Here is a 113,430-nt window from a genome sequence, read left to right on the forward strand (position 1 = left end):
GGTCGGCGGCGCGCACCAGCTCGTCTTCGAGCGGGGCCGTGGCCCAGGGCGAGGTCGAGACGCAATGATGGAGCTGCTGGGTGTCAGCGGGTGCCACCCGCGCCGCCATCGGCGCGACGCTCGTGCGCTCGCCGGGCAGGATCAGGCCCTCGCGGTAGAACGGCGCCCAGTGCCGCGGCACCTTGCGCCGCAACCGCGCGAGGAACGGCTCCCGCCAGCGTTCCAGCTCCCGCTCCCAACGCTCCGCCAGTGCCCCAGCCATCGCGCTCCCCCATCGTGAGCACCGCCAGGGCGATGACACTCGGCCAGCCGGAACGTGGCAGGGTAGTGCTAGAGCACCTGCTCTTCCATCGTCGGGAGCATGATCCGTTCCCCCTTGCATCCCGCTTTCATCGGCCGGGACTATGCGCATGCCGAGGCCGCCTCCGGCCGCCGCGGCCCATTGCGCTGCCATGTGGCAGGATTAAGCTCCGCCCGAGGTGCCTGCCCGCGAAAGCCCGACCATGACCACGCTTCTTCCGCCGCGCGAAGGCTACGATTCCTGGGCCGCGACCTACGACACGCAGGAGAACGCCACGCGCGATCTCGACGCCGCCGTACTGCGGCTGACCGACCTGCCGCTCGACGGTGCCTCCGTGATCGAGCTCGGCGCCGGCACGGGCAAGAACACGGCCTGGCTAGCGACCCGGACGGCGAGCGTGCTCGCGCTCGATCTCTCGCCCGGCATGCTGACGCGCGCCCGCGAGCGGGTGCCGGCAGCGCATGTCCGCTTCTTGCTCCACGACATCACCCGGCCTTGGCCCGTGGGCGACTGCTCGGCCGACCTCGTCGTCGGCAACCTCGTCCTCGAGCACGTGGCCGACCTGCGCCCGGTCATGACCGAGGCGGCGCGCGCGCTGCGGCCGGGCGGGCTCCTCTTCCTCGGCGAGCTCCATCCGTACCGTCAGCTCCTGGGCGCTCGGGCCCGCTTCCAGGCCGGGGACGCGCTCGCCCTGATCGAGGCCCACCGGCATGGCGTCTCCGACTACGTCAACACCGCGCTCGCCGCCGGCTTCGATCTCGTCCGCCTCGGCGAATGGCAGGAGAGCCCGACCGGCCCCGTGCCCGCCACCGACCGGCCGCGACTGCTCACGGCCCTGTTCCGACGCCGCTGAGCGGACCCGCCGGCGGGACGCGGCACGCCCGCCGGCATGCCGCACCGCTCGAGGTGCCTCGACAGCGTACCCGATGCATCTTCCCGCCGCGGGCATACGTGCCATCGTGCCGCATCGTCGAGCGTATCCGGGGCAGGAGGGGCCTGCAGCCCGTGCCGCGCTGGCACGTCGTGCGTCGCGAGAGAGCCCGGAATGGAAGTTCCGGGTTTTGTTTGCCGGCTCGCCTTGCCCTGCCGTCAGGGGCATCTCGGCACCGGAGCGGCGCGGACAGGCTCGCTCCTCCATCCATCAGCGGCCGGGTGGCACGTCCACGCGCCGTCAGGACTCTTACGAGCAGCGCGCCCGCGAGCTGGCGATCGCAGCGGGTCTGGATCCGGACGCGCGCCGAGAAGCCCGGCAGCCCGCACGGCCAGCCGGTCTGGTGCACGTTCCGCGACGCCGCCCGGCGGTCGCTCCTGGTCGAGCGGGCGCGTGCCGCCGAAGCGGCCGTACAGCCGCAGCCCGATGGCCTGCCGCCGCCGGCCCGAGGTGCTGGACCACCGCGCCGGCACGATCCGCGTGCTCCACACGCTCCGCCCTTTCGCCGTCGCCATGGCGGGTCCGGGCGAGTTCGACCCGTTCGAGGACCGAGCCGCGCCGCCGGGCGCGCTCTCATCCGGCGGGCGGAACCTGGAACACGTCGAGCGTCGTGCGGCCGCTTGCGAGCTCCCGCTCCCACGCCTCCTCCGCCGCCACCCGCGCCAGCGCCGCGCCGAGCCGCGCCTCGGCCGCCGCGCGCGGGATCACGACGAGGCCGTCGTCGTCGCCGATGACGAGGTCGTGCGGTGCGACGCGCGTGCCCGCGAACGCGATCACGTCGTTGACCGTGCCCCGGTCCATCGAGGAGGGCCCGCGCGGTGTGATGTGCCGGGTGAAGACGACGAAATCCTGCCACCGTGCCAGCCGTCCCGTGTCGCGGACAGCCCCGTTGACCACGACACCGGCGATGCCCTTGCGCCGCGCCGCACCGCTCAAAAGCTCGCCGATCACGGCCGGATTGGGGCGCCCGCCCGCCTCGATCAGGATCACGTCCCCCGGCCCGGCGACGGCGATCGCGTGATGGACCGCTCCGTAGTCCGTGCCCTCGCAGAGGGCCGTCACGATGCTGCCGACGAGCCTGCCGCCGGGCGGCAACGGCCGCAGCGGCCGGATGGCCGGATCGACGAGGGTGAGCCCCTCGAGCACGTCGGCCGCGATGCTCGCCGGCACCTGCGCCCACTGCTCGACGAGCTCGCGCGGCAGAGGGAACGTGGTCGGTCGATGAACCTTGGTCGGCATGGGCACTCCCGCTGCGATGGGAAAGGCAGCCGAGGTCGGCTGTCCTCGGTGGTCGAAGGGTGGGCTCGACGGTATCGGATCCAGCCGACCCGCGACAACCCGCGCCGAGGTCGGTAGCATGCCCATCGGCAGGGATGCGCCGCGCTCGGCTTTCGGTACGGGCGAACGTGGTCACCGTGTGCGTCGCCGGCTGTCGTAGCGGCAGCGCGGCCGGCCACCGCAGGGCGGGCAGTGCCGGTGGAGGATCTCGAGCACCTGCTCGTGATCCGGCGACGGCCGCGGCGCCATCCTGGCCATCACCGATCTCCCCCGAGCTGCCGCCTGGAAATGGCTCGCCAGCCGGCCCTGCCGAGCTGAAAAAAACGGGCCCGGAAAGGTCGTCCCCTTCCGGGCCTCAATTGGCCGCGCCGACCGGACGGTCGGACTGCGGCGCTCGGGCCAAACTACGACACGGCACGACGGCCGATGACCCATGGCTGTCCGTGCCGACGTGCCGTGCCTGCGAAAGCGGCAGGACTGCGTTCGGGGTCGCCACGGGGTGGGGTGATGGCCGGCCGCGCGCTCGCCCGGACATCAGCAAGTCACGTGCCAGCCCAGACGGGATGGTAGGCTGGGCCATCGGCGGCTCATGCGCGCAGCTCTGCCTATGCTGTGAGCAATTGCCTTCGTTTTGGGCTGTGCTATCGCCGTCGCCCGGCGTCGTGATAGGAGCGGGAGTCCCAGATGAGCCGAGCGAGCGAGCAGCAGCACGATCTGATCGTCGTCGGGGGCGGGCTGACCGGCTTGGCGCTGGCCGACGCCGTGGCGGGGGCGGGCTATCGGGTCCTCGTCGTCGAGCGCTCACCGCTGGCCGATCTGGTCGCAGCCCCTTACGACGGCCGCTCGACGGCGATCGCGCTGGGTGCGCGCCGCTTCCTCGCTGCCATCGGGGTCTGGCCCTTCATGGCGGACGAGGCCGAGCCGATCCACGACATCGTGGTCCGCGAGGGCTTCTCCCCGATCGAGGTCCATTACGATCACCGGGAGGTCGGGGACGAGCCCTTGGGCTTCATCGTCGAGAACCGGGCGATCCGCAAGGCGCTGCTCGGGCGGGCGCGCGCGCTGCCGAGCCTCGTGATCGCGGCCCCGGTGCAGGTGGCGGAGCTCGAGCTCGGCGACACCAAGGTGCGCATCCTTCTGGAGGATGGGACCAGCGCCACCGCCCCGCTCGTCGCCTTGTGCGAGGGGCGACTCTCGACCACCCGCGAGAAGGTCGGCATCGCCGCGAGGCGGTGGGCTTACGGCCAGACCGGCATCGTCTGCACGATCCGGCACGAGAAGCCGCATCACGGGCTCGCGGTCGAGCGCTTCTTTCCCGACGGGCCGTTCGCGCGTCTGCCGATGACCGGGAACCGGTCCTCGATCGTCTGGGCGCTCGAGGAGGAGGCTGCCAAGATCGTGATGGCGCTGGACGACGTGGCGTTTCTGGGCGAGATCGCCGAGCGGTTCGGCGACGATCTCGGCGCTCTCGCGCTCGAGGGACCGCGCTGGGCCTATCCGCTCGTGCTGGTGCTGGCCGAGCGCTACACGGGCAAGCGCCTCGTGCTGGTCGGCGATGCCGCGCGCGGCATCCATCCGATCGCGGGCCAGGGCTGGAACCTGGCGCTGCGCGACGTGGCGGCGGTGGCCGAGATCTTGGTCGACCGGCTGAGGCTCGGGCTCGACCCCGGCGACGAGCTTTCGCTCGAGCGCTACGCCGCCTGGCGGCGGTTCGACGGCTTGGCCCTGGTCGCGGTCACGGACGGGATCAACCGTCTGTTCGCGAACGACATCTTTCCGATCCGGCTCGCGCGCGAGGCGGGCCTCGCGATCGTCGAGCGCATCCCGCCCATGAAGCGGTTCTTCATGCGCCACGCCATGGGGCTGATCGGCGATCTGCCGCGCACCATGCGCGGCGAGGCGCTCTGAAGATGCAGGACACGCGAAGGGCGCGCCCGCTCTGGCAGACACGCCCCCATGACCGCGGGAAGGACGGTGCCGGACTCAGGCCACGGTCTCGCCGTGGAGCGCCAGATCGAGGCCCTCGCGCTCGCTGTCCTTGTCGACACGCAGGCCCATCAGGAGGTCGAGAGCCTTGAGGAGCACGAACGAGGCCACGGCGCACCAGCCGATGGTCCAGGCGATGCCCTTGAGCTGGATCCAGACCTGGAGGGGGTTGCCGTCGATCAGGCCCTTCACGGCGCTGCCGCCGACCTCGGAGGTGGCGAAGACGCCGGTGAGGAGCGCCCCGAGGATGCCGCCGACACCGTGGACACCGAACACGTCGAGCGAGTCGTCGTAGCCCATCATGTGCTTGAGGCCGGTCGCACCCCAGTAGCAGACGATGCCGGCGAGGAGGCCGATGACGAGAGCGCCGTTCGGCAGCACGAAGCCCGAGGCCGGGGTGATGGCGACGAGGCCGGCGACCGCACCCGAGGCGATGCCCAGCACCGAAGGCTTGCCCTTCATGACCCACTCGGCCAGCATCCACGACACGGCGGCAGCGGCGGCGGCGATGTGGGTCACGGCCATGGCCATGCCGGCGCGGCCGTCCGAGGCCACGGCCGAACCGGCGTTGAAGCCGAACCAGCCGACCCACAGGAGCGAGGCGCCCATGACGGTGAGGGTCAGGTTGTGGGGCGCCATCGGCTCGCTGCCGAAGCCGATCCGCTTGCCCAGGATGAGGCAGGCCACGAGCCCGGCAATGCCGGCGTTGATGTGGACCACCGTGCCACCCGCGTAGTCGAGCACGCCCTCGCCGAACAGGAAGCCGTTGGGCGACCAGACCCAGTGCGCGATCGGGGCGTAGACCACGACCGACCACAAGGTCATGAACAGGACCATCGGCCCGAACTTCATCCGGTCGACGAAGGCGCCCACGATGAGCGCCGGCGTGATCGCGGCGAAGGTCATTTGGAACATCATAAAGACCGATTCCGGGATCACCCCGGAGAACACCGGCGTGCCGGCGGTCACGGTCTGGAGGCTCACCGGTCGGCTGTCGAGGGAGAGACCGCGCAGGAGCAGGCGGCCCAGATCGCCGATCCAGGGGCTGCCGTCGGTGAAGGCAAGGCTGTAGCCGGCCACAACCCAGACCAGCGAGACCACGGCGGTGGTGGCAAACACCTGCATCAGCACGGAGAGCACGTTCTTCTTGCGGACCATGCCGCCATAGAAGAGCGCCAGCCCCGGGATGGACATCATCAGCACGAGAGCGGTCGCCGTGATCATCCAGGCGGTATGACCGGGATCGATCGCCGGCGGCGCTGCCGGAGCGTCGGCCGCCTGCTGGGCCAGAGCGGCGCCCGCCGTCGAGAGGAGCAGGAGCGAGGGCAGCACGAAGGCCTGATGGAACGTTCTCGTCATTCGCATGCGTCAGTCCCGCAGCTAGGAACCAGCGTGGCCCCGGTGGACCGGGGTGCCGCGGGTCGGAGAAGGCATGAGCCCGTGGCACCCCGGTCCCAGGCGGAGGACGACCATGCAGGCTGCCTGCGCCGGACCGGGTTGCCCAGAAATGAAGCAAGTTCGGTGCCAGTCCGGAGTGCTGCCTAATGAATGGGCAGACGGCCAGGCGTCAGTGGGAGCCTTCTTCGCTCCCACTGACGGAAGGCGGCGCTACGCCGCTTGGGTCGTCATCGTCTCCTCGGCCGCCATGCGCTGCTCGAAGGCATGGATGTAGTCGCGGGTCAGCGGAACGGCGTCGCGGGAGCGGGCGAGCTGGATCTGGAACACCATGCCGTCCTGCTCGCGGAAGAACACTTCGCAGGCTGCGAGATAGAATTCCCACATCCGGCAGAAGCGCTCGTCATAGAGCGCCTTGGCCTTGTCGCGCGAGGCCAGGAAGCGCTGGCGCCAGGCGCGCAGCGTCTCGGCGTAGTGCAGGCGCAGGATCTCGACGTCGGTGACCCACAAGCCTGCACGCTCGATCGCCGGCAGCACCTCGCTGAGCGCCGGCAGATGGCCGCCGGGGAAGATGTACTTGCGGATGAAGGGATGGGTGTACCAGGGTCCGTGCGCCCGCCCGATCGCGTGCAGCACCGCCACTCCGTCGGGCTTCAGCAGATCCCGCACCTTGCGGAAGAAAGTGCCGTAGTGGTTGACGCCGACGTGCTCGAACATGCCAACGGACACGATGCGGTCGAAGCTGCCCGTGGTGGCGCGATAGTCCTCGAGCCTGAAGCGCACCCGTTCGGCGAGGCCGGCGGCTGCCGCGCGCGCGTTGCTCTCCTTGAGCTGCTCCTCGGAGAGCGTGAGGCCGGTCACGTCGCAGCCGGCGATCCTGGCGAGATAGAGTCCGAGCCCGCCCCAGCCCGAGCCGATGTCGAGCACGCGCTGTCCCGGCCGCAGCAGCAGCTTCGCCGCCAGATGCCGCTTCTTGGCGTGCTGCGCCTCCTCGAGCGTCATCCCGGGGCTCGCGAAGTAGGCACAGGAATACTGGCGGTCGCTGTCCAGGAACAGGCGATAGAGCTCGCCCGAAAGGTCGTAGTGGTGCGCCACGTTGCGGCGTGCGCGGCCGGCGGGGTTCCACTGATGCAGCCGGCGGCCGATCCAGCCGGCCACCCGTCGCGGCAGCGGGACACCGTTGCCCGCTGCCGCGAACATCTGGCGGGCGCCGAGCTCGAGCAGGTCGTAGATCGAGCCCTGCTCGATCACGACCCGTCCGTCCATGTAGGCCTCGCCCAGAACGAGGCCGGGGTCCTCGAGGACCTTCCAGCCCAGGCTGGCATCCTTCAGGCGCACGACGAGAGGGGCGCGCTCGTGACCCGGCGCATGATGCGCGCGACCCTCGCTGTCGATCACCACCACCCCGCCATCGCGCACCAAGCGCTCGAGAATCCAGTGCTGCAGCATCGTCCGGGACACTTCTCGTTATCTGGTCCAGCCGACCGCACTCCTCGGCGATCGGACCCTACATACAGCCGCCTGCGACGGTTTGTCCGTGCGCATCATGCCAAGCAGCCATGCGCGAGCCCAGAGGCGCACGATGCATCGAGATGCTGGCGTTACCGGAAAGGCACGGACAGGGGCGTGCTCACGTCACCCAGGCGACCCGGAGCAGGTTCGTGGCGCCCGGCGTGCCGAAGGGCAGGCCGGCGGTGATCACGATGCTCTCGCCCGGATCGGCGAACCCCTCCTCGCGGGCGAAATGGCGCGCCTTCGCCACCATGTCGTCGAGATCCAGCGCGTCCGTGGTGTGGACGGGGTGCACGCCCCAGGCCAGCGCCAGCTTGCGCGCCGTCACCATGCGGGTGATCAGGCCCAGGATCGGCCGGTCCGGCCGCTCGCGCGACGCGCGCAGCGCCGTGGCGCCCGAGGTGGTGTAGGTGACGATCACCGCCGCCTGCAGCGTGTGCGCGACCTGCTCGGCGGCGAGGGTGATGGCATCGGCGCTCGTGCGCTCGGCGCGGGCCTGGAAGGCATCGACGTAGGAGCGGTAGAGCTCGTCGCGCTCCACGCTCGCGATGATCCGGTCCATGATCGCCACTGCCTCGACCGGGTACTCGCCGGCAGCGCTCTCGGCCGAGAGCATCACGGCGTCCGCCCCGTCATAGACCGCGGTCGCCACGTCCGAGGCCTCGGCCCGGGTCGGGGCGGGCGAGTGGATCATGCTCTCGAGCATCTGGGTCGCGACCACCACGGGCTTGCCGAGCTCCCGGCACTTCCGGATGATCCGTTTCTGTAGGCCCGGCACCAGCTCCGGCGGCAGCTCGACGCCGAGATCGCCGCGCGCCACCATGACCGCGTCCGATAGCTCGATGATCTCGTCGAGCCGCTCGATCGCCGAGGGCTTCTCGATCTTGGCGAGGATCGAGGCGCGGCCGGCGACGAGCTTCCTCGCCTCGGCGATGTCCTCGGGCCGCTGCACGAACGAGAGCGCCACCCAGTCGAAGCCGAGCTCGATGCCGAAGCTGAGATCGGCGCGGTCCTTCTCGGTCATGGCCGAGATCGGCAGGACCGCGTTCGGCACGTTGACCCCCTTGCGGTCGGACAGGCCGCCACCCGTGACCACGACGGTCTCGGCGAAATCCGCTCCGCAGCGCTCGACGCGAAGCCGGATCCGGCCGTCGTCGAGAAGGAGCTCCTGCCCTGCCTCGAGCACGGCGAAGATCTCGGGATGGGGCAGGCTCACGCGGTTCCGGTCGCCCGGCGCCGGATCGAGGTCGAGCCGGAAGCGCTCGCCTCGCCCGAGCGCGATCCGGCCTTCGGCGAAGCGGCCAACCCGGAGCTTCGGGCCCTGCAGGTCCATGATGGTGCCGATCGGCCGGCCACGCTCGGCCTCGACCTCCCGCACCATGGCGAAGCGCACCGCATGGTCCTCGTGGCTGCCGTGGCTGAAGTTGAAGCGGAACACGTCCGCCCCGGCGTCGGCGAGCTCGCGGAGCCGCTCCTTGGTCGAGCTGGCCGGCCCCAGCGTCGCGACGATCTTGGCGCAGCGATTGCGTCGCATGCGTCCTCCCCTCTTTCCCACGCCCGGTCGATACCGCTCCTAGCCGGTTGCGGTTCGCTCCGATACCCCAGATGGCTCGCCCGGTTCCAGCACGAAGGTGCCGTGAGAGCCTTGCGCTTCGGTTGTTCCGCGGCAACCTCCCCGCTAACCTCGCCGGATCGGGCACGAGGGAAGTGAGCGGATGCAGAGCCTCTTCAAGATCGCCGCGGTCCTGATGGCTGTCTGCCTCGCCGGCGGGGCCTGGGCGCGCGATCTCGTCATCGGTATCAGCCAGTTCCCTTCGAACTTCCACCCCAGCATCGATTCCATGCTGGCGAAGAGCTACGTGCTCGGCCTCACGCAGCGGCCCTTCACCGTGTTCGACCGGCGCTGGGAGCTGGTCTGCATGCTGTGCACGGAACTCCCGACCTTCGAGAACGGCAAGGCGGTGGCGGAGGAGGCGCCAGGCGGCAAGCGCGGGGTGGCGCTGACCTACACGATTCGCCCGGACGCGCGCTGGGGCGACGGCACCCCGGTCACGACCAGGGACGTGCTGTTCACCTGGGAGGTCGGGCGGCACCCGAAGAGCGGCGTCGGCAACGCCGAGATGTACCGGCGCATGTGGAAGCTCGACATCGTCGACGAGCGGACCTTCGTGATTCACGACGAGAAGCTGGGCTTCAACTACAACGCCATCAACGACTTTCGCGTGCTGCCCGAGCACCTCGAGCGGAAAGTCTTCGCGGCCGATCCCGAGACCTACCGCAACCGTACGCTCTTCGACACCGATCCGACCAATCCGGGGCTCGCCTTCGGCCCCTACCGGATCGCGCGCGTGGTGCCGGGCAGTCAGATCGTGCTCGAGCGCAATCCCACCTGGTGGGGTGCCGTACCCGTGTTCGAGCGGATCGTGATCAAGGCGATCGAGAACACGACGGCACTCGAGGCCAACCTGCTCTCGGGCGAGATCGACATGATCGAGGGCTCGGCCGGTCTCTCGCTCGACCAGGCGCTGGCTTTCGAGCGTCGCCACGGCGACCGCTTCCGGGTCTTCTACAAGCCCGGTCTCGTCTACGAGCATCTCGACGTCATGCTCGACAACCCGGCGCTCGCCGACAGGCGGGTGCGCCAGGCGCTTCTCTACGGCCTCGACCGGGAGGCCATGAGCCGGAAGCTGTTCGCCGGCCGCCAGCCCGTGGCCGATACGTTCGTCCATCCCCTGGACTGGATCCACACCGACGAGGTGCGCCGCTACGTTCACGATCCGGCGCAGGCCGCGGCCCTTCTCGATGCGGCCGGATGGAAGCCGGGCCAGGGCGGCCTGCGCCGCAACGCGGCGGGCGAGCCCCTGCGGCTCGAGCTCATGACCACGGCCGGCAACCGCTCGCGCGAGCTGGTGGAGCAGGTGCTGCAGAGCCAGTGGCGTCAGCTCGGCATCGAAGTCGCGATCAAGAACGAGCCGCCGCGGGTCTTCTTCGGCGAGACCGTGAGCAAGCGGAAGTTCGGGAGCCTCGCCCTCTTCGCCTGGATCAGCTCGCCCGAGAACCCGCCGCGCTCGACCCTTCATTCGCAGGAGATCCCGAGCGAGGCGAACGGCTGGTCGGGCCAGAACTATGCGGGCTTCAGGAACGCACGGATGGACGAGCTGATCGACGCGATCGAAGGCGAGCTCGACCGGGACAAGCGCAAGGCGCTCTGGCACGAGCTGCAGCGGCTCTATGCCGAGGAGCTGCCGGCCCTGCCGCTGTTCTTCCAGGCGGAAGCCCATATCTGGCCCAGGTGGCTCTCGGGCATCGAGCCCACCGGCCACATGGCGCCCGTGACCTCATGGGTCGAGAACTGGCGCGATGCGCGCCCCTGAAGCAGCATCCCGCTGTGCCGCCACCGCATTCCCGGAGAGCCGCCCGTGCCAGCATCCCGCCGCAATGGCAGCCACGCCGTCTGCCAGATCTGCGGGCAGCACCCCAAGAACGTCCCGCTGTTTCCCGCCGGCTTGATCCGCCCGAAGCTGGCCGAGCAGATCGCGAAGGAGGTGCCGGGCTGGACGGGCGAGGGCTTCATCTGCCTCGACGACCTCAACCGGTTCCGCGCCCGCTACGTCGAGAGCATGCTCGAGCAGAGCATGGGCGAGATCGCCGCTCTCGAGGATTCGGTGGTCCACCGCATCGCTCGCCACGAGACGCTCGCGACCGATGTCGACGCCAGCTTCGACCGCGCGCTGACCCTGGGCGAGCGGGTGGCCGACCGGGTGGCGGACTTCGGTGGCAGTTGGACCTTCATCCTGATCTTCGCCCTCGTGATCGTCTGCTGGATGGGGCTCAACAGCTCCCTCCTCGCCGGCCACGCTTTCGACCCTTATCCCTATATCCTGCTCAACCTCGTGCTCTCCTGCCTCGCCGCCGTGCAGGCGCCCGTGATCATGATGAGCCAGAACCGGCAGGAGGCGCGCGACCGGGCGCGGGCCAAGAACGACTATCTCGTCAATCTCAAGGCCGAGCTCGAGATCCGGCTTCTCCACGAGAAGCTGGACTATCTCCTGCGCCACCAATGGGAGCGCCTCATGGAGATCCAGGAAATCCAGGTCGAGCTGATGAACGAGATGGCGCAGCGCCGGCCGGGGGCACGATGAGGCGCAAGGCTGCCGTGCATCGGAACGGCTGATGCTCCGCTTCGTCGCCCGCCGTCTCGTCGAGAGCGCCATCGTGCTCCTCGCGGTCTCGTTCGTGGCCTATGCCCTGATCGGGCTCATGCCGGGCGACCCCATCGACCTCATGGCGCAGGCCGACCCGACGCTGACGGCGGCCGACGTGGCGCGGCTCAAGGCCTTGGCCGGGATCGACCGGCCGCTCCTCGAGCGCTGGGCGGGCTGGCTCGCGCGGGCGGTGCGGGGCGATTTCGGCTATTCCAGGCTCTATGCCGTGCCGGCCATCGAGGTACTGGGCCAGCGGCTCGTCAACACGCTTCTCCTGATGGGGACGAGCTTCGTCCTGGCGCTCGCGATCAGCCTGCCCGCCGGAGTCTGCGCCGCGGTCCGGCCGGGAAGCGTGCTCGATCGCCTCGTCAACCTCGTCGCGTTCGCCGGCTTCTCGATCCCGGCCTTCTGGCTCGGCCTGCTCCTCATCATCCTGTTCGCGGTCGAGCTAGGCCTGCTGCCGGCGGGCGGAACCCAGAGTGTCGACGGCGGCGGTCCCTTGGACCGCGCCCGCTACCTCGTCCTGCCGGTCATGACCCTGACCCTGCTCACCGCCGGCGTCCATGTCCGCTTCGTGCGCGCCGCCATGATCGAGACCCTGCGCGAGCCCTTCGTGCGCACCGCCCGCGCCATGGGGATCGGCCGGCAGCGGCTGCTCTGGCGCCATGCGCTGCGGCACGCCATGCTGCCCGTGGTCACCATGATGGCGCTCTCGTTCGGCGGCCTGTTCTCCGGCGCTCTCGTGGTCGAGACCACCTTCGCCTATCTCGGCGTCGGCAAGCTGATCTACGATGCCATCCTCGGCAACGACTTCAACCTCGCCCTCCTCGCCCTCCTGCTCGCGACCGTGGTGACGCTTCTGAGTAACCTCGCGGCCGACCTCGCCTATGTCTGGCTCGACCCCAGGATCACCTATGATCGCTGACGTCGGTGTCCTCGGCCGGCGCCGCCGGCGCGAACCCTCGCTGCTCCTGGCGGCCCTGTTCCTGCTCCTGCTGCTCCTGGCAGCTCTCCTCGCGCCCTGGCTCCAGGCCCGGCTCGGGCTCGACCCCAACGCGGTCGATCTCCTGGCGCGGCTCGAGCCGCCGAGTGCGGTTCACCTCCTGGGCACGGACGAGCTCGGCCGCGACGTGCTCCTGCGCCTTCTCCACGGCGGGCGCGTGTCGCTCGCGGTAGGCTTAGGTGGAGCGCTGCTAGCGGCCGTTCTCGGCACCATCGTCGGCCTCGTCGCCGGCTATGCCGGCGGTGCCGTCGACGCCTTTCTGATGCGGCTGACCGATGCCGTAATAGCACTCCCGCTCCTGCCGCTCCTGATCGTGCTGGCGGCAGTCGATCCCGGCAAGCTCGGCCTTGCCGGGATCGACGGCTCGGGCGAGCTCGCGGGCGTGCTCAGGATCGTCGTCATCGTCGCCCTGTTCGGCTGGACCACGACGGCACGGCTCGTCCGGGCGAGCGTCCTGACTTTACGCACCCGCGAGTTCGTCCTGGCGGCGCGGGCGCTGGGTGGCGGGCCCCGGCATATCCTCCGCCGCCACATCCTGCCCAATGCCGCCGCACCGCTCCTCGTCGCCACCACGCTCTCGATCGGCAACGTGATCCTGGCCGAATCGGTCCTGAGCTTCCTCGGGCTCGGCATCCAGCCGCCCCTGCCGAGCTGGGGCAACATGCTCACCGGGGCGCAGGCGCTCGTGTTCGAAGCCCCCCGGCTTGCCTTGTGGCCCGGATTGCTGATCTTCACGACGGTGCTCGCGTTCAATCTCCTGGGCGACGGCCTGCAGACCATGCTCGCCCGAGGACGCGGCTGAGGGAGGGTCCGCCGATGAAGGCTGCATTCTGCTATGTCACCTGCCCGAGCAAGGAGGAGGCGCTCGACATTGCGCGCACCCTGATGGAGGAGCGTCTCATCGCCTGCGCCAACGTCCTGCCGGACATGATGGCGATCTATCGCTGGCAGGGAGCGGTGCACGAGGCGAGCGAGGTCGTCTTGATCCTGAAGACCAGCCCTTCCCTCGCCGAGCGCGTGAGCGAGCGCGTGCAAGCGCTGCACAGCTACGAGTGCCCGTGCGTCGCCGTCCTGCCGGTGACGGCCGGCAATCTCGCCTATCTCGACTGGATAGCCGCCGAAACCGCTGGGGAGTCCTCAACGTTAGATAGTTGATCGGCGGTCGGCCTAGTGTTTTAGTTGAGATCGCTGCCCGCCCGAGATACTGTGGGAGCCTTGCCATGAAAGCCATGCGCGGAACGCGCCGCTGGACGGTGGCCGACTATCACAGGATGGCCGAGGCCGGCATTCTCGACGAGGACGATCGCGTGGAGCTGCTCGACGGGGAGATCTTCGACATGAGCCCGATCGGCAGCGTCCATGCTGCCAGGGTCGGCAGGATCGCCGATCGGCCCGCTCAGCGCTGCGGCGATCGTGCGCTCGTGCGACGGCAGAACCCGATCCTGCTCGACGATCACAGCGAGCCCGAGCCGGACATCGCCGTGGTCCTGCCGCGCAGCGACTATTACCTGCTCGAGCATCCGAAGCCTGCGGACGTCCTGCTGCTGATCGAGATCGCGGACAGCTCGGCCCGAAGCGATCGCGCGAAGAAGCTGCCGCTCTATGCCGCGGCCGGTATCCCCGAGGTCTGGCTCGTCGACCTCTCGGGGGATCGGGTCGAGATCTGCCGCGACCCCGCAGAGGGGCGATACGCGACGGTGCGCGACCTGGGGCGCGGGACGGAGGTGGCGCCCTTGGCCCTGCCGGACGTGCGGCTGGAGATCGTCGACCTGCTGCCGCCACCGGGCATGCGGCCTTAGGAGGGGCGGATGCCTGCGATGGCCCGCTTCGGTAACCGATGACAGCCGCTGCCCGCGCGCTGCAGCGAGCCGGTCGGATCGGGCGCGGCCTGCTCGATCTCCTGCTGCCGCCCCGCTGCCTCGCCTGCGGGATCGAGACTACAGGTGCTGCCAGCCTGTGCCCGCCCTGCTGGAGCGGCCTGCACCTCCTGGCCCCGCCCTGGTGCCGGGTCTGCGGCTGTCCGCTGCCGCACGCCTTCGCCGAGGCGCCGCTCTGCGGTGCTTGCGCCGAGACGCCGCCGCCTTTCGATCGGGCGCGCGCGGCCCTGCGCTATGACGAGCACAGCAGCCGGATCGTGCTCGGCTTCAAGCGGGGCGGGCGGCTCGAGGGGCTGCCGCTGTTCGCGCGCTGGATGGCGCAGGCGGGCGAGGAGCTGCTGGCCGAGGCCGACCTGATCCTGCCCGTGCCGCTGCATCGCTGGCGCCTGCTCGCGCGTGGCTTCAACCAATCGGCTCTCCTGGCGCGGCACGTGGCACGTCTCACCGGCCGGACTTGGTCGCCCTTCCTTCTGGAGCGGCACCGCGCCACGGCTTCGCAGCAGGGCCTCGGGGCCGAAGCGCGGCGGGAGAACATCACGGCCGCCTCGTTCCGGTTGCGCCGGCCGGAGCGGGTCGAGGGGGCGAGGATCGTGCTGGTCGATGACGTGCTGACGACGGGAGCCACGCTCGGTGCGTGCGCCACCGTCCTGCGCCGAGGCGGTGCGGCACGTGTCGACGCACTGGTGCTGGCACGGGTGGCAAAGGGCGGGACGGTCCCTATATGATGGTCGTGCAACCGCGGCGTGACAGCGGTGCCCCTCGGACCTCAAGTGCGGCTGCGCGATGGCGACCGTCGAGATCTACACCACTCCGTTGTGTCCTTACTGCGTGCGGGCGAAGCGCCTGCTCGAGAAGAAGGGCGTCGATTTCATCGAGATCGATCTCTGGCAGGAGCCGGGACGGCGCGAGGAGATGGTCCGGCGCGCGGCCGGCCGGCGCACCGTGCCGCAGATCTTCATCAATGGTCAGGCCATGGGCGGCTCGGACGACCTGCACGCGCTCGATGCAGCAGGAAAGCTCGATCCGCTGCTGGCGCAGGATGGCGAGGGCGCTCGCCGGGGTTCGGCATGATCAGGTTCGCGCTCAACTGCGCTCGCGACCATGCCTTCGAAGGCTGGTTCAAGGACAGTGCCGCCTTCGACCGGCAGGCCGAGGAGGGGGCGATCACCTGCCCGGTCTGCGGCGATACCTCGGTGCGCAAGGCCGTGATGGCGCCCGCCGTCATTCGCTCGGGCGGCAGGCGCGAGCCGGCGCCGACACCGCCGTCGGCACCCGTGCCGGCACCGACCCCGGAGCAGGCCAGGGCCATGATGATGATGGCCATGCTCCGGCAGATCCGCGCCCATGTCGAGAAGAACTTCGACGATGTGGGCGAGCGCTTCCCGGAAGAAGCGCGCAAGATCCACTACGGCGAGGCCGAGGCGCGCGACATCTACGGCAAGGCCACGCTCGAGGAGGCCAAGGAGCTGATCGAGGAGGGCATCGCCGTCCTGCCGCTGCCCGACCTGCCCAAGCTCGATAGCTGAGCTCACACCGGCCGCTGGGCGGTCATCAGGTAGTTGACGCTGGGATCGCGCGACAGCCGGAAGCTGTCGGTGGCGCCATCGTAGGCGATCCCGGCGACGTGGACCGGGCGCAGACCCTGCGCCCGTAGATATTGCGCGAGCTCGGAGGGGCGGACGAAGCGCCGCCAGTCGTGGGTCCCGGGCGGCAGCCAGCGCAGGAGATATTCCGCGCCGACGATGGCCGTAAGGAAGCTCCAGGTGGTGCGGCTCACGGTCGAGAGGATCGCAAGCCCGCCGGGGCGGATCGCCTCGGCCAGGACGGCAACGAAGCCTTCCGGGTCGGGCACGTGCTCGATCACCTCGGACGCGACGACGAGATCGAAGCGGCGCCCATCCCGGACGACCTCCTCGAGCGTGGTGGCCTCGTAGGCGAGCTCGACACCGGTCTCGGCGGCGTGCCAGCGTGCGGTCGCGATGCTCTCGGGCAGAGGATCGATGCCGGTCACGGCCGCCCCCAGCCGGGCGAGCGGCTCGGCGAGGAGGCCGCCGCCGCAGCCGACGTCGAGTACGGAGAGGCCGTGAAGCGGGCGCGCCGTCCTCGGGCTGCGGCCGAGCTGTGCGCAGACGCGATCGCGGATATAGGCGATCCGGACCGGATTGAGCTTGTGGAGCGGCGCCATCGGACCTTTCGGGTCCCACCAGCTTCGCCCGAGCGCCTCGAACTTGGCGAGCTCGTCGCGGTCGAGGGAGTTGTCGACGCTCGCGGAAGCAGCGCTCGCCATTCTACGGTCTCCGGTCGGTTGAGGTGCCTTGCCGAGGCTGGGCCTTGTGATTAGAAGAGCGCGTCCTGTCCATCGAGCCGGCGGGCGTGGCCCGAACGACACGCTCCGCCGCAGCACGGAATGCGAGCTTCCTCCGTGACGCTGGTCGTGCAGAAGTATGGCGGCACCTCCGTCGCCGATCTAGACCGTATTCGCAACGTCGCGGCACGCATCAAGCGTCACGTGACCGCGGGCGAGAAGGTGGCCGTGGTGGTCTCGGCGATGGCCGGGACCACGAACCAGCTCGTGGGCTGGGTCCACGGGCTCGATGCCGCCGGCTATGATACCGCCGAATACGACCAGGTGGTGGCGAGCGGCGAGCAGGTGACCATCGGCCTCCTCGCGATCGCGCTCCAGACCATCGGCGTGCCGGCGCGATCGTTCCTGGGCTGGCAGGCCGGCATCAGGACGGATGCCGCCTACAGCAAGGCCCGCATCGTCGAGATCGACCCGAGGCCGGTGCTGGAGTGCCTCGATTCCGGCAAGGTGGCGGTGGTGGCGGGCTTTCAGGGCATCGGTCCCGAAGGCCGGGTGACCACGCTGGGCCGCGGCGGCTCCGACACCTCGGCCGTGGCGCTGGCCGCCGCGATCAAGGCGGAGCGCTGCGACATCTTCACCGATGTGGACGGGGTCTACACCACGGACCCGCGCATCGTCGCCAGGGCGAGGAAGCTCGAGCGCATCACCTACGAGGAGATGCTCGAGATGGCTTCGGTCGGGGCCAAGGTTCTGGAGACCCGCTCGGTGGCGCTCGCCATGCGCCATCACGTGCGGGTGCAGGTGCTCTCGAGCTTCGAGGACAAGCCGGGCACGCTGGTCGTCGATGAGGATGAGGTCGTGGAAAGCCAGATCGTCAGCGGGATCGCCTACAGCCGCAACGAGGCGCGGATCACCGTGCTCCGGGTCAAGGACCGGCCGGGCGTGGCGGCCGCCATCTTCGGGCCCTTGGCCGAGGCCAACATCAACGTCGACATGATCGTGCAGTCGGTCAGCCGCGACGGAGTCTACGCCAACCAGACCTTCACGGTGAGCAAGGCCGATCTGCCGCGGGCGCTCGCCGTCCTCGAGAAGGCGAAGGACGAGATCGGCTACGAGAGCATCCTCGCCGATTCGGACGTGGTGAAGATCTCGGTGATCGGGGTCGGCATGCGCAGCCATGCCGGCATCGCCCACAAGATGTTCGCCACGCTCGCCGCCAAGGGCATCAACATCCAGGCGATCTCGACCTCCGAGATCAAGGTGAGCGTGCTCATCGCCGAGGAGTATACCGAGCTGGCGCTACGCGCCCTACATACTGCCTACGGTCTCGACAAGGATTGAGCGCCATGGCGCCGGCACTGCCACGGCACGACCGCGTCGACCGGCTGTGGCAGCGCGGCCGGCGCTTTCTGGGCACCGAGCTCGCCATCATGGGCGGGGCGATGACCTGGGTCTCCGAGCGTCACCTCGTCTCCGCGATCAGCAACGAGGGCGGCTTCGGCGTCCTCGCCTGCGGCTCGATGGAACCCGCTCGGCTCGACGAGGAGATCGCCGCCACGGCGGTGCTCACCGACAGGCCGTTCGGCGTCAACCTCATCGTCATGCATCCGCAGCTCCTGGAGCTGGTCGAGGTCTGCCTCGACCGCAAGGTGGGGCACGTCGTGCTCGCGGGCGGGCTGCCGCCGCGCGATGCCATGCAGCGCCTGAAGGCGGGCGGTGCCAAGGTGATCTGCTTCGCGCCCGCTCTCCCCATCGCGAGAAAGCTGATCCGCGGCGGTGCCGATGCGCTCGTGATCGAGGGCATGGAGGCGGGCGGCCATATCGGTCCGGTCGCGACCTCCGTGCTGGCGCAAGAGATCCTCCCCCACGTCGACGAGGTGCCGGTGTTCGTGGCGGGCGGCATCGGCCACGGCGAGATGATCGCCGCCTATCTCCAGATGGGGGCCGCGGGCGTGCAGATGGGCACGGTGTTCGTCTGCGCGGAGGAATCCCGGGCGCACCCGGCCTTCAAGCAGGCCTTCATCCGGGCGTCCGCGCGCGACGCCGTCCCTTCGGTGCAGGTCGATCCCGAGTTCAAGGTGATCCCAGTGCGAGCCCTTGCCAATGCCGGCACGCGCCGCTTCACCGAGACCCAGATCGAGGTCATCGGCCGCTATCGCCGTGGCGAGCTCACCTACGAGGAGGCTTCGCTCGCCATCGAGCATTTCTGGGCAGGCGCGCTGCGCCGGGCCGTGGTCGATGGCGACGTCGAGAACGGCTCCCTGATGGCGGGCCAGAGTGTCGGCATGGTCAAGAAGATCCAGCCCGTGGCGGCGATCATGGCCGAGCTCGTCGGACAGGCCGAAGAGGCGCTGGCGCGGTGCTGTGGCGACCCGCCGCCAGCGGGCGCAGGCAGTTGATGTCGACCACGGGCGGGCGGGGCCTTCCCGACCACGCCGCGGAGGCCCGGCGCAGCATCGAGTTCTCGGCCTCGCGCCGGCTGCTCAAGCGGCTGGTCGAGGTGGTGGCCGAGCCGGTGACACCGCAGCAGCGGCTGGACCGGATCGTGCAACTCATCGCGGCCAACCTCGTGGCCGAGGTGTGCTCGGTCTATTTCAACCGGGCCGGCGACATCCTGGAGCTGTTCGCGACGGTGGGCCTGGCACCCGAGGCCGTGCACCGCACCCGGCTCGCCGTCGGCGAGGGCCTGGTCGGCACGATCGCGGCCCAGGGCAAGGTGATCAACACCGCCGACGCTCAGTCGCACCCCAACTTCGCCTACCGCCCCGAGACGCGGGAAGAGGTCTATCACTCGTTCCTGGGCGTGCCGATCCTGCGCGCCGGACGGGTGGTCGGCGTGCTCACGGTCCAGAACCGGGCCCGACGCGCCTATGCCGAGGACGAGATCGAGGCGATGCAGGTCATCGCCTCGCTGCTCGCCGAGATGTTCGGCTCGGGCGAGCTGATCGACCAGAGCAAGTATGCCGATCTGACCGTCGGGACCGCCGAGATGCGCCGGCTCGACGGGTTGCGGCTGGTCGAGGGCCTGGCGGTCGGGCGGGCCTGGCTGCACGAGCCCAGGGTCGAGGTGACCCGCCTGCTCGCCGACAGCCCGCAGGCCGAGATCGCCCGGCTCGAGGCCGCCATCACCGAGCTGCGCCAGTCGCTCGACGAGATGCTGGCCACGACCGATCTCGCCGGCGGCGAGCACCGCGAGGTGCTCGAGGCCTATATCATGTTCGCACACGATCTGGGCTGGCTCCGGCGGATCAAGGAGGCGATCGACACCGGTCTCTCGGCCGAGGCCGCCGTCCGCCGCGTGCAGGAGGAGACCCGTGTCCGCATCGGGCATGCGAGCGATCCCTATTTGCGTGAACGACTGATCGATCTCGACGATCTCGCCAACCGTCTTCTGCGCCATCTCGTCGGCAAGTCGCTCCGTCCCGACTCGACGCTGATGCCCGAGGACACGATCCTCGTTGCCCGCAATCTCGGTGCCGCCGATCTCCTCGAGTACGACCGCGCCAAGCTGCGCGGGGTGGTGCTCGAGGAGGGATCGAAGACCGCCCACGTCACCATCGTGGCGCGTGCGATCGGCATCCCGATGCTGGGCCGCGTCGACGGGGCGATGAGCATCATCGACCAGGGCAACATGCTGGCGCTGGACGGCGACAACGGCCAGCTTTTCGTCCGGCCGAACGACGAGATCCTGCAGTCGTTCCAGAGTGCCATGAGGACGCGCACCGAGCAGCGCGACCTCTACGAGCAGATCCGGGCGCTCCCTTCGGTGACGCAGGACGGCATTCCGATCTCGCTCTCGATCAACGCCGCGTTCCTCGTCGACTTCGCCGAGATGGAGAGGGTGGGGGCGGAGGGCTGCGGACTGTTCCGGACCGAGCTCGCCTTCATGACCCGGAGCCGGTTCCCCGACACGGACAGCCAGGCCGCGCACTACCGCGAGGTGCTCGATCAGGCGCACGGCCGGCCCGTCGTGTTCCGCACGCTCGACGTCGGCAGCGACAAGCACCTGCCCTACTGGCGGATGCCGCCCGAGGACAACCCCGCCATGGGCTGGCGCGCCATCCGCATGACGCTCGACCGGCCGACCGTGCTGCGCTCGCAGCTCAGAGCGCTCCTCAAGGCCGCGGCGGGACGCGTGCTTCACGTCATGTTCCCGATGATCGCGGAGGTTGCCGAGCTCGAGGCGGCGCGGCGGCTGCTCGACATGGAGATCGAGCGCGCCACCGCTCGGGGAGCCGAGCTGCCCGAGCGGATCGAGGTCGGCGCCATGCTCGAGGTGCCCTCGCTCTACTGGCAGCTCCCGGCGCTTCTGAAGCGCGTGGACTTCGTCTCGGTCGGCAGCAACGACCTGTTCCAGTTCCTGTTCGCCTGCGACCGCGGCAACCCGGCGCTCGTCGACCGCTACGACGTTCTGTCGCCTCCGGCTCTGAGCTTCTTTCGCGACCTGATCGAGCGCTGCCGCGCGGCGGGGGTGCGACTATCGGTCTGTGGCGAGATGGCGAGCCGCCCGCTCGAGGCTATGGCCTTGATCGGCCTGGGTTTACGCCACCTTTCGCTCGCGCCGAGCGAGGTCGGCCCGGTGAAAGCGATGTTGCGTAGCATCGACGTCGGCCGCCTCGAGCAGTATCTGCGGCGCCTCTTGGATCTGCCCGACCACAGCTTACGTGGAAGGTTGCAGGCCTACGCCCAGGATCACGGTGTGGTGTTGCCGATGAGTGTCTATCAGCCCTTCTGAAGGGGGCAACCCCAGGTCGAGATCGCGATCGGGTTTGGCGGGCAGGTGACATTTTGCTAAGGAAAGCACAGCCGGCCGGACCCGTTTTCCTGCTACGGTTTCAACAAGGTCCCACCTGATGTTCACTCTACGTGGCAGAACGCCTGTAGCGCAGCAGGGCCAGAACGACGAGGCGTTGAGGTCGATCGGTCAGGAGCTCTACCAGGCTCGCACCGCGCGTGGTGAGGACCTGTTCGACGTCGCCGCCTATCTCCGTATCCGGCCGGCCTACCTGACGGCCCTCGAGCAGGGAGACATCCGCGGCATTCCCGGCCGTCCCTACGCGATTGGCTTTCTGCGCAGCTACGGCGATTATCTCGGGCTCGACGGCAAGGCGCTGGTGGAGCGGCTCAAGGCCGCCGTCAGCGACGTGACCGCACCACCCGAGCTTAGCTACCGCGAGCCCCTGAGCGAGAGCCGGCGTCCCACCGCGGCGCTGGTCACGGCCTCGCTCATGCTGGCGACGGCCCTCTATGCCGGCTATCACGTGCTCTCCGTCGAGCGGTCGACGGCGCCGGAGCAGGTTGCGGAAGCGCCGGGCGAGCTCGGCGAGCTCGCCCGGAGCGTGCTCGCGAGCCGCGATCCGGGGCCGAGCGGGCCGGTCGAGCCTGCGACACCCGCCCCGACGGCGGGTGCCGCTGCGCCCGCACCTCCCACTTCGCAGGTGCCTGCGACGGCGGCTGCTTCTACCGTGCCGGCAGCGGTTGCCCAGGCCGAGCCGCCGGCGAGCCCGGTGAAGCCGAACGTCACGCCCGACGTGACGAGCGCCGTAGCAGCCGAGAGCAACACGGCAGGAGCGGGCGGCGCGCCGGTGCTGCTGGCAGCGCTCGATGCCGACCAGGCGCCGCCCGCAGCATCTGCCGTCGCCGGCCAGAGCCAGGACGGCCGGGTGGTGATCCTCGCCCACGAAAGCAGTTGGCTGCAGGTGCGAAGCGCCAGCCGCGACTATGTGCGGACGCGCACCCTGCAGGCGGGCGAGCGCTTCGCCCTGCCCGACCGCACCGATCTTGCCTTGTGGACCGGCAATGCCGGCGGGATCGAGATCCTGGTCGACGGGCAGAGCGTGGGCCGCCTCGGCGAGAGCGGCGCGGTGATCAAGAATCTGCCGCTCGCTCCCGACAGCCTGAAACAGCGAATGGCCGCGGCTGCGCGCTGAGCCGGCGAGAGCGCTTGCAGCAAAGGACCGGTCGGGCCATATCGCTGCCGACGGAACGCGGGCGGCCTCAGGATACGATTCGGGCATGGTGGCACTGACAGAGCGGCAACGGCACCGCACCCATGCGGTGCGCGTCGGCAAGGTGGTGGTCGGCGGCGGCGCGCCGGTGGTCGTCCAGTCCATGACCAACACCGACACGGCCGACATCGACGCCACCACCCGGCAGGTGCTGGAGCTGGCGCGGGCCGGCTCCGAGATCGTCCGGGTGACGGTCAACAACGACGCGGCGGCGCGCGCCGTCCCGTTCATCCGCGAGCGGCTCGACATTCTCGGCTGCGACGTGCCGCTCGTGGGCGACTTCCACTACAACGGCCACCGCCTTTTGAGCGAGCATCCCGATCTCGGCAAGGCGCTCGCCAAGTTCCGCATCAATCCCGGCAACGTGGGCTTCGGCGAGAAGCGCGACCGCCAGTTCGAGATGATGATCGAGGCGGCGCTGCGCTTCGATCGACCCGTGCGGATCGGCGTCAATTGGGGCAGCCTCGACCAGGATCTGGCGGCGCGCCTCATGGACCAGAACGCGGCCGCGCCCGATCCCAAGCCCGCCGACTTCGTCCTGCGCGAGGCGCTGGTGCGCTCGGCGCTGGACAGCGCCGCTTACGCCGAGCGGCTGGGGCTCGGGGCCGACCGCATCGTGATCTCGGTCAAGGTCAGCCGGGTGCAGGATCTGGTCGCGGTCTATCGCGAGCTCGCCCGCCGCTCCGCTTACGCGCTCCATGTCGGCCTGACCGAGGCCGGGATGGGCATCAAGGGCATCGCCGCCACCGCGGCCGGCCTCTCGCTCCTCCTGCAGGAGGGGATCGGCGACACGATCCGCGCCTCCTTGACCCCGCGCCCGAACGAGCCGCGTACCAACGAGGTCGTGCTCTGCCAGGAGGTACTGCAGGCGCTGGGCTTGCGCTCCTTCACGCCGCAGGTCGCCGCCTGCCCGGGCTGCGGCCGCACCACGAGCACCTTCTTCCAGGACTTGGCTGACCGCATCCAGACCTGGCTTCGGGAGCAGATGCCGGTCTGGCAGATCCGCTATCCCGGTGTCGAGACCATGAACGTCGCCGTCATGGGCTGCATCGTCAACGGCCCAGGCGAGAGCAAGCACGCCGATATCGGCATCAGCCTGCCCGGCACCGGCGAGAGCCCGGTGGCACCCGTCTTCATCGACGGCAGGAAGGCGCACACGCTGCGCGGCGAGCGGATCGCCGAGGAGTTTCAGGCCATCGTCGAGGCCTATGTCGAGCGTCGCTACGGCCGTGCGCCGGCCGACGCCTGACCCATGAGCCAGCATCAGGCGAGATCCATGAGCCAGCTTCGCCCGGCCCGCGGCACCCACGATCTTCTCGGCGAGGAGCTCCTGCGCCATCGCCACGTCGCCGCAACCGGCCGCGAGATCGCGCGCCGCTACGGGTACGGCGAGATCGCCACGCCGATCTTCGAGTTCACCGAGGTGTTCCAGCGCACGCTCGGCGAGACCTCGGACATCGTCACGAAGGAGATGTACACCTTCGAGGACCGCGGCGGCGACCGGCTCACGCTCAGACCCGAGAACACGGCGAGCGTCGTGCGCGCGGTGATCTCGGGCGGCCTCGCCCAGGAGCTGCCGCAGAAGTTCTTCTACTACGGCCCGATGTTCCGCTACGAGCGGCCGCAGAAGGGGCGCCTGCGTCAGTTCCACCAGATCGGCGTCGAGCTGATCGGCTCGTCCGAGCCCATGGCCGACGTCGAGGTGATAGCGCTCGGCGCCCACATCCTGGAGGCGCTCGGCGTTCTGCCGCAGACCGTGCTCGAGCTCAACACGCTGGGCGACCGCGAGAGCCGGCAGGCCTATCGCGAGGTGCTGGTGCGCTATCTCGAAGACCATAAAGACAGGCTCTCCAGGGACAGCCTCGCCCGGCTCGAGCGCAATCCCATGCGCATCCTCGACAGCAAAGACGAGGGCGATAGGGCCGTGGTGGCCGAAGCACCGCTCCTGCACGACTATCTGAACCAGGCGAGCCGGGACTTCTTCGCGCGCGTGCAGGAAGGCCTCGCGCAGCTCGGCGTCGCCTTCCAGCTCAGCCCCAGGCTCGTGCGCGGCCTCGACTACTACACCCACACCGCGTTCGAGTTCACGACGACGGCCCTGGGCGCTCAGGGTGCGGTCATGGCGGGCGGGCGCTACGACGGCCTCATGCGCGAGATGGGCGGCCCGGACGTGCCGGGTGTCGGCTGGGCCGCAGGCGTGGAGCGGCTCGCCATGCTGCTGCCCGAAGCGCCGGCACAGCCGCGCCCCGTCGCCATCGTGCCGATCGGTCCTGAGGCCGAGGCCGAGGCGTGGAGGCTCGCCGACAAGCTGCGCCGGGCCGGCATCGCGGTCGATCTCGCCTTCAAGGGCAAGCCAGGCCAGCGCATGAAGCGCGCGGACCGGATCGGTGCCCGCTTCGCCGTCTCGATCGGCAGCGACGAGCTCGCGCGCGGTGTGGTGAAGCTGCGCGATCTCGACAGCGGCGCGGAAGAGGAGCTGAGCCAGGAAGCGCTTCCCGCCCGGCTCGCCGGGTGAGGGCAGGGCGATGGCCGTCCCCGCGTTCGATGCGAAGCTCGATCAGATCCTCGCCCGCCACGACGAGCTGCAGGCCCTGCTCGCCGAGGCCTCGCCTGGCGTTTACGCCAAGCTCGCGAAGGAGTTCTCCGATCTCGGGCCGGTGGTGGAGGGGATCGAGGCCTACCGCAACGCCCGCAAGGAGATCGCCGATCTCGACGCCATCTTACGCGATCCCGCGACCGACGCGGAGATGAAGGAGCTGGCGCTCGAGGAACGACGCGCGCTCGAGGCCAGGCTGCCGGAGCTCGAGCGGCAGGTGCGCATTCTGCTCCTGCCCAAGGACGCGGCCGACGAGAAGAGCGCCATCCTCGAGATCCGCGCCGGCACGGGCGGCGAGGAGGCGGCGCTGTTCGCGGGCGATCTCCTGCGCATGTACCAGCGCTATGCCGACCTCAAGCGCTGGCGGTTCGAGATCCTCTCGCTCAGCGAGAGCGATCTCGGCGGCATCAAGGAGGTGGTGGCCGAGATCTCGGGGCAGGGCGTGTTCGCGCGGCTCAAGTACGAGGCCGGCGTGCATCGCGTGCAGCGCGTGCCGGCCACCGAGGCGCAAGGACGCATCCACACCTCGGCTGCGACCGTGGCCGTGCTGCCCGAGGCCGAGGACGTCGACATCACGATCGACGAGAAGGATTTGCGGGTCGACGTCTACCGAGCGAGCGGGGCGGGCGGCCAGCACGTCAACCGGACCGAGAGCGCCGTGCGCATCACGCACATCCCGACCGGGCTGGTCGTCGCGATCCAGGACGAGAAGTCGCAGCACAAGAATCGGGCCAAGGCCATGAAGATCCTGAAGGCCCGGCTCTACGAGCAGGAGTACCTGGCGCGCGAATCCGAGCGGGCCGCGAGCCGCAAGGGCCAGGTCGGCTCGGGGGACCGCTCCGAGCGCATCCGCACCTACAACTTCCCGCAGAACCGGGTCACCGACCACCGGATCAACCTCACCCTCTACAAGCTCGACCAGGTGATCGCGGGCGACGCGCTCGACGAGGTGATCGAGCCCTTGATCGCCGAGGATCAAGCCGCAAGGCTCGCGGAGGCCGGTTGATCACGGCGGGCGATCTCCTCGCCGAGGGAACCGGGGCGCTGGCAGCCGCCGGGATCGGGAACCCGCGCTTCGAGGCGCGCCTTCTGCTCGAGGCCGCTACCGGCCGCTCCCGCGCGCGGCTCGTGACCGAGCCGGCCGAACCCGTGCCGGTACACGAGACCCAGGCCTTTCGCGCTCTTCTCGCCCGCCGCGCCACGCGCGAGCCCATGGCTTATATCCTGGGCCGGGCCGAGTTCTGGAGCCTGCCGTTCGCCGTGGGTCCGGGCGTGCTCGTGCCGCGTGCCGACACCGAGACCCTGATCGAGGCAGCCCTTGCCGCCTTTCCCGACCGCGGCCGACCCTTGCGGCTCCTCGACATCGGCGTCGGCTCGGGCTGCCTGCTCCTGACCCTTCTGCACCTGTTCCCGAACGCGCGCGGGCTCGGCACCGACACGAGCGAGACGGCGCTGGCCTGCACGCGGCGCAACGCCGAGCGGCTCGGCGTCGATTCCCGGCTGGAACTGGTCGAGACGGCCTGGGCGGAAGGTGTTTCCGGCCCGTTCGATCTCGTCGTCAGCAACCCGCCCTATATCCCGACGGCCGAGATCGCCGGGCTCGAGCCGGAGGTGAGCCTGTTCGAGCCGCGTGCGGCGCTGAATGGCGGCGCGGACGGCCTCGACGCCTACCGGGCGATCCTCCCCGACCTGCCGCGGCTCCTGGCACCGGAAGGCACGGCACTCCTCGAGATCGGCAAGGATCAGGAGAAGGTCCTGATTCCGATGGCCGAGGCGCTGGGCTTCGCGGTCACGACCCGGTGCGATCTCGCCGACATCGTACGCTGCCTGCGGCTCCTGCGGCCCCGCTAGCTCGGCCTGTCGGGCACGCCTGCCGCGTGCAGCGCGGCGAGGTAGCGGCCGAGGAAGCCTTGGTCCTTGTAGGGGTTGCTCCGCCGCAGAGCGTCGAGATCGAGCGACGGGCTCAGCTCCATGAGCCGCGCAGCGGCCGAACGCGCTTCGGGCATCCGGCCAGCCAGCCCGTAGCAGGCGGCCAGGAACTGATAGTCGATCGCCGCCGGCTGGCTCACCTTGCGCAAGAATGCGATGCCTTCCTCGTATTGGCCCTTGCTGCAGTAGGCCCTGCCCAGCTCGCTGAACATCCATCCGACGCTCCGCGGCTTCTCGGCGATGACCTCGTTCAGGGACGCGATCGCCGCATCGGGCATGCCCGCGAACACCAGGACACGGGCGAGATCGGCGCGGGTCGATTGATCGGTGGGAGCTGCCGCCAGCGTGGCCTCGCGCTCCGCCAGCGCTGCGGCATGATCCCTCTCGGTGTAGAGGTTCGCGAGCGCCATCAGCCAGTGGCCGTGCCACTGCGCCAGCGCCGGCAGGTCCGGCCGCTGCATTCCCTCCTTGCCGAGCCGGTAGGCCTCGGCGAGGTCCCGGTCGGGATCGGCACTCTGGCCGCGATCGAAGCGCTGCATGTAGGTCCAGCCGAGCTTGATCCGCATCAGCCCGGAATCGGGAAAGCGCTGCAGGCCTTCGAGCGCCACCTGGCGTGCTTGATCGAGCTTCTCCGGATCGTCGGAGACGATGAGATCGTGGATGCGGAGGAAATAGTCGTACTCCTCGAGGCTCGCCTTGGGCTTGCTCCACACCCGGCGATAGTCGGCCTCGCGGATCTGGCCGTGGAAACCACCCAGAGCGCTCATGACCTTCTGTGTCACCGCGTCTTGGAGTGCGAAAATATCGGAGCCCTCGCCGTCGTAGCGCTCGGCCCAGACATGATTGCCCGTCGTGGCGTCGATGAGCTGGGCGGTGATCCGCACCTTGTCGCCGCCGCGGCGCACGCTGCCCTCGAGCGCGTAGCGCACACCCAGATCACGCGCGATGCTGCGCACGTCGACGGCCTTGCCCTTGTAGGCGAAGGCCGTGTTGCGCGCGGCCACGCGCAGCTCCGGGTTGCGCGCGAGCTGGGTGGTGAGGTCCTCGGTCAGCCCGTCGCTGAAATAGTCGAGCTCCAGATCGCCGCTCATGTTCGCAAACGGCAGCACGATCAAGGTCGGCTCGGCCGGAAGCGCCGTCGTCGAGGCATCGGCCGTCTGTCTCTCGCCGGGCTCGGTCCCGGCCACCGGCGACCGCAAGCCGTACCAGGCTCCTGCACTGGCCAAGCCCAAGACCAGCAACACGGCGGCTGCCCAGACGACCCAGCGATTCGGGGCCCGGCTCGCGGTGTGGGCCGGCCAGCCCACCGCCCCTTCCGGCCGAACACGCCAGACGCCGACCGGAGCGGAGATGTTCTTGACCTTCTGCTCGCCCATGGGCGCGAAGGCGAGCGCGAGCTTGTTTCGGACCTCCTCGTAGGTGTTGCGGCTGAGGCAGATGCCGCCCGGCTCGGCCAGGGTCTGCAGGCGGGCGGCGATGTTCACCCCGTCGCCATAGATGTCGCCGTCCTCGAGGATGATGTCACCGACGTTGATCCCGAGCCGGAAGCGGATCTTGTCCTGCTCCGGCACGTCCCGCTCGCGCTCGGCGATCCCGGCCTGCAGCGCGACGGCGCAGGCCACCGCCTCGACGGCACTCGGGAACTCGACCAGGGCGCCGTCGCCCATCAGCTTGACCACGCGCCCTTGGTGGGCCGCGACCAGGGGTTCCAGGAACGCCTGGCGATGCGCCCTGAGGCGGGCGAGCGTTCCCACCTCGTCCCGCTCCATCAGGCGCGAGTAGCCGACCACGTCGGCAGCGAGGATCGCCGCGAGGCGCCGTTCCGTTGCGGAAGCCTGCATCGGTACCTCCCCATCCGGGGTGATCGACCATGCTAGCTTGGCAGGAGGAGCCGGGCAAAGCGGAAAGGATCGGGCTAGCAGGTCCCGCGATCCTGATCGGGCGGCTCCGCTGCGGCCGCGGCCTGCACCGCGGCCCGGATCACGGCACGGTCGATGTGCGCCCAGATCGCTGCCACCTCGTCGGTCGCGGCCTCGATCAGCGCTGCGTCCACATGACCCGCCGCTCGCGCCGCGGCGATGGCGCGGCGCGCGGCGTGCTCGAGGTCGCGCTCCTCGGGACGGCACATCATGGCCGCAAGCCTACGCCCGTTGCCATCCGGCGCTCAAGCCGCGGGTTTCTGCGTGGCCTCGAGCATGGCCTGCGCCGCAGCGGCGGTGCTCTCGCCGCCCGCGACCTGCACCGTCGGATAGGCGAACTTGATCCCGTTCTCGGCGAAGGCTTTCTTGATGAGGGCCAGCGCCTTGCGGCGGATCACGAACTGCTCGCCGGGTTTGGTCGTCATCTTGAGCCGGATCTTGATCGCGAAGTCGGCATATTCCTCGACACCCTGCATCTTCAGGGTCTCGATGATGTTGGGCGCCAGCTCGGGATCGGCCGCGAGCTCCTTGCCGATCTGCTTGATGATCCTCTTCGCCTTGTCGAGGTCGGTGTCGTAGGTGACGCCCAGGGTCAGCTTGTCGATCACCCAGTCGCGCGAATAGTTCGTGATCGTGTGCAGCGAGCCGAACGGCACGGTGTGCAGGTAGCCGCGGTGGTGGCGCAGCTTGACCGAGCGCAAGGAGAACGATTCCACCGTGCCGCGGATGTTGCCGCTCTCGATGTACTCGCCGACCCGGAACGCGTCGTCGAGCAGGAAGAACACGCCCGAGATGATGTCTTTGACGAGTGTCTGAGCGCCGAAGCCGATGGCCACACCGACCACGCCGGCACCGGCGAGGAGCGGCCCGATCTGCACGCCCAGGGCCGAGAGCGCCATCAGGCCCGCCGTGACGATCACCAGCACGAACAGGATGTTGCGCACGATCGGCAGCAGCGTGCGCAGCCGCGCCTGTCGTCGCGCCTCGTCCGTATCGGCATCGGCCGGCGAGGTCGCCCGCTGGATGCGGCAGTCGATGTCGGCCCGGGCCAGATGCCAGACGAGATCGGCCAGGAGAACGATGACGACGGCGTTGAGAGCGCCTGCGAGCAGGCGGGTCGACATGGTATCGCGGCTGGTGATCGAGGCGAGATCGAGGTCCCACGCCCAGGCCAGGAGCCACGCCGCGCCGATGATCAGGAGTGCCCGCAGGCCACGCTCGAGCAGGATGGCTGTGAGCGGCGGGGTGACGGCATCGCTTGCCGTGGCGCCGGGCGGCCGCAGCAGGTGGTCGACCGAGCGCTTGACGAGCCCGATCGCGAGCGGCAAGCCGGCCGCGACCACGGCGAGCCAGAAGGCCGGCATCGCCGCCGCCACCCAGAGCAGCCACAAGAGCACGAAGTAGGCCGAGACGAGCCAGGGACCGCTGCGCGACGCCGGGGCATCGCTGCCTGCAGCGGGCTCGCCCGGTGCGGGGCGGTGCCAGGCGACGTAAAGGCCGATCGCGAGGAGACCGAGGCCCAGCGTGTAGGCGGCGAGCAGGCGCACGGCCGGGTCGGTGCCCAGCGTGCGCAGGAGGCCTATCGTCACGTAGCCGAAAGCGAACCAGCCGACCGCGGCGCCGAGCCAGCGATGCCAGAACCGTGCCGCCTCGGTCGTCATCGGCACGATGCGGAACCGGGCCACGTCGTCCGTGGACCGGCGGCCGCCGGGAGCGAGGAGAAAGCGGCCGACCACGAGCGAGAGGCGCAGGCTCAGGAAGGCGAGGAGATAGCCCAGCACGATCTCCTTCAGAAGCGGCGGCCACTCGAACGCCAGGAAGGCGCCGACGCTGCCGAGCGCGAAGGCGGTGACGAGGCCGAGACCGAAGGCGAAGCGGGTGCCCACCGTGTGCAGGCGTTCGGCTACGGTAGCGAGCGGTGCCGAGCCGATCCGTGCCCGGATGCCGGTCGTAGCCCGCCAGAACAGCCACTCGACGCCGAAGCCGAGGGCGATGAAGGCGGCGATCAGGGGCAGGACCTGGAAAAGGCCGCGCTCCTCGAACTCGAGCGAGAGCACGAGCCAAGCACGCTCCAGCTCGGCCGGCACCTTCGGCACCGCCTCGGCGAGCCGCTGGAGATGATCCCGCAGCGCCGTCAGCCGGGCAGCCACGAAATGTTGCGGTGAGTCGGAAAGCGCATTCCCGGGCACGGCCGGCTGGGCCGGGCTTTCGCCCACAGGTGGTGGCACGGCCACGGGCTGCTGCTCGAGCCAGGCGCGCACGCTCGGCCGGGCGAGCAGGCGCAGGAGCTCTTGGACCTCCGTGGGCGGCGCCGGCTCCCCGGCATCCTGGGCCGTTGCCGGCGAGGCGGCGAGCATCGCCGCCAGCGCCACGGCGAGGATCGTGGTCGAGGTACGTATCGCCTCCATGACGTCGCCCCGCTTGCTCCGCCGCAGATTCTCATCTTGTAGCAGCTCGGGGCCGGGCTGTCGTCGCATGACGCTGTTGTCACGATCGCGACATGGATTACGATAATGGAGGGTCGTGCAGGCCGCACCGACCATGCTATGGTCGCGAGCGCGACCGGGTGGCACCGGCCGCTCCGCTCGAGCCCGCTCCCCACGGCGGCATCCGTGCCCGGGAGCGCTCGCGGTCGGCGGCGCGCCCTCGTAGTGGTCGCGATGCGCTCTCCTCGTCAGGATCATGGGAGGCAGGCCGTTCGGGCAGCGGCCTGCGGGAGGCCATTGGAATGCCAGAGAGATGACGGCTCTGCTGCGGCAAACCGCCTTAGCGGCCATTTGGGCGCTTGGCTTGTCGTGCCCTAGGGCCGTGTGTTATCTGCAGCGCGCCTTTCGCGGGGGAGAGGCACGATCGTGCCGCACGCCCCTCACGGGCGCACTCTCGCAGCAAGTCGGGGAAGCAGAGATTGCCTGCTAGCACCGCTATGGCATCGGGCGTTGCCGGTCGCTACGCCACGGCCCTATTCGAGCTCGCCTCCGAGCGCAGCGCCCTCGAGCAGGTCGAGCGCGACCTGGCGGCGCTCGATCGCGCCATCGCCGAGAGCGCGGATCTGAAGCGGCTGATATCGAGCCCGATCGTCAGCCGCGAGGACCAGGCGCGGGCGATGGAGGCTCTGTCCGATCAGCTCGGCCTCGGTCGGATCGTCAAGAATTTCCTGGGCGTCATCGCCGAGCGGCGCCGCCTCGCGGCGCTGCCGGCCATGATCGCCGCATTCAACCGTCTTCTCGCCCAGCACCGGGGCGAGGAGACCGCCGAGGTGACCTCGGCGGTGCCGCTCGACGAGGCGCAGCTGGCGAGCATCAAGGACGCCGTGGCCGCCTATGCCGGGCGGCCCGTGCAGCTCACGACCTCGGTCGACCCGGGGCTGCTCGGTGGGCTCGTCGTCCGCATCGGTTCGCGCATGATCGATGCGTCACTCAAGACCAAGCTACAGCATCTCGAGCTGTCGATGAGAGGGGTTCGCTGATGGATATCCGAGCGGCCGAAATCTCTGCTGTCCTCAAGGAGCAGATCGCCAATTTCGGGACCGAGGCCGAGATGGCCGAGGTCGGCCGCGTGCTGTCGGTGGGTGACGGCATCGCTCGCGTCTACGGCCTGGACGAGGTCCAGGCCGGCGAGATGGTCGAGTTCGAGGACGGCACCCGTGGCATGGCGCTGAACCTCGAGAACGACAATGTCGGTGTCGTGATCTTCGGCAGCGACCGCAACATCCACGAGGGCGGCACGGTCAAGCGGACCAAGTCGATCGTGGACGTGCCGGTCGGCAAGGCGCTTTTGGGTCGCGTCGTCGACGCGCTCGGCAACCCGATCGACGGCAAGGGCCCGATCCAGGCCACCGAGCGGCGGCTGGTCGAGGTGAAGGCGCCGGGCATCATCCCGCGGCGCTCGGTGCACGAGCCGATGCTGACCGGGCTCAAGGCCGTCGACGCCCTGATCCCGATCGGCCGCGGCCAGCGCGAGCTCATCATCGGCGACCGCCAGACCGGCAAGTCGGCGATCGCGATCGACACTTTCATCAACCAGAAGCGCTACAACGAGCAGGCGGGTGACGACGAGAGCAAGAAGCTCTACTGCATCTACGTCGCCGTCGGCCAGAAGCGCTCGTCGGTGGCGCGCTTCGTCAAGACGCTCCAGGATCACGGCGCTCTCGACTACTCGATCGTCGTCGCGGCCACTGCTTCCGATCCGGCGCCGATGCAGTTCCTCGCCCCCTACGCCGGCTGCGCCATGGGCGAGTTCTTCCGCGACAACGGCATGCACGCCGTGATCGTCTACGACGATCTCTCGAAGCAGGCCACGGCCTACCGCCAGATGTCGCTGCTGCTCCGCCGCCCGCCCGGCCGCGAGGCGTTTCCCGGCGACGTGTTCTACCTCCACTCGCGCCTGCTCGAGCGCGCCGCGAAGATGAACGAGGCCAATGGCGGCGGCTCGCTGACGGCGCTGCCCGTGGTCGAGACCCAGGCCAACGACGTGTCGGCCTACATCCCGACCAACGTGATCTCGATCACCGACGGTCAGATCTTCCTCGAGACGACGCTGTTCTACCAGGGCATCAGGCCCGCGGTGAACGTCGGCCTCTCGGTGAGCCGCGTGGGCTCTTCGGCCCAGACCAAGGCCATGAAGAAGGTCGCGGGCACGATCAAGCTCGAGCTCGCCCAGTACCGCGAGATGGCGGCGTTCGCGCAGTTCGCCTCCGACCTCGACGCGGCGACACAGCGCCTCCTCAACCGCGGCGCGCGTCTGACCGAGCTCCTGAAGCAGCCGCAGTACCAGCCGATGCCGATGGAGGAGGAGGTCGCGGTGATCTTCGCCGGCGTGAACGGCTATCTCGACACGCTGAAGGTCTCGGACGTGCGGCGGTTCGAGGAGCAGTTCCTGGCCGAGATCCGGGCCAATGGCAGGGACATCCTCGAGACGATCCGCACCACGGGCAATCTCGACGCCGACACCGAGAAGAAGCTCCGCGCGCTCCTCGACCGGTTCGCGCAGCGCTTCTCCTGAGCCGGGGCGGTAGCAGCACGCCATGCCAAGCCTCAAGGACATGCGCGTCCGCATCAACTCGGTGCGGCAGACGCGCAAGATAACGAGCGCCATGAAGCTCGTCGCCGCCTCCAAGCTGCGGCGGGCGCAGGAGCAGGCCGAGGCGTCCCGCCCGTTCGCGGGGCGCATGTCGGTCATGCTGCGCAACCTCGCGGCCGGCGTGGCGGGCTTGCCCGGCGCGCCGCCGCTCCTTGCCGGCACCGGCAAGGACGAGGTGCACCTCATCGTCGTCGCCACGGCCGACCGCGGCCTGTGCGGCGGCTTCAACAGCACGATCGTGCGCGGCGCCCGCCGCCGCATCCGCGAGCTCCTCGGCCAGGGCAAGCAGGTCAAGCTGATCTGCATCGGCCGCAAGGGCCGCGACATGCTCCGGCGCGAGTATCGGGATCGGATCGTCGAGTTCTTCGACGGGATCGTCAGCAAGCGGCGGATCGAGTTCGCCGACGCCGAGCGTGTCGCGAGCCGGATCCTCGAACTCTACGAGGCCGGCGAGTTCGACGTCTGCACGATCGTCTACAACCGCTTCAAGTCCGCGGTCTCGCAGATCCTCACCTTCCAGCAGCTCGTCCCCGTCGAGGCGCCTGTGGCCGAGGAAGGGGCAGAGACCGGAGCCGAGGCCGGGGCGGTCTACGAGTTCGAGCCAGACGAGGAGCGGATCCTGGGCGAGCTACTGCCGCGCAACCTCGCGGTCCAGATCTATGGCGCGCTGCTCGAGAACGCCGCGAGCGAGCAGGGTGCGCGCATGGCCGCCATGGACAACGCGACCCGCAACGCCGGCGAGATGATCAACCGGCTCACGCTCAGCTACAACCGGCAGCGGCAGGCGCAGATCACCAAGGAGCTGATCGAGATCATCTCCGGCGCCGAGGCGGTCTAGTCCACCCGAAGGCGTGGTTGGGAGCAACACGATGAACGATGTAGCAACGAAAGAGAACGTCGCCGTCGGGCGGATCACGCAGATCATGGGCGCGGTCGTCGACGTGCAGTTCGAGGACGAGCGGGCGCTGCCGCCGATCCTGAACGCGCTCACCACCGAGCTCAACGGCAGGCGGCTCGTGCTCGAGGTGGCGCAGCAGCTCGGCGAGGCGACCGTGCGTACGATCGCCATGGATGCGACCGAGGGCTTGACCCGTGGCCAGGAGGTGATCGACACTGGAGGGCCGATCACCGTTCCCGTCGGCAAGGAGACGCTGGGCCGCATCCTCAACGTCGTCGGCGAGCCCGTGGACGAGCGCGGCGAGCTGAAGGCGTCGGTGACGGCGCCGATCCATGCGCCGGCGCCCGAGTTCGTCGACCAGTCGACCACGACCGAGGTGCTGGTCACCGGCATCAAGGTCGTCGATCTGCTGACCCCCTACCAGAAAGGCGGCAAGATCGGCCTGTTCGGCGGCGCCGGGGTCGGCAAGACCGTGCTCATCATGGAGCTCATCAACAACATTGCCAAGGCACACGGCGGTGTGTCCGTGTTCGCGGGCGTGGGTGAGCGGACCCGAGAGGGCAACGATCTCTACCACGAGATGATCGAATCGGGCGTCATCAACCTCGACGATCCGTTGAAGTCGAAGGTGTCGCTCATCTACGGCCAGATGAACGAGCCGCCCGGCGCCCGCGCCCGCGTGGCGCTGACCGGCCTCACGGTGGCGGAGTACTTCCGCGATCAGGAAGGCCAGGACGTGCTGTTCTTCGTCGACAACATCTTCCGCTTCACCCAGGCGGGTGCCGAGGTGTCGGCGCTCTTGGGCCGCATCCCCTCGGCGGTGGGTTACCAGCCGACGCTCGGCACCGACATGGGCGCGCTGCAGGAGCGGATCACCTCGACGAAGAAGGGCTCGATCACCTCGGTGCAGGCCGTCTATGTGCCCGCCGACGACCTGACCGACCCGGCTCCGGCCACGACCTTCGCCCACCTCGACGCGACGACGGTGCTCTCGCGCCAGATCGCCGAGCTCGGCATCTACCCGGCCGTGGATCCGCTGGATTCGACCTCGCGCATCCTCGAACCCAGTGTGGTCGGCGAGGAGCACTACCGGGTCGCGCGCGCCGTCCAGGAGACCCTGCAGCGCTACAAGGCGCTTCAGGACATCATCGCCATTCTGGGCATGGACGAGCTCTCGGAGGAGGACAAGCTGGTCGTGGCGCGTGCGCGCAAGATCCAGCGCTTCCTCAGCCAGCCCTTCCATGTGGCCGAGGTGTTCACCGGCACGCCCGGCAAGCTGGTCCCGGTCGAGGAGACGATCCGCGGCTTCAAGGGGATCGTCAACGGCGATTACGACGACCTGCCCGAGGCCGCGTTCTACATGGTCGGCACCATCGACGAGGCGATCGAGAAGGCCAAGAAGCTGGCCGCCGCGGCATAAGGGAGGCGGCGTGTCATGGCCGTTGACAAGGTGGCCTTCGAGCTCGTCGCACCCGAGCGGCTGCTCGCGAGCATCGAGGCCGACATGGTGGTGATCCCCGGCGCCGAGGGCGACTTCGGCGTCCTGCCACAGCATGCGCCGTTCATGTCGCTGCTGCGGCCGGGCGTGATCTCGATCTACCAGGGCGACAAGGTCGACCGGCGCGTGTTCGTGGCCGGTGGCTTCGCCGAGGTGAACGAGCGCGGCTGCATCGTGCTCGCCGAAGGGGCCGAGCCGGTCGAGGAGATCCAGGCCGAGGCGGCGCGCCGCACGTTGCGCGATGCCGAGGAGGATCTCGCCGATGCCAAGAACGAGGCCGAGCGTCATCGGCTCGAGCGGGCGGTCGAGGTCGCCCGCGCCAGGGTCGAGGCCGCCGAGGCGGCCTGAGACGTACCGGCGCTCGGAAAGCGGATCCGTCACGAGCGGGGCGGCGCGGCAGCGCCGCCCCGTTTCCTTTTCCGCTCAGGTGTAGACGATGCGCGGGAATTTCCTGGCGGTGCCGCCCGCCTGTGCAGCGAGCTTGTCGCGCACCGTCATGGCGAGCTGCCGGTAGGCCTCGGCGACCGGGCTCCTCGGATCGCTCACCACGATCGGCCGCCCGGCGTCGCTGGTCTCGCGCACCGCGAGCTCCAAGGGGATCTCGGCCAGGAAGTCGACGCCGTACTGCGCCGCACAGGCTCTGGCACCGCCGTGCGCGAAGATCTCGGCGCGATGGCCGCAGTTCGGGCAGCAGAAATAGGACATGTTCTCGACGATCCCGAGGACCGGCACGTCCACTTTCCGGAACATGTTGATGGCCTTCCTCGCATCGAGGAGCGCTATGTCCTGCGGCGTGCTCACGATCACCGCCCCGGCCAGGGGCACTCTCTGCGCCATGGTGAGCTGCGCGTCGCCGGTGCCGGGTGGCAGGTCGACCACGAGCACGTCGAGCTCGCCCCAGAGCACGTCGCCCAGCATCTGCTGCAAGGCACTCTGCACCATGGGACCGCGCCAGATCATGGGGGCGTCCTCGTCGACGAGGAAGCCCATCGACATGATCTTGACCCCGTAATTCTCCATGGGGTGGAGCTTCCGGCCGTCGGTCGAGGTGGGGCGGCCGGAGATCCCGGCCATGCGCGGCAGGGACGGCCCGTAGATGTCGGCGTCGAGCAGTCCGACCTTCTGGCCGATCGCAGCAAGGCCCATGGCGAGGTTCACGGCCGTGGTCGACTTGCCGACCCCGCCCTTGCCGGAAGCCACGGCAATGATCGCCTTGACACCGGGTACCAGCGGCATCTGCTGTGCGGGCTGACGCTGGCCGCCCAGCGTCGGCGCCGGGCCCGCGGGGCCGCGACCACCCGGCGCACGCTCCGCCGTCAGCACGGCCGTGCAGGAGAGGACGCCCGGAAGGGCTTTCACGGCCTGTTCGCAGGCCTTGCGCAACGGCTCGAGCGCTTGCGCCTCGCCGGGGTCGATCTCGATCGCGAAGCCGACATTGCCGCCTTTGATCACCACGCCGGAGATCATGCCGAGGCTCACGACATCGCTATCGCGACGCGGGTGGCGGATCTTGCGCAGCGCTTCCAGGACCTGCTCGCGGGAAGGTTCGTTCATGGTTGATCCCTCAAGTGCTGCGACCGATATAAGCGCTTGTCGAAACGGTTCGAGACAAGCGGGGCGGCCCCCGATGGCGAGCGTGCTCGCCCTCGATCTCAGCACAGCCGAGGAAAGTTGACGATGCCCTGGAACAGTCAAGGCGGAGGGGGCTGGCAAGGCGGGGGCGGCCCCGGACCTTGGGGCGGTCGCCCTGGCGGCGGGCAGCAGCCGCCGGACCTCGAAGAGCTGCTTCGCCGCAGCCAGGAGAAGGTGAAGAACCTGTTTCCGGGCGGTGCGGGCAGCGGGCCGGGCGGCGTGGGTCGCAAGGGGCTGGCGCTCGTCGGCCTCGTCATTCTGGGCCTGTGGCTCGCGAGCGGCATCTACACGGTGCAGCCCGACGAACAGGGCTTGGTCTTACGCTTCGGCAAGCTCGACCGCGTCACCACGCCGGGCCTCAAGTACCATCTCCCTGCTCCCATCGAATCGGTCGAGAAGGTGCCGGTCACGCGGGTCAACCGGATCGAGATCGGCTTCCGCTCCGCGCAGCCGGGCGGGGTGCGTTCGACGGGCGCCCGCGACATCGAGGACGAGGCCCTGATGCTCACGGGCGACGAGAACATCATCGACATCAATTTCGTCGTCCTCTGGCGCATCGGCGATGCCGCCCAGTACCGCTTCAACATCCGCGAGCCCGAGAACACGGTGAAGGCCGTGGCCGAGAGCGTCATGCGCGAGATCATCGGCCAGACACCGATCGTGGAGGCCACGACCGAGGGAAGGCGCGCCATCGAGCTCCGTGCGCGCGAGCAGCTCCAGCAACTCATGAACGAGTACGGCAGCGGCATCCTGATCGACGAGGTGCAGCTCCAGAAAGCCGATCCGCCGGCCGAGGTGATCGACGCCTTCCGCGACGTGCAGCGCGCCCAGGCCGACAAGGAGCGCGCCCAGAACGAGGCCGAGGCGTTCGCCAACGACATCATCCCGCGTGCCCGCGGCGAGGCCGAGCGGCTGCTGCAGGAGGCGCAGGCCTACAAGCAGGAGGCGGTGGCACGGGCGACCGGCGAGGCCGAGCGCTTCAAGACCATCCTCGCCGAGTACACGAAGGCCCAGGACGTGACCGCGCGCCGGATCTACCTCGAGACCATGGAGGAGATCCTCAAGGGCGTGAACAAGGTGATCATCGACAGCAAGCAGGGGGCGGGTGGCGTGGTGCCCTACCTGCCGCTGCCCGAGCTGCAGCGGCGTTCCCGCGAGCAGCAGGGGCCGCAGGCGCAGCTCGGCGGCCAGGGAGCGAGCCAGTGAGCCCGAGGAGGATGCCCGCCATGAACCCCAACCCCCGCATGCTGATCGTGGCGGCGGTCGCCGGTGTGGTCGTGCTGTTCCTGCTCTTGAGCAGCCTGTTCACCGTCAACCAGACGCAGCAGGCCCTCGTGCTGTCGTTCGGCAACCCCGTGCGGACGGTGCAGGAGCCGGGCCTCCACATGAAGGTGCCGTTCGTCCAGCAGGTCGAGTATTTCGACAAGCGCGTGCTCGACTTCGACGCGCCCTCGGTCGAGCTGGTCCTGGGCGACCAGAAGCGGCTCGTGGTCGACGCCTTCGCCCGCTACAAGATCGTCAACGCGCTGCGCTTCAAGCAGTCGGTCGGCAACGAGATGGCGTTCCGCGGCCGGCTCGAGCCCATCATCTTCTCGAGCCTGCGCAGCGTTCTTGGCGAAGCGCCGTTGTTCACGCTGCTCTCGCAGGACCGCACCCAGATCATGGGGCGTATCCGCAACGAGACCAACAAGTCGCTGCAGGGCTTCGGCGTCGAGCTCGTGGACGTGCGGATCAAGCGCGCCGACCTGCCGCCCGAGAACAGCCAGGCGATCTATCGCCGGATGCAGACCGAGCGCGACCGCGAGGCCAAGGAGCTCCGGGCGCAGGGTGCGGAGATCGGCCAGCGCATTCGGGCGCGGGCCGACCGCGAGCGGCGGGTGATCATCGCCGAGGCCGAGCGCGAGTCGCAGATCCTGCGCGGCCAGGGCGATGCCGAGGCGATCCGGATCTTCGCCGAGGCCTTCGGCCAGGATCCGAACTTCTTCGACTTCTATCGCTCGATGCAGGCCTACCGCGCGGCGCTGGGTGACGGTGCCACCAGCTTCGTGCTTTCGCCCGACAGCGAGTTCTTCCGCTACTTCGACATGCTGCCGACCGGCCGCTCGCCTCAGCCTTCGGCGGGCAACGCCAACCTGGCACAGCAGGGCGGCGCCGGCGCGGCCCCGACGGCCCCCTGACCACCATTTGCCGGCGGCCGGTTCTCCCGCGGCGGGCCGCCGGCTTCGATGCGCCCGTGCGCACCAGCGAACATCCACCCATGCCATGACCGATCTCGCCACCGGCCTCGCTCTCGTCCTCGTGGTCGAGGGCACGCTCTGGGCCCTCTTCCCCGACAGCATGAAGCAGGCCGCGGCCCGGGCGGCGCTGCTCGACAGCGGACCCCTGCGCATCGGCGGCCTCGCCTTCGTCGTCCTCGGCGTGGCGCTGGTCTGGCTGATCCGCCACTGACCCGGCATCCCCTCCGGCATACCGAAGGGCTTGCCTCCGTGCCGACGGTCAACGATGATCGGGCGCGATCGGTTGGGCCTCCGCCGTCACGAACAAGCAAGACAGGGGCGGGCGCGGCTCCGACGTGACCGGTGCTGCCGCCGCGATGCGTCCCTGGCGGCTAGCCAAGGAGGATCAGGATGCGCAGTGCTATCGGCCCGGATGATGCCGGCCGGCAGCCATGGATGGCCGGGGTGACGCGTCGCGTGTTGCTCGCCGTCGCCCTGGGCCTGCTGCTGCTCGGCGACGCGACGGGCGTGTGGGCGCAGCAGAAGGCACCGGCCGAGGGCTTCGCTGACATCGTCGCCAAGGTGGCGCCGGCTGTGGTCAACGTCTCCACCCGAAAGGAAGTGTCGGCGCAATCCGATCAGCCGGACGTGCCCATGCCGCAGTTCCCGCCGGGCTCGCCGTTCGAGGAGTTCTTCAAGGACTTCTTTGACCGCGACCGGCAACGCGAGCAGCAGGCGCCTCGGCGCAGCTTCTCTTTGGGCTCCGGCTTCGTCATCGATCCCTCGGGCTATGTCGTGACCAACAATCACGTCATCGCCGAGGCCGACGAGATCACGGTCGCCTTCAACAACGACCGCGAATATCCTGCGAAGCTGGTCGGCCGGGACACCAAGACCGACCTCGCTCTCCTCAAGATCGAGGGCGATCAGCCCTTTCCTTACGTCGAGTGGGCCGACAGCGACCAGATCCGGGTCGGCGACTGGATGATCGCCATCGGCAACCCGTTCGGGCTGGGCTCCACCGTGACCGCCGGCATCGTCTCGGCGCGCGGCCGCGACATCCGTGCCGGGCCCTACGACGACTTCATCCAGGTCGACGCCGCCATCAACCGCGGCAACTCGGGCGGCCCCAGCTTCACGCTCGACGGCAAGGTGTTCGGCGTCAACACGGCGATCTTCTCGCCCTCGGGTGGCAATGTCGGCATCGGCTTCGCGATTCCTGCGAACCTCGCCCGGCCGGTGATCGAGAGCCTGATGCGCTCGGGCCGGGTCGCGCGCGGTTGGCTGGGGGTGCGCATCCAGACCGTGACCGACGAGATCGCCGAGAGCCTGGGTCTGCCCGAGACGCGCGGTGCTCTCGTCGCCAGCGTGACATCCGGCGGGCCTGCGGCCAGCGCACAGATCCAGCCGGGCGACGTGATCCTGGAGTTCGACGGCAAGAAGGTCGACCGGATGCGCTCGCTGCCGCGGCTCGTGGCCGAGACCGCGATCGGCAAGGAGGTCGACGTCAAGGTATGGCGCCGGGGCGAGCAGAAGGACTTCCACGTCGTGCTGGGCGAGCTCCCGGACGACGAGCAGCTCGCCGAGCTCGGCCAGGGGCAGCAGCAGGAGCAGCCTCAGGCCACGGCGATCGCCAAGGTCGATGCGCTCGGCGTCACGGTCAGCACCATCTCCCCCGATCTCAAGAGCCAGTACAACCTCGACGACGATGCCAAGGGCGTCGTCATCACCGACGTCTCCCAGGGCTCGCCGGCTGCGGAGGAGAATCTCCGACCCGGTGACCTCATCGTCGAGATCGGCCAGGAAGAGGTCAGCTCACCGCCCGAGGTGATGGCCAAGGTCAACCAGGCCAAGCGGGAGAGCAAGAAATCGATCCTCCTGCTCGTGAACCGACAGGGTGACCTGCGCTTCGTGGCATTGAAGCTGAAGGACTGAGGAGAGGCCGGGAGCCGGCAGGCGCAGCCGGCTCTCTCCCCTGATCCTGGCTACTGGCAGGCCCGCGCCTGCTCGTTCCACTGCGTGCCGGCCGGGCAGCTGCGCTGGATCGCGCCTCCTGGCGCCCGGGTGCCGCCGCCCTGGTCGGGGTTGGTGGCGCCGGTGCCGTTCGTTCCGAGAGTCCCGAGGCCCGTACCGGGCGTTGCCGGATTGACGGTGGCGCCGCCGCTAGGGGGGGGCACTGCCGACCGTCCCGCCGGTGCCCGGCGTCGTGCTCGTCCGGCCCGTGCTGCTGCCGCTCCCGGCGCTGGAGCCTCCATCCCCGGCACCGCCTCGAGCCCAGGACGGTGTCGCAGCGAGCCCGAGCGCCACGGCACCGAGCATCAGATACCGAAGAGGCCGCTTGGTCATGTCGATCTCCAAAGAGACTGGAGCGGCACCCCGGCCCGGAGATCGTGTCCGCTTGCTCGTGCCGGTCGCCGCCCGCGTGCCGAGCAACCCGAGGCGGCGACGAGGGTTCCTGGCGGCCTCAGCCCGTGACGAACTCGTCCCGCCGGTAGCCCTGCAGATAGAGAAGAGCCGTGAGATCCCCGTGATCGATCCGGACCGGCGCTTGCGCCCGCACGCGCGGATGCGCGTGGTAGGCGACGCCGAGGCCGGCGGCCCGGATCATCGGCAGGTCGTTGGCGCCGTCGCCGACCGCCATGGTCTCGGCGTCGGCGAGTCCCAGCCGGTCACGCAGGCTGCAGAGGGTCGCAAGCTTGGCGGCCGAGCCGTGCACCTCGCCGATCAGGCGTCCGGTCAGCCGATCATCCGCGATCTCGAGTTCGTTGGCCTGCTCGACGTCGAAGCCGCACAGGCGCTGCACGTGACGGGTGAAGGCGGTGAAGCCGCCCGAGACCAGGGCGGTGCAGGCGCCGTGCGCGCGCATGGTCCGGACCAGCGTGCGCGCGCCCGGCATCAGACGGAGGCGCTCCTCGATCACCGCTGCGATGGCGCGCTGCGGCAGGCCAGCGAGCAGCGCCACACGCTCGCGCAGCGCCGCCTCGAAGTCGAGCTCGCCGTTCATCGCCCGCCGGGTCACTTCCGCGATCTGCGGCTTGATGCCGGCGAAATCCGCGAGCTCGTCGATGCACTCGATCGTGATGATCGTACTGTCCATATCGGAGACGAGGAGCCGCTTGCGGCGATGCTGCGGCGACAGCACGGCGAGATCGACCGCAAGGCCGCCGAGCAGCGGCTCGAGCCGTGCCTTCGTCTCGCCGGGCTCCAGCTCCTCGGTCGCGATCTCGGCCGCGGCCGCCTCGCCGAGCCAGTGCTGCTTGCCGCGCAGCGCCTTTTCGGCTTCCTCCACGAGGCGACCGTCGAGGGGTGACCGGTCGGGATCGGCGATCAGACAGGCGACGGCCGGCATGGATGAAGGGTCCAAGGAGGAGGAAGGTGATCGATGCGCTCGTTGTCATAGGCGGCAGCACGGCGAGCGGCAAGTCGACCTTGGCGCTCGCCGTGGCACGGGCTCTGGACGGCGTCGTCGTCAACGCCGACAGCCAGCAGCTCTTCCAGGATCTGCCGATCCTGACCGCGCGGCCGACGCCGGCGGACGAGGCGGTGGTACCGCACCGGCTCTACGGCGTGCTCGCCGCGGACGAGCAGCCCTCGGTCGGTCGCTGGCTGACGCTCGTCGAGCCGGTGCTCGCAGCCTGCCGGGCCGAAGGGCGGCCCGCCATCGTCACCGGCGGCACCGGCCTCTACCTGCATGCGCTCCTGCACGGCATGCCCGAGATGCCGGAGATCCCGGCGGACCTGCGTAGCAGCTTGCGGGCATGGGCCGAGAGGATCGACGGCGCCGCGCTGCACGAACGTCTCGCCATGCGCGATCCCGTCATGGCCGCCCGCCTGCGGCCGAGCGACACGCAGCGCCTGCTGCGGGCGCTCGAGGTGGTCGAGGCGACCGGGCGGTCGCTCGCCGAATGGCAGGAGGCACCCAGACGGTGCATCCCGCTGCCCGAACGTCGCCTCGGCATCGCTCTGCTGCCGCCGCCCGCCGTCGTGAACCCGCGGATCGAAGCACGGCTCGAGGTCATGCTGAAGGGCGGTGCGCTCGAAGAGGTGGAAACGCTCCTGCAGCGCCGTCCGGATGCGCTGCGCCTGCCGACCGCCAAGATCCACGGCCTGCGCGAGCTCGCGGCCCTGCTCCAGGGACGCCTCGGCCTGGAGGAGGCGAAGCGGTCGATCGCCGCCCAGATCCGCCAGTACGCCAAGCGGCAGCGCACCTGGTTCCGCCACCAGCTGCCGGAGCTGCAGTCGATGGCGGCGCTCGGCGATTCGGCGTCGCTGCGGCAGGCCATCCTCGCCATGGCGCGCGAGCGGCTCGCCTGATCCTTGTCGCGATACGACCTCTTGAAAAGCCGGATCCGCTCACCAACGTCAGGCCGGAGCGGTGACCGGGCCCCTCTCACAGCCCAGCGGCTGCGATGTCGGCACCCTCGTTGGCATCCACCGACCTTGAGGGGCCCACATGAGCGAGCTCCCGAATCTCGTCCTCGACCATCTCGCCACCGGGCGCGACCTCGCCTCACAGGCGATCGCGGCCGTCGCACCCCTGCTCGAACCTCTGGAGCCGGTCCTGTTCCGGGAGGCGTTCGGCAAGCCGGCCTGGATGTGGCTTGCCTTCCTCGCCCTCGTCCTCCTCCTGCTCGCCTTCGATCTCGGCATCCTGCACCGCCGCTCGCGCGCGATCGGCGTGCGCGAGAGCCTGGCGCTCAGCGCCGGCTACATTCTCGTGGCGCTCGCCTTCGGTGCCTGGGTCTGGAGCAGCCTCGGGCCCGAGGCCGGCCTCAACTATCTCACCGGGTTCTTCGTCGAGAAGAGCCTCGCCATGGACAACGTGTTCGTGATCGCGATGATCCTGGGCTACTTCGCGATCCCGCGTCAATACCATCACCTCGTCCTGTTCTGGGGCATCCTGGGCGTGATCGTGCTGCGCGCGATCATGATCGGCCTCGGTGCCGCGCTCATCGCCGAGTTCCACTGGGTGCTCTACCTGTTCGGCGCGTTCCTGATCGTCACCGGGGCGAAGATGCTCCTGTTCGCCTCGCACGAGAAGGCGAGCCTCGGCGGCAACCCGGTCCTGCGCCTTCTGCAGCGCCGTTTGCGCGTCACCGATCGCCTGCACGGCGAGCGCTTCTTCGTCCGGCTGCCCGATCCCGAGACCGGCCGACCCCTGCTCTGGGCAACGCCGCTGTTCCTGGCCCTTGTCCTGATCGAGCTCGCCGATCTCGTGTTCGCGGTCGATTCGGTGCCGGCGGTGTTCGCGATCACCCAGGACCCGTTCGTGGTCTACACCTCGAACATCTTCGCGATCCTTGGCCTGCGGGCGCTCTACTTTGCGCTCGCCGCCATGATCCACCGCTTCCGCTACCTGAAATACGCGCTGGCCCTGGTGCTCCTGTTCATCGGCAACAAGATCTTCCTCGCCGAGCTCGTGGGCAAGATTCCGCCGCTCGTCTCGCTGTCGGTGACGCTGGGCCTGTTCGCGGGCGGCGTTCTGTTCAGCCTCTGGCGCACGTCCCGCGACAATGAGCGGACGGCCCCCTCGAGCGAGCACCGAGGGCAGCCCCTCCGATCGCAGCGTTGACCTTGTCAAGGGGGCTCATTAGTGTCCGGTTTCCCCGATGCGCGACGCCGTCGGGGTCGTTCCGGCAAGTCAACTTCAAGTGGAACGGGCGCGATGGCCCGAGGAGCCTCTCGATGACCGCTGCGACGACGCAGACCGCCACGACACTGGACCCGCAGGCCATGACGGGTGCGCAGGTCGTCATTCAGGCGTTGGTCGAGCAGGGTGTAGAGGTAATCTTCGGCTATCCCGGAGGAGCGGTGCTGCCGCTCTACGACGCCCTGTTCCAGCAGGACAGGATCCGGCACGTTCTCGTCCGCCACGAGCAGGCGGCGGTCCATGCCGCCGAGGGCTATGCCCGCTCGACCGGCAAGGTCGGCGTCGTCCTCGTGACCTCGGGGCCCGGTGCGACCAACGCCGTCACCGGGCTCACCGACGCGCTCATGGACTCGGTGCCGGTGGTCTGCCTCACCGGGCAGGTGCCGACCCACATGATCGGCAACGATGCCTTCCAGGAGGCCGACACGGTCGGCATCACCCGGCCCTGCACCAAGCACAACTACCTCGTGAAGCGGGCCGAGGACCTCGCCCAGGTGATCCACGAGGCGTTCCACGTCGCCCGCTCCGGGCGGCCGGGGCCGGTCGTGATCGATCTGCCCAAGAACATCCAGATGGCGAAGGCCCCCTACAAGGGCAGGGACGAGGTCAGGCACCGCACCTACCATCCCAAGGTCGAGCCCGATGCGGCCCGGATCGAGGAGGCGGCGGAGCTCCTGGCCGGTGCCCAGCGGCCGATCTTCTATGTCGGCGGCGGGGTCGTGAACGCCGGACCCAAGGCCTGCGCCATGCTGACCGAGCTCGTGCGCGCGACCGGCTATCCGATCACGCTCACCCTCATGGGCCTCGGCGCCTATCCCGCGAGCGATCCGCAGTTCATCGGCATGCTCGGCATGCACGGCACTTTTGAAGCCAACATGGCGATGCACGACTGCGACGTCATGATCTGCATCGGCGCCCGCTTCGACGACCGGGTCACCGGCCGGCTCGACGGCTTCAGCCCGCGCAGCAAGAAGATCCACGTCGACATCGACCCGTCCTCGATCAACAAGAACGTGGCGGTGGACGTGCCGATCGTGGGCGATGCCGAGAAGACCATCGCAGCGCTCATGGCCGCCTGGCAGCGGCGCTCGAACGCGGTGAGCCGCGAGAAGATCGAGCCCTGGTGGGCACAGATCCGGGAGTGGCAGGCGAAGGACTCGTTCCGTTTCCGCCAGGACGGCCGGATCATCAAGCCGCAGACCGTGATCCGCCGCCTCTGGGAGGCGACGCGGGAGCGCGACGTCTACGTCACGACCGACGTCGGCCAGCACCAGATGTGGGCGGCGCAGCATTTCCGGTTCGACAAACCGCTGCGCTGGATGACCTCGGGCGGGCTCGGCACGATGGGTTACGGCTTTCCGGCCGCGCTCGGGGTGCAGATCGCGCACCCCGATGCCACCGTGCTCTGCATCTCGGGCGACGCCTCCTTCCTGATGAACATGCAGGAGATGTCGACTGCGATGCAGTACCGGCTGCCGGTCAAGACGTTCATCCTCAACAACAGCTACATGGGCATGGTCCGGCAGTGGCAGGACTTCTTCCACGGCTCGCGGCACGCCGAGAGCTACATGGACAGCCTGCCCGACTTCGTGAAGCTCGCCGAGGCGTTCGGCGCCGTGGGCCTGCGCGCCGAGACCGTGGATCAGCTCGATGCCGTGATCGAGTCGGCGCTGCGCGCCGACAAGCCGGTGATCGCCGACATCGTCGTCGAGCGCGCGGAGAACGTCTACCCGATGATCCCGGGTGGTGCCGCCCACAACGAGATCAAGCTGAGCCCCGAGGACGAGGGCAGGCACGAGGCCATTTCCGAAGAGGGCATGGTCCTCGTCTGAAGCCCTGATCCAGGAACCGACTTGTCACGGAGGCTCATGCAGCGTAAGGCCGCCCGAGCCTTCGTGACCGCTCATCCCTTCGAGGCCCCATGAAGCTTCCTGAAGAAGAGCGCCGCCACACGATCGTGGTGCTCGTCGACAACGAGCCCGGTGTGCTCGCCCGGGTGATCGGTCTCTTTTCCGGCCGCGGCTACAACATCGAGAGCCTGACCGTGGCCGTGGTCGACAAGGAGCGTGGACTCTCGCGCATCAACATCGTCACGAGCGGCACCGAGTTCGTGATCGAGCAGATCAAGGCCCTGCTCGCGAAGCTCGTTCCCGTGCACAGGGTGCAGGACCTCACGGTCGAGGGACCGCATGTCGAGCGCGAGCTGGCCCTGGTCAAGGTCAGCGGCGACCGCGAACGCCTGATCCAGGCCCTGCGGCTCGCCGACTTCATGCACGCGCGGCTCGTGGACAGCATGCCGGGCAGCTTCGTCTTCGAGGTCACCGGCACCTCGGACGAGCTCGACGCCTTCATCGCCCTGATCGAGCCGGTCGAGGTCAGCCGGGCGGGTGTCGTCGCCATCGGCCGCGGCGACACCATCCTCATGCCCGACGCTGCGCGGGTCTGACGGAAAATCCCCCAAGGGCGGCCGGTCCGCCCGCGGGGAGCGAGCGAACGGGTAGGGAGAGTGAGCCCCATGCGCGTCTATTACGATGCCGACGCCGATCTCAATCTGATCAAGAGCAAGAAGGTCGCCATCGTCGGCTATGGCAGCCAGGGCTTCGGCCACGCCAACAACCTGAAGGACAGTGGTGTTGCCGAGGTCGCGGTGGCCTTGAAGGCGAATTCGCCCACGCGCCAGAAGGTCGAGGCCGCGGGCCTCAAGTGCATGACCCCGGCCGAGGCCGCGAAGTGGGCCGACGTGGTCATGGTGCTCGTGCCCGACGAGCTGCAGGCCGACCTCTACCGTGACGAGCTCGGCCCCAACATGAAGGAGGGGGCGGCTCTCCTGTTCGCCCACGGCTTCAACATCCACTTCAAGCTCATCGAGCCGCGCCCCGATCTCGACGTGCTGATGGTGGCGCCCAAGGGCCCCGGCCATCTCGTCCGTGCCGAGTACGTCAAGGGCGGCGGTGTTCCCTGCCTCGTCGCCATCCACCAGGATGCCTCGGGCGGTGCGCTCGACCTCGGCCTGTCTTATGCCAGCGCCATCGGCGGCGGCCGGGCCGGCGTGATCGAGACCACCTTCAAGGAGGAGTGCGAGACCGACCTGTTCGGCGAGCAGGTCGTGCTCTGCGGCGGCCTCTCGGCCCTGATCCAGGCCGGCTACGAGACGCTGGTCGAGGCCGGCTACGCGCCCGAGATGGCCTACTTCGAGTGCCTGCACGAGGTGAAGCTGATCGTGGACCTGATCTACGAGGGCGGCCTCGCCAACATGCGCTACTCGATCAGCAACACGGCCGAGTACGGCGACTACAAGACCGGCCCGCGCATCATCACCGACGAGACCAGGGCCGAGATGAAGCGCGTCCTGGCCGACATCCAGGAGGGCCGCTTCGCCCGCGACTGGGTGCTCGAGAACAAGGCCGGCCAGGTGAGCTTCAAGGCCATGCGCCGCCGCCACGCCGAGCACCCCATCGAGCAGGTCGGCGAGCGGCTGCGCGCCATGATGCCCTGGATCGCCAAGGGCAAGCTGGTCGACAAGAGCCGGAACTGACGCCGGCCCGACAAGGCCTCCCAGCCGGTACCCGGCCGGCTGGGAACTATCCCCTCTCTCCCGGCCTTTTTCCCCGCGAGACCCTGTCGCTTTCGAGGGGAGCGGGCCATGACTGAGTACGAGCACAGGCTCCGGATGCACGCCGATCCGGACGTGCTTGATCTCCTCAGCCGCCCGGCAGCCAGACCTCGATCGTCCCCGGCCGGGGGCTCGGGCGGAAGCGTGTGAAGTCCGTGGGCTCGCCCGGCGCCGGTCGGCCGTCGGTCGCGAGCTCGTTCCTGGCTCCCTGCAGCAGTCGTTCCGCCGTCAGGCGGTCCTCGGGGTAGAAATAGCGCACGCTCGCCGTTCCGATCGGAAAGCGCACCGGAACGAGCTGGACCGAGTCGGCGCCGCGGCGCTGCAACGTGTTCTGCAGGGCTTCGGCGCGAGCGGCGCTGGCATCGTCCCCGGCGGTGAAATGGACGAAAATCCTGGCCTCCGCCGGAAGCCTCGCCTCCACCGCGGGACGCGGCCGGGGAACCGGTGCGGGCGGCGCAGGAGCGATCGCCAGAGCCGGATCGGGCGCCGCCGGCGGCGGGCCCGGCAGCGTCGCCGGCTCGTCCTGCAGCTCGAGCGGCCTGAGTGCCACCGCGGGCGGCTCGGGTGCTTTGAGCGGCTCACCCACGCCCTGCGCCGATGGCTTTTTCGGCACCGCCATGGGCGGCCTCCTCGGGCTCGTTTCCACCGGCCTTGGCGGCGGCTGCGGTGCCGGTGCCACGGCGGAAGGCGACGGGCTCTCCTCGGGAAACCACAACATGGTGGCGTCGCGATTGCCCGAGAGCTGGAACGCGACGAAGGCGAGGCCGAAGCCGGTGCCGGCAGCCACGATCCAGGCGAGCAGCAGGAAGAGCCAGCGCCTCCAGTTCCGTCCGGCCCCATGTTCGTGCGCAGTCTGCGGATAGGCATGGTGGAACGACGTCGCCGCATCAGGGCGGCGCAGGCGGCGCGTGGCCGGCAGAGGCTCGGCATCCGGCAGCGGCATCGCTACGGGCGCTGCCATCGGCTCGGGCGAGGCTGCAACCGGCGAGGCGGGCATCGTGCTCGCCGGGTGAGAGCACGGCGGTGGCTGTGGCGGATCGTACGGTGCCGGGGTCGGCGGCACGCTGCGGACGAGCGGCGCCGACGGGGGCTGCGCCGGCACCGGGCTTCCGCGCTCGCGCAGGAGCGCATGGGCATGGCGACGCAGCACGGCGAACACGCGATCCTCGGCCGGACCGCGCCCGAGCGTATGATGGAGCGCCGCGTTGTCCCAGAGATCGGCCAGAGCCCCCTCGAGCGCTCGATCCGCGAGCACCGGATCGCCCAGCGTGCGCAGGAGCGTCTCGCGCAGGCGCCCGCCCTGCCAGGCGCGCAGCTCGGCGAGGCCGACGGGATCCCGCGCCGCGCACCGCTCGAGAGCGGCGGCGAGCGCCGGATCCCCGCCGACGATCTCGGGAGGCGGCGTGCGCTGCCCGGAACGGGGCGGCTCTGTCGGGGACGACGATGTCGGGCGAAGGCTCGAAGGGTGCTCCGGTGCGTCTTCGGGGAGGCGCCGACGAGCCGGATCGGAGGAGCGTCGCATGGGTCACGCGCTCCATGCTCGTTGCGGCACGACGCGCCGGGCCCCGATCGCGGCGCCGGCGCGTCGGCAGGCCGGCTCAGCCGGCGTCGCGTCGCTTCTCGGGCGGAACGCCGCGCGTGCCGCTCCCGCCGCCGGGACCGTCCCCGTGCGGCGTCTGCTTCTGGCCTGGCTTGTTGCGCTTCTCGGGATCGATATGGCCCTCCTTCGATGCCTTGCCGGGACCGCCTGCCTGGTGCTTCTCGGCCTCTGTCTGTTTCTGTGCCATCGGTCACCTCACGCCCTGTCCAGATCGTGCTCGGGGCCGCGCCAGACCTTCACGGCGGTGGGCCCGGTGTCACCCATGGCCTCGACATAGTGGACGACGTCGCCCATCGCTAGCTGGTCGAACGTGCCGTCCATCACGGCATTGCGATTGAAGTATAGCAGAGCCCCTTCCTTGGTGAGCAGATAGCCGTAGTCCTGCTCGGGATGCATCTCCGCGACCTGGCCCTGGAACATGGTGCTCTGCGGCTGCACGTCCTCGCGAAGCTGGCGCTTGAACCGTTTGAGCTGCCGTTCCGCCGCGTCGAAAGCTTCCTTGATCGACACGTATATATCCGGATTGGCGTAGCGCTCCTTCACCTTCTGTGGCTGCTTGCTGACGACCAGCTGCGCGCCGGGTACCAGCATGTCGATGTGGACCTCGTAGATGTTGCCGGTGCGGTGCTGGCGGTGCAGTCCTTCCACCGACACCCGGCAGGCGGTCAGGCGGTCGTAATATTTCTCGAGCTTGGCGAAGCGCTCGCGGATCGCGGCCTCGACGGCTTCCGAAGGCTGGACGTTGTGAAAGACGATCTCAAGCGGCCCGTCCATCGGTATTTCCTTCTTCAAAAACGCAGGATCGCCACCATCGGACAACCCTCGCGCGGCATTTCCTCGGCCGACGACAGCACGTGGACGTTCCCGCCCCGAAGCAGCGTCTGGACGGCGGCGTAGTCGACGAGGTCCTGATTGTCGGGCGTGGATTCCCGGTTCACCCGCACCCGGTCCCCCTCCTCGTCGCAGATGCCCCAGACGGAAGCGCCCTCGGCGACGAGGAGCGTGTCGACGCGGCCGAACCGGGCGGCGCTCACGATCGCCGGAAGATCGGTAGCACCTCTTGGATCGTTCGAGCCCGCGAGCATCTTGAAGCGGTCGAGATCGTCGGCGCGGCGCTGCGCCAGCTTGGGTCGGACCAGCTCGTAGGCGCGCCGGTGGAGCTCGGCGCGGTCGAGCGAGTCGGGATCGGTCTGGACGGTCTCGTGGAACGTGATCCCCTTGGCCAGCGCCTTGAGATGACCTTCGACCTCGGGCTGGGCGACGAGGACGATCGGAGCCTGCGTTCCGCCGAGGCAGCGCTCGAGCGCATTCTGCAGGCGGCGCAGATGCTCGATGAGCTGCGCCTTGCGCTGCTCTTCCGGAGCCTCGCCGTAGCTCTGGGGCGCCGGCACGCCGATCGCCCCTCCTCGACGCGACTGCGACAGCGGCGCCGGACGTCGCGTGTTCTCGTAATCCGTCTCGGCGGTGACCTCGGCGACGCTTCGTGGGATGTCGGCCTCGACCTCCGTGAGCCCGAACCGCGAAGCGACATAGAGTTGCGTGTCACCGGCCGTGGCAGTGAGCACGAAGAAGCGCCCGTCGTCGGCAAGGAGCGGCAGAAGCGGCTTCACGTGCGGCCGCGGCCCCACCACCGTGGTCTCCGGCAGCTCCATCGGCACCTTGTGCACCTGGAACAGGCCGGGAGCCACGAAGATCGCGAGGCTGCCGCGCTCCTGGCGCCAGAACTGCTCGTCGTCGTAGAGGGCTTGCGCGGGTGCCAGCAGGGCGTCGACCTCCGGTCGCCGGTGGCCCTGCTCGACCAGCCGGTCGGTGGCGGCCGAAAGCGCGTTCTTGAGGCGGACCGCACCCTGCCGGATGTCGCGGTCATCCTCGTGTCCGGGAAGGTAGATCGAGACAGCGGGCGATGCTTGCACGCTCGCGAGCGCGGTGAGTTGCTCCTTGGTCATCATGGGACCTGTCCTCGCTCGAATGCCGTGCCCGCCGCTTCCAACGTCCCCTTGGCGGCTTGGTTCCGGTGTGGTGCCCCGCGAGCGGACCGCCTCGCCTTGCAGGCGAGAAGTGCGTTCCCGTCTGCACGCCAGAGCGGCGCTCGACTCGCGAGACCGAGACGAAGGAACAGAGCCATGAGCGAGCTTACCATCGAGAGGCCGCTCGGCGGCAGCGGAATCTCGGCCGGCCTGCCGGGGCCGTGCAGCCTCCTGCCCGCACGAGCACGGAATGGCTTTACAACCCCGTGCCGTATCGTGGATAACCGCCGCGCTGCCGGTGATCGCCGGCAGGGTGCAGCTTGATCGAAACGGAGCGATCGAGTGGCGATCATCCCGCACGGGGAGATCCCGACGTTGGCAGAGGCGGGCCGCCTTGCGGTGATGCCTGCCCCGGCGTCTGCATGCACCTCGCTTGCTCGGCTGCTTCGTATCGCGGGTCGACTTACCGGCCCCTGAGCCAGCGCCGTCCGCGCCCGTGCTCAGGGGTGAATTCTATCCGCCACCGTCACCAGCAGCCCGAGATCCGACCATGGCCACCACCCACGACACTGCTCAGCCTGCCGCCCAGGAAGACCGTATCATCATCTTCGACACCACCTTGCGCGATGGCGAGCAGTCGCCCGGCTGCTCGATGAACGTCGAGGAGAAACTGCGTGTCGCCGCCGTCCTCGAGGGCATGGGCGTCGACGTGATCGAGGCCGGCTTCCCGATCGCGTCCGAGGGCGACTTCCATGCCGTCAACGAGATCGCGAAGCGGGTCAAGGAAAGCGTCGTCTGTGGCCTCGCCCGCGCCGCCGCCGCCGACATCGATCGTGCCGGCGAAGCCCTGCAGCCGGCCGCGCGCAAGCGCATCCACACCTTCATCGGCACCTCGCCGTTGCACCGGAAGTACCAGCTCCAGCTCGACGCCGAGCAGGTCCACGAGCGGGTGATCGACAGCGTCACCCGTGCCCGGCGCTACACCGACGACGTCGAGTGGAGCGGCATGGATGCATCCCGCACCGAGCCCGAGTTCCTGTTCCGCTGCATCGAGAGCGCCATCAAGGCCGGCGCCACCACGATCAACATCCCTGACACGGTGGGTTACGCCTACCCCGAGGAGTTCGCCGATCTGATCCGCGAGATCAGGAACCAGGTCCCGAACATCGACAAGGCCATCATTTCGGTCCACTGCCACAACGATCTCGGTCTCGCGGTCGCGAACTCGCTGCGCGCGGTCGAGGCCGGGGCGCGGCAGATCGAGTGCACCATCAACGGCATCGGCGAGCGGGCCGGCAACTGCTCGCTCGAGGAGGTCGTGATGGCGATGCGGGTGCGCGCCGACCGGCTGCCCTACCGCACCCGGATCGTCACCCAGGACATCATGAAGGCCTCGCGCCTGGTCTCGGCCATCACCGGCTTCCAGGTCCAGCCCAACAAGGCCATCGTCGGTGCCAACGCCTTCGCCCACGAGAGCGGCATCCACCAGGATGGCGTGCTGAAGAATGCCCAGACCTACGAGATCATGCGGCCCGAGGACGTGGGCCTCGTTCGCTCGAGCCTGGTCATGGGCAAGCACTCCGGCCGCCACGCCTTCAAGAAGAAACTCGAGGACCTGGGCTACGCGCTCGGCGAGAACGCGCTCAACGACGCCTTCGTCCGCTTCAAAGCGCTCGCCGACAAGAAGAAGGAGGTATTCGACGAGGACATCGTGGCCCTCGTCGACGACGAGATCCAAGAGGCGGGCCAGCGGATCCGCTTCGTGAGCCTCTACGTGCAGTGCGGTTCCAAGATCAAGCCCACGGCCGAGCTCGAGCTCGAGGTGGACGGTGTCAAGAAGACCGCGGTCGCGATGGGCGACGGGCCGGTGGACGCGACCTTCAAGGCGATCCGGGCGATCTATCCGCACGACGCCGAGCTGCCGCTGTTCCAGATCCACGCCGTGACGGAAGGCACGGACGCGCAGGCCGAGGTCACGGTCCGGCTCGAGGAGAACGGCAAGACCGTCAACGGCCAGGCGGCCGACACCGACACGCTGGTGGCTTCCGCCCGGGCCTACATCGCAGCTTTGAACAAGCTTCTGACCAAGCGCGAGAAGACGGCGCCGGCGGCCCTTTCCGCCTGAGAACTGTTGCCGCACCGCGACGCTCCCGGCGTTGATCCGCGCGGCCTGAAGTACGAAATTCGGATGGAGCGGAGCGATCCGCTCCATCCCTTGCGCGTGCGACGACGCCAGGAACGGATTCCCGCTAGATGTTCTCGAGACTGCTCGGCCTGTTCTCCGCGGACATGGCCATCGACCTCGGCACCGCCAACACGCTCGTCTATGTCAAGGGCCGCGGCATCGTCCTGAACGAGCCCTCGGTCGTGGCGATCGCGACCAACCGCGGTCGGCGCCAGATCCTCGCCGTCGGCGAGGAGGCGAAGCAGATGGTCGGCCGCACTCCCGGCAATATCGAGGCGATCCGTCCCTTGCGGGACGGGGTCATCGCCGACTTCGAGGTCGCCGAGGAGATGATCAAGCACTTCATCCGCCGGGTGCATCCGCGGCGCGGCTTCGCGAGTCCGCGGGTGATCATCTGCGTGCCCTCGGGCTCGACCGCGGTCGAGCGCCGCGCCATCCAGGAGAGCGCCGAGAGCGCGGGTGCGCGGCGCGTGTTCCTGATCGAGGAGCCGATGGCGGCCGCGATCGGCGCCGGCCTGCCCGTGACCGAGCCCACGGGCTCGATGGTGGTCGACATCGGCGGCGGCACCACCGAGGTGGCCATCCTGTCCCTCGGCGGCATCGTCTACGCGAAGTCCATCCGCGTCGGCGGGAACAAGATGGACGAGGCGATCATCAGCTACATCCGCCGCAACCACAGCCTCCTCATCGGCGAGGCCACGGCGGAGAACGTCAAGATGAGGATCGGCTCGGCCTGCCTGCCGCAGGACGGGCAGGGCGAGGTGATGGAGATCAAGGGACGCGACCTCATGAACGGCGTGCCCAAGGAGATCGTCGTCAGCCAGCGACAAATCGCCGAGAGCCTCGCCGAGCCCGTCAATGCCATCATCGAGGCCGTGAAGGTAGCGCTCGAGCACACGGCCCCCGAGTTGTCGGCAGACATCGTCGACAAGGGCATCGTGCTCACGGGCGGGGGCTCGCTTTTGGGTAATCTCGACTTCGTGTTGCGTCACTCGACCGGGCTGCCGGTGAGCGTGGCCGACGAGCCCTTGACGTGTGTGGCCATCGGTACCGGGCGGTGCCTCGAGGAGATGTCGACTCTGCGGCACGTGCTGCATACGGCATATTGATCGACGCTGTTCCGGCCCGCCGTTGCCGGCCGGGCGGAGGTGGGACGCTCGTGACGGATGACGACACCGGAAGGTGTCAACGGAGACGTCGCTGATGCTCTTTCTCGGCAGCAACTGGCCTCGTGTCGTCGTCCAGCTCCGTACGGCGATCGACCGGTCGGCGCTCGGGATCCTGATCGGGCTCTCCGTGCTGCTGCTCCTGCTCGGCAAGGCGGACATGAAGCTCGCCAACCTCGTCATCGAGCAGCTCGACGATGCGTCCGTGCCCGTGCTGCGGGTGCTCAACGAGCCGGTTGCCGCCGTGCGCGGCGCGTTCGACCGTTTGGGCGAGATGCTGGCCATCTACGAGGAGAACGCCAGGCTGCGCGAGGAGAACCGCCGGCTTTTGGCCTGGCAGGCAGAGGCGGCGAAGCTCACGGTGCAGAACAGAGCGCTGCGCCAGATGCTGCAGATTCCTCCCGTGGAGCGGGCGCCGAGCTGGACCACGGCCCGCGTGGTCGCCGATTCCGGGGGCGTGTTCGTGCACACCCTGCTCCTCGACGCCGGTGCCGACCGCGGCATCGTGAGCGGCATGCCCGCGGTCAGCCCGCAAGGCCTCGTCGGCCGGGTCATCGACGTCGGCCGGCACAGCTCGCGCATCCTGCTGATCACGGATTTCAACTCCCGTATCCCGGTCGTGGTCGAGAGCTCCGGCGACCAGGCGATTCTCGAGGGCGACAACACGGCCGAGCCGGCCCTGCGCTTCCTGCCGATCAATCCCGGCTTCAAGGTCGGCGACCGCGTCTTGACCTCGGGCCGGGGCGGCCTGCTGCCGCCCGGCCTCCTGGTGGGCCAGATCAGCGCCATCACCGACGGCAAGGTCGCCGTCCGCCCCTATGTCGACTGGGCACGGCTCGACTATCTCTCTCTCCTGAGGTCCGAGGGCGTGCTGCCGCCCGAGCCTCAGAGCGGCGTCCGGCACGGCGCCGGCACGCGCTCGCTTCAGGCGGCGAGGCCATGAGCGGCGGCATGCTCCGCCTGCTCGACCGGACCGCCCGCACGCTGGCGCCGTTCCTCACCGGGCTCGGCGCCGTGCTGATCGATCTGCTGCCGCTGCCCGATCCCGGACCGCAGAGCCTCGCTCCCTTGACCACGGTCTGCGTGCTCTATTTCTGGACCCTCTACCGGCCCGATCTCATGACCCCGCTCGCGGTGTTCGTCGTCGGGCTCGTGCTCGACGCGGCCGGCGGCATGCCGCTCGGGCTGACTTCGCTCTCGCTCCTGCTCGTGCGCAGCCTGCTCCTCACCCGGCAGCGCTTCCTCCTGGCACAGCCCTTCCTGGTCATCTGGGCGTGCTTCGTCCTCGTCGTCGCCGCCACGGCCGGCCTGCGCTGGCTGCTCGCCTCCTTGTGGTGGGGGCGGTTGTTCTCGCCGCAGCCGGTGGTGCTGGAGGCTGCGCTCACCGTGGCCATCTATCCGGTCGTCGGCTGGCTGCTCACCCAGTTGCACCAGCATGTCTCGGTGGCGTCCCATGCAGCAAGAAGCTGAGCGCGTCCGCAGCTTCACGCGCCGTGCGCTCTTCGTGGGCGGCGCGCAGGTGGTGCTCTTCGGTGCCCTGGTCGGCCGCCTCTATCATCTCCAGGTACAGCGCAGCGCCGAGTACAGCCTCCTGGCCGAGGACAACCGCATCGACCAGCGTCTCCTGATCCCACCCCGTGGCCGCATCCTCGACCGCAACGGCGTGGCGCTCGCGAGCAACGTGCCGACCTACCGGGTGCGCGTCGTCCGCGAGCAGGCCGGCGATCTCCGCGAGACGCTGCAGCGGCTCGCGCAGCTGATCAGCCTCACGCCCGAGCAGATCGAGGCCGTTCTCGCCGAGGCGCGCACACGCCGCGCGTTCATGCCGATGACGGTGCGAGAGGATCTGTCCTGGGACGAGGTCTCGCGGATCGCGGTCCACTCGCCCGAGCTGCCGGGAGTCGTGCTCGACTCCGGCCTCCTGCGCCAATATCCCTATGGCGAGGTCCTGTCGCATGTCCTCGGCTATGTCGGGGCGGTGAGTCAGGCCGAGCAGCAGCGCGACCCGGATCCGCTGCTGCAGCTTCCCGACTTCCGCATCGGCAAGAGCGGCATCGAGCGATCCTATGACAAGGTGCTGCGCGGCCGGGCGGGGCTCAGCCGCGTGGAGGTCAACGCGATCGGCCGCGAGATCCGCGAGCTCGACCGGACCGAGGGCGAGCCCGGCGAGGACGTCCAGCTCAGCCTCGACCTCGAGCTGCAGCGTTTCTGCTTCGCGCGGCTCACGAGCGAGCTCGCCGCCAGCGCCGTCGTGATCGACGTCCGCACCGGCGGCATCCTGGCGCTCGCCTCGGTCCCGAGCTACGACCCCGCCTCGTTCACGGGTGGCCTCAGCCGGCGCTTGTGGACCGAGCTGCGCGACAACCCGCGCCACCCGCTCGTGAACAAGTGCATCCGCGGCCAGTACCCGCCGGGCTCGACCTTCAAGATGATGACGGCGCTGGCAGGCCTCGAGTCCGGCGCCATCACCGAGACCACCCGGATCTTCTGCCCGGGCTCGGTCAGCCTCGGCACGGCCCGCTTCTATTGCTGGAAGGAGCACGGCCACGGGTCGATCAATCTCGTCAATGCCCTCGAGCAGTCCTGCGACTGCTATTTCTACGAGGTGGCGCGGCGCGTCGGCGTGGATGCGATCGCCGACATGGCGAACCGCTTCGGTCTCGGCCACCGGCTCGATCTCGACCTGCCGGGCGAGCAGCCCGGTCTGATCCCGACCCGCGCCTGGAAGAAGGCGACCTTCAGGCAGTCCTGGCAGAAGGGCGAGACGCTCGTCTGCGGCATCGGGCAGGGCTACGTCGCGGCAACACCCTTGCAGCTCGCCGTGATGACGGCGCGGTTGGCCAATGGCGGCCTCGCGGTGAAGCCTCGGGTCGTCCTGCCCAAGGATGCCCCGCCACTATCCTCGGTCGGCGTGTCCAGGGCTTCGCTCGAACTGGTCTTACGCGGCATGCGCGAGGTCGTGCACGGCGCTCGCGGCACGGCGCGGCAGGCGGCGCTGAACCTGCCCGGCATCGAGATGGGCGGCAAGACGGGAACCGCGCAGGTGCGGCGCATCTCGAAGGCCGACCGCGCCTCGGGCCGCCACAAGCGCGAGGACATTCCCTGGGAGGAACGCGATCATGCGCTCTTCGTCTGCTTCGCGCCTTACGCCAGCCCCAGGTTCGCCGTCTCGGTGATCGTCGAGCACGGGTTGCACGGCGCCTCGGCAGCGGCCCCGATCGCCAGGGACATCATGAAGAAGACCCTCGAGCTCTTCAAGGACACCATCGAGCCCCAGACGGCGACGGTCACCGAGCGCGGGAACGCTTCATGATCGCCTCGCCCCCGCCGCGCATCCGCCAGCGCGAGCTGTCGCTCGGCGAGAAGCTCCAGTGGGTGAACTGGCCGCTTCTCGCGCTTCTTCTCGTGATCGGGCTCATCGGTTACGCCATGCTCTATTCCGCGGGCGGCGGCTCGCACAGTCCGTGGGCCTGGAAGCACGGGCTGCGGCTTGCCGTGTTCCTGCCGGTGATGGTCGGGATAGCCCTCGTCGACATCCGGTTCTGGCTCAAGATCTCCTATCTCTTTTACGGCCTCGTCGTCGTCCTCCTGGTTGGCGTCGACGTGCTGGGCGAGATCAACAAGGGCGCTCAGCGCTGGCTCGATCTCGGTGTCATCCAGATCCAGCCGTCGGAGCTCATGAAGGTGGCGCTGATCATGGCGCTCGCCCGCTACTTTCACACCGCCTATCTCGACGACACGCGCCGGATCCTGTTCCTGCTGCCGGCGGTCCTCATGATCCTGGTGCCGGTGGGCCTCGTCCTCGTCCAGCCCGATCTCGGCACCGCGGTGACGCTTCTCGTGAGCGGGACGGCCATGCTGTTCATGGCGGGTGTCAGGATCTGGAAGTTCGTCGTCGTGGGTGCTCTCGGGGGGGCAGCGCTGCCCGTGTTGTGGGCGAAGATGCACGACTACCAGCGTCAGCGGGTCTACACCTTCCTCGATCCGGAATCGGACCCCCTGGGTTCCGGCTATCACATCATCCAGTCCAAGATCGCTCTCGGCTCGGGCGGATTCTGGGGCAAAGGATTCCTTCACGGCACCCAGGCCCAGCTCAGCTTCCTGCCCGAGAAGCAGACCGACTTCGCCTTCACCATGCTGGCCGAGGAGATGGGCTTCGTGGGGGCGGTCACCGTGCTCATGCTGTTCCTGGCCGTCCTCATGCTGGGCCTCGTCGTCGCCGTCCGCACGGCGAGCCAGTATTCGCGGCTGGTCGCAATCGGTGCCGTCATCAACCTCTTCATCTACGTCGCGATCAACGTCTCCATGGTGACGGGCCTCATCCCCGTCGTGGGCGTGCCGCTGCCGCTGATCTCCTATGGCGGCACGGCGATGCTCACGCTCGTGGTCAGCCTGGGCCTCCTGCTCTGCGCCGACGTGCACCGGAACCTCGTCATCCCGCGCTTCCCGTCCAACCTCTGAAGCGGCCGACCCTTGCCGCCGGGGCGGTTTACGTGGGCGTGCGATCGGTCTAAGCGGCTTCCATTCCATGCAGCGGTGGAAGAGGCGGCCCATGGCAGGTCAAGCGAGAACGGGCGGGCGCATCCTGGTCGATCAGCTCCGCATCCAAGGGGTGGAGGTCGCGTTCGGCGTGCCGGGCGAGAGCTATCTCGAGGTCTTGGACGCGCTGCACGATACGCCCGAGATCCGCTTCGTGGTCTGCCGGCAGGAGGGTGGGGCGGCGATGATGGCGGCCGCCTGGGGCGAACTCACCGGCCGGCCCGGTGTCGCCTTCGTGACCCGCGGTCCCGGTGCCACCAACGCCAGCGCCGGCGTGCACGTCGCTCAGCAGGACAGCCTGCCCATGGTGCTGTTCGTGGGTCAGGTCGACCGCGGCAGCCGCGAGCGCGACACCTTCCAGGAGGTCGACTATCGCCGCATGTTCGGCGGCATGGCGAAATGGGTCGCCGAGATCGACGATCCCGCCCGCATCCCGGAATTCGTCCACCGCGCCTTCGCCACCGCCACGGCCGGCCGCCCCGGCCCCGTCGTCCTCGCCCTGCCCGAGGACATGCTGGTGGAGAAGGCCACGGTCGTCGACGGACGGGCCTATCGACCCGTCGAGGCGGTGCCGGGGGCCGACGAGCTCGAGCAGCTCCGGCACCTGCTCGAGCGGTCGGTGCGCCCCTTCGTGATCCTGGGCGGCAGCGGCTGGAGCGCCGCCGGCACCGAGGCGCTCGCCGCATTCCTCGATCGCAACGACCTGCCCGCGGCCTGCGGTTTCCGCCGTCAGGATATTCTCGACAACCGGCACCGCTGCTATGCCGGTCATATCGGCCTCGGCGCCAACCCGAAGCTGATCGAGCGCATCCGCAGCAGCGACCTCGTGATCGCGATCGGCTCTCGCCTCGGCGAGACCACGAGCCAGAGCTTCATGCTGCTCGACGTCCCACGGCCGCAGCAGCGTTTTGTCCACGTCCACAACGACCCCGAGGAGCTGGGCCGGGTCTACCAGCCCGATCTGCCCATCCTCGCCGGCCTCAACGCCTTCGCCCGCGCCGTGGCCGCCCTGCCGCCCGTGTCGAGCCGGCCCTGGGCCGCAGCCACGGCCGAAGCACACGAGGTGGAGCTCGCCTGGCGCACGCCCGCTCCGATTCCGGGGGCCTTGCAATACGGCGAGATCGTGGCCTGGCTGCGGCGTGAGCTGCCCGAGGAGACGATCGTCACCAACGGTGCCGGCAACTACGCGATCTGGGTCAACCGCTTCTTCCCCTACCCGCGACTCGGGACCCAGCTGGCGCCTACCTCGGGCTCGATGGGCTACGGGCTTCCGGCGGCGATCGCGGCCAAGCTCGCTTGCCCGGACCGGCCGGTCGTGAGCTTCGCCGGCGACGGCTGCTTTCTCATGACCGGCCAGGAGCTCGCGACCGCCGTGCAGCACGAGCTGCCGATCATAACGATCGTCGTCGACAACGGCATGTACGGCACGATCCGGATGCACCAGGAGCGCGAGCATCCCGGCCGCGTCTCGGGCACCAGCCTCAAGAACCCCGATTTCGCGGCGTTGGCCCGCGCCTACGGTGCCTTCGGCGCCCGGGTGGAACGCACGGAAGAGTTCGCCCCGGCCTTCGCCGAGGCGGTGGCCTCCGGCCGGCCGGCGCTCCTCCACCTGATCCTCGATCCCGAGGCGATCACCCCGCGCACGAGCCTGAGCGAGATCCGTGCCGCAGCCCGTGCCGCGGGACGCTGATCACACGGTGGTCAGATACCACTCGTACTCGGTCGGCGTGATGCGGGCCTGGAATCGGTTGCGCTCGGACTCGCGGCAGACGGCGAGCAGGCGGCAGAAACGCTCGCCGAGATAGGCTGGTAGCACCTCGGCCCGCCGGAAGGCCCGTATCGCCTCCTCCCAGGTCAGCGGCAGGCTCGCCGGGACCTCGGCATAGGCGTTGCCGGTGACGGGAGGGGTGGGTTCCTCCTTCCGCTCGAGGCCGTGGAGGACGCCCGCCAGCACCGCGGCCAGCACGAGATAGGGATTGGCATCCGCACCGGCGACCCGATGCTCGATGCGCCGCGCCTTCGCCGGTCCCGGCGGGATCCGGAGCGCCACGGTGCGATTGTTCCGGCCCCAGGTGGGAGCCACGGGCGCATAGGAGTGCGGGCGCAGCCGGCGGTAGCTGTTGGCGTTGGGCCCCATGATCAGCATCGATTCGGTCATGAGCGCCTGCAGGCCCGCCACGGCGTGGCGCAGATGGCGCTCGCCGTCCTCGGTCTCGCCGAACAGGTTGCGGCCCTCCCGGTCGACCAGGCTCAGATGCACGTGCAGCCCGCTGCCGCTCTGCTCGACGAAGGGCTTGGCCATGAAAGTGGCGCGCTGGCCGGTGGCGCGCGCCGCCGCCTTGATGCAGCGTTTCAGCATGAGGGCGTGGTCGGCAGCCTCGACCATGTCGTCGACATGGCCGAGATTGACCTCGAACTGTCCCGGCCCGAACTCCGCGAGCGCTCCTTTCACCGGGATCTCCTGGGCCGTGGCGTAGCGGTCGACCAGCTCGAGGAACGGCTCCTGGTCCTCCATCCGTTCGGGCGCGAACACTTCGGTCTCGGCTGGGCGCCGCTGCCCGAGCCGCTCGCAGCGTGCGACCTGGGGCCGACCGTGCTCGTCCTCGGCGAGGTCGAGGAGATAGAACTCGAGCTCGAGGGCGGCGACGGGCTTCAGGCCCAGGGCTGCGAAGCGTGCCGCCACGCGGGTCAGCACCTCGCGCGGGTTGGCGAAGAACGGGGTGCCGTCGGGGTCGGCGAGCCCGCCGATGATCTGGGCACCACCGGGCCGCCAGGGCACGGGCCGAAGCGTGCGGGGATCGAGGGCGAGCGGGCGATCGGCGTCGCCTTCCTCCCAGACCAAGCCGCTCCGGTCCACGTTGGCGCCCGTCGTGTCGAGCGCGTAGAGCGAGGTGGTGAAGAAGGCCTCGCCGGCGAGAGCGCTCCTCAGCGCCTGGGGCGGGATGCGCTTGCCGCGCGGGATGCCGGCAAGATCCGGGAGGAGGAGATCGATCGATTCGGTGAGCGGATGCTCTTGGAGAAAGACGTCGAGCGCTGCGAGCATGATGCTCCGGGGAAGGGGGAGGCCTCCATGACGCGCCGCAGGAGGAAGGCCGCCCGGTCGCGGATGGGGCGGCTCAGAGGCTTTCCTTGACCCATTCGATGAGCTTGCTCTTGGGCAAGGCACCCACCTTGGTCGCCGCGACCTCGCCGTTCTTGAACAGCATCAGGGTCGGTATGCCGCGGACACCGTACTTGGTGGGGGTGAGCGGGTTCTCGTCGATGTTGACCTTCACGACCTCGACCTGATCGCCCATCTCGTTGGCGAGATCCTCGAGATAGGGAGCGATCATCTTGCACGGGCCGCACCACTCGGCCCAGAAGTCGACGACGACCGGCTTCGACGCCTTGAGCACGTCCTGCTCGAACGCGGTGTCGGTGGTCTGGCTGATGGCCATGATCGTTTCCAAAAAAGCTGTACCTCCCGCGGGGAAACCCTCGCGGCTCGACCGACACTAGGATTCGCCGAGCGCTGGCGTCAAGCCGCCGGGTAGGATGCCCATCCGAGGCGATATCGGCCCGTCCGTCCCGGAAGGCCGGGCGGCGAGGCGACCCGGTTCAAGGAGGATGGCGTGAGGACGGTTCTGCTGCAGATGTCGGTCATCGCGGCCCTCGCCGGCACGGCCGACCATGCCGGTGCTACGACCGCCGATCTCGTCTTTGAGCATGGCAACGTCCATACCGCGAACCCGGAACAGTCGCACGCAACCGGAATTGCCATCAGAGCCGGCAGGATCGCCCTCGTGGGTTCGGATTCTGATGTCGAGGCCTTGATCGGCGCCGGCACCCAGGTCGTCGATCTCCATGGTGCCACCGTTCTGCCGGGCCTGACCGATTCCCATTACCATCTAGCTTTGGTCGGGGCGCGTGAGGCGGGTTTCGATCTTGCCGGCACGACAGGGATCGAGGATCTCCGGACACGACTCGGAGCGAGGGTGGCGGTTGCGAAGCCTGGTGACTGGATCACCGGCAGCGGTTGGATCGAGGGGGCTTGGAAGCCAGCCGCATTTCCCACGCGCTTCGACCTCGATCCGGTCTCGCCGGACAATCCGGTTTTCCTGAGGCGAGGGGACCTGCACGCCGGGGTCGCCAACAGCGCGGCGCTGCGAATCGTCGGCATCGACCGGACCACCCCCGACCCGCCCGGCGGCGTCATTATGAGGGATGAGCAGACCGGGGAGCCCACGGGCATGCTGCTCGAGAGGGCGCAAGCGCTCGTCATGCGGCACATTCCCAAGCCGACCGAGGCGGACCTTCGCGAGCAGCTCGTGCTCGGCACGCAGCGAAGCATCGCGCATTGCCTTTGCCAGATTCATAACCCGGGCGGCAGCTATGCCATCATCGGTCGTCTGCGGCAGCTCTACACCGACGGACTGATCAAGCTGCGGGTCTACCAGGCCGTGAGCGGCCCTGGCCCGGATGCCGACCGGCTGCTCCAGGAAGGTCCGCTGCTGCGCCAGTTCGACGACCGCTTCACCGTGCGGGCGATCAAGCTTCTCATCGACGGCTCGCTCGGCTCACGGACGGCGGCACTGCTGGAACCTTACCTCGATGCCCCCGGCTCGGGGCTCTTGAGGGACGATCTCGACCGTATCCAGGCGATGCTCGCCACCGCCCTGCGCCAGGGCATTCAGGTGTGGACGCATGCGATCGGCGACCGGGCCAACCGGGTCGTGCTCGATCTGTACGAGCAGGCATTCCGGGCCGTGCCGCCGGCGGAGCGCAAGGTGCAGGAGCCGCGCTGGCGCATCGAGCACGCGCAGATCCTGGACCCGGCCGACCTGCCCCGCTTCGCCGTGCTGGGCGTGATCCCGTCGATGCAGCCCTCGCACGCGATCACCGACCTGCACTGGGCCGAGAGCCGGCTGGGCTTGGCACGCCTCGACCGCACCTACAAATGGCGGAGCCTCATCGCGAGCGGCACCATCGTCCCGGGAGGATCGGATGCTCCCGTGGAGTCGGGCGATCCGATGGTCGAGTTCTATGCCGCCGTCGCCAGGAAGGGCCTCGACGGCTTCTCGGGGCCGGGCTGGCATCCCGAGGAAGCGGTCACACGCGAGCAGGCCTTGAAGATGCTCACGATCTGGCCCGCCGAAGCGGCCTTCGAGGAGGATCTGCGCGGCTCGATCGAGCCGGGCAAGCTCGCCGATCTGTCGATCCTCTCGGCCGACATCATGCGCATTCCCGAAGTCGAGATCCCGAAGACGCGCTGCCTGATGACGATCATCGGCGGCGAGATCGTGTTTCGGGCGGCAGAATAGAGAGCGCTATGCCGAACCCGCGCAGACAACGGGCCGCCTATGGCCGGCCGGTGATCTCGAGCACGGCCTGGTAGACGAGCTCGGCGAAGCGACCCAGGCCGGCGAGCGACACCCGCTCGTCGTTGCCGTGCAGCCGCGCCAGTTCCTCGCCGCCCGCGACACCGCCGAGACCATAGGCCTTCACACCTTTCGCCCGCAGAGGGGCCGAGTCGGTCCCCGCCGGCAGGAGGAAGGGCAGCGTCACGGCTTTGGGAAAGACCTGGGCCTGGGCATGCTCGAGGGCTCGGTACAGGTCGCTTCCCAGGGGCGAGGGGGCCGGATCGACGGGAGGCGGCACGACCTCGATCGCGGGATCGCCGATCAGCTCGACGAGCCGCGCCACTGCCGCCGCCATGCCGGCATCCGGCACCTCGCCCGCATCGACGACCGCCTCCGCTTCGGCCGGAACGACGAGGGCCGGCCGTGCTGCCGGACTCACGAGTGCTGGCTGGCGGAAGAAGGCGCGGGTGGCCTCCTGCAGCCGCACCGGCATCCCCGTCGGGCCGATCCTGGCGACTGCGGCAGCGAGACGGGTAACGGCGTTGTCGAGCCTGCCGGCGGCACCCTGCCGGATGCTGCTCTGGGCGATCAACCGGATCTCGCGCAGCGGTGCCACCACCTCGACCGCAGGATCGTCGATCAGCTCGGCGAGCATCGCCACCATGGCCGGCAGATCCTCGCCGGGCAAGGCGCGAACGTCGATGGTCGCCTCGGCTTCGGCCGGGATCACGTTGGCGCGGAAGCCGCCCTTGATGATGGTCGGTGCCAGGGTCGTCCGCAGCATGGCGTTGTAGTAGATGCTCGTGGCGCGCAGCTTCTCCTGGGCGTCCGCGCTGCGCTCCGGGTCCTCGAGATCGCGATAGAGCGCCGCGTCGGCCGGCGGGCTGATCGGGGCGAGCTTTCGGAAGAAAGCGCGCGTGGTCTCGTTCAGGCGCATCGGCATCTGCAGCGCGCCGACCTTGGCGACAGCGGCGGCAAGATGCGTGATGGGATTGTCGAGGCGTGGCATCGAGCCGTGTCCCGAGCTGCCGCGGGCGACGAGACGGATACGGTGCGGCGCCTTCTCGCCGGTGGCGACCCCCGCATACTGGATCGCACCATCCTTTTCGAAGATCCAGCCGCCTTCGTTCAGAGCGTACTCGCAGTCGATCTTGTCCCAGTGCCGCTCGATCAGGAACCGGATGCCGGCCCGGCCGCCCGATTCCTCGTCCGCCTCGCCGAGCAGGATGACATCGCGCCGAAGCGGCACGCCCAGGCGGTGCAGCAGCAGGACGACTTCCAGGTTGACGGCCAGCATGCCCTTGTCGTCGAAGGCGCCGCGCCCGTAGAGAAAGCCGTTCTCGACCCTTGCGCCGAACGGATCGACCGTCCATCGCTCGCGCTCCACGCCGACGACGTCGAGATGCGCCATCAGCAGGAGCGGCCGATCCTCGCCGCTGCCCTCGAGGCGGGCCACGATGTTGCCGCGCCCGGGCTCCAGCTCGAGGATCTCGGCCGGAATGCCCTCCTGATTCAGGACATCCTCGATGTATCGGGCGGCTCTGGTCTCGTTGCCGGGCGGATTGGTGGTGTCGATGCGCACCAGGGCCGCGAGATGCTGCGCCATCTCCTCCTGCACCTGCTGCCAGTCGGGCAAAAGCGCCGGGCCGGCGGCCGCCGTCTCGCCGGCCACGAGCAGCATGGCGGCGATCCCCAGCGACCATGCCGCTCCCGGTCTTCGAGTCGCAGCCGACGGACGGCCTTGCGGGAGCCGCACGGGAGACATGGCCGCACCCTCCTCCCTTCCGCTCGGGCCGGGCCCGATCCCCAACCCTACACCCCGAGCGCGGCAGCGGACCATCCCGTCCCGGCATCCGCTCTACCGGAGCATCTCACCCGGCGGGCATGTACCGGTCGAGCAGGGAAAGGGGCAGAAGGTCGAGGCGCGGCACCTCGGTCCACAACAGCGCCGCCTTGATCGTGCGGCCCGGATAGATCGAGCGCAGGAGCGCCCGGTAGGCGGCGAGCTGGCGCAGATAGGCCACCGGCGTCGCCTCGATCGTCCGTGGCGGCGTGCGGTTGCTCTTGTAGTCGACGAGCAGGACCTCGTCCGCCGTCACGGCGAGACGGTCGATCTGGCCCACGATCACCTGGCCGCCCACGACACCGCACAGCGGCTGCTCGACCCGGCTGCCGGGCGCGAACACGGGCGCCATCTCGGGCATGGCGACGAGATCGAGGACGCGCCCGGCGAGCCGCGCCCGCTGCTCCGGTGCGAGATCGTCGGCGAACGCGCGCAGCAGGCGGTCCGCCGCTGCCGGGCGCTGTTCCGGCGGCACGTCGGGCAGGAGCTGCAGCAGCCGGTGGACGAGGATGCCGTAGCGGAAGCGCAGGCTCGCCTCGGCGCCCGTGGGCGAGCTGGGGGGCGGCTCCTCGGGCTCTCCCTCCTGCCGCGACGGGGCGAGCGGACGCGGTGGCCGGGCCTCCTCGGGTGCAGGAGCGCTCGCCCAGAGCGGCAGGGGCTCGGCTTTCACGGCAGCGCCCGCGAGAGGTGCGGCGGTCACCGTCGCCGCCACGCCGCGGCGCAGCCGCAGGGCGGTGCCGGCGAAGCCCTTGCCGAGGTCGATCTCGAACCGCTCGACGTCGGGCATGGCCTCCATGGCCCTGCCGACCAGCTCGTGCCAGCTCGGCTCCGCGCCGCCGGCGCCTTCGTCGTCGCCGTCCGGCGCCTGCCCCTTCGCGACATTGCGGGGCAGCCAGCCCGTGACGTAGAGCCGGTCCCTGGCCCTGGTGAGCGCCACGTAGAGGAGGCGTCGCCGCTCCTCCGCCTCGCGGCGGGCATCCTCCTGCGCCAGCCGTTCGGTGAAGCCCTCGCGCTCGCCCTTGGCCGACCGCCAGAAGGGCAGCTCCGGGGAGCCGCCTTCCGGATCGGGGCTGCCCCAGAGCAGCCGTCCGCGCCGCGCCTGGCCGCGCGGGCCGGCATCGGCCAGGAACACGATCGGCGCCTCCAGGCCCTTGGCGCCGTGGACCGTGGTCACCCGGACCATGTCCTGCACCTTCTCGGGGTCGCGCTTCAGCTCGTCCTCGCCCATGCAGATCCAGTGCAGGAACCCCTGCAGCGAGGAGGGATGGCCCTGCTCGTAGGCGAGGGTCTGGCCGAGAAAGGCCTCGATCGGCTCGATCGCGTCGGGGCCGAGGCGGGCCAGGAGCCGCTTGCGGCCGCCGTCCGCACCCAGCACCCAGGCGTAGAACTCGAACGGCGGCATGAAGTCGGCGCGCTGCAGCCAGCGTGCGATCCGCTCGTAAGCCCCGCCGAAGCGCTGCGGCCGCCGCTCCGCAGCCTCGCGCAGGCGCTCCATCAGGCTGGCGGCACCCCGATCCCAGGCGAGCTCGAACAGATCGTCCTCGCCGAGCCCCACGAGCGGGCTCTTGAGGAGGCAGGCGAGGTTGAGGTCGTCCTCGGGCAGCAGCATGGCGCGGCCGAGAGCGATCAGATCCTGTACCGCGATGTGTTCGCGCAAAGAGAGCCGGTCCGCACCCGCCACCGGCACGCCCGTATGCTTGAGCGCCCGGATCACGAGCTCCTGCACGATCCCGCGCCGCGACACCAGGACGAGCACGTCGCCGGCACGGATCGGCCGGCCCGTGCTCTCGAGCCGCTCGCCCTGCTCGAGCCAGTGCTTCACGGTCGTGGCGATGGCGCGCGCCACCCGCCGCTCCGGCTCGTCGCTCACCCGAGGCGCATCGGGCAGGGGCCAGGGCTCCTCCGAGGGGCCGAGCTCGGCAGGCTGCGCCAGCGGCCACAGCTCGACGAGGCCGGCATCGTTGGCGCGCTCGGTGGCGTGATGCACCGTGTCGTCCATGTCGACGACGCCCGCCTTGGCCTCGGGCAGCGCGAACACGGCGTCGACCACGTTGAGGACGGCCTTCACCGAGCGGAAGGACCGGTCGAGCATCTCCGGCCGGATCGGCTTGCCGGCCGCGGCTGCCCGGGCCACCATCCGCTCCTTCACCCGGCGGAAATTGTCGAGATCCGCACCCTGGAAGCTGTAGATCGACTGCTTCTCGTCGCCGACCACGAAGAGCGTGCGCTCCTCCGGCCGCGCACCCGCGCCGGCGAAGAACTCCTCGGTCAGCTTCTCGATGATCGCCCACTGCGCCGGGCTCGTGTCCTGCGCCTCGTCGACCAGCACGTGGTCGATCCGGCAGTCGAGCTTGAACAGCACCCACTCGGTCTTGCCGGGCCGGCTCAGGAGCACCCGCACGCGCTCGATGAGATCGTCGTAGTCGAGCCCCGCCGCGTGGCGCTTCAGCGCCTCGTACGAATCGATCGCGGCGAAGCCGACGCGCAAGAGCGCTTCCGTGCGTCGGGCGATCATGAGCCCACGGATCTGGTCCGCGAGCCGCACGAGCCTCGCCTGCTCGAGGGTCAGGATGCGCAGCACGCGCTCGTCCTGCAGGACCTTCTTGGTGCCGAGGCTCTTGAGGGGACCGCCATCGGTCTTGAGGAAGCAGCGCTTGTACTCGACGAACAGGCGGACCCGGTCGCCGTGGGCGCAGTCGAGCCAGGTGAGGATCAACTGTCCGCGCTCGCAATCCTTGTCCGAGCCCCGGCTCAGCGCTCGGGCGGCATGGAGCAGGCCCTCGGCGTCGTAGACGCCGTCCGCGCAGGCGGCGTGCTCGATGAGCGAGGGCTCGTGGCCGGGCTCAACGCCGAGTGCTCGGTAGACGGCCGCGATCAGCGCCTCGACGTCGCCCCCGCACGCCGCCCGTGCTCGCAGAAGCCGTGTGCGCTGGCCCAGGATCTCCTCGAGCGTCTCGGTCAGGGTGCGCTCGGTGAGCGTCACCGCGAGCGTCTCCAGCGCTCTGCCGAGGGCGCTGTCGCGGTCGCGCCCCGCCATCAGCACGCGCTCGCGCGCCTCGCGCAGCAGCTCGGCCGCGGTGCGCTCGTCGATGGTCTCGAAGTGCGGCGGCACCTCGGCCTCGAGCGGGAAGCGCCGCAGCAAGGAGCCGCAGAGCGCATGGATGGTCATGATGTTGAGGCCGCGCGGCAGCTCCAGCACGAGCGCGAACAGCCGCCGCGCCTGCCGCAGCCGCTCCTCGTCCGCGGGCTCGCCCGTCAGCTCCTCGATCTCGGCCGCGAGCGCCGCGTCGTCGCTCGCGGTGGCCCAGGCCGCAAGCCGCTGCTCGATGCGCGCGGTCATCTCGGCGGCGGCGGCCTTGGTGAAGGTGATGCACAAGATCCCTTCGGGATCGGCCCCGGCGAGGAGAAGGCGCAGCACCCGGTCCGAGAGCACGCGCGTCTTGCCCGTGCCGGCATTGGCCGTGACCCAGACCGAGCTTTTGGGATCGGCCGCCCGGCGCTGGGCCGGGGTGGGGGGAAAACCGCGTCGGGGCACGCTCACGCCTCGGCCTCCGTGCCCCACCATTCCTTGAGCCGGGCGAGGTGCTCGTAATCGTTGAAGGCGGGCGCGATCTCAGGACGCGGCACCGGCACGTAGGGCGTGTTCGGATTGTCGAAATGCGCGATCAGCCGGGCGAGCCCGTCCTTCGCGTGGCCCAGCAGCTCGGCGAGATCGCCATCCTTGCCCAAGGGGTTGCGCTCCTCGCCGCTCACGGGCTCGCCGCCCTTGAGGCCCCAGAACAGCATCGCCGCCGGCGGGCAGGCCGGCACCTGCGAGAAGCCGCCTGCGGCCGCGATCAGGCACTCGATCGGAAGCTGCGGCGAGAGGCCCCGCTGCACCTCGCCGTTCCGGGGCAGAGGACCGGTCTTGTAGTCGACGATGGCGAGCTTCCCGTCGCTCAGGATCTCGACCCGGTCGGCGCGGGCGCGCACCCTGAAGGCTCCGGCCGGCGTCTCCAGCTCGATCATGCCCCGAACCTCGGTCACGATCCGCGCGACCTGCTCGCGCCGCCGCTTCTCCACCTCGCAGAACCAGGCGGCGATCCGCTCGAAGCGCGGCCACCACACCGTCCAGACCTGCGGCCGGTGGCCCTGGCGCGCGAAGTGGCGCAGGCCGATCGCGATCAGGCTGCCGCACGGATCGTCGGGAAGCGTGCATGGCCAGGTGCGCACGAACTCCTCGAGGGCTTGGTGGATGATTTCGCCGCGCTCGGCTCCGCCGGGATCGGCGTCGAGCGGGTCGAGCGGCTCGAGATCCAGCACCTTCCGCGCGTAGACGGCATAAGGATCGCGCATCAGCCGCTCGATGTCGGTGGCCCAGAGCTCGCGCGGGCGGGCATGGAGCGGCGGGCGCGGCTCGGGGCGGCGGATCGGGCGGGGCGGCCCGTCGGGCGCATCCAGCGCCTCGGTCCAGCCGGTCCAGCAGGCGTCGGCGGTCACGGCCCTCGCGGCGTCGACCGCCTTCAGGACGGCGTTCAGACGGGCGACCCAGCGCGAGGGTGTCGTGGGCGCTCCGTTCTCGTCCTTGGCCGCACGGCTCAGGACGACCTCGGGCGCGCAGACGCTCATCAGAAAGTCGTGCGCCGCGAAGCCGATCGCCTGCTCGACGGGCGGCAGGCCGAGCTGGGCGCGCATGGCGCGGTTGAGCCAGGGGCCGGAATCGACCGAAGGCGGCCAGGCGCCCTCGTTGAGCCCGCCCACGAGCACGAGATCGGCCTGCACGAGCCGGCTCTCGAGCTGACCCAGGATGGCGATGCGCGGATGAGCGTGATGGCGCGGGCGCACCGATTTCGTGCCCATGAGAACCGCCAAGAGCGCCGGATAGGCGCCGGTCGGCACCTCGTCCAGAACCTCGGCCGCGAGTTCGAGCTCGGCCACGAACTGGCGGGCGCAAGCGCCCGCCTCCTTGGCCCACAGCTCCGAGCTGCCGCCCTCGGCATCCGCGGCGAGGCGCTCGGCGAAGCCGAGATGCGCCCGCAGGAGCTCGAGGAAAGGCGCCTGCGGCCGGGCCAGGAGCTCGACCAGGGGCCGCGCGTCCTCGGCCAGCCGCTCGAGCCAGGCGAGCAGCTCCTCGGGCGGCACGGGTGCCGGCCACTTCTTCAGAGGATCGCGCTCGCGCAGCGCCGCCATGAGCCCGTCGAGCCCGCCGGCGAGCCGGGGGCCGCGCAGGATGGCCCGCTCCAGCGCCCGCACGTAGCGGCGGAAGTCGCGCTGGCCCATGCCGCCGCTGGCCAGAGGATGCTTCAGGGCGGCGAGCAGGGTCACGGGCGGCGCCTGCTCGGCGATCAGGTGCGCGGTCAACAGCAGGAAGCTGCCGGGCGGCGACTGGTCGAGCGGCACGCCGGCACTGTCGTCGACCCGAATGCCCCAGCGCAGGAGCTCGGCCGCGACGCGGCGGCCGAGAAAGCGGCTGGGGGTGACGAGGATGGCGCGCCGCCCCGGCGTCTCGATCGCCGCCCGCAGGCGCAGCGCCAGATGCAGGGCCTCTGCGGCATGGTCGGGCGCTTCGCACAGCTCGAGGCCGGTGAGCGCTTCCGGCGAGAGCGTCACCTCGCGCCGCCAGTCGTCGGTGGTGCTGGCCGGGCGCAGGACCTGACGCCACAGCTCGACCCGGGCCGGCGAGGTCGAAGCCGTCCCATCGTCGGGCCAGTCGCGGACGGCGGCGCGATCGACCTCCATGATCGCGAGCAGGCGCTTCAGGCCGAACTGCGGATGGCTCGGGCCTACGGCCCGCCAGCCGCGCTCGTCGAGGCTCCGGTCCAGGGCCGGGACGACGACGCAGCCCTGATCGTGGCGGGCGACGCAGGCGAGAAGGCGGGCCACGCAGGGGATGCTGCCGGTGAGCCCGGCCGCCAGCACGGGATGCGAAGGCGGCGTGCGCTGCCACTTCTCGCACAGCGCGTTCACGAGCCGGCAGCGGCGTGCCGTGGCGTCGATCCGGCCCTCGGCCTTCAGGATCGCGGGCCAGGCCTCGCGCAGGATCTGAAGGAAGCGCAGGGTCTCCTGCCAGTGCTCGGCGAGGTCGGCAGGGGCGAGCCGGTCCAGGCTCTCGAGGTCGATCTCCTCGTTGTGCAGCTCGTCGATGAAGCTCTCGAGCTCGCCCGCGAGCCGCACCGCCTGCTCGTGGGTCATCTCGTTATCGCGCGCCAGCACGAGCCGGGTGAGCAGCAGGCGGCGGCGCAAGGGCTCGATCGCCGGTGGCAGGTCGAGCTCGATCTCGGGATCGATCAGGATCTCGGCCTCGTCGGGCTCGCCGATCGGCACGAGGCGCGGCAGCAGCAACGGATCGCCCCGGCTCAGCCGCAGGAAGGTGTCGCGCGCGGCGAGGCAGGCCCGCCGGCTCGGCATGAGGAGAAGCGTATCGGCCAGCCGCTCGCGGTCCCAGGCCAGGAGTTCGCCCACGAGGCAGTCCAGAAAGGGCCGGTTGGCGGCGATCGTGTAGACGTTGGCCATGTCCCCGAGCTTATCGGGAACTTTCCTCTCCGGCGAGATGGGGCAGGAGGTCGATCCACCTTCCGGTGCCCAGAAGATGCACGCGGCGCACAGTGGCACCCGCCTCCGGCACCGCTTCGAGGCGGATGGTCAGCCGCTCCTCGGGCCAGAGCCAGGGGGCGCGGTCCGGCCATTCGACCAGGAGAGCGCCTTTGCGCCAGCATTCGTCGAGGCCGAGCTCGACCACCTCGCTCTCGTCGGCGAGGCGGTAGAGATCGCTGTGGCCGACCTCGAGCCTGGGCAGCTCGTAGGTCTGGACGAGGGTGAAGGTGGGGCTCGGTACCGGGATGTCGGCGCCGGCGAGCGAGCGGATCACGGCACGGGCGAGCTCGCTCTTGCCCGCACCGAGGTCGCCTTCGAGGAGGACGACCGATCCGGGTGCGAGCGAGGCGGCGAGCCGCCCCGCCAGAGCCCGGGTCGCGTCGAGGTCGGGCAGAAGGAAGCTGCGCTCCGCAGTGCCACCCATGCCCGGGGCCGTCTCAGTAGCGGTAGTGCTCGGGCTTGAACGGCCCCTGCGGCGCCACGCCGATATAGGCTGCCTGCTTCGGGGTGAGCTTCGTGAGCTTCACGCCGATCTTCTCGAGGTGCAGGGCCGCCACCTTCTCGTCGAGCTTCTTCGGCAGCGTGTAGACCTTGGGGGCGTAGGCCTCGGGATTGGTCCAGAGTTCGATCTGCGCCAGGGTCTGGTTGGTGAACGAGGCCGACATGACGAAGCTCGGATGGCCCGTGGCGCAGCCGAGGTTCACGAGCCGGCCCTCGGCCAAGAGGATGATCCGCTTGCCGTCCGGGAACTCGACCTCGTCGACCTGCGGCTTGACGTTGTGCCAGCGGAAGTTGCGCAGGGCCGAGACCTGGATCTCGCTGTCGAAGTGGCCGATGTTGCAGACGATCGCCCGGTCCTTCATGGCGCGCATGTGGTCGAGCGTGATGACGTCGACGTTGCCCGTGGCGGTCACGAAGATGTCGCCACGCGGCGCGGCCTCCTCCATGGTCGTGACCTCGTAGCCCTCCATGGCGGCCTGAAGCGCGCAGATCGGGTCGATCTCGGTGACGATCACCCGCGCACCCGCATTGCGCAAGGAGGCGGCCGAGCCCTTGCCGACGTCGCCGAAGCCCGCGACCACGGCGACCTTGCCCGCCATCATCACGTCGGTGGCGCGGCGAATACCGTCGACGAGGCTCTCGCGGCAGCCGTAGAGGTTGTCGAACTTCGACTTGGTGACGCTGTCGTTGACGTTGATCGCCGGGAACAGGAGCTCGCCGCGGCGCTCCATGTCGTAGAGGCGATGCACGCCGGTCGTGGTCTCCTCGGTGACACCACGGATGGAATCGCCGAGCGCCGTGTACCAGCCCGGCTTCTCCTTCAGGCGCTTCTTCATCGCCTTGAACAGCGCCTCCTCCTCGTCGTTCTTGGGATCGTCGAGGATCGAGGGATCACGCTCGGCCTTGCGGCCCAGGATGCAGAGGAGCGTGGCGTCGCCGCCGTCGTCCAGGATCATGTTGGGGAAGCCACCGTCGCCCCACTCGCAGATCCGGTGCACGTACTCCCAGTACTCGTCGAGCGTCTCGCCCTTGACGGCGAACACAGGGGTGCCGCCGGCGGCGATGGCGGCCGCGGCGTGGTCCTGGGTCGAGAAGATGTTGCAAGACGCCCAGCGCACGTCGGCGCCGAGATGCTTCAGGGTTTCGATCAGCACCGCGGTCTGGATCGTCATGTGCAGACAGCCGGCGATCCGGGCACCCTTGAGCGGCTGGCGCGGGCCGTACTCCGCGCGGATCGCCATGAGACCCGGCATCTCGGTCTCGGCGATGGCGATCTCCCGGCGGCCCCACTCGGCGAGCCCGATGTCCGCGACCTTGTAGTCGGCAAATCCGCTCATGACGATTTCCTGCACACTGCCTCTAGATGAAGGACGCGAAACGCACGCCACCCCGCGGGCGGCGGACCGCGAGCCGTGGAGCGTTAAGCATAGGCGGGGCGCCTCGGCAAGCCGCGCGCCGTCGCGGGCGAGCCGCTCTTGTAGGGTCGGTACGTTCTAGGATAATGTTCCGGATCGGTCCGGGGCAACCGCAATGCGGGAAACTGGCGGCCCCGCGAGTCAAAATTGCACGAACGAATTCGCAAAACCAAGGGATTTCAATGGTCAACACTTTCTGTGTCGATCGATTTCCGCCCGGTCCGCCCTGCGGGAGTCGGTCGGGTGAGCGGTCCGAGCGCGTCCACCGGCCGGCTTCGGGGCGCGGGAGCGCAGGAACAGAGTGCATCTTCGTACGTTGGGGTGACCGGTACGGCTGTCCGGTAGCGCTGGTGCAGCCGAGACGAGCTCGCGACAGGAGGAATGGATGCCTGCCTTCCTGCGAACCTTGCCGCCGCTGGCCGGAGCGCTGCTGTGCAACGTCACGGTGCTGGCCGACCCGTTACCGCCCGATGCCACCTATCGGCCCCTGCCCACGCTGCCGCTCAGCGCCGTGAAGGCGAACGACGAGGCGGAGAAGCCGCAGGTCATGCAGCGTCAGACCGATGTTCTGGCACAGCGCTACGACCTTTCGGATCGCCCGATACCGGGCGTCATGATGTCGGGCGGGCGCAAGCCCGTTCAGGGCGGCGTGCGCGTCAGGCTGCCCGAAGGCGTCACCTGGGATGGTCTCGCGCGCATGAGCCCCGACGAGATCAAGGCGAAAGGGCTCCTGCCGGCGGGCTTCAAGCCCTTGCCGCACGTCAAGCAGGCGACCGGCGGCCAAGTGTTCCCGAACGTCGAGATCGACGAGATCCAGAAGCAGGAGGGCCGCAACCTGCGCCGGTTCGACGTCGATTTCGACCTGCCCGACCGCTTCACGCCGGAGTTCCCCGCACCGGTCTTCCTCACCTCCCATCCCGAGCTCGGCGACGTCTCGAGAGGCCAGCTCCTCACGATCAGGAACTTCTACGAGCTGATGGTGGGGCTGATCACGCCCGTGCAGATGGAGGGCCTGCGCCTCCTGCTCACGCCGTTCCCGCAGGAGGAGTTCAACCAGACCGAGGACCGCAAGGTCGCGGAGCAGAGCAACGGCGTCGCCTGCCTCGACTGCCATGCCAACTTCCACACCAACGCCGCCTTCCACCAGACGCCGGACGTGCGCCCGCAGGCGGCCCGGTTCCGCCTCGACACCACCAGCTTGCGCGGTATGTTCAACCAGCAGATCCACGGCTCGAAGCGCTCGTTGCGCTCGGTCGAGGACTTCACCGAGTTCGAGCAGCGCACCGCTTACTTCAACGGCGACCACGTCAGCGCCACCCGCAAAGGGCCGCATCTGCCGGATCGGACCAACCAGGTCGCGATGATGGCGCAGATGCAGAACATGATCGACTTCCCGCCGGCACCGAAGCTCGACCCGTTCGGCCGCCTCGATCCGGCGAAGGCGAGCCCGCAGGAGCTGGCCGGCGAGAAGGTGTTCCTCGGCAAGGGGCGCTGCGCCGAGTGCCACGTGCCGCACACGTCGTTCTTGGACAACAATATGCACGACCTGATGCTCGAGCGCTTCTACGAGATCGGGCACACCGAGAACGGCCTCGTCCAGCTTCCCGACGGCCCGATCAAGACCTTCACGCTGCGCGGCATCAAGGACTCGCCGCCCTATCTCCACGACGGCCGGCTGCTGACGCTCGCCGATACGGTCGAGTTCTTCAACCTCGTGCTCCGGCTGCAGCTCACGCAGCAGGAGAAGGACGATCTCGTGGCCTACATGCTGGCGCTGTGAGCCGCGGCAGGACTTACGGAAGGAGGAAGTGCGCGATGCGACCTCTCGCGATCATGGCGGCCGTGACCCTGCTTCTCGCCGCCCCGGCCTGGGCGCAGAACACCAAGCCTGCGGCCGGCAATCCGGCGGGCATGGCGCCGCTCACGCCGAAGGCGGCTCCCGGCATGCCGGCTGCGCATCAGCCGAACCAGGCGGACCGGCTGTTCATCCGCGAGGCCGCGATCGGCGGCAAGGCCGAGGTCGAGCTCGCCGAGCTCGCCCAAGGCTCGGCCCGGAGCGATGCGGTGAAGAGCTTCGCCCGGCGCATGGTCGAGGATCATGGCAAGGCGAACGAGCGGCTGGCCTCTCTCGCCAGGGAGGCCGGCGTCACCCCGCCCGACGAGCTCGACCCCGAGCACCAGGCCATGCACGACCGGCTGAAGGGGCTGAAGGGGGCGGCGTTCGACCGCGCCTACATCGAGGGCCAGGTGCAGGACCACCAGAAGACCGCCCAACTCCTCGAGTGGGAGATCGGCTCCGGCCAGGATCCGACGCTCGAGAGCTTCGCGTCGGAGACCCTACCGGTCGTGCTCGAGCATCTGCGGATGGCGCGGGACATCGCAACGCAACTGACCCTCACGGCCAGCAAGGAGCCGTAACGGGTCGGGGGAGCGCTGCTACTCGTCGAAGCCGCGCTCGATCAGATCGCACAGAGCGGCGAGGGCGGCTTCCGCGTCCTCGCCGTCGGCGCGGAGCGTGAGCACGGTGCCGGCACCCGCCGCGAGCAGCATCAGGCCCAGGATCGAGGTGCCGACCACCGTCATGTCGTCGCGGCTGACCTCGACCCGGGCCGAGAACCTCTCGGCCGTGCGCACGAACTTCGCCGCCGCCCTCGCGTGCAGGCCACGCTGGTTGCAGATGGTCGCCTGCCGGACGAGAGGCTGCGGCGCGTCGGCGCTGTCGGTCATTCAGGCCCTGTCCCCGTTGAGCAGCTGGCTCGCCACGTTGATGTACTTGCGGCCGGCCTCCTGTGCCGCGATCACGGCCTCGCGCAGGGGTTCGCTCTGGCGCACGCTCGCGAGCTTGATCAGCATCGGCAGGTTGACGCCGGCGATCACCTCGATCCCTTTCCGGTCCATGGTCGAGATGGCGAGGTTCGAGGGCGTGCCGCCGAACATGTCGGTGAGCACCACGACCCCGCTGCCGTCGTCGACCTCGCGGATGGCGTCGACGATCTCGCTGCGTCGCTGTTCGATGTCGTCGTCGGCATCGATGCAGATGGCGCGGACCTGTGCTTGCGGCCCCACGACATGCTCCATGGCGGCGAGGAATTCGGCCGCCAGCCTGCCGTGGGTGACGAGGACGAGACCGATCATGAAGCGGCCCTCAATCCTGCGTCCCGCGCGCGAGCTCACGATGGACCGTGGTCGCATTCCAGCCGCGGCGACGCAGCCATTCACTTGTCATCTCGGCCAGGAACACCGACCGGTGCTTCCCGCCCGTGCATCCGAACGCGATCGTCAAGTAGCTCTTCCCTTCATTCTGATAGCGCGGCAGCAGCGGCAGGACGAGGGCCTCGAGATTGCCGACGAAGCCGGCGAAGTCCGGATCGGCCCGGATATGCTCCTGAACGGCCGCATCGAGCCCGGTCAGAGGCCGCAGCGCATCCACGTAATGCGGGTTGCGCAGGAACCGCACGTCGAACACGAGATCGGCCTCGCGCGGCAGGCCGTGCCGGTAGGCGAACGAGAGCACGGCGATGGTGAGCCGGCGGTCCTCGGCGCCGAAGCGGCCGGCGAGGATGCGTCGGAGATCCGGCAGCGACAGCTCGCTCGTGTCGATCAGGATGTCGGCTGCGGCCTTCAGGGGCTCCATGAGCCGGCGCTCGGCGGCGAGCGCGTCGCCGACGGCGCTGATCTCGGCCAGGGGGTGCCGCCGCCGGGTCTCGCTGAAGCGGCGGCGCAGCACCTCGTCCTCGCACTCGAGGAACAGGAGGATGGGCGAGAGCCCGGGCTGTGCCTTCACCTCGGTGAGCGCCATGAGCAGCCTTTCCGGCGCGAACCCGCGCGTGCGGCTGTCGATGCCGATCGCGAGGCGCTGCGGCCCGCTCTCGTCGCTGCGCGAGATCCGGGCGAGCAGGTTGACGGGCAGGTTGTCCACGGCCTCGAAGCCGAGATCCTCCAGGATCTTGAGGCAGGAGGTGCGGCCCGCCCCCGACATGCCGGTCACGACCACGATGTCGCTCATCGGCTCTTCAGCCCGCCCTGCACGCAGCCAGAGCGATCAGGATAGAGGCTACCGCCGCCGGGTCGCCGGCATCGAGCGAGAGAACGGGCACGGCGATATCGGCAATCGTCGTCGTCCGACGCTCCGGAAGGCGCTCGCGCTCCGTCCCGGCCGGCAGCAGCTCCACGCAGAGGCTCACGCGCACCCTTTCCGTGTTGACGAGGCGGAAGATGCCGTTGCCTCTGAGCTCGATCAAGCCCGCAGGCGATACGGCCTCGGCGCAAACCATGCCGCCCCGTCGCGTCACCTTGACCAGATCGTCGGCGACGAGCCAGGCGCCGGCCGCGAGCAGTCGCGCGAGCAGGCTCGATTTTCCGACGCCGGACGGACCCAGCAGCAGCACACCCCGGCCGGCCCAGGCCACGGCCGAGGCATGGAGGTGCCAGGAAGAAGCCTCTTCGCACGCGAGCGGCTCGGCCATGAGGGCTGCCGGTCAGGCGGTGCCGCCGGCTCGCCGGCCGGTGAGGAGCTCGTAGACCTGCGCCGGATCCTGCTCGGTGCGCAGGCGGGCGCAGATCTCGGGATCGCGCAAGAGGCGGGCGATCCGTGCCAGCGCCTTGAGCTGCGCGTTGTTCGCCTCCTCCGGTGCCAGGAGCAGAAAGACGAGATCGACGGGCGCATCGTCGAGAGCGTCGTAGTCCACGGGCACGGCCATGCGGGCGAAGAGGCCCACGAGTTGAGCCAGGTCCTTCACCCGTGCGTGCGGGATCGCGATGCCCTCGCCGATGCCGGTGGTGCCGAGCTTCTCGCGCTGGTTCAAGGCGGCCAGGATCACGGCCGCATCGATCCCGGTGATGCCAGACGCGGCATCCGCGAGCTCCTGGAAGAGCTGCCGCTTGCTGGCACAGCGCAGGCCGAGCACGATCCGCTCAGGCGTCAGGAACCCGTCAATGTCGACCATCGAAGGTCTCCCAAACGGCAGGCCGGCACGAGCGCCGGGGCTGCCGCCGCTCCCTGGCCACGCACCAGGGCGCTCGCCTTCAGCGACCGAGAGCCTTGGCACGGCGGCGTTCCACGGATGAGGCGATCCCGAGCGACTCGCGGTACTTGGCCACGGTCCGCCGGGCGATCATCACTCCTTTGGCCTTGAGTGCGGCCACGATCTGGTCGTCCGAGAGCACCTCGGTCGGGCTCTCCCGGTCGATCATGCGCTTGATCATCTGACGGATCGCTTCGGCGCTGTGCGCCTGGTCGCCCGAGGTGGCCGGGATCGCGGTCGTAAAGAAATACTTGAGTGGAAAGGTTCCGTGCGGTGTCGCGACATACTTGTCGGAGGTGGCGCGGCTCACCGTGCTCTCGTGCAGCCCGGTCGCCGCGGCGATGTCGCGCAGGACCAGCGGCCGCAGATGCTGGGCGCCACCTTCGAGGAACGGGATCTGCCGAGCGAAGATCGCCTTGCCGACCCGGAGCATGGTGCGTGCCCGCTGGTCCAGCGCCTTCGCGAGCCAGTTCGCCGACTGGATCCGCTCGCTGAGATACTCCCTGGTGCGACGGTCGAGAGCACATTGCCGGGTCAGCTCGGCGTGGTAGTCCACGTCGACCAGAACCCGGGGCAGCGTGCCGGCGTTCAGCTCGACCCGCCAGCGGCCGTCGCCGGTGGGAAGGACGAACAAGTCTGGCACCACGGTCGGCGGCTCATCGGGCGCGAAGGTGAGGCCCGGCTTCGGATCGAGCCGCTTGATCTCGGCGATCATATCCTGGAGGTCCTCGGCGTCGACCCCGCAGCGGCGCATGAGCTCGTTGAAGTCGGCCTTGGCCAGGAGCGGCAGGTTCGCGATCAGCGTGGCCATGGCCGGGTCGAACCGGTTCTTCTCCTTGAGCTGCAGTGCCAGGCACTCGGCGAGATCGCGCGCACCCACGCCCGTGGGCTCGCAGCGCTGGAGTGCCGCGCGGATCTCGCTCACGACTGCAGGCTCGAGGTGGAACCGCGCCGCCAGCGTCGCGTCGTCCTCGCGCAGGTAGCCGTCGTCCTCGACGCTCTCGACGATCTGCAGGACGGCGTCACGCAGCCGCGGCTCGCGGAGCAGAGCCATGACCTGCTCGGCGAGATGCTCGCGCAGGCCCTTGGCACGGGTCAGCCGGGCCTCGAACGGCGTGCGCTCGTCGTCGAAGGAGGGGCTGCCGGCCCGCTTCACCGACAAGGAGAAGTCGGCGGGGCGGGGCGCGGCGGCCGGCAGCGGCGCCGCTGTAGGAGCGGGCTCGGCCGTTCCCGCGGCGGCGAGGACGCCGGCATCGCGGTCGGCCCGCTGCAGGAACGGGTTGTCGGCAACCTCCCTGTCGACGGCGCTGGCCAGCTCGATGTTGGACATCTGCAGGAGGCGGATGGCCTGCTGCAGCTGCGGGGTGAGCACCAGGCTCTGGGTCTGGCGCAGGTCGAGCCGGATGCCGGGGGCCAAGCTCATGGGCGTATTCTAGAGGCTGAACCGCTCTCCGAGATACACCCGGCGGACCGCAGGGTCGGCCACGATCTCGGCAGGCGTGCCCTCGCGCAGCACCGCGCCGTCGTGCAGGATGTAGGCGCGGTCGATGATCTCGAGCGTGTCGCGGACATTGTGATCGGTGATGAGGACCCCGAGCCCGCGGTCCTTGAGATGGCCGACGAGCTCGCGGATCTCCGCGACGTTGATCGGGTCGATGCCGGCCAAGGGCTCGTCGAGCAGGACGAAGCTCGGGTTGGCGGCAAGGGCGCGCGCGATCTCGACCCGCCGGCGTTCGCCGCCCGAGAGCGCCAAGGCTGGAGCGCGGCGCAGATGGGTCAGCGCGAACTCGTCGAGCAACCGGTCGAGCAGCGCCTCGCGCCGGTCGCGATCCGGCACCGCGATCTGGAGCACGGCGCGGATATTGTCCTCGACGTTGAGCCCGCGGAAGATCGAGGCTTCCTGCGGCAGGTAGCCGATGCCGAGGCGCGCCCGCCGGTGCATCGGCAGGTGGGTGATGTCGTGCTCGTCGAGCAGGACCTGCCCGGCATCGGCCGCGATCAGGCCGGTGATGATGTAGAACGAGGTCGTCTTGCCGGCGCCATTGGGGCCGAGCAGGCCGACGGCCTCGCCACGGTGGACGTTCAGGGAGACATCGCGCAGCACCGTGCGGCCGCGATAGTGCTTGGCGAGATGGCGCGCCGCGAGGGTCGCCCGGCGGACGTCCCGCCGCAGCGCCGGTGCCGCGCGTCCGAGCGCTGGAGCGCGGTCTTCCACGAGGACGTGCGGTGAGATGCCCACGCTCAGCGGCCCTTCTGGTTCGGCTGGTCGGGCGGGTTCTGCTCGGGCACGAACAGAGCGCGCACGCGTTGGTCACGCTTGCCCGCGGCCACGGTCGCCGCCGGCGCACCCGTCACGACCGAGATGCCGGTGGCGAGATCGCTGTCGAGCCGGGTGCCGCGCACGACGTTCTGGCCGCGGGTCAAGACGACGTTGCCCAAGAGCACGACCTTGCGCGTGGTCGGGTCGTAGACGCCGGAATCGCCCTGCGCGGTCTCGGTGGGTGTCGTCACCAGCACGTTCCCTTCGGCCTCGACCCGCCGGATGCTCTGATCGCTGCCGCCGGCCGGCTGCTGACCGCTCTGGCCCTGGCTCGCCTGGTCCTGGTCGTTCTGGGTGTAGAAGACGCGCAAGATGTCGGCGCGCAGCGACATCGTGCCCTGCACGGCCTCGACATTGCCCGAGAACGTCGCGATCTGGCTGTTCTGGTCCACCGTGAGCCGGTCGGACACGATCTCGATCGGCTTCCCGCTGTTGCCCGAGCCGCTGGAGGGCTTGCCCGGCGCCGCCGTCTGCACGCCGGGGGCAGGCTTCGCCGGCGGGCTCTTCTGCTGCGCGTCGGCGTACCCGGCGCCGGCCGTCACCACGAAGGCGAGGCCCGCGAGCACGGCCGCCACGAGCCGCCATGCCTGTCGGCCATGGGACACGGTACCGCTAGCTTCCATCGGCGGCGCTCATGCGATGCCCACCTTGAGGCAGTCGTGCAGGTGGAGAGCGCCCACGGGGCGGCCGTCCTCCACCACGAACAGCACGGTCACCGGGCGCGGCGGCCCGTTCATCACCGCGACCGCCTCGACCGCCAGAGCGCGCGAATCGATCGTGCGCGGGTTCGGGGTCATGATCTCGCCGGCCGTGCGGTCGAACATGTCGGGCGCCATGTGGCGGCGGAGGTCGCCGTCGGTGATGATGCCGACGAGCCGGCCGGCCTCGACCACGCCGACACAGCCGAGCCGCTTGCGGGTCATCTCCAGGACGGTGTCGGAAAGGCGCGTGCCCGGCTCGACGAGCGGCAGCTCCTCGCCTTTGTGCATGAGCTGCTCGACCCTGAGGAGCTGGCTGCCCAGCTTGCCACCCGGATGAAACACGGCGAAGTCGCGGGCCGAGAAGCCGCGCCGCTCGAGCAGCGCCACCGCGAGCGCGTCGCCCAGCGCCAGCATGCAGGTGGTTGAGGTGGTGGGGGCGAGGCCCATCGGGCAGGCCTCACCGACCTGAGGGAGGACGAGACAGTGGTCGGCGGCTTCGGCGAGCGTGCTGCCGGCGCGCCCGACCACGGCGACGAGCGGGATCGAGAACCGGCGCGTGTAGAGGATGAGGTCGCGCAGCTCGATGGTCTCGCCCGAGTTGGAAAGGGCGATGACGGCGTCCTGCGGTGTGATCATGCCGAGGTCGCCGTGGCTCGCCTCGCCGGGGTGGACGTAAAGGGCGGGTGTGCCGGTCGAGGCCATGGTGGCGGCGATCTTGCGGGCGACGTGCCCGCTCTTGCCCATGCCGGTGACGCAGACGCGGCCCGTGACCCCGGCGAGGAGACCGACGACCTCGGCGAAGCTGTCGCCGATCGTCTCGGCGAGCCGCCGCAGCGCGTCCGCCTCGGCCAGGATCACCCGACGCCCGCTGGCGAGAGCACCTGCGGCCTCGGCCGCATCGCGACTGCGGACTGCCGATGCTTGGTCGAGAGAGGCGAGGCTAGCTGACACCATGGCTCCATGCTTCGTCTGGCTGCCGGCTGGATCGGGGACGGTGCTCGGCACCGACGCCGGAGGCGAGACGGCAGCGAGTATCCGGTCGGACTCCGAGGCCGTCAACGCGTCCGGCTCGACAGGGCGGCACCGTCCGCGCGGATTTCTATCAGTGCGCGAAAATGTCCTGCTCGGACCATCCGGCAAGGTCGAGCTCGGCCCTGACTGGCAGGAAATCGAAGCAAGCTCGCGCCAGCTCCGTCCGCCCCTCCCGGGCCAGCATCAGATCGAGGCGGGCGCGCAGCGCGTGCAGATGCAGGACGTCGCGCGCGGCGTAGCGCATCTGCATCTCGCTCAGGCGCTCGGCTCCCCAGTCCGAACTCTGCTCGGTCTTGTCCAGCTCGATGCCCAGGACCTCGCGCACCAGGTCCTTCAGGCCGTGGCGGTCGGTGTAGGTGCGAGCGAGCTTGGAGGCGATCTTCGTGCAGTAGACCGGCCGGCACACGACATCGAGATAGCGCCGGATGACGGCGAGGTCGAAGCGCGCATAATGGAAGATCTTGAGGCGGTCCTGGTCCCCGAGCAGCCGCCGCAGGTTGGGTGCGGCATAATCGCCCTGGGAAAGCTGGACCAGATGCGCCGTGCCGTCGCCGGCCGAGAGTTGGACGACGCACAGGCGGTCGCGGACCGGGTTGAGGCCCATGGTCTCGCAGTCGACGGCGACGACCCCGCCGAGGTCGAGATCGTCCGGAAGATCGTCACGATGGAGGGTGATGTTCATGTCACGGCTGCTCGTCACGTCGCAGAGGAGGGCATACCCCATAATGGTCAAGAGAACCCCATCGGCCTCGTGCGACGTGGTGCCCAGGAGAGGACTCGAACCTCCACGCCCTTGCGGGCGCTAGCACCTGAAGCTAGTGCGTCTACCAATTCCGCCACCTGGGCAGCGCGTGCCCCGTTGTGTATGAGCAAGCGCCGCGGACGTCAACAGGGGGAACCCGTCTTTTCGTCCGCGACCGAACTCCACCGGTGCCGGGCTCCCGCAGCGGCGTCCGCCGGCCCTCATCAGATGTGCGGAGGAATGATGCGCAGCAAGGTCGTCACGGTCTTTGGCGGCTCGGGCTTCATCGGTCGTTACGTGGTCAAGCGGCTGGCCGAGCAGGGCGCCGTGATCCGGGTGGCGACCCGCCGCCCCGATTGCGCCGTGTTCCTCAAGCCCATGGGGGCCGTGGGCCAGATCGTCCTCGAGCCGTGGAACCCCTCGCTCGCGGGCGAGGCCGACCGTCTGCTCGCCGGCGCCAATGCCGCGGTCAATCTCATCGGCATCCTGTTCGAGCGCCGCTCCGGCGACTTCGACCGGTTACAGGCCCGGTTGCCCGGCGAGATCGGCGCTGCCGCGGCCCGGCACGGTCTCGAGCGCGTCGTCCACATCTCGGCGATCGGCGCCGACCCGAACTCGGCCAGCGCCTATGCCCGCAGCAAGGCCGCAGGCGAGGCAGCGCTGCGCGCGAGCTTCCCGCAGGCCACGATCCTGAGGCCCAGCATCGTCTTCGGCCCCGAGGACAGCTTCTTCAACCGCTTTGCGCGGCTGATGCAGTTCTCGCCGGTGCTGCCCCTGATCGGCGGTGGGCGGACGCGCTTTCAGCCCGTCTATGTCGGCGACGTCGCCGACGCGGTGATGGCGGCGCTGACCCGCCCCGATGCGCTCGGACGCACCTACGAGCTCGGCGGGCCCGCCGTCTACAGCTTCAAGGAGCTCATGAGCTACCTGCTCCGGGTCACCGGCCGGCGGCGGCTCCTTGTCAACCTGCCGTTCGGCCTGGCCCGCCTGCAGGCGAGCATCCTGCAGCACCTGCCCGAGCCGCCTCTGACCCCGGACCAGCTCGAGCTGCTCAAGCACGATAACGTCGTGATGCCGGGCGCCCCCGGCCTCGCCGAGCTCGGCATCCAGCCGACACCGCTCGAGGTCGTGGTGCCGCAGTACCTGCGGGCCTACGCCCGGCCCGATCTGCGTCCGCCCGTCGTCTGAGCGCAGGATCGCTGCCGCCCGATCAACCTTTCCTTAACCGGTCCCGTGCATCCTGCCGCCGGAATGGGGTCTCGGGAGGGGCGGGCTTTGCGCCCGGTGGCGGCGATGGCTGGCGGGGCCGACCTGCGGCACGGTTCGGGCTTTCTGGTGCTGACCTGCGGCAGCGCCGCCCTGCTTCTCGCGTTCTACCTGCTCGCCGCCGTGGCGGCGCGGCTGCTCGGCCCGCCCTGGAACGGCCTCGCGATGGCGCTCGATCCTGCACGCGCCCGGTCGCCCGTGGACCTCTGCGGGCTCGTGCAGCTCGGCATGGCCAGCGCCAGCCTGCTCCTCGCCAGCCACGTGCGGGGCTGCCCCCACCTGCGGCTCCTGGCTCTCCTCCCCGGCGTGCTGCTCCTGGCCGATGCGACCGACATGATCTCCCGCCTGACCGCGTTGTGCCGGGGCGGGGTGTTAGGACCTGCGGCCAAGCTCGCCGCCGGCACCGTGATCGGCGGGATGGCGCTGCTGCCCGCTTGCCTGCTGTGGCGCAGCGCTCGCGAGCAGCATCGCTCGCTTGCCGCGCGTCTCCTCTGCCTGCTGCTGCCCGCCGGCCCGGTACTCCTTGGCCTGGATGCCGCAGGGGGCTGGTGCCATCGGCTCGGCATGAGCGGGATCGTCGCGCACAGCTTGGCCGTTCTCGAGGAGAGCGGCGAGACGCTGCTCTACGCCGTGCTGACCAGCACGATCCTGGGTGCTGTCGTGGAGTTCGGGCAGGAAAGTCTCGATATGAGACTTTATTGTCGGGCCGGTTCGAGTGAAAAGCGTCGGCCATCCCTAGGTCCGTAGCTTTGCCCCGAGGAGGAGCAAGAAAAAAGTACCGATATTTTACCATTGGCGGATGGCGGACTGGACGCCTCGACAGACCGGCCTTATAACCCTGCCGCTCTCGTTTCGTCGTTCGGAGTCGGTCGTCTGCTGCGCTCGGCGCTCCCGGGTCGCAGCAGCCGCAGGGGGAAGCATCGCGATGGCCGCCAACAAGATGATGCAGTTCGTGAGCGTGCCCCAGCGCATGCCCGAGAAGCGGCCGGCGGCCGCGCGCAAGACCGACTTCGCCGAGATCTATGCCCGGTTCACGCCGGATCGCGCTGCCGAACAGGCCTCGCGCTGCGAGCAGTGCGGCATACCATTCTGCCAGGTCCACTGCCCGGTCCACCACCATATCCCCGAGTGGCTCCGGCTCACGGCCGAGGGCCGCCTCGAGGAGGCCTACGAGATCGTCGCGGGCAGCAACAACCTGCCCGAGATGTGTGGCCGGATCTGCCCGCAGGACCGCCTGTGCGAGGGCAACTGCGTCCTCGAGCAGTCCGGCCACGGCACGGTCACGATCGGCACGGTCGAGCGCTACATCACCGACACCGCCTTCGACATGGGCTGGATCAAGCCCGTGCGGCCGCTGCAGGAACGAGCGGAATCCGTAGGCATCATCGGCGCCGGACCGGCCGGCCTCGCCTGCGCCGAGCAGCTCCGCAAGCACGGCTACCAGGTCCACGTCTACGACCGCTACGACCGGGTCGGCGGCCTCCTGATCTACGGCATTCCCGGCTTCAAGCTCGAGAAGCACGTGGTCGAGCGCCGGACGCAGCATTTCCGCGACAGCGGGGTGCAGTTCCATCTGGGCGCCGATGTCGGCGGGCGTTCCGGCCCGAGCTTCGCCGAGCTCCGCGCGCGCCACGATGCGCTCTTCATCGCCACCGGCGTCTATAGAGCGCGCGACCTCGCCGCTCCCGGCAGCGGGCTCGCCGGGATCGTGCCGGCGCTCGCCTATCTCACCGCCAGCAACCGCAAGACGCTCGGCGACGACGTGCCCGCCTTCGACGATGGCACGCTGAACGCCGCCGGCAAGCACGTGGTCGTCATCGGCGGCGGCGACACGGCCATGGACTGCGTGCGCACCGCCGTGCGGCAGGGCGCCAAGTCGGTGAAGTGCCTCTACCGCCGCGACCGCGCCAACATGCCGGGCTCGATGCGCGAGGTGGCGCACGCCGAGGAGGAAGGAGTCGAGTTCGTCTGGCTGTCGGCGCCCGAGGCCTTCCTCGGCGACGGCAAGGTCGAGACGGTGCGGGTGCACCGGATGCGCTTGGGAGCTCCCGACGCCTCGGGCCGTCAGGCACCCGAGATCGTGCCGGGCTCGTCCTTCCGGCTCGAGGCCGATCTGGTCATCAAGGCCCTGGGCTTCGACCCCGAGCCGATCCCGGCCATGTTCGGCGAGCCCGGGCTCAAGGTGAGCCGCTGGGGCACCATCACCATCGACTGGAGCAGCATGATGACGAGCCTGCCCGGCGTGTTCGCCGGCGGCGACATCGTGCGCGGCGCCTCGCTCGTCGTCTGGGGCATTCGCGACGGGCGCGACGCCGCCGAAGGCATTCATGCTTATCTCGCCGCCGGCCGGGCGGCTCGGAACGCGCCGCAGGCGCTGGCGCTGGCCTCGTGAGGAGCACCACCATGACGAAGATCGAGAGCGGGGCCGCGTTCGTCGCCCAGTGGCAGGAGCAGGCGGCGCATCTGGCCGAGCACGGGATGTACGATCCGTCTCTGGAGCACGACGCCTGCGGCGTGGGCTGCGTGGTCGCGATCGACGGCAAGCCGCGGCGCGAGGTCGTGGTCAAGGGCATCGAGGCGCTGAAGGCGGTCTGGCATCGTGGCGCGGTCGATGCCGATGGCAAGACCGGCGACGGCGCCGGCATCCACATCCAGATCCCGCAGGACTTCTTCCGCGAGCAGATCAAGGGCGTGGTGGAGGCGGAGCACCGGATCGCGGTCGGCATGGTGTTCCTGCCGCGTGCCAGCTACGCCCAGCAGGAGGCGTGCCGCACGCTGGTCGAGAGCGAGATCCTGAGCTTCGGCTACACGATCCGCGGCTGGCGGCAGGTGCCGGTCGACACCTCCGTCCTCGGCGAGAAGGCGGCCGCCACCCGGCCCGAGATCGAGCAGATCATCATCGGCAACAAGAAGGGTGTCGACGAGGAGACGTTCGAGCGCGACCTCTACATCATCCGCCGGCGGATCGAGAAGCAGGCCCTCGCCGAGAACATCACCGACTTCTACATCTGCTCCCTGAGCTGCCGCTCGATCATCTATAAAGGTCTGTTCCTCGCCCAGGCCCTGGCCGAGTTCTACCCCGATCTCCAGGACGAGCGGTTCGTCTCGAGCTTCGCGCTGTTCCACCAGCGCTACTCGACCAACACCATGCCGTCCTGGAAGCTGGCGCAGCCCTTCCGCACCCTCGCCCACAACGGCGAGATCAATACGCTGCGCGGCAACGTCAACTGGATGAAAAGCCACGAGACCCGCATGGTCTCGGAGATGTTCGGCCCCTACAACGAGGACGTGAAGCCGATCATCCAGCCCGGCAGCTCGGACAGCGCCGCGCTGGATGGCGTGTGCGAGGCGCTCGTGCGCGCCGGGCGGACGCTGCCACTCGTCAAGACCATGCTGATCCCGCCGGCCTGGTCGCATCGCATGACGATGAAGCCCGAGCACCGCGACCTGTTCAGCTACTGCAACTGCGTCATGGAGCCGTGGGACGGCCCGGCCGCCATCGTCGCCACCGATTCGCGCTGGGTCGTGGCCGGCATGGACCGCAACGGCCTTCGGCCCATGCGCTACTCGCGCACCCGCGACGGGCTCCTCGTCGTCGGCTCCGAGACCGGCATGGTGCCCTTGACCGACGGCGACGTGATCGAGAAGGGCCGGGTCGGCCCCGGTGAGACCATCGCCGTCGACCTCACGACCGGCCGCTTCTACCGCGACCAGGAACTCAAGGACTACCTCGCGAGCCTCAAGCCCTACAGCAAGTGGGTGCAGAACATCACCCATCTCGACGAGCTCGTGAAGGCGCGCCCGTTCCGGGCCACCGCCTATGACCGCGCCGAGCTCAAGCGGCGGCAGAACCTCTACGGCCTCTCGATCGAGGACATGGAGCTGATCCTCTCGCCCATGGTGCTCGACGCCAAAGAAGCCGTCGGCTCGATGGGCGACGACACGCCCTTGGCGGTCCTCAGCAAGCAGTATCGCGGCCTGCACCACTTCTTCCGCCAGCAGTTCAGCCAGGTCACCAACCCGCCGATCGACCCCTTGCGCGAGTGGCGGGTGATGAGCCTCAAGACCCGCTTCGGCAATCTCGGCAACGTCTACGACGAGGATCCGAGCCAGACCCGGATCCTGCAGCTCGAGAGCCCGGTGCTGACCTCGACCGAGCTGGATGCGATCAAGGACTATTTCGGCGATAATCTGCGCGTCATCGACTGCACCTTCGATGCCGGGCCGGACGGCCGGCTCCGGCTGGCGCTCGAGCGCATCCGCCAGGAGGCGGAGGAGGCCGTCCGCTGCGGCTGTGAGACGCTGGTGCTGAGCGACGAGTTCGTGGGCCCCGAGAAGGCGCCGATCCCGATGATCCTGGCGGTGGGAGCAGTCCACAGCCACCTCGTCCGGCAGGGGCTCAGGAGCTTCAGTTACCTCGTGGCACGCTCGGGCGAGTGCCTCGACACGCACTACTTCGCCGTGCTGATCGGCGTGGGCGCTACCGCGGTCAACGCCTATCTCGCCGAGGCCGCGATCGCCGACCGCCATGCCCGCGGCCTGTTTCCGGGCTTCACGCTCGAGGAGTGCCTCGCCCGCTACAAGGAGGCGATCAACCAGGGCCTCCTCAAGGTGATGTCCAAGATGGGCATCTCCATCATCTCGAGCTATCGCGGCGGCTACAACTTCGAGGCGGTGGGCCTGTCGCGTAGCTTGTGCCGCGAGTATTTCCCGGGGCTGATCACGCGCATCTCGGGCATCGGGCTCACCGGCATCAAGAACCGCGTGCGCCAGATGCACGCCCGCGCCTTCGCACCGGCCGAACCGCCGCTGCCCATCGGCGGCTTCTATCGCTACCGCCGTGGCGGCGAGAACCACACGCTCGAAGCCCGTGTCATCCATCAGCTCCAGCACGCGGTCGCGAGCGACTCCTACCAGGCGTACAAGCGCTACGCCGAGATGCTCTACGGCCAGGAGCCGATCTCGATCCGCGATCTCCTCGATTTCAACCGGGCGCTGCCGCCGGTCCCGGTCGAGGAGGTCGAGAGCATCACCGAGATCAGGAAGCGCTTCGTCACACCCGGCATGTCCCTGGGCGCGCTTTCGCCCGAGGCGCACGAAACGCTCACGATCGCCATGAACCGGATCGGCGCCAAGAGCGACAGCGGCGAGGGCGGCGAGGGGCGTGAGCGCTACCTGCCGCGTCCCAACGGCGACAACGCCAACTCCCCGATCAAGCAGGTGGCCTCGGGCCGGTTCGGCGTCACGGCCGAGTACCTGAACTCGGCCAAGGAACTCGAGATCAAGATCGCGCAGGGTGCGAAGCCCGGCGAGGGCGGCCAGCTTCCGGGCTTCAAGGTCACGGTCGAGATCGCGCGCCTGCGGCACGCCACACCCGGCGTCACGCTCATCAGCCCGCCGCCGCACCACGACATCTACTCGATCGAGGACCTGGCCCAGCTCATCTACGATCTGAAGCAGATCAACCCCGACGCCAAGGTCTGCGTGAAGCTGGTCTCGGAGAGCGGCATCGGTACGATCGCGGCCGGTGTCGCCAAGGCCAAGGCCGACGTCATCCTGGTCTCGGGCCATGTCGGCGGCACGGGCGCCTCGCCGCTCACCTCGATCAAATATGCCGGCACGCCGTGGGAGATGGGCCTCTCCGAGGTCAACCAGCTCCTCACGCTGAACCGGCTGCGGCATCGGGTGACGCTCAGGACCGACGGCGGCATCAAGACCGGACGCGACGTCGTGATCGCTGCCCTGCTCGGCGCCGAGGAGTTCGGCATCGGCACGATCTCGCTCGTGGCCATGGGCTGCATCATGGTCCGCCAGTGCCACTCCAACACCTGTCCCGTGGGCGTGTGCACGCAGCGCGAGGACCTGCGCCAGAAGTTCACAGGATCCCCCGAGAAGGTCATCAACCTGATGTCCTTCATCGCCGAGGAGGTGCGCGAGATCCTGGCCTCGCTCGGCCTGCGCTCCTTGCAGGAGGCCGTGGGCCGGACCGATCTCCTGCGCCAGGTCAGCCGCGGCAATCCCGACCTCGACGACCTCGACCTCAACCCGATCCTGGCCCAGGCCGACCCTGGCCCCTATCCCCGCTACTGCTCGCTCGAAGGCAGGAACGAGGTGCCGGACACGCTCGACGCGCAGATGGTCAAGGATGCGCGGCCGATGCTCGAGGACGGCGAGAAGATGCAGCTGCAGTACAACGTGCGGAACGTCCATCGTGCGGTCGGCACGCGACTCTCGGCGCACATCACCCGCCGCTACGGCATGGACAAGCTGCAGCCCGGCCACATCACGGTGCGCCTCAGGGGCTCGGCCGGCCAGTCGCTCGGCGCCTTCGCCGTGCAGGGCCTGAAGCTCGAGGTGTTCGGCGACGCCAACGACTATGTCGGCAAGGGCCTCTCGGGCGGCACCATCGTGGTCCGGCCGCTGGCTTCGAGCCCGATCGTCTGGTCCGAGAACGTCATCATCGGCAACACCTGCCTCTATGGCGCCACCGCCGGCAAGCTGTTCGCGGCGGGCAGGGCGGGCGAGCGGTTCGCCGTGCGCAACTCGGGTGCGGTAACCGTGGTCGAAGGCTGTGGCGACAATGGCTGCGAGTACATGACGGGGGGCCTCGCCGTCATCCTCGGGCCCGTGGGCGACAACTTCGCCGCGGGCATGAGCGGTGGCATGGCCTATGTCTGGGACCCGCAGGACCAGCTCGGCCAGAAGATCAACGGCGAGATGGTGATCTGGCAGCGGCTCGAGGTACCGTTCTACATCGATCAGCTCAGAAACCTCGTCGCCGAGCACGCGGCCAGCACGCAAAGTCCGCTCGCCGAGCGGATCCTGCGCGAGTTCGACCTAGAGCTGCCGAACTTCTGGCAGATCGTGCCCAAGGAGATGCTGGACAAGCTCGAGGTGCCGGTCCGGGCCGAACCCGCGACGCGGCGGCTCGCCTGAGGTGTCGAGGCGGAGGCCGCTCGCCTGGCATGGAGAGAGGAATGCATTGCGCCATGGTCACGGGTATGCACCGGCGAGACGGTCGAGCGGACCCGGCTAGGTCCTAGGAGCTGCCGCCTCGGCCCGCTCGGCCTCGCATCCGGGCAGGCGCTTGGAGACGGGCACGGCCGCGATGTCCTCCTCGTGGGCACAGACCGGGAGCCCGGCCTTGCGGATGCCCGCGATGAAGAGATCACGCTCCTGCTGGCGGGCGAACTGCCAGTCGCGACCGACCAGCAGTTCCGTCGACATTTTCGGATCGCGTGCCAGCATGGCGGCACGTACCCGAGCCGTTTCGTCCTCGGCTCGACCGAGCATCGCCAGGCCAGCCGCTTGGAGAAGCAGCGAGCCGTAGGAACGGAATTCCGGCGGTATGCGCGCGATCACCCGTAGCGTGTCATCGAAGCGGCGCGCGAAGTAGTAGGCGTCCTTGAGCGAGGTCAGGTCGGCGGGCGCCATGTTGGGGTCGAGGCGGAGTGCCTTGTCAGCATGACGCGCAGCCTCATTCGGATAGCCCAGGTAAGGCAGCGTGGCCGCCGCGATGCCGAGCACGTGGGTGTCGGCCGGGTTGGCGGCAAGGGCGGCGCGGACCTCGACCTCGCTCTCCGCAAGACGGCCAACCTGACCGTCGTAAAAGCCAAGCGCGGCGTGCGCCTCGGCATCGTTCGGGTCGAGCGCTACGGCGCGAAAGTCGGCCTCGGTGGCCCGCATCGCGGTGCCGAAGTCGACCGTGCCGTTGGTGCAGGTGAAGAAATGCAGCCAGCCGCGCAGCACGTGGGCCCGCGCCAGCCCGGGGTCGAGGGCGATGGCGCAATCCACGTGCGCCAGACCCTCGCGGATGCTCTCCGGCGTGCGCCGTGCTTTCCCTTCCGCAGCCAGAAGATGCTCTTCTCGTAGGCATCCAGGTCGGTTGGCGAATGCCGCCCTGCGCGTCGTTTCTCGTTGGCGGCAATCGTGCCCAGGCCCAGGTAGCCGCCGAGGGTGGCACCGACCTGTTCCGCGATCTCGGCCTGGACCGCGAACACGTCCTGCGTGGGTCGGTCCCAGCGCTCGGACCAGACATGGGTGCCGGTGGGCGCGTCGATGAGCTGCGCCGTAACCCTTACGCGCGCGCCCTGGCGCTGGATCGAGCCTTCCAGCACGTAGCGGACGCCCAACGCCCTGCCGACCTCCCGCACGTCGACCGGCTTGCCCTTGTAGGCCGCGGTCGAGTTGCGGGCGATCACGTCGAGGTCGCGGAAGTGGGCGAGGTCGGTGATCGTGTCCTCGGTGAGCCCGTCGGCGAGCCGGCCGGTCGCCGCGTCGCCGCCCAGGTTCTCGAACGGCAGCGCGGCGATCGAGGCGCGGCCCTGAGCAGGCGCTGGGCCTCGTCGCCGAGCGCCTTGCGGATGTCGCGCACGCACTCGGTGATCGCCTCGTCGGGGGCCGCGGCGTCGGGGCAGACCGCAGCCACGATGGTGTCGCGATCCAGTGGCCGGCCGGCGTTCTCGACCAGGAGCCCGAGAAGCGCGAACGATTTGGGCGGCAAGGGCTGCTCGGCGCCGCCGTCGCCGGGCAGCGCCACCCGCGCGAGGTCGAGGGTGAAGCGGCCGAAGCGGTAGGCTGCGGCTTGCGGCGTGGTGGTGTCCATCGACCCGGCTCCCGGCGGGCAGGCCCGTGAAGCCGCCGATTTAACCACAGTTTCGGCAGAGTTTCGCCCGCCTTTCAGGCCGGGCGGGATGAGTTCTGATGCGCGAGGCGAGGCGGCCGAACCCCCGCGCGGGCGAAGGCGCCGGCCCCGTGCATCAGGAGAGCCCCAGGCAGCGCATCCGCGCGACGATCGAGACCCTGATGACGATGGCCGCCCTGCTGGCCGGTGCCGCCCTGGTGTCCGGCTGGATGATGGTGCGATTGCAGGTGGCGGCAGATGGGCCGGCTGAAGCGGTCGAGCCGGCGCTGCCCGCCGCGGGCTTGATCTAGCGCAAGGGCAGGCACCGTGCGGCCTGCCATGATCCCTCCATGCCCGCGCCCCTTCGGGTCGGGCGGCAGCAAGGGAGGGACGAGCTTGAACCATCGCCATCGCAAGGTGCTCGAGGCGCTGTTCGCGCACCCCGTCAGCGGCAACATCCACGCCGGCGACGTCGAGGCGCTCCTCACCGACCTCGGGGCCGAGCTCGAGCACACCCACCACGGCAAGCTGATGGTGCGCCTGGGCGGCCAAGCGCAGGCCTTTCCGCACATGGCCCACACGCTGAGCCCGGACCAGGTCCGGCTGGTGCGGAAGTTCCTCGAGAGCGCCGGTGTCCGGCCCGACGCGCCCGCGGCCTGAGCACGGGCGTCAGCGCAGCTTCCTGCTGCCCGTCGCCGCCTCGCCCAGGCTGTCGAGGAGCGCCTTCCTCACCGTGGCGAGCCGCGGCGGCTCCTCCGCCACGAAGGGCAGCGGCCGGCACTGCCGCATCGCCTCGATGCCGAGGCGGGCATGAAGGAGCGCGTTGCCGGCACCTTGACCGGCGCGGGCCGAGAGGAGAGCGAGGAGTCCGGCGCCTACGTGCTCGACCGCGGCATGGGTGACGACGTCGGCGAGCCCGGCGAGCGCTGCGTTGCGGATCGAGTTCTTGAGCAGCCGCAGCGTCGTGAGAGGGCCCGGCGCCATGCCGTAGAGACGGGCGATGCTGCGGAACAGGATCGAGGTGCGCCAGAGGACGAGAACCCCGTCGAGAAGACCCAAGGGGCTGAGCGCCGTGAGCAGGCCCACGTCGCGGCTGCTCTCGAGCACGAGCCGGTAGGCGGCCCGATCGACCGGACCCAGCACCTGCCGCTCGAACAGACGCAGGACCTCACCGTCGTTCATGGCGTCGTGACGCTTGGCGCGGAAGGCTTCGACCTGCGCCTTCAGCGCCAAGCGGCGCCCGAACTCGGCCTCGAGTGGCGCCAGGAGCGCATCGGCCTCGCCGTGGAGCTCCGAGGTCGCGAGCCGGTTCGCGGTCTCGCGCAGATGCGCCCGGCGCGACAGGCGTCGCATGTCGGCGATCTCGCGTGCGGCGAAGCCGGTTCCGGCGACGAGCGCCATGGCGAGGAACACGGCGAACGGTACGCCCAGGAGCGGGTCGGTCCGGAGCAGGCTCGTGACGTAGTCGATCGCCTGGACGACACCGGCCCCGATCACGCCCAGCGTGAACAGGCCGAGCAGCCGGCCGGTCCAGGGGCGCTGCCGCGGCCCCTCGGCCAGGAGCGGCGCCTCCTCCGGCGCTTCGGCCTCGGCAAGCGCGACGTCGGCCGGCACCTCCTCGGCCAGGGTCGTGGGTGCCGTGGGGTCGAGCTCGAACGGGCGGATGGGCGGGCGGTCTTTCATACGAGCTTGTCCCCGATCAGGAACTGCAGCGCCTGGTCGAGGCGGATGTGCTGGCCGGCGGCCGACGGCTGGAGACGCCGCGGCGCGAATTCCTTGAAGCGGAAACGGCCGCTGGTCCAGTCCTCGGGCTCCGGCAGCTCGGGCGGGATCTCGCCCGGAAACAGCACGGTCTCGCGGTCCTCGTTCTTGAGGCGCCCGCGCACGCAGGAGAGCGTCTGTCCGTCGTGTTCCGTGCGCACCACGTCGGTGCAGCGCAGGGAGGCCAGCGTCATCACCTCGACGGTGATCCCCTGAAAGCGCGGAGCGCGTGCCGCCGGCTGGATCATGAGCTCGAGGAGCTGCTTCAGGGCCGGATGCTGGTTCGGAGCGACGTGATCGGCCTTGCTCACCGCGAACAGGAGCCTGTCGATCTTGGGCGCGAACAGGCGGCCCAGAAGGCCCGTGCTGCCGTAGCGGAAGCTCTTCATGATGAGGGAGAGCGTCTCCTGCGTGTCGGCGAAGTGTGCGGGCCCGGCATTGAGACTCGAGAGCAGGTCGACCAGCACGATCTGGCGGTCGAAGCGGCTGAAATGCTCCTCGTAGAAGCGGCGCACCACCTCCTCGCGGTAGCGCTCGAACCGCTCGGCCATGCGCGCCCGGTTGGTGCCGGGCCTGGTCTCGCCCGGCGGCAGCGGACAGAAGCGGAGCGTGGCCGAGCCTTCGAGCTCGCCCGGATTGGTGAACCGGCCGGGCTGCACCCGGCTCAGGCCGAGTTCGTTGTGGCAGCGGAGGAGATAGCGCCGGAACAGCTCGCTCACCCCGGCGATCGCGTTCTCGTCCTCGGGCGCTTCCGGATCGAACCCGCGCAAGGCTTCGAGCCAGTCCCTGGCCGCCTCGCGCCGGACCGGGTCCTCGGCGAGCGCCAGCGCATCGGCCGAGAACCGCGCGAAGCTCTGCTCGAGCAGCGGCAGGTCGAGCAGCCATTCGCCCGGATAGTCGATGAGCTCGAGGGTGAGATGCTGGATCGGCTGGACCTGACGCAGAACGAGGCTCCGCGTGCGGTAGGCGAGCTCGAGCTCGAGCGTGGCGAGCCGGTCGGTCGCCTTCGGCCAGCGTGGCGGCTTCGCCGTGAGATCGGCATGGAAGCGGCGGTAGGGGAACCGGTCCGGCCGGTCCTCGTCCACGATCCGCGCCCCGAGATAACGCTGGTCGTGCACGGCCTCGAGGAAGGGCAGGCCGTGACCGTCGACGAGGTGATGGACCAGGCTCGTGATGAACACGGTCTTGCCGCTGCGGCTGAGGCCCGTGACGGCGAGGCGCAGGTGCCGGTTCAGCGCCCGGTCGGCGAGAATGCCGATCTCGTCCCAGGCATCCCCGAGAACGCGCATCGGGTTGAGATAGCTCGTGAGGCTCGGCACGTGGGACGGGCTCAGAAGGCGATGCTGCCGAGGGCGAGCGCCGCGAGCACCAGGAGTCCGGCATCGCGGTTGCTACGGAAGCGCGCGAGGCAGTCGGCCGGATCGTCGAGCCGGAGATTCCGTGTCTGAGCGAAGAGGTGCCAGGCTACGGGCAGGAGCCCGACCCAGAACAGCGGCCCCTTGCCGGCGAGGAAACCGGCACCCGCGAGGAGCGCCAGCATGATGCCGTAGAAGCCCCGGACCCAGCGGCCGGTAGCGTCGCCCAAGAGGAGGGCGGTCGATTTCACGCCGATGAGCGCGTCGTCCTCCTTGTCCTGGTGCGCGTAGAGCGTGTCGTAGCCCAGCGTCCAGAAAAAGCCCGCGGCGTAGAGCAGGAGGGCGGCAGCCGAGAGGGTGCCGGTCGCGGCCGCGAAGCCCACGAGCGCCCCCCAGTTGAAGGTGATGCCCAGGAACGCCTGCGGCCAGTAGGTGATCCGCTTCATGAACGGGTAGGCGACGATGAGCGGAATGCTCGAGATCGCGACCAGCGCTGCCGTTCCGTTCATGGCGAGCAGCACGAGGCCGCCCACCGCCATCTGCGCCGCCACGAACAGGAGTGCTTCCTTCGTGCCGAGCCGGCCCGAGGCCAGGGGGCGATTGCGGGTGCGCGCCACCCGCCGGTCGAAGTCGCGGTCGGCCAGATCGTTGACCGTGCAGCCGGCACCCCGCATGGCAATGGCGCCGATGCCGAACAGCAGCATCAGCCACGGGCTCGGCATTTCGTTCGCGAGCGCCTGTCCCCACCAGCAGGGCAAGAGCAGGAGCCAGGTCCCGATCGGCCGGTCCCAGCGTGCCAGGGTGGCATAGTCCTGCCATCGTTCTGGCAGACGCTCGATCCAGCCGATCTGCCGATCGGCGACCGCGGTGCGCAGCTCGGTTCCTTGCCCTGGCATGTCGAGCTTTCTAGCTTCGGCCCGCGCTCGGGTAAAGGAGAGGCGAAGCCATGACCGTCCCTAGGCTCCACCTGCCGGAACGGCTCGCCGCCGGCGCCACCTTGGCCGTCGTGGGCGACCGCGCCCATTATCTCCGCCACGTGCTCCGGCTGAAGGAGGGCGATCCCGTCCACGCCTTCAACGCCGGCGACGGCGAGTGGCGCGCCGTGATCAAGGGTATCGGCCGCCACGAGATGCGCCTCGAGATCGAGCGCCTGCTCCGGCCCGCCGTCCCCGAGCCCGGCCCGACCCTCGCCTTCGCGCCGATCCGGCGCAATCGGCTGGAATGGCTGGTCGAGAAGGCGGTCGAGCTCGGCGTCGCTCGCCTGGTACCAGTGATCACGCAGCGCACCGTGGTCAAGCCCGAGAAGGCCGACCGGCTCGCAGCGATCGCGACCGAGGCAGCCGAGCAGTGCGAGCGCCTGACCGTGCCCCCCATCGACCCGCCGCGCCCGCTTCCCGCTTGGCTCGCCGCCCGCGCCCCCGCCGTGCCGCTCTTCCTCGCTGACGAGCGTGGGGAGGGGGCCGCCATCGCCGAGGCCTGGCACCGGCACCCCGACGCCGAGATCCTGATTGGTCCCGAAGGCGGCTTCGCGCCCGAGGAGGTGGAGCGGCTGCGGGCAGTGCCGGGCGTCGTGCCGGTGACCCTCGGCCCCCGTATCCTCCGCGCCGAGACGGCCGCTCTCTACGCCCTCGTTGGCTGGCAGATCGCGCGGCCGGCCCTAGCCCGGATCTCGCCCCCGACGAGCTCGTAGCGCCTGCGGCGGCGCTTCTCCCAGGCGAGGAACGCGTTGGGTTCGATAGGTCCTTTGGGGCGGGCGAGCGGCATCGGCGCTGATCCTGCTGGCTCCTGGCCGGATTCTGCCGCGATCGCCTCTGGCCGGCAATGAAAGCCGCGGCAGCCTTTTCAGGGATACGTCTGCTCTACCCTGCAGCGCGAGCGAACAGCCATCGTCTGCGCCTGGGGAACACAACCGACGCGAGCCCGAGCGCGACGAAGAATCATTGACTGCATATGGTGTCGCCGAAACCCATAGAATCTACTTCAGTAATTTGATATTAGAGTTAAGCGCTTCCGATAATATCTGTCCACGATTGATTTCATTTTCTGTATCGGTATAGCGAAAATTCTATATATTTCTTCTTTGAATATTTTTATACTATATTTGTAAGATCATATTCTATGTATGACTGCGCTCAAGCCGATATTCTCTCCTTTCAACTGTAAGAAATTCGGTCGTCTCCGTGTCGAGTGGGATCGTTGTGTCGTAACCTCGATACCAGCCACGTCTTGCGATTCGTATAAGAATTATGCCTGCCAACGAAAAAGTGAGCCCGTAATTGGCAAAATTTAACCAAAGATTATTATTGTGGCAAGGAGTAACCCGGCCTTGCCGCAGTGTCTCCGGTCGAGGGACGTGTCCGCCCAAGCATGCTATAATGGTAGGCTGAGCGAAAGCAGGCCAGGGAGGCTCGCCATGCGCGGTCTGATGATGGAGGTGCCGCTTCTCGTCTCCTCGCTCATCGAGCATGGCGGAACGGTGCATCACGACCAGGAGGTCGTGAGTCGCTCGGTCGAGGGGCCGATCCACCGCGCGACCTGGGCGCAGATCCGCGAGCGCTCGAAGCGTCTCGCCCGCGCCCTGGGCGCGATCCTGGGCCTCGAGCCGTTCGACCGGGTCGCGACGCTCGCCTGGAACGGCTTTCGGCACCTCGAGCTCTATTACGGCATCTCCGGCAGCGGCCGGGTCTGCCATGTCCTCAACCCGCGCCTGGCTCCGGACCAGCTCGTCCACATCGTCGACCATGCCGCCGACCGGGCGCTGTTCGTGGACCTCGATCTCCTGCCCATCGTCGAGCCGCTCCTGGGCCGGCTCGAGACGGTGCGCTCGGTCGTCGTCATGACCGATCGCACCCACATGCCAGAAACGAAGCTCTCCGGCGTGCACTGCTACGAGGAGCTCATCACCGCCTGCCCGGCCGACGACTACCGTTGGCCCGAGCTCGACGAGAACGATGCCGCGGGGCTCTGCTACACCTCCGGCACCACGGGCGAGCCCAAGGGCGTGCTCTACAGCCACCGCTCGACGGTCCTGCACGCGATGACCATCGGCCTGTCCGACTATTTCGACCTCGGCGCCGGCCGCGCCGTGCTGCCGGCGGTGCCGATGTTCCACGTCATGGCCTGGGGCATTCCTCATGCGGCGGCGCTCACCGGCGCCAAGCTCGTCCTGCCGGGGCCCCGGCTCGACGGCGACAGCCTGTTCGCGCTCGTGGAGCAGGAGCAGATCGAGTTCGCGTGCGGCGTGCCGACCGTCTGGCACGGCCTTCTCACCACCATGCGCCACCACGGCCGGGCGCCCGTCGGTCTGCGGCGCGTCCTGGTCGGCGGGTCGGCGCCGCCCTTGTCCATGGTCGAGGCGTTCGAGCGCGAATTCGGGGTCGAGGTGCGGCAGGGCTGGGGCATGACCGAGACGAGCCCGGTCGGCTGCGTCAACACTCCGAAGCCGGCCCTGCGCGACCTGTCCGAGGCGGAGCGGCTGCGGCGCAAGACGTGGCAGGGCATGCCGATCTTCGGGGTCCGGCTCGAGGTCGTGGACGAGGAGGGGCGGCCGGTGCCGCACGACGGCATCACCAACGGCCGGCTGCTGGCGCAGGGGCCGTGGGTTTGCTCGGGCTACTACCGACGCGAGAACCGCGCCGTCCGCGACGGCTGGCTCGATACCGGCGACATCGCCACCATGGATGCCGACGGTTGCGTGCACATCGTCGACCGGGCCAAGGACCTGATCAAGTCGGGCGGCGAGTGGATCAGCTCGATCGCGTCGATCGCGGTCGAGAACGTGGCCGCGAGCTGTCCGGGCATCGCGATGGCGGCGGTGATCGCCGTGCCCGACGAGCGCTGGGGCGAGCGGCCGCTTCTGATCGCCGTGCCGGCCACGGGCGTGGTGCCCGATCGTGACCGGGTCCTGGTCTTCCTGGGCGAGTGCCTACCGAAGTGGCAGGTTCCGGACGATGTCGTCTTCGTGGACGCGCTGCCGATCGGTGGCACCGGCAAGGTGCTGAAGGCGCGGCTGCGGGCGCAGTACCGGGATCATCGTCGCAGCGGCTGACCGGAACCGGAGGCTGCACTGTCATCCTGGGGCGTGATCGGGAATCCCCAAGTGACGAATCATGACTGGAAATTAATAGAAGAAATCCCATGAGAATAACTGTTCGTACAGAACATCTGACTCCGGAGATGATCTTTCGAGAAGAAGGAACTCTTGGCCGATCGCTCCGTTTTCTTGTCCCGAACGGAGAACGGAGATTGGGATCATGACCGAAGGTACGGCCGACAAGATCAAGGGCACCATCAAGGAAGCCGCAGGCAAGCTCACGGGTGATCGCCGGACCGAGGCCGAGGGCAAGACGGACCAGGTCAAGGGCGACGTGAAGAACGCCGGGCACGATCTGAAGGAGGCTGCGAAAGGCGTGCGCGACAGCCTCGAGGAGAAGGACAAGCGCCGTTAGCCGAAGCCAGGCTTCTCGCCGATGTCGCACGGCGGCGGGGTGATCCCGCCGCCGTTGCATGGCGGCTCAGGCGGTCCCGCCCACCGTGACCCGCTCGATCCGTACCGTCGGCTGGCCCACGCCGACCGGCACGCCCTGGCCGTTCTTGCCGCAAGTGCCGATCCCGTTATCGAGGGCGAGGTCGTCGCCGATGCCGGTGATCCGCCGCATCGCTTCGGGGCCGTTGCCGATCAGCATGGCGCCCTTGACCGGGGCGCCGATCCGGCCGCGCTCGATCAGGTAGGCCTCGGTCGCCTGGAACACGAACCGGCCCGAGGTGATGTCGACCTGCCCGCCGCCGAACGAGACGGCATAGATTCCGCGCTCCACGCTGCGGATGATCTCCTCGCGCGTTTGTGAGCCTGCCAGCATGTAGGTGTTGGTCATGCGCGGCATCACGGTATGGGCATAAGACTGCCGCCTGCCGTTGCCGGTGGGCCGCATCCGCATCAGGCGCGCGTTCTGCCGATCCTGCATGTAGCCCACGAGCCTGCCGTTCTCGATCAGCACGGTCCGGGCGGAGGGCGTACCCTCGTCGTCGACCGTGAGCGAGCCGCGCCGCTCCGGAAGCGTGCCGTCGTCCACGACCGTGACACCGGAAGCAGCGACCATCTCCCCCAGGAGGCCCGCGAAAGCCGAGGTGCGCTTGCGGTTGAAGTCGCCCTCAAGCCCGTGACCCACGGCCTCGTGCAGCATGACGCCGGGCCAGCCGGCCCCGAGCACCACGGTCATCTCGCCGGCCGGCGCCGGCACCGCCTCGAGACGAACCCGCGCCTGCCGCAGCGCCTCGTCGGCGACCGACCGCCACCAGCTCTCGTCGAGCAGCCGGGCGAGCGGATAGCGCCCGCCGCCGCCGTAGCTCGCGCTCTCGCGCCGGCCATCGCGCTCGAGCACGACGCTGACGTCGAGGCGCACGAGCGGCCGCACGTCGCCGACATGCCGCCCGTCGCCGCGGAAGATCTCGATCACCTGATGCGAAGCCGAGAGTGTGGCCGTGACGCTGACCACGGCGGGTTCCTGCGAGCGGCAGTAATGCTCGATCCGCTCGAGCACGGCCAGCTTTTCGGCCCGGCCGGCGCTCTCGATCGGGTCCTCCGCACCGTAGAGCGCCGCCCCCGGTGCCGCCGGGGCCACGTTCTCGCGGCCGCCGTGCCCGCCCGCCACCGCCTGCACCGTTGCCACTGCGCGGCGGATCGCGTCCTCCTCGAGCCGGTCGCCGGTGGCGAACCCGACCCGCTCGCCGGCCACGGCGCGAAAGCCGAAGCCCTGCAGCATCTCCCGGCTCGCCACCTTGAGCCGGCCGTCCTCGAAGGTGAGCCGCTCGCCGCGCACCCGCTCCAGGAACAGCTCGCCGTCGTCCATGGCAAGGAGCCCTTCTGCGGTAAGGGCAGCCAGCCGGGCCGGGTCGAGGCCCGCATCGACGGCGATGGAGGGGGTGGGCGCGCGCTCGGTCATGGTCCTGCTTGACGTGCTGGAAGGTCTGGCTCTACCCAGCACCATCATATGGCGCCGCCCACGACAACGACCAGAAGCGGCCATGCGACGTGCCTGCCAGGAGGAACGGGCCGGTGCCGCTGGAGCATCACCCTCAGCGTGCTTATCTCCACGAGGAGATCCATAGCCGGCCGCAGCCCGAAATCGCGGTGCCGGCAGCGGTCTCCTTCCTGCTCCTTCTTGCGGGCGAGGCCGAGGTGGACCGGGCGCGCGAGGCCCTGGCCGATCTCTGCCGCCGCTACGGTGCCGCCCCGCCGCACGGCGAGCGCTACTTCGCAGCCCAGCTCGGCGAGCTCGAGGTGCGCTGGGAGCAGCACACCGAGTTCTTCACGCTCACCTTCGTGCGCACGCTCGTCGATCCCGCCCAGCCGTTCGCGGAGACGGCGATCGAGCTCGTGCCGAAGGACTGGCTCGACGCCCTGCCGGGCCAGGTCCTCACGGCCGCGCACATCGCCCTGGTGCCCGATGTCGGGACCTGGCGGCCCGCCGACATCGCCGTCCTGTTCGAGGGGCAGCGGGTCAGCGCCAGCCGGGTGTCGGGCGGTGCTGCCGCGATCTGGACCGCTTTTCGCCCGCATGGCGACGGCTTCGTCCGCTACCTTCTCGCCGGCCGCGAGATCTCGCGCGCCCGGGCCGGTCGCCTCGTGCAGCGGATCGTCGAGACCGAATCCTACCGCATGATGGCGCTGCTCGGCCTGCCGGTGGCACGCAGGAACAGCCTCGAGCTGCGCCGGATGGAGGAGCGTCTCGCCGAGCAGGTGGCGCGCATCGGAGCCGTGCGCGATCTCGCCGGCGAGAAGGCGCTGCTCGACGAGCTGTTCGCGCTCGCTGCCGCGGCCGAGCGGATGGTGGCCGAGACCGAGTACCGCTTCCGCGCCACGGCGGCTTACGGCCAGCTCGTTGCCGATCGCTTCCGCGAGCTCAAGGCCGAGCGGCTCGACGACTATCAACCCCTCGCCGAGTTCCTCGAGCGCCGCTTCGAGCCGGCGCTGCGGACCTGCCGCTCGATCCAGGAGCGGCAGGTGGCGCTGGAGGAGCGGATCGCACGCACCGCCAACCTGGCCCGCACGCGCGTCTTCGTCGAGCTCGAGCGCCAGAACCAGGAACTTCTGGCTTCGATGGACCGCCGCGCCAGGCTGCAGCTCCGGCTGCAGGAGACCGTGGAAGGACTCTCGGTCGCCGCGATCAGCTACTACTTCGTCGGGCTGCTCGCTTACGCGCTGAAGCCGCCCATGAAAGAGCTGGGCCTCAGCCTCGGCGGGAGCGAGCTCGTCATCGCGGCGCTCACCCCTTTCGTCGTGCTTGCAGTCTGGTGGGGTATGCGCCAAACCCGCAAGCGCTTGCACGACAGGGAAAGCTGATCATTGACCTGGGTCAAGGAACGGTCCTATCTCAGCCGCCGACCGTCGCGACACTCTGCCGCGCGCTGGGCGAAAGCCCGGTCTCCTATCCTGCCTGCGACCATGACGGGCGGGAGGAGCCGGCGCCGTCCCGCCCTGCCGGCAGGCCGCACCTGCTCGCCGATCGTTCACGTCACCGCAAGGAAAACACCGTCCATGCGCTCGAAGGTGCCGACGACAACCATAGCCGCCTTTGTGCTGGGCCTTTCGCCCGTGGCCGCATGGGCGGCGCCCCGGCCGTGGGAGGCGACCCTCCAGCCGCCGGCCTCGCCCGTCATGGAGCGGATCGCGAGTTTCCACGATCTGCTCTTGTGGATCATCAGCCTGATCGTGCTGTTCGTGCTGGTGCTGCTGGTCTACGCCTGCTGGCGCTTCAGCGAGAAGCGCAACCCGGTGCCTTCGCGCCGCTCGCACAACACGGTGCTCGAGATCGTCTGGACCGCGGTTCCGGTGCTGATTCTCGTGATCATCGCGATTCCGTCGTTCAAGCTGCTCTATTATGAGGACGTGGTGCCGAAGACCGAGCTGACCATCAAGGCTACCGGTCATCAGTGGTATTGGAGCTACCAGTATCCCGATAACGGCAATTTCGGCTTCGATGCGTACATGATCGCGAAGGAGGACCTGAAGCCGGACCAGCTCCGCCTGCTCGAGACCGACAACCGCATCGTCGTGCCGGTCAACACCAACATCCGCATCCAGACCACGGCGGCCGACGTCATCCATAGCTGGGCCGTGCCGCAGTTCGGCATCAAGATCGACGCCATCCCTGGCCGGCTGAACGAGACGTGGATCAACATTGAGCGCCCCGGCACCTATTACGGGCAGTGCTCGGAGCTGTGTGGCGTGAACCACGGCTTCATGCCGATCACGATCCAGGCCGTCTCCAAGGAGGAGTTCGATGCCTGGGTGAAGGAGGCGCAGACCAAGTTCGCCCGTGTCGACGACAAGGGCGTCGATGTCGCCAGCGTCGCGGTCGCCACGACCCGGCCGGCGAACTGAACCGAGGCGGAGCCTGAGGGACTAGGCATCATGGCACACAGCGTAGCGCATGCGCACGACGACCACGCCGCGCCGACCGGCTGGCGCCGCTGGGCATACTCGACCAACCACAAGGATATCGGCACCCTCTATCTGATCTTCTCGTTCGTCGCGGGCATCATCGGTATGATCATGTCGATGATCTTCCGCGCCGAGCTGATGTTCCCGGGCGATCAGATCCTCGGTGGTGATTATCACATGTTCAATGTGCTGATCACCGCGCATGGCCTGATCATGATCTTCTTCTTCGTCATGCCGGCGCTGATCGGCGGCTTCGGCAACTGGATGGTGCCGCTCATGATCGGGGCGCCCGACATGGCGTTCCCGCGCATGAACAACATCAGCTTCTGGCTGATCGTGCCGGCCTTCCTCTTGCTGATGGCCTCGCCCTTCTTCGGCGGTGCCGGCACCGGCTGGACCATCTACCCGCCGCTGTCCTCGGCCATCGGCCACCCGGGCCCGTCCGTGGACATGGGCATCTTCGCGCTGCACCTCGCCGGCGCCAGCTCGCTCCTCGGCGCCATCAACTTCATCACCACCATCTTCAACATGCGTGCCCCCGGCATGACGCTGCACAAGATGCCGCTGTTCGCCTGGGGTATCCTGGTGACCGCGTTCCTCCTTCTGCTCGCCGTGCCGGTGCTGGCGGGCGCGATCACCATGCTGCTCACCGACCGCAACTTCGGCACTCACTTCTTCAATCCCGAGGGCGGCGGCGATCCGGTGCTGTTCCAGCACCTGTTCTGGTTCTTCGGTCATCCCGAAGTTTACATCATGATCCTGCCGGCATTCGGCATCATCAGCCACGTCATCTCGACCTTCTCGAGGAAGCCCATCTTCGGCTATCTCGGCATGGCCTATGCCATGGTCGCGATCGGCGTGATCGGCTTCGTCGTCTGGGCGCACCACATGTACACGGTGGGCATGGACGTCGACGTGAAGGCCTACTTCACCGCCGCCACCATGGTCATCGCCGTGCCGACCGGTATCAAGATCTTCTCCTGGATCGCCACCATGTGGGGCGGCTCGATCCGATTCCCCACGCCGATGCTGTTCGCGGTCGGCTTCATCTTCGTGTTCACGGTGGGTGGCGTCACCGGCGTCGTGCTGTCCAACGCCGGCATGGACACCGTGCTGCAGGACACCTACTACGTGGTGGCGCATTTCCACTACGTGCTGTCCTTGGGCGCTGTCTTCGGCATCTTCGCCGGCTTCTATTACTGGTTCGGCAAGATGACCGGCCGCCAGTATGACGAGACGCTGGGCAAGATCCATTTCTGGCTCACCTTCATCGGCGTCAACCTGACCTTCTTCCCGCAGCACTTCCTGGGTCTGGCCGGCATGCCGCGCCGCATTCCGGACTATCCCGATGCTTACGCGGGCTGGAACATGCTGTCCTCGATCGGCGCCTTCATCGCCGGTGCCAGCGCCCTCTTCTTCATCTACGTGGTTTACCGGGCGTTCACGGCCGGCGAGAAGTGCGCCGACAATCCGTGGGGCGAGGGTGCCACCACCCTCGAGTGGACGGTGAGCTCGCCGCCGCCGTTCCACACCTTCGAGGAGCTGCCGGTCGTGACCAGCGCTGGTGGCCATTGATCCGGCAGGCGAGCTGGTGAGCAAGAGCTGAGGAGCGTTTCCGATGGCGAAAGTCGGCGAGGCGGGCGTTGGGGCGGCGATGCGCGGGACGGCCGCGGCCCCGCGCGTATCCGAGCTGCGCGACTTCTGGACGCTCCTCAAGCCCAACGTGATGCAGCTCGTGATCTTCACGAGCGCCGTCGGCCTGTTCCTGGCACCCGGCCACCTTCACCCGCTTCTGGCCTTCACGGCGATCTTGTGCATCGCCGCCGGGGCCGGAGCGTCGGCCGCGATCAACAACTGGTACGACGCCGACATCGACTGCCGTATGGCCAGGACACGCCTGCGGCCCACCGCCACCGGCCGGATCGACCCGGCCGAGGCCCTGGCGGTGGGTGTGACGCTCGCCATCTTCTCGGTGATGGTGATGTCGCTGGCGCTCAATTATCTCGCCGGGGCGCTGCTGGCGTTCACCATCGGCTTCTACGTCTTCGTCTACACGATGTGGCTGAAGCGGCGCACGCCGCAGAACATCGTGATCGGGGGTGCTGCCGGCGCCCTGCCGCCGGTCGTCGCCTGGGCTGCCGTCACCGGCGGCATCTCGCTCCTGCCGATCCTTCTCTTCCTCATCATCTTCCTGTGGACGCCGCCGCACTTCTGGGCGCTCGCTCTCTACCGCAACGGCGACTACGACCGGGTCGGGGTGCCGATGCTGCCCGTGGTCGCCGGCCGCAAGCGCACGCTCGACCATATCCTGGCCTATACGGTCGTCCTCGTGGCGGTGACGCTCCTGCCGGCGCTCCTGGGCCAGGCCGGTCTCTGCTACGCCGCCATCGCCCTCGTGCTGGGCGGCGTGTTCCTCGCCCATGTCGTGCGGCTGTGGCGGCAGGACCGGGACGTGCTGGCGATGCGTGTCTTCCGTTTCTCGATCTTCTATCTTTTCCTCCTCTACGCCGGCCTGGTCGTCGACCGCGTGCTGCCGACCCTCGTGCTGGGCTGATCCGATGGCGATGAACGAGGACGAGCGCAGACGTCGGCAGCGCGCCAAGAACCTGGCCGTGGCGCTCGGGCTCTTCGCCCTGGTGCTGCTGTTCTACCTGATCACCCTGGTGAAGCTGGGGGGCGCATGACGGATCTCGGCCGACGCAACCGACGCACCGCCGTTGCCGCCAGCGTCGTCATCGTGGCGATGCTGGGGCTGACCGCCCTGTCGGTGCCGCTCTACAACCTGTTCTGCGCGGTCACGGGCTATGGCGGCACGCCGCGCCTCGGCGGTGTCGCCGCCGGGGCGGCCACCACGGACCGGACGGTGACCGTGTTCTTCAACGCCGACACCGACCCCGACCTGCCCTGGACGTTCCGACCCGTCCGGCGCAGTCTCGACGTCAAGGTCGGCGAGCAGACGCTGGCCTTCTACGAGGCGGCCAACCATGCCGACCATCCCGTGGTCGGCCGGGCGGTCTACAACGTCACCCCGTTCAAGGTCGGCAGCTACTTCAGCAAGATCCACTGCTTCTGCTTCGAAGAGCAGACGCTGAAGCCGGGCGAGCGGGTCGAGATGCCGGTGTCGTTCTACGTCGACCCGGCCATGCTCGAGGATGCCAACACCGGCGAGGTCACACAGATCACGCTGTCCTACACGTTCTACATCGACAAAGAAGCGACCGCGAAGCTGCAGCGCGAGCATGCGGCCGGCGGCTCGACGAGCTGAGACAATCGGACGAGGTTACCCGTCGCGGGGGTTTTAGGAGACGATCATGGCGAGCACAGCCGTAACGCACGGCGCGCAGGTGCAAGACGAGCACGGGCACCACAGGCCCAACCATCCCTATCATCTCGTGGACCCGAGCCCCTGGCCGCTCGTCGCCAGTTTCTCGGCGCTGCTGCTGACGGGCGGCGGCGTGATGTGGATGCACGGCTCCCGCGGCGGGCCGTGGGTGACGCTCCTGGGCTTCCTCGGCGTCATCTACGTCATGTTCCGCTGGTGGGGCGATGTGCTGCGCGAAGGGCGCACCGGCCACCACACCGACGTGGTGGCGAAAGGCCTGCGCCTCGGCATGGCGCTGTTCATCACCTCCGAGGTGCTGTTCTTCTTCGCCTTTTTCTGGGCGTTCTTCTGGGGGGCGCTCTACCCGCCCATGACGATCGCCACCTCCTATCCGCCGGAGGGCGTGCACCCGGTCGCGACCTGGAACATCCCGTTCCTCAACACGCTGATCCTGCTGCTCTCGGGCGCGACGGTCACCTGGGCGCACCATGCGATCAAGGAGAACGATCAGCAGACCGCCTTCAAGGCGCTCCTGCTCACGGTCTGCCTCGGCCTGACCTTCACCGCCTTCCAGGCCTACGAGTACATCGAGGCGATCAGCGAGGGCTTCACCCTCTCGGATGGCATCTACGGCTCGACCTTCTACTTGGCCACGGGCTTCCATGGCCTCCATGTCCAGATCGGCACGATCTTCCTGATTGTGTGCATGATCCGCGCCTGGTACGGCACTTTCTCGCCCGATCGGCACGTCGGCTTCGAAGCCGCCGCTTGGTACTGGCACTTCGTCGACGTGGTCTGGCTGTTCCTGTTCGTCTGGGTCTACTGGTGGGGCGGCCACATCCACTTCACGACGCAGCCGGTCGGGTGAGCGGGACCTCGCCCTCCCCGGTCGTGACGGGCCTCGGCGGCCGCTGCCCGCGCTGCGGGCGGGGCCGCCTGTTCCGGGGGTTCCTCGCGGTCGCCCCGCGCTGCGAGGTCTGCGGCCTCGATCTTTCCAGGCAGGACAGCGGCGACGGACCCGCGGCCTTCATCATCCTGATCGTGGGTTTCGTGGTGATCGGCGCCGCACTCGTCGTCGAGGTCGGGTATGGGTGGCCGATCTGGCTCCACCTCGTGGTCTGGCTGCCGCTGGCCGTGATTCTGTGCCTCGCCCTGATGCGGCCCTTCAAAGGTCTGCTGATAGCACTTCAGTACCGCCATCGCCGCCATGAGTTCGATGCCGGCTGACCACGGCCGCCGCCGGTTCCAGCCCGGATTCTGGCCGACGGCCGCGACACTCGCGGGCCTGATCGTCCTGCTGGCGCTGGGCACCTGGCAGATGCGCCGGCTCGCCTGGAAGGAGGATCTCGTCGCCGGGATCGACCGCCAGATCGCCGCCCCCCCGATCGAGATCGGGCCCGGCACGGATCTCGCCGGCCTGAACTTCCGCCACGTGACCGCGCGCGGCACCTATCTGCACGATGCCGCCTTCGCCTTCGGCGTCGAGGCGTCCGGCAACGAGCCAGGCGCCCGGCTCGCCACACCCTTCCGCCTGGAGGACGGCCGCGTCGTTCTGGTCGGCCGGGGCTGGCTGCCCGAGAATCTCCTGCCGCCGAACGTCCCCAAAGGGCTCGAGCCAGAAGGTGTGGTGACCGTGACCGGTGTGGGGCGTTCGCGCGTCGATCCGCAGCGGAACTGGCTGACACCGGCGAACGAGCCCGAGAAGCGGCGCTGGTTCTCCTGGGACGTCCCGGCCATGGCGCAGGCCACCGGCCTGCCGCTCCAGCCTTTCGAGATCGTGCTCGAGCAGTCGGAAGGGCCGGCTGGCCTGCCCAAGGCCAGTCCTTACCACCCGGAGATCCCGAACAACCATCTGGGCTATGCCATCACGTGGTATGGCCTC

Annotated in this window: 99 protein-coding genes and 1 tRNA gene (1 of these 100 only partly in view); 60 read left to right on the forward strand and 40 right to left on the reverse strand. The window is 69.2% G+C overall.

The window, feature by feature from the left end; translation table 11 throughout:
- The coding region (locus U1T56_RS02405) for a transposase (protein WP_418157843.1) at positions 1–262 on the reverse strand (262 nt) is incomplete at its 3' end.
- A 241-nt stretch (positions 263–503) separates the two neighbouring features.
- Between U1T56_RS02405 and U1T56_RS02410 the strand changes: the two genes are divergently transcribed.
- The gene (locus U1T56_RS02410; protein ID WP_418157844.1) at positions 504–1,154 is read left to right on the forward strand and encodes a class I SAM-dependent methyltransferase; all 651 of its coding nucleotides are present in this window, start codon (positions 504–506) and stop codon (positions 1,152–1,154) included.
- A gap of 651 nt (positions 1,155–1,805) precedes the next feature.
- Here the strand turns inward: U1T56_RS02410 and U1T56_RS02415 are convergent.
- Together U1T56_RS02415 and U1T56_RS02420 are read right to left on the reverse strand one after the other, a co-directional pair.
- A complete protein-coding gene (locus tag U1T56_RS02415; RefSeq protein WP_418157845.1) occupies positions 1,806–2,471 on the reverse strand; it encodes an RraA family protein in 666 nt (221 codons plus the stop codon).
- Between the two features lie 171 nt (positions 2,472–2,642).
- Complete coding sequence (locus U1T56_RS02420; protein ID WP_418157846.1) at positions 2,643–2,768, reverse strand: hypothetical protein; 126 nt, start codon at positions 2,766–2,768, stop codon at positions 2,643–2,645.
- 426 nt (positions 2,769–3,194) lie between these two features.
- Here U1T56_RS02420 and U1T56_RS02425 point away from each other — a divergent pair, with 426 nt between their 5' ends.
- Positions 3,195–4,418 (forward strand): UbiH/UbiF/VisC/COQ6 family ubiquinone biosynthesis hydroxylase, encoded by a 1,224-nt coding sequence (locus U1T56_RS02425; RefSeq protein ID WP_418157847.1) that lies wholly within the window; start codon positions 3,195–3,197, stop codon positions 4,416–4,418.
- A gap of 75 nt (positions 4,419–4,493) precedes the next feature.
- Here U1T56_RS02425 and U1T56_RS02430 read toward each other — a convergent pair whose 3' ends face one another.
- From U1T56_RS02430 to pyk, 3 genes are all read right to left on the reverse strand, one after another.
- Positions 4,494–5,855 carry an ammonium transporter gene (locus U1T56_RS02430; RefSeq protein WP_418157848.1) on the reverse strand — a complete coding sequence of 454 codons (1,362 nt, stop codon included), beginning with the start codon at positions 5,853–5,855 and terminating at the stop codon, positions 4,494–4,496.
- 249 nt (positions 5,856–6,104) lie between these two features.
- Entirely contained in the window at positions 6,105–7,340 is a 1,236-nt protein-coding gene (locus tag U1T56_RS02435) for a class I SAM-dependent methyltransferase (protein WP_418157849.1), read from the reverse strand.
- 181 nt (positions 7,341–7,521) lie between these two features.
- Positions 7,522–8,937: a pyruvate kinase gene (gene pyk, locus U1T56_RS02440; protein ID WP_418157850.1), complete on the reverse strand. Its 1,416-nt coding sequence runs from the start codon at positions 8,935–8,937 to the stop codon at positions 7,522–7,524.
- A 181-nt stretch (positions 8,938–9,118) separates the two neighbouring features.
- Here pyk and U1T56_RS02445 point away from each other — a divergent pair, with 181 nt between their 5' ends.
- From U1T56_RS02445 to U1T56_RS02485, 9 genes are all read left to right on the forward strand, one after another.
- On the forward strand, positions 9,119–10,777 hold the full coding sequence (locus tag U1T56_RS02445; protein ID WP_418157851.1) for a peptide ABC transporter substrate-binding protein: 1,659 nt from the start codon (positions 9,119–9,121) through the stop codon (positions 10,775–10,777).
- A 45-nt stretch (positions 10,778–10,822) separates the two neighbouring features.
- Complete coding sequence (locus U1T56_RS02450) at positions 10,823–11,545, forward strand: DUF1003 domain-containing protein (protein ID WP_418157852.1); 723 nt, start codon at positions 10,823–10,825, stop codon at positions 11,543–11,545.
- A gap of 31 nt (positions 11,546–11,576) precedes the next feature.
- On the forward strand, positions 11,577–12,533 hold the full coding sequence (locus tag U1T56_RS02455; protein WP_418157853.1) for an ABC transporter permease: 957 nt from the start codon (positions 11,577–11,579) through the stop codon (positions 12,531–12,533).
- Positions 12,523–13,413: an ABC transporter permease gene (locus tag U1T56_RS02460; RefSeq protein ID WP_418157854.1), complete on the forward strand. Its 891-nt coding sequence runs from the start codon at positions 12,523–12,525 to the stop codon at positions 13,411–13,413. The genes U1T56_RS02455 and U1T56_RS02460 overlap by 11 nt, the downstream gene beginning before the upstream one ends.
- Positions 13,414–13,427: 14 nt before the next feature.
- Entirely contained in the window at positions 13,428–13,766 is a 339-nt protein-coding gene (gene cutA / locus U1T56_RS02465; RefSeq protein WP_418157855.1) for a divalent-cation tolerance protein CutA, read from the forward strand.
- 65 nt (positions 13,767–13,831) lie between these two features.
- Positions 13,832–14,410 (forward strand): Uma2 family endonuclease, encoded by a 579-nt coding sequence (locus U1T56_RS02470; protein WP_418157856.1) that lies wholly within the window; start codon positions 13,832–13,834, stop codon positions 14,408–14,410.
- 38 nt (positions 14,411–14,448) lie between these two features.
- The gene (locus U1T56_RS02475) at positions 14,449–15,213 is read left to right on the forward strand and encodes a ComF family protein (RefSeq protein WP_418157857.1); all 765 of its coding nucleotides are present in this window, start codon (positions 14,449–14,451) and stop codon (positions 15,211–15,213) included.
- A 58-nt stretch (positions 15,214–15,271) separates the two neighbouring features.
- Positions 15,272–15,559 carry a glutaredoxin 3 gene (grxC, locus tag U1T56_RS02480; protein WP_418157858.1) on the forward strand — a complete coding sequence of 96 codons (288 nt, stop codon included), beginning with the start codon at positions 15,272–15,274 and terminating at the stop codon, positions 15,557–15,559.
- Positions 15,556–16,014 carry a DUF1178 family protein gene (locus U1T56_RS02485; RefSeq protein ID WP_418157859.1) on the forward strand — a complete coding sequence of 153 codons (459 nt, stop codon included), beginning with the start codon at positions 15,556–15,558 and terminating at the stop codon, positions 16,012–16,014. Before grxC ends, U1T56_RS02485 begins: the two co-directional genes overlap by 4 nt.
- Positions 16,015–16,016: 2 nt before the next feature.
- On the opposite strand, the gene ubiG is transcribed toward U1T56_RS02485, so the two are convergent.
- The gene (gene ubiG, locus U1T56_RS02490) at positions 16,017–16,775 is read right to left on the reverse strand and encodes a bifunctional 2-polyprenyl-6-hydroxyphenol methylase/3-demethylubiquinol 3-O-methyltransferase UbiG (RefSeq protein ID WP_418157860.1); all 759 of its coding nucleotides are present in this window, start codon (positions 16,773–16,775) and stop codon (positions 16,017–16,019) included.
- Between the two features lie 120 nt (positions 16,776–16,895).
- On the opposite strand from ubiG, the gene U1T56_RS02495 reads away from it, so the two are divergent.
- From U1T56_RS02495 to prmC, 8 genes are all read left to right on the forward strand, one after another.
- On the forward strand, positions 16,896–18,134 hold the full coding sequence (locus tag U1T56_RS02495) for an aspartate kinase (RefSeq protein WP_418157861.1): 1,239 nt from the start codon (positions 16,896–16,898) through the stop codon (positions 18,132–18,134).
- 5 nt (positions 18,135–18,139) lie between these two features.
- Positions 18,140–19,192, forward strand: coding sequence for an NAD(P)H-dependent flavin oxidoreductase (locus tag U1T56_RS02500; RefSeq protein WP_418157862.1), 1,053 nt, complete (start codon positions 18,140–18,142; stop codon positions 19,190–19,192).
- Entirely contained in the window at positions 19,192–21,528 is a 2,337-nt protein-coding gene (gene ptsP, locus U1T56_RS02505) for a phosphoenolpyruvate--protein phosphotransferase (RefSeq protein ID WP_418157863.1), read from the forward strand. Before U1T56_RS02500 ends, ptsP begins: the two co-directional genes overlap by 1 nt.
- Before the next feature lie 175 nt (positions 21,529–21,703).
- On the forward strand, positions 21,704–22,723 hold the full coding sequence (locus U1T56_RS02510) for a helix-turn-helix domain-containing protein (RefSeq protein WP_418157864.1): 1,020 nt from the start codon (positions 21,704–21,706) through the stop codon (positions 22,721–22,723).
- An 85-nt stretch (positions 22,724–22,808) separates the two neighbouring features.
- A complete protein-coding gene (ispG, locus tag U1T56_RS02515; protein ID WP_418157865.1) occupies positions 22,809–24,050 on the forward strand; it encodes a flavodoxin-dependent (E)-4-hydroxy-3-methylbut-2-enyl-diphosphate synthase in 1,242 nt (413 codons plus the stop codon).
- Positions 24,051–24,077: 27 nt separating this feature from the next.
- Positions 24,078–25,316: a histidine--tRNA ligase gene (gene hisS / locus U1T56_RS02520; RefSeq protein WP_418157866.1), complete on the forward strand. Its 1,239-nt coding sequence runs from the start codon at positions 24,078–24,080 to the stop codon at positions 25,314–25,316.
- Between the two features lie 10 nt (positions 25,317–25,326).
- On the forward strand, positions 25,327–26,403 hold the full coding sequence (gene prfA, locus U1T56_RS02525; RefSeq protein ID WP_418157867.1) for a peptide chain release factor 1: 1,077 nt from the start codon (positions 25,327–25,329) through the stop codon (positions 26,401–26,403).
- Positions 26,400–27,248 carry a peptide chain release factor N(5)-glutamine methyltransferase gene (gene prmC, locus U1T56_RS02530; protein WP_418157868.1) on the forward strand — a complete coding sequence of 283 codons (849 nt, stop codon included), beginning with the start codon at positions 26,400–26,402 and terminating at the stop codon, positions 27,246–27,248. Before prfA ends, prmC begins: the two co-directional genes overlap by 4 nt.
- Here the strand turns inward: prmC and U1T56_RS02535 are convergent.
- From U1T56_RS02535 to U1T56_RS02545, 3 genes are all read right to left on the reverse strand, one after another.
- Positions 27,245–29,167: an adenylate/guanylate cyclase domain-containing protein gene (locus U1T56_RS02535; protein WP_418157869.1), complete on the reverse strand. Its 1,923-nt coding sequence runs from the start codon at positions 29,165–29,167 to the stop codon at positions 27,245–27,247. The two genes, prmC and U1T56_RS02535, sit on opposite strands and share 4 nt — an antisense overlap.
- 74 nt (positions 29,168–29,241) lie before the next feature.
- On the reverse strand, positions 29,242–29,457 hold the full coding sequence (locus tag U1T56_RS02540; protein WP_418157870.1) for a hypothetical protein: 216 nt from the start codon (positions 29,455–29,457) through the stop codon (positions 29,242–29,244).
- 33 nt (positions 29,458–29,490) lie between these two features.
- Positions 29,491–31,722: a mechanosensitive ion channel domain-containing protein gene (locus tag U1T56_RS02545; protein ID WP_418157871.1), complete on the reverse strand. Its 2,232-nt coding sequence runs from the start codon at positions 31,720–31,722 to the stop codon at positions 29,491–29,493.
- Positions 31,723–32,150: 428 nt separating this feature from the next.
- On the opposite strand from U1T56_RS02545, the gene U1T56_RS02550 reads away from it, so the two are divergent.
- The 5 genes from U1T56_RS02550 to U1T56_RS02570 are packed head-to-tail and all read left to right on the forward strand — an operon-like array spanning position 32,151 to position 37,068.
- Positions 32,151–32,711: a F0F1 ATP synthase subunit delta gene (locus U1T56_RS02550; protein WP_418157872.1), complete on the forward strand. Its 561-nt coding sequence runs from the start codon at positions 32,151–32,153 to the stop codon at positions 32,709–32,711.
- The gene (gene atpA / locus U1T56_RS02555; protein ID WP_418157873.1) at positions 32,711–34,246 is read left to right on the forward strand and encodes a F0F1 ATP synthase subunit alpha; all 1,536 of its coding nucleotides are present in this window, start codon (positions 32,711–32,713) and stop codon (positions 34,244–34,246) included. The genes U1T56_RS02550 and atpA overlap by 1 nt, the downstream gene beginning before the upstream one ends.
- A gap of 22 nt (positions 34,247–34,268) precedes the next feature.
- Positions 34,269–35,162, forward strand: a complete 894-nt coding sequence (locus U1T56_RS02560; protein WP_418157874.1) for a F0F1 ATP synthase subunit gamma — start codon at positions 34,269–34,271, stop codon at positions 35,160–35,162.
- A 31-nt stretch (positions 35,163–35,193) separates the two neighbouring features.
- Positions 35,194–36,642 carry a F0F1 ATP synthase subunit beta gene (gene atpD, locus U1T56_RS02565; RefSeq protein ID WP_418157875.1) on the forward strand — a complete coding sequence of 483 codons (1,449 nt, stop codon included), beginning with the start codon at positions 35,194–35,196 and terminating at the stop codon, positions 36,640–36,642.
- Between the two features lie 15 nt (positions 36,643–36,657).
- Entirely contained in the window at positions 36,658–37,068 is a 411-nt protein-coding gene (locus U1T56_RS02570; protein ID WP_418157876.1) for a F0F1 ATP synthase subunit epsilon, read from the forward strand.
- A gap of 75 nt (positions 37,069–37,143) precedes the next feature.
- Here the strand turns inward: U1T56_RS02570 and apbC are convergent, their stop codons facing one another.
- On the reverse strand, positions 37,144–38,274 hold the full coding sequence (gene apbC, locus U1T56_RS02575) for an iron-sulfur cluster carrier protein ApbC (RefSeq protein WP_418157877.1): 1,131 nt from the start codon (positions 38,272–38,274) through the stop codon (positions 37,144–37,146).
- Between the two features lie 123 nt (positions 38,275–38,397).
- Between apbC and hflK the strand changes: the two genes are divergently transcribed.
- The 4 genes from hflK (at position 38,398) to U1T56_RS02595 (ending at position 42,503) form a co-directional block, all read left to right on the forward strand.
- Complete coding sequence (gene hflK, locus U1T56_RS02580; RefSeq protein ID WP_418157878.1) at positions 38,398–39,558, forward strand: FtsH protease activity modulator HflK; 1,161 nt, start codon at positions 38,398–38,400, stop codon at positions 39,556–39,558.
- A gap of 20 nt (positions 39,559–39,578) precedes the next feature.
- The gene (hflC, locus tag U1T56_RS02585) at positions 39,579–40,529 is read left to right on the forward strand and encodes a protease modulator HflC (protein ID WP_418157879.1); all 951 of its coding nucleotides are present in this window, start codon (positions 39,579–39,581) and stop codon (positions 40,527–40,529) included.
- Between the two features lie 85 nt (positions 40,530–40,614).
- Positions 40,615–40,800, forward strand: coding sequence for a DUF2065 domain-containing protein (locus U1T56_RS02590; protein WP_418157880.1), 186 nt, complete (start codon positions 40,615–40,617; stop codon positions 40,798–40,800).
- 179 nt (positions 40,801–40,979) lie between these two features.
- On the forward strand, positions 40,980–42,503 hold the full coding sequence (locus U1T56_RS02595; RefSeq protein ID WP_418157881.1) for a DegQ family serine endoprotease: 1,524 nt from the start codon (positions 40,980–40,982) through the stop codon (positions 42,501–42,503).
- Positions 42,504–43,032: 529 nt separating this feature from the next.
- Here U1T56_RS02595 and serB read toward each other — a convergent pair.
- The gene (gene serB / locus U1T56_RS02600; RefSeq protein WP_418157882.1) at positions 43,033–43,917 is read right to left on the reverse strand and encodes a phosphoserine phosphatase SerB; all 885 of its coding nucleotides are present in this window, start codon (positions 43,915–43,917) and stop codon (positions 43,033–43,035) included.
- 26 nt (positions 43,918–43,943) lie between these two features.
- Between serB and miaA the strand changes: the two genes are divergently transcribed.
- The 5 genes from miaA to ilvC all read left to right on the forward strand — a co-directional run bounded on the left by miaA (position 43,944) and on the right by ilvC (position 49,753).
- Positions 43,944–44,882 carry a tRNA (adenosine(37)-N6)-dimethylallyltransferase MiaA gene (miaA, locus tag U1T56_RS02605; RefSeq protein ID WP_418157883.1) on the forward strand — a complete coding sequence of 313 codons (939 nt, stop codon included), beginning with the start codon at positions 43,944–43,946 and terminating at the stop codon, positions 44,880–44,882.
- Positions 44,883–45,162: 280 nt separating this feature from the next.
- Positions 45,163–46,140, forward strand: a complete 978-nt coding sequence (locus tag U1T56_RS02610) for a TerC family protein (protein WP_418158132.1) — start codon at positions 45,163–45,165, stop codon at positions 46,138–46,140.
- Between the two features lie 113 nt (positions 46,141–46,253).
- Complete coding sequence (locus tag U1T56_RS02615) at positions 46,254–48,050, forward strand: acetolactate synthase 3 large subunit (RefSeq protein ID WP_418157884.1); 1,797 nt, start codon at positions 46,254–46,256, stop codon at positions 48,048–48,050.
- Between the two features lie 89 nt (positions 48,051–48,139).
- On the forward strand, positions 48,140–48,664 hold the full coding sequence (gene ilvN, locus U1T56_RS02620; RefSeq protein WP_418157885.1) for an acetolactate synthase small subunit: 525 nt from the start codon (positions 48,140–48,142) through the stop codon (positions 48,662–48,664).
- 69 nt (positions 48,665–48,733) lie between these two features.
- Positions 48,734–49,753, forward strand: coding sequence for a ketol-acid reductoisomerase (gene ilvC / locus U1T56_RS02625; RefSeq protein WP_418157886.1), 1,020 nt, complete (start codon positions 48,734–48,736; stop codon positions 49,751–49,753).
- Positions 49,754–49,919: 166 nt separating this feature from the next.
- Here the strand turns inward: ilvC and U1T56_RS02630 are convergent, their stop codons facing one another.
- The 4 genes from U1T56_RS02630 to U1T56_RS02645 all read right to left on the reverse strand — a co-directional run bounded on the left by U1T56_RS02630 (position 49,920) and on the right by U1T56_RS02645 (position 53,380).
- Complete coding sequence (locus tag U1T56_RS02630; RefSeq protein WP_418157887.1) at positions 49,920–51,353, reverse strand: hypothetical protein; 1,434 nt, start codon at positions 51,351–51,353, stop codon at positions 49,920–49,922.
- A gap of 76 nt (positions 51,354–51,429) precedes the next feature.
- Positions 51,430–51,618 carry a hypothetical protein gene (locus U1T56_RS02635; RefSeq protein ID WP_418157888.1) on the reverse strand — a complete coding sequence of 63 codons (189 nt, stop codon included), beginning with the start codon at positions 51,616–51,618 and terminating at the stop codon, positions 51,430–51,432.
- Positions 51,619–51,626: 8 nt separating this feature from the next.
- Positions 51,627–52,205 (reverse strand): HPF/RaiA family ribosome-associated protein, encoded by a 579-nt coding sequence (locus U1T56_RS02640; protein ID WP_418157889.1) that lies wholly within the window; start codon positions 52,203–52,205, stop codon positions 51,627–51,629.
- Between the two features lie 14 nt (positions 52,206–52,219).
- Positions 52,220–53,380: a baeRF3 domain-containing protein gene (locus U1T56_RS02645; protein ID WP_418157890.1), complete on the reverse strand. Its 1,161-nt coding sequence runs from the start codon at positions 53,378–53,380 to the stop codon at positions 52,220–52,222.
- 568 nt (positions 53,381–53,948) lie between these two features.
- On the opposite strand from U1T56_RS02645, the gene U1T56_RS02650 reads away from it, so the two are divergent.
- The 7 genes from U1T56_RS02650 (at position 53,949) to U1T56_RS02680 (ending at position 62,978) form a co-directional block, all read left to right on the forward strand.
- Complete coding sequence (locus tag U1T56_RS02650) at positions 53,949–55,523, forward strand: 2-isopropylmalate synthase (protein ID WP_418157891.1); 1,575 nt, start codon at positions 53,949–53,951, stop codon at positions 55,521–55,523.
- 128 nt (positions 55,524–55,651) lie between these two features.
- Positions 55,652–56,692: a rod shape-determining protein gene (locus U1T56_RS02655; protein ID WP_418157892.1), complete on the forward strand. Its 1,041-nt coding sequence runs from the start codon at positions 55,652–55,654 to the stop codon at positions 56,690–56,692.
- A 94-nt stretch (positions 56,693–56,786) separates the two neighbouring features.
- Positions 56,787–57,692 carry a rod shape-determining protein MreC gene (gene mreC, locus U1T56_RS02660; RefSeq protein ID WP_418157893.1) on the forward strand — a complete coding sequence of 302 codons (906 nt, stop codon included), beginning with the start codon at positions 56,787–56,789 and terminating at the stop codon, positions 57,690–57,692.
- An 8-nt stretch (positions 57,693–57,700) separates the two neighbouring features.
- Positions 57,701–58,219: a rod shape-determining protein MreD gene (mreD, locus tag U1T56_RS02665; RefSeq protein WP_418157894.1), complete on the forward strand. Its 519-nt coding sequence runs from the start codon at positions 57,701–57,703 to the stop codon at positions 58,217–58,219.
- Positions 58,203–60,062: a penicillin-binding protein 2 gene (gene mrdA, locus U1T56_RS02670; protein WP_418157895.1), complete on the forward strand. Its 1,860-nt coding sequence runs from the start codon at positions 58,203–58,205 to the stop codon at positions 60,060–60,062. Before mreD ends, mrdA begins: the two co-directional genes overlap by 17 nt.
- Positions 60,059–61,210: a rod shape-determining protein RodA gene (gene rodA, locus U1T56_RS02675; protein WP_418157896.1), complete on the forward strand. Its 1,152-nt coding sequence runs from the start codon at positions 60,059–60,061 to the stop codon at positions 61,208–61,210. Before mrdA ends, rodA begins: the two co-directional genes overlap by 4 nt.
- 91 nt (positions 61,211–61,301) lie before the next feature.
- A complete protein-coding gene (locus U1T56_RS02680) occupies positions 61,302–62,978 on the forward strand; it encodes a thiamine pyrophosphate-binding protein (RefSeq protein WP_418157897.1) in 1,677 nt (558 codons plus the stop codon).
- Here U1T56_RS02680 and U1T56_RS02685 read toward each other — a convergent pair whose 3' ends face one another.
- Together U1T56_RS02685 and trxA are read right to left on the reverse strand one after the other, a co-directional pair.
- Entirely contained in the window at positions 62,979–64,331 is a 1,353-nt protein-coding gene (locus tag U1T56_RS02685; protein WP_418157898.1) for a glutamine synthetase family protein, read from the reverse strand.
- A gap of 73 nt (positions 64,332–64,404) precedes the next feature.
- A complete protein-coding gene (gene trxA / locus U1T56_RS02690) occupies positions 64,405–64,725 on the reverse strand; it encodes a thioredoxin TrxA (RefSeq protein ID WP_418157899.1) in 321 nt (106 codons plus the stop codon).
- A gap of 174 nt (positions 64,726–64,899) precedes the next feature.
- Between trxA and U1T56_RS02695 the strand changes: the two genes are divergently transcribed.
- Entirely contained in the window at positions 64,900–66,588 is a 1,689-nt protein-coding gene (locus U1T56_RS02695) for an amidohydrolase (RefSeq protein WP_418157900.1), read from the forward strand.
- Between the two features lie 37 nt (positions 66,589–66,625).
- Here U1T56_RS02695 and U1T56_RS02700 read toward each other — a convergent pair whose 3' ends face one another.
- From U1T56_RS02700 to ahcY, 5 genes are all read right to left on the reverse strand, one after another.
- Positions 66,626–68,308, reverse strand: coding sequence for a M20/M25/M40 family metallo-hydrolase (locus U1T56_RS02700; RefSeq protein WP_418157901.1), 1,683 nt, complete (start codon positions 68,306–68,308; stop codon positions 66,626–66,628).
- Positions 68,309–68,498: 190 nt separating this feature from the next.
- A complete protein-coding gene (addA, locus tag U1T56_RS02705) occupies positions 68,499–72,011 on the reverse strand; it encodes a double-strand break repair helicase AddA (RefSeq protein ID WP_418157902.1) in 3,513 nt (1,170 codons plus the stop codon).
- Complete coding sequence (gene addB / locus U1T56_RS02710; RefSeq protein WP_418157903.1) at positions 72,008–74,962, reverse strand: double-strand break repair protein AddB; 2,955 nt, start codon at positions 74,960–74,962, stop codon at positions 72,008–72,010. Before addB ends, addA begins: the two co-directional genes overlap by 4 nt.
- 10 nt (positions 74,963–74,972) lie before the next feature.
- On the reverse strand, positions 74,973–75,467 hold the full coding sequence (gene tsaE / locus U1T56_RS02715) for a tRNA (adenosine(37)-N6)-threonylcarbamoyltransferase complex ATPase subunit type 1 TsaE (protein WP_418157904.1): 495 nt from the start codon (positions 75,465–75,467) through the stop codon (positions 74,973–74,975).
- A gap of 13 nt (positions 75,468–75,480) precedes the next feature.
- Entirely contained in the window at positions 75,481–76,881 is a 1,401-nt protein-coding gene (gene ahcY / locus U1T56_RS02720) for an adenosylhomocysteinase (RefSeq protein ID WP_418157905.1), read from the reverse strand.
- A gap of 463 nt (positions 76,882–77,344) precedes the next feature.
- Between ahcY and U1T56_RS02725 the strand changes: the two genes are divergently transcribed.
- Both U1T56_RS02725 and U1T56_RS02730 read left to right on the forward strand, forming a co-directional pair.
- Positions 77,345–78,739, forward strand: coding sequence for a cytochrome B6 (locus U1T56_RS02725; protein WP_418157906.1), 1,395 nt, complete (start codon positions 77,345–77,347; stop codon positions 78,737–78,739).
- Between the two features lie 35 nt (positions 78,740–78,774).
- Positions 78,775–79,377: a DUF4142 domain-containing protein gene (locus U1T56_RS02730; RefSeq protein ID WP_418157907.1), complete on the forward strand. Its 603-nt coding sequence runs from the start codon at positions 78,775–78,777 to the stop codon at positions 79,375–79,377.
- An 18-nt stretch (positions 79,378–79,395) separates the two neighbouring features.
- Here the strand turns inward: U1T56_RS02730 and U1T56_RS02735 are convergent, their stop codons facing one another.
- The 11 genes from U1T56_RS02735 to U1T56_RS02785 all read right to left on the reverse strand — a co-directional run bounded on the left by U1T56_RS02735 (position 79,396) and on the right by U1T56_RS02785 (position 86,882).
- Entirely contained in the window at positions 79,396–79,686 is a 291-nt protein-coding gene (locus U1T56_RS02735) for an HPr family phosphocarrier protein (protein ID WP_418157908.1), read from the reverse strand.
- Positions 79,687–80,094, reverse strand: a complete 408-nt coding sequence (locus U1T56_RS02740; protein ID WP_418157909.1) for a PTS sugar transporter subunit IIA — start codon at positions 80,092–80,094, stop codon at positions 79,687–79,689.
- A gap of 10 nt (positions 80,095–80,104) precedes the next feature.
- The gene (gene rapZ, locus U1T56_RS02745; RefSeq protein WP_418157910.1) at positions 80,105–80,965 is read right to left on the reverse strand and encodes an RNase adapter RapZ; all 861 of its coding nucleotides are present in this window, start codon (positions 80,963–80,965) and stop codon (positions 80,105–80,107) included.
- 7 nt (positions 80,966–80,972) lie between these two features.
- Positions 80,973–81,425: an HPr kinase/phosphorylase gene (locus U1T56_RS02750; RefSeq protein WP_418157911.1), complete on the reverse strand. Its 453-nt coding sequence runs from the start codon at positions 81,423–81,425 to the stop codon at positions 80,973–80,975.
- 12 nt (positions 81,426–81,437) lie between these two features.
- Positions 81,438–81,905: a PTS IIA-like nitrogen regulatory protein PtsN gene (ptsN, locus tag U1T56_RS02755; RefSeq protein ID WP_418157912.1), complete on the reverse strand. Its 468-nt coding sequence runs from the start codon at positions 81,903–81,905 to the stop codon at positions 81,438–81,440.
- 79 nt (positions 81,906–81,984) lie between these two features.
- The gene (gene rpoN, locus U1T56_RS02760; protein ID WP_418157913.1) at positions 81,985–83,406 is read right to left on the reverse strand and encodes an RNA polymerase factor sigma-54; all 1,422 of its coding nucleotides are present in this window, start codon (positions 83,404–83,406) and stop codon (positions 81,985–81,987) included.
- 9 nt (positions 83,407–83,415) lie between these two features.
- A complete protein-coding gene (gene lptB, locus U1T56_RS02765) occupies positions 83,416–84,156 on the reverse strand; it encodes an LPS export ABC transporter ATP-binding protein (protein WP_418158133.1) in 741 nt (246 codons plus the stop codon).
- A gap of 68 nt (positions 84,157–84,224) precedes the next feature.
- Positions 84,225–84,926 carry a lipopolysaccharide transport periplasmic protein LptA gene (gene lptA / locus U1T56_RS02770; RefSeq protein WP_418157914.1) on the reverse strand — a complete coding sequence of 234 codons (702 nt, stop codon included), beginning with the start codon at positions 84,924–84,926 and terminating at the stop codon, positions 84,225–84,227.
- Between the two features lie 9 nt (positions 84,927–84,935).
- Positions 84,936–85,958, reverse strand: coding sequence for a KpsF/GutQ family sugar-phosphate isomerase (locus tag U1T56_RS02775; protein ID WP_418157915.1), 1,023 nt, complete (start codon positions 85,956–85,958; stop codon positions 84,936–84,938).
- 148 nt (positions 85,959–86,106) lie between these two features.
- Complete coding sequence (locus U1T56_RS02780; RefSeq protein WP_418157916.1) at positions 86,107–86,718, reverse strand: ribonuclease D; 612 nt, start codon at positions 86,716–86,718, stop codon at positions 86,107–86,109.
- A 77-nt stretch (positions 86,719–86,795) separates the two neighbouring features.
- Positions 86,796–86,882 (reverse strand) — tRNA-Leu (locus tag U1T56_RS02785).
- 136 nt (positions 86,883–87,018) lie between these two features.
- Here U1T56_RS02785 and U1T56_RS02790 point away from each other — a divergent pair.
- From U1T56_RS02790 to gltB, 4 genes are all read left to right on the forward strand, one after another.
- A complete protein-coding gene (locus U1T56_RS02790; protein WP_418157917.1) occupies positions 87,019–87,966 on the forward strand; it encodes a complex I NDUFA9 subunit family protein in 948 nt (315 codons plus the stop codon).
- A gap of 105 nt (positions 87,967–88,071) precedes the next feature.
- On the forward strand, positions 88,072–88,791 hold the full coding sequence (locus tag U1T56_RS02795) for a hypothetical protein (RefSeq protein WP_418157918.1): 720 nt from the start codon (positions 88,072–88,074) through the stop codon (positions 88,789–88,791).
- 178 nt (positions 88,792–88,969) lie between these two features.
- The gene (locus tag U1T56_RS02800) at positions 88,970–90,436 is read left to right on the forward strand and encodes an NAD(P)-dependent oxidoreductase (RefSeq protein WP_418157919.1); all 1,467 of its coding nucleotides are present in this window, start codon (positions 88,970–88,972) and stop codon (positions 90,434–90,436) included.
- A gap of 11 nt (positions 90,437–90,447) precedes the next feature.
- A complete protein-coding gene (gene gltB, locus U1T56_RS02805) occupies positions 90,448–94,980 on the forward strand; it encodes a glutamate synthase large subunit (RefSeq protein WP_418157920.1) in 4,533 nt (1,510 codons plus the stop codon).
- Between the two features lie 96 nt (positions 94,981–95,076).
- Here the strand turns inward: gltB and U1T56_RS02810 are convergent, their stop codons facing one another.
- Together U1T56_RS02810 and U1T56_RS02815 are read right to left on the reverse strand one after the other, a co-directional pair.
- On the reverse strand, positions 95,077–95,838 hold the full coding sequence (locus U1T56_RS02810; RefSeq protein ID WP_418157921.1) for a tetratricopeptide repeat protein: 762 nt from the start codon (positions 95,836–95,838) through the stop codon (positions 95,077–95,079).
- A gap of 403 nt (positions 95,839–96,241) precedes the next feature.
- The gene (locus U1T56_RS02815; RefSeq protein ID WP_418157922.1) at positions 96,242–96,649 is read right to left on the reverse strand and encodes a winged helix-turn-helix domain-containing protein; all 408 of its coding nucleotides are present in this window, start codon (positions 96,647–96,649) and stop codon (positions 96,242–96,244) included.
- A gap of 98 nt (positions 96,650–96,747) precedes the next feature.
- Here U1T56_RS02815 and U1T56_RS02820 point away from each other — a divergent pair, with 98 nt between their 5' ends.
- Both U1T56_RS02820 and U1T56_RS02825 read left to right on the forward strand, forming a co-directional pair.
- On the forward strand, positions 96,748–96,978 hold the full coding sequence (locus U1T56_RS02820; protein WP_418157923.1) for a hypothetical protein: 231 nt from the start codon (positions 96,748–96,750) through the stop codon (positions 96,976–96,978).
- A gap of 85 nt (positions 96,979–97,063) precedes the next feature.
- Positions 97,064–97,327, forward strand: coding sequence for a hypothetical protein (locus tag U1T56_RS02825; RefSeq protein ID WP_418157924.1), 264 nt, complete (start codon positions 97,064–97,066; stop codon positions 97,325–97,327).
- Positions 97,328–97,336: 9 nt separating this feature from the next.
- Here U1T56_RS02825 and U1T56_RS02830 read toward each other — a convergent pair whose 3' ends face one another.
- From U1T56_RS02830 to ubiA, 3 genes are read right to left on the reverse strand one after another with little or no spacing between them, the layout of a single operon-like run.
- A complete protein-coding gene (locus tag U1T56_RS02830) occupies positions 97,337–98,350 on the reverse strand; it encodes a TIGR01620 family protein (protein ID WP_418157925.1) in 1,014 nt (337 codons plus the stop codon).
- Positions 98,347–99,747, reverse strand: a complete 1,401-nt coding sequence (locus tag U1T56_RS02835) for a YcjX family GTP-binding protein (RefSeq protein WP_418157926.1) — start codon at positions 99,745–99,747, stop codon at positions 98,347–98,349. Before U1T56_RS02835 ends, U1T56_RS02830 begins: the two co-directional genes overlap by 4 nt.
- Positions 99,748–99,758: 11 nt before the next feature.
- Positions 99,759–100,679, reverse strand: a complete 921-nt coding sequence (ubiA, locus tag U1T56_RS02840) for a 4-hydroxybenzoate octaprenyltransferase (RefSeq protein WP_418157927.1) — start codon at positions 100,677–100,679, stop codon at positions 99,759–99,761.
- Positions 100,680–100,729: 50 nt separating this feature from the next.
- On the opposite strand from ubiA, the gene U1T56_RS02845 reads away from it, so the two are divergent.
- The 3 genes from U1T56_RS02845 (at position 100,730) to U1T56_RS02855 (ending at position 104,231) form a co-directional block, all read left to right on the forward strand.
- Positions 100,730–101,473 carry a 16S rRNA (uracil(1498)-N(3))-methyltransferase gene (locus U1T56_RS02845; RefSeq protein ID WP_418157928.1) on the forward strand — a complete coding sequence of 248 codons (744 nt, stop codon included), beginning with the start codon at positions 100,730–100,732 and terminating at the stop codon, positions 101,471–101,473.
- Positions 101,474–102,196: 723 nt separating this feature from the next.
- Positions 102,197–103,831 (forward strand): long-chain fatty acid--CoA ligase, encoded by a 1,635-nt coding sequence (locus U1T56_RS02850; RefSeq protein ID WP_418157929.1) that lies wholly within the window; start codon positions 102,197–102,199, stop codon positions 103,829–103,831.
- Between the two features lie 205 nt (positions 103,832–104,036).
- Complete coding sequence (locus U1T56_RS02855; RefSeq protein ID WP_418157930.1) at positions 104,037–104,231, forward strand: CsbD family protein; 195 nt, start codon at positions 104,037–104,039, stop codon at positions 104,229–104,231.
- Between the two features lie 66 nt (positions 104,232–104,297).
- Here the strand turns inward: U1T56_RS02855 and tldD are convergent, their stop codons facing one another.
- Entirely contained in the window at positions 104,298–105,725 is a 1,428-nt protein-coding gene (tldD, locus tag U1T56_RS02860) for a metalloprotease TldD (RefSeq protein WP_418157931.1), read from the reverse strand.
- Between the two features lie 113 nt (positions 105,726–105,838).
- On the opposite strand from tldD, the gene U1T56_RS02865 reads away from it, so the two are divergent.
- The 8 genes from U1T56_RS02865 to U1T56_RS02900 form a co-directional block, all read left to right on the forward strand.
- On the forward strand, positions 105,839–107,125 hold the full coding sequence (locus U1T56_RS02865; protein WP_418157932.1) for a DUF3422 family protein: 1,287 nt from the start codon (positions 105,839–105,841) through the stop codon (positions 107,123–107,125).
- A gap of 195 nt (positions 107,126–107,320) precedes the next feature.
- Positions 107,321–108,166 (forward strand): cytochrome c oxidase subunit II, encoded by an 846-nt coding sequence (coxB, locus tag U1T56_RS02870; protein ID WP_418157933.1) that lies wholly within the window; start codon positions 107,321–107,323, stop codon positions 108,164–108,166.
- 30 nt (positions 108,167–108,196) lie between these two features.
- Positions 108,197–109,801 (forward strand): cytochrome c oxidase subunit I, encoded by a 1,605-nt coding sequence (ctaD, locus tag U1T56_RS02875; RefSeq protein ID WP_418157934.1) that lies wholly within the window; start codon positions 108,197–108,199, stop codon positions 109,799–109,801.
- A gap of 43 nt (positions 109,802–109,844) precedes the next feature.
- Positions 109,845–110,780 carry a heme o synthase gene (locus tag U1T56_RS02880; protein WP_418157935.1) on the forward strand — a complete coding sequence of 312 codons (936 nt, stop codon included), beginning with the start codon at positions 109,845–109,847 and terminating at the stop codon, positions 110,778–110,780.
- 126 nt (positions 110,781–110,906) lie between these two features.
- The gene (locus U1T56_RS02885; RefSeq protein ID WP_418157936.1) at positions 110,907–111,491 is read left to right on the forward strand and encodes a cytochrome c oxidase assembly protein; all 585 of its coding nucleotides are present in this window, start codon (positions 110,907–110,909) and stop codon (positions 111,489–111,491) included.
- Between the two features lie 46 nt (positions 111,492–111,537).
- Positions 111,538–112,416 carry a cytochrome c oxidase subunit 3 gene (locus U1T56_RS02890; RefSeq protein ID WP_418157937.1) on the forward strand — a complete coding sequence of 293 codons (879 nt, stop codon included), beginning with the start codon at positions 111,538–111,540 and terminating at the stop codon, positions 112,414–112,416.
- Positions 112,413–112,775: a DUF983 domain-containing protein gene (locus U1T56_RS02895; RefSeq protein ID WP_418157938.1), complete on the forward strand. Its 363-nt coding sequence runs from the start codon at positions 112,413–112,415 to the stop codon at positions 112,773–112,775. The genes U1T56_RS02890 and U1T56_RS02895 overlap by 4 nt, the downstream gene beginning before the upstream one ends.
- Positions 112,765–113,430, forward strand: the 5' portion of a protein-coding gene (locus tag U1T56_RS02900) for an SURF1 family protein (RefSeq protein WP_418157939.1). The gene runs 60 nt beyond the window's last position; 666 of the gene's 726 nt are visible here — the first part of the coding sequence; the start codon lies at positions 112,765–112,767; the stop codon falls past the right edge of the window. The genes U1T56_RS02895 and U1T56_RS02900 overlap by 11 nt, the downstream gene beginning before the upstream one ends.

It is taken from the genome of Benzoatithermus flavus (assembly GCF_037908215.1).
Taxonomy (GTDB): Bacteria; Pseudomonadota; Alphaproteobacteria; order Geminicoccales; family Geminicoccaceae; genus Benzoatithermus; species Benzoatithermus flavus.

Excerpts from the sequence above, each read along its gene's own strand:
- U1T56_RS02750 (WP_418157911.1), bottom strand. The coding sequence starts at position 81,425 with ATGGCCGAGCCGCTCGCGTGCGAAGAGGCTTCTTCCTGGCACCTCCAT.
- prfA (WP_418157867.1), top strand. The coding sequence starts at position 25,327 with ATGGCCGTCCCCGCGTTCGATGCGAAGCTCGATCAGATCCTCGCCCGC.
- U1T56_RS02645 (WP_418157890.1), bottom strand. The coding sequence starts at position 53,380 with ATGATGACCAAGGAGCAACTCACCGCGCTCGCGAGCGTGCAAGCATCG.
- U1T56_RS02845 (WP_418157928.1), top strand. The coding sequence starts at position 100,730 with ATGACCGTCCCTAGGCTCCACCTGCCGGAACGGCTCGCCGCCGGCGCC.
- U1T56_RS02680 (WP_418157897.1), top strand. The coding sequence starts at position 61,302 with ATGGCAGGTCAAGCGAGAACGGGCGGGCGCATCCTGGTCGATCAGCTC.
- U1T56_RS02685 (WP_418157898.1), bottom strand. The coding sequence starts at position 64,331 with ATGCTCGCAGCGCTCGACGTCTTTCTCCAAGAGCATCCGCTCACCGAA.
- hflC (WP_418157879.1), top strand. The coding sequence starts at position 39,579 with ATGAACCCCAACCCCCGCATGCTGATCGTGGCGGCGGTCGCCGGTGTG.
- U1T56_RS02640 (WP_418157889.1), bottom strand. The coding sequence starts at position 52,205 with ATGGACGGGCCGCTTGAGATCGTCTTTCACAACGTCCAGCCTTCGGAA.
- hflK (WP_418157878.1), top strand. The coding sequence starts at position 38,398 with ATGCCCTGGAACAGTCAAGGCGGAGGGGGCTGGCAAGGCGGGGGCGGC.
- coxB (WP_418157933.1), top strand. The coding sequence starts at position 107,321 with ATGCGCTCGAAGGTGCCGACGACAACCATAGCCGCCTTTGTGCTGGGC.
- U1T56_RS02820 (WP_418157923.1), top strand. The coding sequence starts at position 96,748 with ATGCGCGAGGCGAGGCGGCCGAACCCCCGCGCGGGCGAAGGCGCCGGC.
- U1T56_RS02650 (WP_418157891.1), top strand. The coding sequence starts at position 53,949 with ATGGCCACCACCCACGACACTGCTCAGCCTGCCGCCCAGGAAGACCGT.
- U1T56_RS02495 (WP_418157861.1), top strand. The coding sequence starts at position 16,896 with ATGCGAGCTTCCTCCGTGACGCTGGTCGTGCAGAAGTATGGCGGCACC.
- U1T56_RS02890 (WP_418157937.1), top strand. The coding sequence starts at position 111,538 with ATGGCGAGCACAGCCGTAACGCACGGCGCGCAGGTGCAAGACGAGCAC.
- U1T56_RS02655 (WP_418157892.1), top strand. The coding sequence starts at position 55,652 with ATGTTCTCGAGACTGCTCGGCCTGTTCTCCGCGGACATGGCCATCGAC.
- U1T56_RS02475 (WP_418157857.1), top strand. The coding sequence starts at position 14,449 with ATGACAGCCGCTGCCCGCGCGCTGCAGCGAGCCGGTCGGATCGGGCGC.
- U1T56_RS02795 (WP_418157918.1), top strand. The coding sequence starts at position 88,072 with ATGGCTGGCGGGGCCGACCTGCGGCACGGTTCGGGCTTTCTGGTGCTG.
- U1T56_RS02735 (WP_418157908.1), bottom strand. The coding sequence starts at position 79,686 with ATGACCGACAGCGCCGACGCGCCGCAGCCTCTCGTCCGGCAGGCGACC.
- U1T56_RS02830 (WP_418157925.1), bottom strand. The coding sequence starts at position 98,350 with ATGAAAGACCGCCCGCCCATCCGCCCGTTCGAGCTCGACCCCACGGCA.
- U1T56_RS02595 (WP_418157881.1), top strand. The coding sequence starts at position 40,980 with ATGCGCAGTGCTATCGGCCCGGATGATGCCGGCCGGCAGCCATGGATG.
- U1T56_RS02485 (WP_418157859.1), top strand. The coding sequence starts at position 15,556 with ATGATCAGGTTCGCGCTCAACTGCGCTCGCGACCATGCCTTCGAAGGC.
- apbC (WP_418157877.1), bottom strand. The coding sequence starts at position 38,274 with ATGAACGAACCTTCCCGCGAGCAGGTCCTGGAAGCGCTGCGCAAGATC.
- U1T56_RS02420 (WP_418157846.1), bottom strand. The coding sequence starts at position 2,768 with ATGGCCAGGATGGCGCCGCGGCCGTCGCCGGATCACGAGCAGGTGCTC.
- tsaE (WP_418157904.1), bottom strand. The coding sequence starts at position 75,467 with ATGGGTGGCACTGCGGAGCGCAGCTTCCTTCTGCCCGACCTCGACGCG.
- U1T56_RS02445 (WP_418157851.1), top strand. The coding sequence starts at position 9,119 with ATGCAGAGCCTCTTCAAGATCGCCGCGGTCCTGATGGCTGTCTGCCTC.
- U1T56_RS02570 (WP_418157876.1), top strand. The coding sequence starts at position 36,658 with ATGGCCGTTGACAAGGTGGCCTTCGAGCTCGTCGCACCCGAGCGGCTG.
- U1T56_RS02635 (WP_418157888.1), bottom strand. The coding sequence starts at position 51,618 with ATGGCACAGAAACAGACAGAGGCCGAGAAGCACCAGGCAGGCGGTCCC.
- U1T56_RS02850 (WP_418157929.1), top strand. The coding sequence starts at position 102,197 with ATGCGCGGTCTGATGATGGAGGTGCCGCTTCTCGTCTCCTCGCTCATC.
- U1T56_RS02790 (WP_418157917.1), top strand. The coding sequence starts at position 87,019 with ATGATGCGCAGCAAGGTCGTCACGGTCTTTGGCGGCTCGGGCTTCATC.
- grxC (WP_418157858.1), top strand. The coding sequence starts at position 15,272 with ATGGCGACCGTCGAGATCTACACCACTCCGTTGTGTCCTTACTGCGTG.
- U1T56_RS02540 (WP_418157870.1), bottom strand. The coding sequence starts at position 29,457 with ATGATGTGCCGTCCCGAGGAGCGCGACCTCGAGCACGCCGCGCGCCGC.
- rodA (WP_418157896.1), top strand. The coding sequence starts at position 60,059 with ATGATCGCCTCGCCCCCGCCGCGCATCCGCCAGCGCGAGCTGTCGCTC.
- U1T56_RS02425 (WP_418157847.1), top strand. The coding sequence starts at position 3,195 with ATGAGCCGAGCGAGCGAGCAGCAGCACGATCTGATCGTCGTCGGGGGC.
- U1T56_RS02775 (WP_418157915.1), bottom strand. The coding sequence starts at position 85,958 with ATGGTGTCAGCTAGCCTCGCCTCTCTCGACCAAGCATCGGCAGTCCGC.
- atpA (WP_418157873.1), top strand. The coding sequence starts at position 32,711 with ATGGATATCCGAGCGGCCGAAATCTCTGCTGTCCTCAAGGAGCAGATC.
- U1T56_RS02545 (WP_418157871.1), bottom strand. The coding sequence starts at position 31,722 with ATGCGACGACAGCCCGGCCCCGAGCTGCTACAAGATGAGAATCTGCGG.
- ispG (WP_418157865.1), top strand. The coding sequence starts at position 22,809 with ATGGTGGCACTGACAGAGCGGCAACGGCACCGCACCCATGCGGTGCGC.
- U1T56_RS02615 (WP_418157884.1), top strand. The coding sequence starts at position 46,254 with ATGACCGCTGCGACGACGCAGACCGCCACGACACTGGACCCGCAGGCC.
- ubiA (WP_418157927.1), bottom strand. The coding sequence starts at position 100,679 with ATGCCAGGGCAAGGAACCGAGCTGCGCACCGCGGTCGCCGATCGGCAG.
- U1T56_RS02535 (WP_418157869.1), bottom strand. The coding sequence starts at position 29,167 with ATGCAGGCTTCCGCAACGGAACGGCGCCTCGCGGCGATCCTCGCTGCC.
- cutA (WP_418157855.1), top strand. The coding sequence starts at position 13,428 with ATGAAGGCTGCATTCTGCTATGTCACCTGCCCGAGCAAGGAGGAGGCG.
- rpoN (WP_418157913.1), bottom strand. The coding sequence starts at position 83,406 with ATGAGCTTGGCCCCCGGCATCCGGCTCGACCTGCGCCAGACCCAGAGC.
- hisS (WP_418157866.1), top strand. The coding sequence starts at position 24,078 with ATGAGCCAGCTTCGCCCGGCCCGCGGCACCCACGATCTTCTCGGCGAG.
- U1T56_RS02590 (WP_418157880.1), top strand. The coding sequence starts at position 40,615 with ATGACCGATCTCGCCACCGGCCTCGCTCTCGTCCTCGTGGTCGAGGGC.
- ilvN (WP_418157885.1), top strand. The coding sequence starts at position 48,140 with ATGAAGCTTCCTGAAGAAGAGCGCCGCCACACGATCGTGGTGCTCGTC.
- pyk (WP_418157850.1), bottom strand. The coding sequence starts at position 8,937 with ATGCGACGCAATCGCTGCGCCAAGATCGTCGCGACGCTGGGGCCGGCC.
- ahcY (WP_418157905.1), bottom strand. The coding sequence starts at position 76,881 with ATGAGCGGATTTGCCGACTACAAGGTCGCGGACATCGGGCTCGCCGAG.
- U1T56_RS02610 (WP_418158132.1), top strand. The coding sequence starts at position 45,163 with ATGTGGCTTGCCTTCCTCGCCCTCGTCCTCCTCCTGCTCGCCTTCGAT.
- tldD (WP_418157931.1), bottom strand. The coding sequence starts at position 105,725 with ATGACCGAGCGCGCGCCCACCCCCTCCATCGCCGTCGATGCGGGCCTC.
- U1T56_RS02415 (WP_418157845.1), bottom strand. The coding sequence starts at position 2,471 with ATGCCGACCAAGGTTCATCGACCGACCACGTTCCCTCTGCCGCGCGAG.
- U1T56_RS02410 (WP_418157844.1), top strand. The coding sequence starts at position 504 with ATGACCACGCTTCTTCCGCCGCGCGAAGGCTACGATTCCTGGGCCGCG.
- U1T56_RS02435 (WP_418157849.1), bottom strand. The coding sequence starts at position 7,340 with ATGCTGCAGCACTGGATTCTCGAGCGCTTGGTGCGCGATGGCGGGGTG.
- ptsN (WP_418157912.1), bottom strand. The coding sequence starts at position 81,905 with ATGGTCGACATTGACGGGTTCCTGACGCCTGAGCGGATCGTGCTCGGC.
- U1T56_RS02455 (WP_418157853.1), top strand. The coding sequence starts at position 11,577 with ATGCTCCGCTTCGTCGCCCGCCGTCTCGTCGAGAGCGCCATCGTGCTC.
- atpD (WP_418157875.1), top strand. The coding sequence starts at position 35,194 with ATGAACGATGTAGCAACGAAAGAGAACGTCGCCGTCGGGCGGATCACG.
- mreC (WP_418157893.1), top strand. The coding sequence starts at position 56,787 with ATGCTCTTTCTCGGCAGCAACTGGCCTCGTGTCGTCGTCCAGCTCCGT.
- U1T56_RS02815 (WP_418157922.1), bottom strand. The coding sequence starts at position 96,649 with ATGGACACCACCACGCCGCAAGCCGCAGCCTACCGCTTCGGCCGCTTC.
- ubiG (WP_418157860.1), bottom strand. The coding sequence starts at position 16,775 with ATGGCGAGCGCTGCTTCCGCGAGCGTCGACAACTCCCTCGACCGCGAC.
- U1T56_RS02470 (WP_418157856.1), top strand. The coding sequence starts at position 13,832 with ATGAAAGCCATGCGCGGAACGCGCCGCTGGACGGTGGCCGACTATCAC.
- lptA (WP_418157914.1), bottom strand. The coding sequence starts at position 84,926 with ATGGAAGCTAGCGGTACCGTGTCCCATGGCCGACAGGCATGGCGGCTC.
- mrdA (WP_418157895.1), top strand. The coding sequence starts at position 58,203 with ATGCAGCAAGAAGCTGAGCGCGTCCGCAGCTTCACGCGCCGTGCGCTC.
- mreD (WP_418157894.1), top strand. The coding sequence starts at position 57,701 with ATGCTCCGCCTGCTCGACCGGACCGCCCGCACGCTGGCGCCGTTCCTC.
- U1T56_RS02630 (WP_418157887.1), bottom strand. The coding sequence starts at position 51,353 with ATGCGACGCTCCTCCGATCCGGCTCGTCGGCGCCTCCCCGAAGACGCA.
- U1T56_RS02460 (WP_418157854.1), top strand. The coding sequence starts at position 12,523 with ATGATCGCTGACGTCGGTGTCCTCGGCCGGCGCCGCCGGCGCGAACCC.
- U1T56_RS02855 (WP_418157930.1), top strand. The coding sequence starts at position 104,037 with ATGACCGAAGGTACGGCCGACAAGATCAAGGGCACCATCAAGGAAGCC.
- gltB (WP_418157920.1), top strand. The coding sequence starts at position 90,448 with ATGACGAAGATCGAGAGCGGGGCCGCGTTCGTCGCCCAGTGGCAGGAG.
- U1T56_RS02740 (WP_418157909.1), bottom strand. The coding sequence starts at position 80,094 with ATGATCGGTCTCGTCCTCGTCACCCACGGCAGGCTGGCGGCCGAATTC.
- ctaD (WP_418157934.1), top strand. The coding sequence starts at position 108,197 with ATGGCACACAGCGTAGCGCATGCGCACGACGACCACGCCGCGCCGACC.
- ilvC (WP_418157886.1), top strand. The coding sequence starts at position 48,734 with ATGCGCGTCTATTACGATGCCGACGCCGATCTCAATCTGATCAAGAGC.
- U1T56_RS02700 (WP_418157901.1), bottom strand. The coding sequence starts at position 68,308 with ATGCTGCTCGTGGCCGGCGAGACGGCGGCCGCCGGCCCGGCGCTTTTG.
- serB (WP_418157882.1), bottom strand. The coding sequence starts at position 43,917 with ATGCCGGCCGTCGCCTGTCTGATCGCCGATCCCGACCGGTCACCCCTC.
- U1T56_RS02430 (WP_418157848.1), bottom strand. The coding sequence starts at position 5,855 with ATGACGAGAACGTTCCATCAGGCCTTCGTGCTGCCCTCGCTCCTGCTC.
- U1T56_RS02500 (WP_418157862.1), top strand. The coding sequence starts at position 18,140 with ATGGCGCCGGCACTGCCACGGCACGACCGCGTCGACCGGCTGTGGCAG.
- trxA (WP_418157899.1), bottom strand. The coding sequence starts at position 64,725 with ATGGCCATCAGCCAGACCACCGACACCGCGTTCGAGCAGGACGTGCTC.
- U1T56_RS02885 (WP_418157936.1), top strand. The coding sequence starts at position 110,907 with ATGACGGATCTCGGCCGACGCAACCGACGCACCGCCGTTGCCGCCAGC.
- addB (WP_418157903.1), bottom strand. The coding sequence starts at position 74,962 with ATGGCCAACGTCTACACGATCGCCGCCAACCGGCCCTTTCTGGACTGC.
- U1T56_RS02800 (WP_418157919.1), top strand. The coding sequence starts at position 88,970 with ATGGCCGCCAACAAGATGATGCAGTTCGTGAGCGTGCCCCAGCGCATG.
- ptsP (WP_418157863.1), top strand. The coding sequence starts at position 19,192 with ATGTCGACCACGGGCGGGCGGGGCCTTCCCGACCACGCCGCGGAGGCC.
- U1T56_RS02560 (WP_418157874.1), top strand. The coding sequence starts at position 34,269 with ATGCCAAGCCTCAAGGACATGCGCGTCCGCATCAACTCGGTGCGGCAG.
- U1T56_RS02780 (WP_418157916.1), bottom strand. The coding sequence starts at position 86,718 with ATGAACATCACCCTCCATCGTGACGATCTTCCGGACGATCTCGACCTC.
- rapZ (WP_418157910.1), bottom strand. The coding sequence starts at position 80,965 with ATGAGCGACATCGTGGTCGTGACCGGCATGTCGGGGGCGGGCCGCACC.
- U1T56_RS02730 (WP_418157907.1), top strand. The coding sequence starts at position 78,775 with ATGCGACCTCTCGCGATCATGGCGGCCGTGACCCTGCTTCTCGCCGCC.
- U1T56_RS02725 (WP_418157906.1), top strand. The coding sequence starts at position 77,345 with ATGCCTGCCTTCCTGCGAACCTTGCCGCCGCTGGCCGGAGCGCTGCTG.
- U1T56_RS02880 (WP_418157935.1), top strand. The coding sequence starts at position 109,845 with ATGGCGAAAGTCGGCGAGGCGGGCGTTGGGGCGGCGATGCGCGGGACG.